General features: G+C 42.5%; 81 protein-coding genes and 3 pseudogenes (1 of these 84 running past the window's edge). 22 read left to right on the top strand and 62 right to left on the bottom strand.

The features are described 5' to 3' along the window. The 31 genes and pseudogenes from KG118_RS14160 to KG118_RS14010 all read right to left on the bottom strand — a co-directional run. A protein-coding gene (locus tag KG118_RS14160) for an FG-GAP repeat domain-containing protein (RefSeq protein ID WP_117710924.1) crosses the window boundary here: on the bottom strand, positions 1-1,038 show its 5' portion. It extends 1,026 nt beyond the left edge of the window; the window shows 1,038 of its 2,064 coding nt (coding positions 1-1,038); the start codon lies at positions 1,036-1,038; its stop codon lies off the left edge, out of view. Further along, the gene (locus KG118_RS14155; protein WP_117710925.1) at positions 1,035-2,579 is read right to left on the bottom strand and encodes a sialidase family protein; all 1,545 of its coding nucleotides are present in this window, start codon (positions 2,577-2,579) and stop codon (positions 1,035-1,037) included. The genes KG118_RS14160 and KG118_RS14155 overlap by 4 nt, the downstream gene beginning before the upstream one ends. A 13-nt stretch (positions 2,580-2,592) precedes the next feature. Next, the gene (locus KG118_RS14150; RefSeq protein WP_233514858.1) at positions 2,593-4,029 is read right to left on the bottom strand and encodes a sialate O-acetylesterase; all 1,437 of its coding nucleotides are present in this window, start codon (positions 4,027-4,029) and stop codon (positions 2,593-2,595) included. A 12-nt stretch (positions 4,030-4,041) separates the two neighbouring features. Beyond that, positions 4,042-4,995 (bottom strand): BT_3987 domain-containing protein, encoded by a 954-nt coding sequence (locus KG118_RS14145; protein ID WP_117710927.1) that lies wholly within the window; start codon positions 4,993-4,995, stop codon positions 4,042-4,044. A gap of 49 nt (positions 4,996-5,044) precedes the next feature. Next, the gene (locus tag KG118_RS14140) at positions 5,045-6,772 is read right to left on the bottom strand and encodes a RagB/SusD family nutrient uptake outer membrane protein (protein WP_233514859.1); all 1,728 of its coding nucleotides are present in this window, start codon (positions 6,770-6,772) and stop codon (positions 5,045-5,047) included. A gap of 29 nt (positions 6,773-6,801) precedes the next feature. Next, on the bottom strand, positions 6,802-9,831 hold the full coding sequence (locus tag KG118_RS14135; protein WP_117710929.1) for a SusC/RagA family TonB-linked outer membrane protein: 3,030 nt from the start codon (positions 9,829-9,831) through the stop codon (positions 6,802-6,804). A gap of 31 nt (positions 9,832-9,862) precedes the next feature. Further along, positions 9,863-11,647 (bottom strand): RagB/SusD family nutrient uptake outer membrane protein, encoded by a 1,785-nt coding sequence (locus KG118_RS14130; protein WP_117710930.1) that lies wholly within the window; start codon positions 11,645-11,647, stop codon positions 9,863-9,865. 13 nt (positions 11,648-11,660) lie between these two features. Beyond that, complete coding sequence (locus KG118_RS14125; protein WP_117710931.1) at positions 11,661-14,786, bottom strand: SusC/RagA family TonB-linked outer membrane protein; 3,126 nt, start codon at positions 14,784-14,786, stop codon at positions 11,661-11,663. Positions 14,787-15,000: 214 nt separating this feature from the next. Continuing rightward, the gene (locus KG118_RS14120; RefSeq protein ID WP_233514860.1) at positions 15,001-15,531 is read right to left on the bottom strand and encodes a YhcH/YjgK/YiaL family protein; all 531 of its coding nucleotides are present in this window, start codon (positions 15,529-15,531) and stop codon (positions 15,001-15,003) included. A 218-nt stretch (positions 15,532-15,749) separates the two neighbouring features. Continuing rightward, positions 15,750-16,286: pseudogene (locus tag KG118_RS14115) on the bottom strand (sodium:solute symporter family transporter); the annotation flags it as partial. A 12-nt stretch (positions 16,287-16,298) separates the two neighbouring features. Then, the gene (locus tag KG118_RS14110; RefSeq protein ID WP_117710933.1) at positions 16,299-17,231 is read right to left on the bottom strand and encodes a dihydrodipicolinate synthase family protein; all 933 of its coding nucleotides are present in this window, start codon (positions 17,229-17,231) and stop codon (positions 16,299-16,301) included. A gap of 4 nt (positions 17,232-17,235) precedes the next feature. Then, positions 17,236-19,191, bottom strand: coding sequence for an FG-GAP repeat domain-containing protein (locus KG118_RS14105; protein WP_117710934.1), 1,956 nt, complete (start codon positions 19,189-19,191; stop codon positions 17,236-17,238). Positions 19,192-19,352: 161 nt separating this feature from the next. Further along, positions 19,353-20,458: pseudogene (locus KG118_RS14100) on the bottom strand (DUF6786 family protein). 126 nt (positions 20,459-20,584) lie between these two features. Beyond that, complete coding sequence (locus KG118_RS14095; RefSeq protein ID WP_117710936.1) at positions 20,585-22,372, bottom strand: L-fucose isomerase; 1,788 nt, start codon at positions 22,370-22,372, stop codon at positions 20,585-20,587. A 75-nt stretch (positions 22,373-22,447) separates the two neighbouring features. Next, positions 22,448-23,452 carry a LacI family DNA-binding transcriptional regulator gene (locus tag KG118_RS14090; RefSeq protein ID WP_117710937.1) on the bottom strand — a complete coding sequence of 335 codons (1,005 nt, stop codon included), beginning with the start codon at positions 23,450-23,452 and terminating at the stop codon, positions 22,448-22,450. A 317-nt stretch (positions 23,453-23,769) separates the two neighbouring features. After that, positions 23,770-26,865: a glycoside hydrolase family 2 TIM barrel-domain containing protein gene (locus KG118_RS14085; RefSeq protein ID WP_117710938.1), complete on the bottom strand. Its 3,096-nt coding sequence runs from the start codon at positions 26,863-26,865 to the stop codon at positions 23,770-23,772. Between the two features lie 41 nt (positions 26,866-26,906). Then, complete coding sequence (locus KG118_RS14080; protein WP_117710939.1) at positions 26,907-29,504, bottom strand: alpha-L-arabinofuranosidase C-terminal domain-containing protein; 2,598 nt, start codon at positions 29,502-29,504, stop codon at positions 26,907-26,909. Between the two features lie 48 nt (positions 29,505-29,552). Beyond that, positions 29,553-31,499, bottom strand: a complete 1,947-nt coding sequence (locus tag KG118_RS14075) for a glycoside hydrolase family 97 protein (protein WP_117710940.1) — start codon at positions 31,497-31,499, stop codon at positions 29,553-29,555. Positions 31,500-31,771: 272 nt separating this feature from the next. Then, positions 31,772-32,992, bottom strand: coding sequence for a glycoside hydrolase family 88 protein (locus KG118_RS14070; RefSeq protein ID WP_117710941.1), 1,221 nt, complete (start codon positions 32,990-32,992; stop codon positions 31,772-31,774). A gap of 16 nt (positions 32,993-33,008) precedes the next feature. Beyond that, positions 33,009-34,658, bottom strand: coding sequence for a glycoside hydrolase family 43 protein (locus tag KG118_RS14065; RefSeq protein WP_117710942.1), 1,650 nt, complete (start codon positions 34,656-34,658; stop codon positions 33,009-33,011). Positions 34,659-34,744: 86 nt separating this feature from the next. After that, entirely contained in the window at positions 34,745-36,691 is a 1,947-nt protein-coding gene (locus KG118_RS14060) for a glycoside hydrolase family 97 protein (RefSeq protein ID WP_118323423.1), read from the bottom strand. Between the two features lie 71 nt (positions 36,692-36,762). Further along, entirely contained in the window at positions 36,763-38,424 is a 1,662-nt protein-coding gene (locus KG118_RS14055; RefSeq protein ID WP_117712035.1) for a hypothetical protein, read from the bottom strand. Between the two features lie 12 nt (positions 38,425-38,436). After that, the gene (locus KG118_RS14050; protein WP_117712037.1) at positions 38,437-40,359 is read right to left on the bottom strand and encodes a glycoside hydrolase family 127 protein; all 1,923 of its coding nucleotides are present in this window, start codon (positions 40,357-40,359) and stop codon (positions 38,437-38,439) included. Positions 40,360-41,562: 1,203 nt separating this feature from the next. Next, on the bottom strand, positions 41,563-43,293 hold the full coding sequence (locus tag KG118_RS14045; RefSeq protein ID WP_147331369.1) for a fimbrillin family protein: 1,731 nt from the start codon (positions 43,291-43,293) through the stop codon (positions 41,563-41,565). A gap of 33 nt (positions 43,294-43,326) precedes the next feature. Then, positions 43,327-44,376: a fimbrillin family protein gene (locus KG118_RS14040; protein WP_158560999.1), complete on the bottom strand. Its 1,050-nt coding sequence runs from the start codon at positions 44,374-44,376 to the stop codon at positions 43,327-43,329. Positions 44,377-44,513: 137 nt separating this feature from the next. After that, on the bottom strand, positions 44,514-45,872 hold the full coding sequence (locus KG118_RS14035; RefSeq protein ID WP_117712043.1) for an alginate lyase family protein: 1,359 nt from the start codon (positions 45,870-45,872) through the stop codon (positions 44,514-44,516). A 33-nt stretch (positions 45,873-45,905) separates the two neighbouring features. Beyond that, entirely contained in the window at positions 45,906-47,333 is a 1,428-nt protein-coding gene (locus KG118_RS14030) for an Ig-like domain-containing protein (protein WP_117712045.1), read from the bottom strand. Between the two features lie 29 nt (positions 47,334-47,362). Continuing rightward, entirely contained in the window at positions 47,363-49,114 is a 1,752-nt protein-coding gene (locus KG118_RS14025) for a RagB/SusD family nutrient uptake outer membrane protein (RefSeq protein ID WP_117712046.1), read from the bottom strand. 12 nt (positions 49,115-49,126) lie between these two features. Continuing rightward, complete coding sequence (locus KG118_RS14020; protein WP_199598798.1) at positions 49,127-52,351, bottom strand: SusC/RagA family TonB-linked outer membrane protein; 3,225 nt, start codon at positions 52,349-52,351, stop codon at positions 49,127-49,129. Between the two features lie 47 nt (positions 52,352-52,398). After that, positions 52,399-52,914: a sigma-70 family RNA polymerase sigma factor gene (locus KG118_RS14015; RefSeq protein WP_117712048.1), complete on the bottom strand. Its 516-nt coding sequence runs from the start codon at positions 52,912-52,914 to the stop codon at positions 52,399-52,401. A 204-nt stretch (positions 52,915-53,118) separates the two neighbouring features. Next, on the bottom strand, positions 53,119-55,896 hold the full coding sequence (locus tag KG118_RS14010) for a two-component regulator propeller domain-containing protein (RefSeq protein ID WP_117712275.1): 2,778 nt from the start codon (positions 55,894-55,896) through the stop codon (positions 53,119-53,121). A gap of 171 nt (positions 55,897-56,067) precedes the next feature. On the opposite strand from KG118_RS14010, the gene hemW reads away from it, so the two are divergent. The 8 genes from hemW (at position 56,068) to KG118_RS13970 (ending at position 63,882) form a co-directional block, all read left to right on the top strand. Next, positions 56,068-57,201 (top strand): radical SAM family heme chaperone HemW, encoded by a 1,134-nt coding sequence (gene hemW, locus KG118_RS14005; RefSeq protein ID WP_117712050.1) that lies wholly within the window; start codon positions 56,068-56,070, stop codon positions 57,199-57,201. A gap of 6 nt (positions 57,202-57,207) precedes the next feature. Continuing rightward, positions 57,208-57,750 carry an RNA polymerase sigma-70 factor gene (locus KG118_RS14000; protein ID WP_117712051.1) on the top strand — a complete coding sequence of 181 codons (543 nt, stop codon included), beginning with the start codon at positions 57,208-57,210 and terminating at the stop codon, positions 57,748-57,750. A gap of 102 nt (positions 57,751-57,852) precedes the next feature. Next, the gene (locus tag KG118_RS13995; protein ID WP_117712053.1) at positions 57,853-58,272 is read left to right on the top strand and encodes a hypothetical protein; all 420 of its coding nucleotides are present in this window, start codon (positions 57,853-57,855) and stop codon (positions 58,270-58,272) included. Positions 58,273-58,278: 6 nt separating this feature from the next. Further along, the gene (locus KG118_RS13990) at positions 58,279-58,791 is read left to right on the top strand and encodes a DUF4974 domain-containing protein (protein ID WP_117712054.1); all 513 of its coding nucleotides are present in this window, start codon (positions 58,279-58,281) and stop codon (positions 58,789-58,791) included. Between the two features lie 4 nt (positions 58,792-58,795). After that, positions 58,796-61,480, top strand: coding sequence for a TonB-dependent receptor domain-containing protein (locus KG118_RS13985; RefSeq protein ID WP_117712056.1), 2,685 nt, complete (start codon positions 58,796-58,798; stop codon positions 61,478-61,480). A gap of 14 nt (positions 61,481-61,494) precedes the next feature. Continuing rightward, complete coding sequence (locus KG118_RS13980; protein ID WP_117712058.1) at positions 61,495-62,466, top strand: DUF4249 domain-containing protein; 972 nt, start codon at positions 61,495-61,497, stop codon at positions 62,464-62,466. Next, a complete protein-coding gene (locus KG118_RS13975; protein ID WP_233555783.1) occupies positions 62,451-63,257 on the top strand; it encodes a hypothetical protein in 807 nt (268 codons plus the stop codon). The genes KG118_RS13980 and KG118_RS13975 overlap by 16 nt, the downstream gene beginning before the upstream one ends. Before the next feature lie 271 nt (positions 63,258-63,528). Continuing rightward, positions 63,529-63,882 carry a hypothetical protein gene (locus tag KG118_RS13970; RefSeq protein ID WP_117712060.1) on the top strand — a complete coding sequence of 118 codons (354 nt, stop codon included), beginning with the start codon at positions 63,529-63,531 and terminating at the stop codon, positions 63,880-63,882. Positions 63,883-64,024: 142 nt separating this feature from the next. Here the strand turns inward: KG118_RS13970 and KG118_RS13965 are convergent, their stop codons facing one another. From KG118_RS13965 to KG118_RS13955, 3 genes are all read right to left on the bottom strand, one after another. Further along, positions 64,025-64,777, bottom strand: a complete 753-nt coding sequence (locus tag KG118_RS13965; RefSeq protein ID WP_117712062.1) for a LytR/AlgR family response regulator transcription factor — start codon at positions 64,775-64,777, stop codon at positions 64,025-64,027. 127 nt (positions 64,778-64,904) lie between these two features. Continuing rightward, a complete protein-coding gene (locus KG118_RS13960; protein ID WP_369834717.1) occupies positions 64,905-66,827 on the bottom strand; it encodes a tetratricopeptide repeat-containing sensor histidine kinase in 1,923 nt (640 codons plus the stop codon). Between the two features lie 116 nt (positions 66,828-66,943). Beyond that, complete coding sequence (locus KG118_RS13955) at positions 66,944-68,068, bottom strand: DUF2027 domain-containing protein (RefSeq protein WP_117712065.1); 1,125 nt, start codon at positions 68,066-68,068, stop codon at positions 66,944-66,946. Positions 68,069-68,365: 297 nt separating this feature from the next. Between KG118_RS13955 and KG118_RS13950 the strand changes: the two genes are divergently transcribed. Beyond that, the gene (locus tag KG118_RS13950) at positions 68,366-69,595 is read left to right on the top strand and encodes an S-adenosylmethionine:tRNA ribosyltransferase-isomerase (protein WP_117712067.1); all 1,230 of its coding nucleotides are present in this window, start codon (positions 68,366-68,368) and stop codon (positions 69,593-69,595) included. Between the two features lie 5 nt (positions 69,596-69,600). Beyond that, positions 69,601-70,104, top strand: coding sequence for an NUDIX hydrolase (locus KG118_RS13945; RefSeq protein ID WP_117712069.1), 504 nt, complete (start codon positions 69,601-69,603; stop codon positions 70,102-70,104). A 54-nt stretch (positions 70,105-70,158) separates the two neighbouring features. Here the strand turns inward: KG118_RS13945 and glmM are convergent, their stop codons facing one another. The 11 genes from glmM to KG118_RS13890 form a co-directional block, all read right to left on the bottom strand. Further along, positions 70,159-71,547 carry a phosphoglucosamine mutase gene (glmM, locus tag KG118_RS13940; protein WP_117712071.1) on the bottom strand — a complete coding sequence of 463 codons (1,389 nt, stop codon included), beginning with the start codon at positions 71,545-71,547 and terminating at the stop codon, positions 70,159-70,161. Positions 71,548-71,574: 27 nt separating this feature from the next. Then, positions 71,575-72,195, bottom strand: coding sequence for a DUF4827 domain-containing protein (locus KG118_RS13935; protein WP_213388554.1), 621 nt, complete (start codon positions 72,193-72,195; stop codon positions 71,575-71,577). 103 nt (positions 72,196-72,298) lie between these two features. Beyond that, positions 72,299-73,336 carry a DHH family phosphoesterase gene (locus KG118_RS13930; RefSeq protein ID WP_117712075.1) on the bottom strand — a complete coding sequence of 346 codons (1,038 nt, stop codon included), beginning with the start codon at positions 73,334-73,336 and terminating at the stop codon, positions 72,299-72,301. Positions 73,337-73,425: 89 nt separating this feature from the next. Beyond that, a complete protein-coding gene (locus KG118_RS13925) occupies positions 73,426-75,480 on the bottom strand; it encodes a ComEC/Rec2 family competence protein (RefSeq protein WP_117712077.1) in 2,055 nt (684 codons plus the stop codon). A 51-nt stretch (positions 75,481-75,531) separates the two neighbouring features. Beyond that, positions 75,532-76,182 carry a ribulose-phosphate 3-epimerase gene (rpe, locus tag KG118_RS13920; protein ID WP_117712079.1) on the bottom strand — a complete coding sequence of 217 codons (651 nt, stop codon included), beginning with the start codon at positions 76,180-76,182 and terminating at the stop codon, positions 75,532-75,534. A gap of 318 nt (positions 76,183-76,500) precedes the next feature. Next, a complete protein-coding gene (gene fmt, locus KG118_RS13915) occupies positions 76,501-77,469 on the bottom strand; it encodes a methionyl-tRNA formyltransferase (RefSeq protein WP_117712081.1) in 969 nt (322 codons plus the stop codon). 11 nt (positions 77,470-77,480) lie between these two features. Then, complete coding sequence (locus KG118_RS13910; RefSeq protein WP_117712082.1) at positions 77,481-79,271, bottom strand: chloride channel protein; 1,791 nt, start codon at positions 79,269-79,271, stop codon at positions 77,481-77,483. Positions 79,272-79,276: 5 nt separating this feature from the next. Next, positions 79,277-79,840, bottom strand: coding sequence for an L-threonylcarbamoyladenylate synthase (locus KG118_RS13905; RefSeq protein WP_117712084.1), 564 nt, complete (start codon positions 79,838-79,840; stop codon positions 79,277-79,279). A gap of 161 nt (positions 79,841-80,001) precedes the next feature. Further along, the gene (locus KG118_RS13900; protein ID WP_117712279.1) at positions 80,002-81,894 is read right to left on the bottom strand and encodes a glycoside hydrolase family 97 protein; all 1,893 of its coding nucleotides are present in this window, start codon (positions 81,892-81,894) and stop codon (positions 80,002-80,004) included. Between the two features lie 166 nt (positions 81,895-82,060). Further along, positions 82,061-84,136, bottom strand: coding sequence for a hypothetical protein (locus KG118_RS13895; protein ID WP_117712085.1), 2,076 nt, complete (start codon positions 84,134-84,136; stop codon positions 82,061-82,063). A 154-nt stretch (positions 84,137-84,290) separates the two neighbouring features. After that, positions 84,291-86,873, bottom strand: coding sequence for a glycoside hydrolase family 31 protein (locus KG118_RS13890; RefSeq protein WP_117712087.1), 2,583 nt, complete (start codon positions 86,871-86,873; stop codon positions 84,291-84,293). A 471-nt stretch (positions 86,874-87,344) separates the two neighbouring features. On the opposite strand from KG118_RS13890, the gene KG118_RS13885 reads away from it, so the two are divergent. Next, on the top strand, positions 87,345-87,779 hold the full coding sequence (locus KG118_RS13885) for an acyl-CoA thioesterase (protein WP_117712089.1): 435 nt from the start codon (positions 87,345-87,347) through the stop codon (positions 87,777-87,779). A gap of 49 nt (positions 87,780-87,828) precedes the next feature. On the opposite strand, the gene yaaA is transcribed toward KG118_RS13885, so the two are convergent. Beyond that, positions 87,829-88,593 carry a peroxide stress protein YaaA gene (yaaA, locus tag KG118_RS13880; protein ID WP_213388553.1) on the bottom strand — a complete coding sequence of 255 codons (765 nt, stop codon included), beginning with the start codon at positions 88,591-88,593 and terminating at the stop codon, positions 87,829-87,831. Positions 88,594-88,833: 240 nt separating this feature from the next. Here yaaA and recJ point away from each other — a divergent pair, with 240 nt between their 5' ends. The 8 genes from recJ to dnaG all read left to right on the top strand — a co-directional run bounded on the left by recJ (position 88,834) and on the right by dnaG (position 100,376). Continuing rightward, a complete protein-coding gene (recJ, locus tag KG118_RS13875) occupies positions 88,834-90,549 on the top strand; it encodes a single-stranded-DNA-specific exonuclease RecJ (protein ID WP_117712092.1) in 1,716 nt (571 codons plus the stop codon). A gap of 137 nt (positions 90,550-90,686) precedes the next feature. Then, a complete protein-coding gene (locus KG118_RS13870) occupies positions 90,687-92,612 on the top strand; it encodes a RecQ family ATP-dependent DNA helicase (RefSeq protein WP_117712094.1) in 1,926 nt (641 codons plus the stop codon). A 78-nt stretch (positions 92,613-92,690) separates the two neighbouring features. Next, positions 92,691-93,650, top strand: coding sequence for a tetratricopeptide repeat protein (locus KG118_RS13865; RefSeq protein WP_117712095.1), 960 nt, complete (start codon positions 92,691-92,693; stop codon positions 93,648-93,650). Between the two features lie 307 nt (positions 93,651-93,957). Then, on the top strand, positions 93,958-94,806 hold the full coding sequence (locus tag KG118_RS13860) for a prephenate dehydratase (protein ID WP_117712097.1): 849 nt from the start codon (positions 93,958-93,960) through the stop codon (positions 94,804-94,806). Next, positions 94,787-95,962, top strand: coding sequence for a pyridoxal phosphate-dependent aminotransferase (locus KG118_RS13855; protein WP_117712099.1), 1,176 nt, complete (start codon positions 94,787-94,789; stop codon positions 95,960-95,962). The genes KG118_RS13860 and KG118_RS13855 overlap by 20 nt, the downstream gene beginning before the upstream one ends. A 211-nt stretch (positions 95,963-96,173) precedes the next feature. Beyond that, a complete protein-coding gene (locus KG118_RS13850; protein ID WP_117712101.1) occupies positions 96,174-97,241 on the top strand; it encodes a bifunctional 3-deoxy-7-phosphoheptulonate synthase/chorismate mutase type II in 1,068 nt (355 codons plus the stop codon). Positions 97,242-97,430: 189 nt separating this feature from the next. Next, positions 97,431-98,204: a prephenate dehydrogenase gene (locus KG118_RS13845; RefSeq protein WP_117712103.1), complete on the top strand. Its 774-nt coding sequence runs from the start codon at positions 97,431-97,433 to the stop codon at positions 98,202-98,204. 81 nt (positions 98,205-98,285) lie between these two features. Beyond that, positions 98,286-100,376 (top strand): DNA primase, encoded by a 2,091-nt coding sequence (dnaG, locus tag KG118_RS13840; protein WP_117712105.1) that lies wholly within the window; start codon positions 98,286-98,288, stop codon positions 100,374-100,376. 2 nt (positions 100,377-100,378) lie between these two features. Here the strand turns inward: dnaG and folE are convergent, their stop codons facing one another. From folE to KG118_RS13775, 13 genes are all read right to left on the bottom strand, one after another. Further along, positions 100,379-100,966 (bottom strand): GTP cyclohydrolase I FolE, encoded by a 588-nt coding sequence (gene folE, locus KG118_RS13835; protein ID WP_004288383.1) that lies wholly within the window; start codon positions 100,964-100,966, stop codon positions 100,379-100,381. 37 nt (positions 100,967-101,003) lie between these two features. Beyond that, the gene (locus KG118_RS13830; protein WP_117712106.1) at positions 101,004-101,462 is read right to left on the bottom strand and encodes an SPOR domain-containing protein; all 459 of its coding nucleotides are present in this window, start codon (positions 101,460-101,462) and stop codon (positions 101,004-101,006) included. 115 nt (positions 101,463-101,577) lie between these two features. Then, positions 101,578-102,333 carry a triose-phosphate isomerase gene (gene tpiA / locus KG118_RS13825; protein ID WP_117712108.1) on the bottom strand — a complete coding sequence of 252 codons (756 nt, stop codon included), beginning with the start codon at positions 102,331-102,333 and terminating at the stop codon, positions 101,578-101,580. Between the two features lie 39 nt (positions 102,334-102,372). Then, positions 102,373-103,665 carry a BT_3928 family protein gene (locus KG118_RS13820; protein ID WP_117712109.1) on the bottom strand — a complete coding sequence of 431 codons (1,293 nt, stop codon included), beginning with the start codon at positions 103,663-103,665 and terminating at the stop codon, positions 102,373-102,375. Continuing rightward, positions 103,655-104,197, bottom strand: a complete 543-nt coding sequence (locus KG118_RS13815; RefSeq protein WP_117712111.1) for a DUF1599 domain-containing protein — start codon at positions 104,195-104,197, stop codon at positions 103,655-103,657. Before KG118_RS13815 ends, KG118_RS13820 begins: the two co-directional genes overlap by 11 nt. 122 nt (positions 104,198-104,319) lie before the next feature. Then, on the bottom strand, positions 104,320-105,189 hold the full coding sequence (locus KG118_RS13810; protein WP_117712113.1) for a M23 family metallopeptidase: 870 nt from the start codon (positions 105,187-105,189) through the stop codon (positions 104,320-104,322). Between the two features lie 269 nt (positions 105,190-105,458). Next, entirely contained in the window at positions 105,459-107,555 is a 2,097-nt protein-coding gene (gene recG, locus KG118_RS13805; RefSeq protein ID WP_117712114.1) for an ATP-dependent DNA helicase RecG, read from the bottom strand. Next, positions 107,543-108,217, bottom strand: a complete 675-nt coding sequence (locus tag KG118_RS13800) for a 2-C-methyl-D-erythritol 4-phosphate cytidylyltransferase (RefSeq protein ID WP_117712115.1) — start codon at positions 108,215-108,217, stop codon at positions 107,543-107,545. Before KG118_RS13800 ends, recG begins: the two co-directional genes overlap by 13 nt. Positions 108,218-108,237: 20 nt before the next feature. Then, a complete protein-coding gene (locus KG118_RS13795) occupies positions 108,238-108,783 on the bottom strand; it encodes a DJ-1 family glyoxalase III (protein WP_117712117.1) in 546 nt (181 codons plus the stop codon). Between the two features lie 14 nt (positions 108,784-108,797). Then, positions 108,798-109,610, bottom strand: coding sequence for a cell envelope integrity protein TolA (locus KG118_RS13790; protein ID WP_117712118.1), 813 nt, complete (start codon positions 109,608-109,610; stop codon positions 108,798-108,800). 88 nt (positions 109,611-109,698) lie between these two features. Next, positions 109,699-110,073 carry an ExbD/TolR family protein gene (locus tag KG118_RS13785; RefSeq protein ID WP_117712120.1) on the bottom strand — a complete coding sequence of 125 codons (375 nt, stop codon included), beginning with the start codon at positions 110,071-110,073 and terminating at the stop codon, positions 109,699-109,701. A gap of 70 nt (positions 110,074-110,143) precedes the next feature. Continuing rightward, positions 110,144-110,860, bottom strand: a complete 717-nt coding sequence (locus KG118_RS13780; protein WP_117712122.1) for a MotA/TolQ/ExbB proton channel family protein — start codon at positions 110,858-110,860, stop codon at positions 110,144-110,146. After that, positions 110,860-111,573, bottom strand: coding sequence for a pyridoxine 5'-phosphate synthase (locus KG118_RS13775; protein ID WP_117712123.1), 714 nt, complete (start codon positions 111,571-111,573; stop codon positions 110,860-110,862). Before KG118_RS13775 ends, KG118_RS13780 begins: the two co-directional genes overlap by 1 nt. 103 nt (positions 111,574-111,676) lie before the next feature. Between KG118_RS13775 and KG118_RS13770 the strand changes: the two genes are divergently transcribed. The 3 genes and pseudogenes from KG118_RS13770 (at position 111,677) to KG118_RS13765 (ending at position 112,916) form a co-directional block, all read left to right on the top strand. Further along, a complete protein-coding gene (locus KG118_RS13770) occupies positions 111,677-112,546 on the top strand; it encodes an NAD kinase (protein WP_117712125.1) in 870 nt (289 codons plus the stop codon). A gap of 47 nt (positions 112,547-112,593) precedes the next feature. Next, a pseudogene (locus KG118_RS17525) lies at positions 112,594-112,710 on the top strand (type II toxin-antitoxin system RelE/ParE family toxin); the annotation flags it as partial. After that, on the top strand, positions 112,707-112,916 hold the full coding sequence (locus tag KG118_RS13765; protein ID WP_199598800.1) for a hypothetical protein: 210 nt from the start codon (positions 112,707-112,709) through the stop codon (positions 112,914-112,916). The pseudogene KG118_RS17525 and the gene KG118_RS13765, both read left to right, overlap by 4 nt. 37 nt (positions 112,917-112,953) lie before the next feature. Here the strand turns inward: KG118_RS13765 and KG118_RS13760 are convergent, their stop codons facing one another. The 3 genes from KG118_RS13760 to KG118_RS13750 are packed head-to-tail and all read right to left on the bottom strand — an operon-like array spanning position 112,954 to position 115,196. Further along, on the bottom strand, positions 112,954-113,196 hold the full coding sequence (locus tag KG118_RS13760; protein ID WP_117712281.1) for a hypothetical protein: 243 nt from the start codon (positions 113,194-113,196) through the stop codon (positions 112,954-112,956). 19 nt (positions 113,197-113,215) lie between these two features. Beyond that, the gene (locus tag KG118_RS13755; RefSeq protein WP_117712126.1) at positions 113,216-114,334 is read right to left on the bottom strand and encodes a glycosyltransferase; all 1,119 of its coding nucleotides are present in this window, start codon (positions 114,332-114,334) and stop codon (positions 113,216-113,218) included. Between the two features lie 25 nt (positions 114,335-114,359). Beyond that, positions 114,360-115,196: a glycosyltransferase family 4 protein gene (locus tag KG118_RS13750; RefSeq protein WP_213388551.1), complete on the bottom strand. Its 837-nt coding sequence runs from the start codon at positions 115,194-115,196 to the stop codon at positions 114,360-114,362. Between the last annotated feature and the right edge of the window lie 147 nt (positions 115,197-115,343).

The raw sequence follows: 115,343 nt of genomic DNA, 5'->3' as shown, positions 1-115,343 counted from the left end.
TATTTGCAAGACTGGTAATGGTTGATTGAAAACAGGGTGACCATCCTGAGTAAATTCACCGGAAAATTTATAAAAATAAACAGCACCTTCGCCCCCAGCAATAATATTAGTTACCCCATTTTTAACATCAACATAAGAACATACAGAAGCCGATATGCTGGGATGCTGTAACAATATCTTATCAGGACCTACTACATAATGACGGAAAGCAAGAGTATCTTGCGAAAGCTCCGGACGTGAATAGTATGTAAAATTCCCCAATCTTGACCCGCATATCAACTCCTGTATACCATTCTTTCTCAGTGTTACCATCGCAATATTCATCATCCCCCAGCGAGTTTCTTTCTGGCTATGAGTGATCATCGGTTTTACAGAAGGAACACCAGACAATAATTTAGAATAGCGTATATTACATAGATAGGTATAATGAAGCGGAGTAGTAGAAACACCTGCTTCGTCATAAGGTCTCCATTCTTTGCTCGAAGGATTTTGGTTAGCATACTTTGCCGGAATTCTATAACCCACCAGTTCCAAGAATAAATCTACACTTTGATCTTTATTTATGCGTGCAGCTATACTTTGAGGGACAGAAGCTAACTTAGGTAGTCCAATACCTCCAACCTTATCAAACGATCGATTTTTAAGATTGAAAACGGTGTGGATTACAGAGTCTTTTTTCAACCACAAAGCATGAACAGTTCGATCATCGGTTTGAAATATTGTACCCTTCAACTTAAATGGAGATGTTATTTTATGAGGTTTATCAAATATAGGAATACCATTTTCCGCATTTCTCACCCATTTATAGAGATAAAGTTCCGTTGTTTTTCCTGTCCCAGTGATAAAGAGGTCGGGACAGTCACCATTATAAACAAACGCACTACCCAATACCATATGACGCAAATGAGGAAGAGAAAGAGGGCCGATCCCATCTGGAGCCATGGACTTTAATGGTATCAAATCTTGACTAATTTGTGCAACTCCCAGAATTGGAAAAGATAAAAACAGAATTATGGATAAAAAATATATTCTCGTCATAGGTCTTTATTTTTTGACTTTAAACTTTTTCTAAATGATTTAAAACGGTGAAACGTCAAATAGTTAGCATCATGTTGTCGCTTAGGTAAACCATTCTTATCATCAAATGCTGTACGCGAAACAGCAATAATATCATTTCCTTCAATAAGCCAATCAATATACTGAAAACCATGAAAATGAGGATCTTCATGACTGATAAGCGTATCCCGAACTTGCCAATCTCGTAAGTTCGATGAGGAAGTCAATACCAATCTATTACGCAATAAGCCACAATGTTCTTTCCCCAAATCTTGCTCAAATACGTGATTAGTAATAGCCCAATAGAGATTGGAAATAGAGTCAAATCTTATTACAAATTTCTTAGAAGCCCCCGGCAAATCAATAATATCCGTTTGAGGATCAAAATAGGTTCGTTTACCATCGCCACTAATCCTGACCATTGCCGCCTTTCCATCAAAATTGCGCTCTTCAATCCTCAATATATCTACCACATCCCCTTCACGGGTAACAACAGCATTCCCTTCAAGCCAACCATTGAATGTCCGATCAGTACCAAGCCAAGTCGAATCATAGGGTAATGCCTCTGAACGGGTCCACACCGCCGAATCTAAAAGATTGGCATCGATAGGAGCTGACATCATAAATGCCCTAAAATATCGCTTGCCTTTGGGAAGGTTATCTTCCATAGCACGCCAAATTCTACCTTTTGCATAAGCCACCGGCACGGATGCTGAATGATAACTTTTAGATTCTCCACTTAGTAATCCATGTTTCGAGTCGATGGGTATAGTCCAATTACGTCCTCCATTATCCGAACGTAAAATAACCATATGATTAAAACCTCCTTTGGTGCCCATTAAATATAAAACAGAGTTATGAACAAAAATACTATAAAAACCAACTTCAGGAATCTCAGAAAGTACCTTCCACGTTTGCCCCTTATCAGTGGAACGATAAAGACGTACAAATCCGGCTTTACCACTAAAACGCGCTCTGCACCCAGCTATGTAATCACCATTCGGTAAAACCGTTAACGCAGGATCCGTTACAAAATTACGATCCGAATTATCTGAATTATAAATAACTATACCCGGCACTACAGGAAAATTAACCCGTTCAATTTGTGATGCAAATAATAGCGAACTGTTTCCATCCATATCAGGCACAGTAATCCATCTGCTATCCAATTCGTAACTATAAAGATAGAACCTTTGACTTCCAGATACAAAAGACTCATTCAATGGCTTCCATTTTTTATTGGTTACAGGTGTCATGGCAGCTAAATAAACTGTAACAGGATATTCACTCCTTATTTTTATCGCTGACTGGCAATATTTAAACCGGCGAATAAACATTTTCCCCTGAAGATGTTGATTTATCTCCTTGCCAAACTTAAATAAGTTAGACTTCAAAAACAACTCAGTTTGAGGGGATACCGTAGAAATGTCAGTCATATTTCCCTCTACAAACACTTTCTGTGCTAAAACACATTGACTCGCGAGTAGACAAAGCAAAATGATAAATAATACTTTTTTTCTCATTACTCCTGACTGTTTAGAATATTTCTACGACTTCGTTATCAGTACGAAATGGCAATACCGGTAGTCCGTTGAAACAAAAGAGATTGCCTATCGCATCATTAGAAAAGCTGTATCGTACAGCGATAGGATATTTTACTTTGGTCGACGTGACTATTAATGTATTGGTTTTCTTATCTATCTTACCTTTAGCAGGAACAAATTTCATATCTTCTCCCGCAATTTCCAAAGTAAGCGGATCTTTACCTTTACATATGATCCCTGTTTCAGCATTATCAAACCAAATTCGTATACTAGATTTCTCTCTTTCCATCTTTAGAAAAGAAGGATGTTTATAAGCTGCAGTTTTTCTATTATACTTCTCCCCAAGAGCCCAATGTGCCAAACGTTCACCTACAGGACGTTTGTACCTGGGATGTATGTCTTTTATATTATCAACATAATCAGGTATAGCAACCATGCCAACATTAGGCAGTTTAGATACCTTATATTGTTGTTCTCTAACTTGTGCCGCAGCTCGAGAAGCAAACTTATAACGAGCATACGGAGCTATTTGTACATAATAAAACGGAAGCTCATTATCAGAAAACCCTATACGCCAAGCTGTGATCATAGACGTAAACATACTTGCATAATAATTACCATTGGCAAGATTGGCTTCGCCCTGATACCAGATAACACCTGCAAGCCGCATAGGCATTAAAGGATGTATCATGGCATTATAAGTAGTAGATGGAGAAATATCCCAGCCAGTACTTACGTTGAGGGTTTGCCACGCTTTGGCAAATTCAGGATGTTCATCCATTATTTCACAAGGCATCCAGGTTTCAATATTAGTTCCTCCCCAAGAAGAATTAATCAGTCCAATAGGGCTATCTAATTCCTGGTAAAGCTTCTTCCCAAAGAAATAACCTACGGCAGAAAATAATTTTAGTGTTTCATGAGAACATACCATCCAACGACCGCGACAGTCATCCTGAGGAAATGGAGATGTTTGTTTCTCTACAGTAAAAAAGCGTATTTCAGAATTATTGGCACGTGGCAATTCATCTTTTACATCTTGAATACCCTTAACCGAATTCCATTCCATATTAGACTGACCACTGCATAACCATACCTCACCAATAAGGATATCTTTAATAATTACATCCCTACCTTTTATCTTTACCTCTATTTGATAGGGATTTTTTGAGGCTGGAGGAGTTTGTAATTCTACCTCGAAACGTGCTCTATTACTAGCCTTCACGATAATGGTATCTTTTCCCCATGAAGGAATAATGCGTACAGTTGTACGGGGATTAGTCCAGCCCCAAAACTTCACTTTTGAGTTCTGTTGTAATACCATATGGTCGCTAAGAATTGACGGTAACGACAAAGAAGGTTGAGACTGAGCAAATGCCTGGCTACAAAAGCATAGCCAGACAAATATAATAGTATATAAGTATTTTTTCATCACTCGTATATCTTAATCCCACAGTTCCAGTTCCATTTCAGTATTACGATAAATTAAAGTATCAGCCATTACATATCGTATTCCGCTGGCTTCGTCAATATACTCATAATTCAAATAGAATTGCTTTTTCTCTCTGTCGTACTTAGAATCACCAAGATCCTTGATACCTGTGATTTGAGAGCTCCCCGGACTTAGATTATCCGAGATGGATACACTATTGTTTTCATTAATATTCAAGACCATTGAATATTTGGAAGTCCCAGATAGAAATTCCGCAACACCATCTGTAGTCAAACTTGAAGCATTGATAGTCCCCAAATTCCACACCAGATTTTTTATATATATATCTTCTTCATGTTCTCCAACATACTTTAAAGTTTCAATCATATTTCCTAAATTATCATACGATGTCCGTTGCCCCCGATGATAGTACACGCCATGATATTCACTGATATATTTAATGACTACTATGGTATAATCCTTAGCTGCAATACCGGCCTCAATATCCCCTTTCAAAATCTGGTCTGTAGAACTTTCAGTTATTCGAATTGGTAAAGCATAGGTACTTTCAACTGCTAAAGGATCCATCAAAAATTTTTCTTTATTCAAGGTCAATCTGACTGTTCCCAAAAATTTTCCTTTAGGAATAATAATTGTATTATTATCACTCAATGAATAATAATCCTCCGGTAATAGTTTAAACTGATTGCTCCCCACATAATCAACATCCTGCAACATTTCCGGTTCTATTTGAAAAGTTACTCTCTCATCAGTTTTATTTTCACGCTTTCCTCCTAATACCACACCTATTTCAATAGACAGATCATCGGAAAAAACTGTACGTACAGGCTTTTGATACGCAAAATAAGTAGTGGAATAGTCAAAATCCTCAATAAAATCTTCATACTTCTGACAAGAAGTTAAAGATAAAATTACCGTTAATAAAAAAAACAATTTAGCTTTCATATTACTGTTTGATTTTAATCTTTAAAATATAAAAAAGAGAATACTCATTTTACCATCCTTTATTTTGCAAAATTAGCCCATTGGTACTATTTACTTCCGCTTCAGGAATGGGACCATAATACATATAATCTCGATAATTTCGCGTTTCAACAACCCTGTCAAAATCATATGTAAACTTGTCACCGTTTTTTTGAATTGTAACCCCCTTTACTGGTGTATTTATAACCTCTAAAGGAAGCATCCAGCGCCTTACATCAAAAAATCTATGATTTTCAAAACACAATTCAATACGACGTTCATTCTGAACCAACTGACGAAATTCATCTTTCCCAGCTGATGCCATTTCTCCAAGATAAGGATCTGCAGAATCTATTCCAGCCCTTTTACGTAATTCTTTTAACATCGTTTCTGCAGTTTTACCTAGCCCAAGTGGATCAGCTTTAGGTCCCCAAGCTTCGTTAGCTGCTTCTGCATAGTTCAACCATAATTCGCCTTTACGGAAAATACAATAGTGATGTTTAGCTCTGGTTACAGTTTGTCCAGGAATGAGAGATACATTTTCACTTATAGTCTTACGTAAATAATAACCTGTACGTGTAGCCTTTTCTTTATTGCTTTCTGTATCTAATCCCCCTTCAAAAGTTTCAACTTTTGTTTTTGAAAAAATAGCACCATTATACAAAATTGCTAAATCAAAACGTGGATCACGGTCAATATAAGGATTATCAGGTGTATATCCGCTATGTTCAACATCAGTAATAGGATAACCGTTTTTCATAGGGAAAGCATCCACCAATTGTTGTGACGGGTTAGTACGTCCCCAACCATATAACTGGGGAATGAAATTATTTTGCTCAGGAGTATTAATATCTTCTTGATAGTTACGCCACAAAACTTCAGCATGGTCAGGCTTTTCAAAAAAGTCAGCTTTCATTGCCGGCAACGAAGTCCCACTAAGCTGAATAGCCTCCATAGCATATTGAGCAGCAGATTCCCATAATTTGTTTTTTTCAGCTTCATTTTTTTCTACAGTATATAATGGACTCGCTGCATAAAGTGCCACACGCGATTTCAAACACATTGCAGCTATCATGGTAGCGCGACCTTCTTTTGTCGGTCCCAATTCTGCATTATTTGCATCATCATATTTTTTAGGAAGATATAACAAACTATTGTCAATATCATCGTATATCTGCTTTACACAATCATCAAACGAATTACGGGCTTGCTTGATATTTTCATCTTGTGGCAGAGATGCTGTGACAATCGGGAAGCCTAACAACTGCCCGTTTGTAGCAATTCCTGCAAATCGGCTTAATAACTCAAATTGGTACCATGCTCTTAGAAAATAAGCTTCTCCTTTTGAACGATGTTGGATAATCGTATTGAGTTCATCTTTATTGGAAAACTTAATTTGTGAAGCCCGTTCCAGAAAATAATTCATATTTCGAATTTGCCTATAACAATTAGTCCATGTATCAAAAGGATTATAATCAGGACGCCATGAACCTAAAGCCATATTCAAAATCTGAGTATTATAATCATTAGTTACAGCATTATCGGTAGCACAATCAAGATAATTGTTTGAAAAGCAATCATAGTAAGTAGGTAGCTGAGCATAACCATCTACCAATGCTCCCATAGCAAATGTTCGGTCATTCCAAACAGTTTCATCGTTGTAATTGTCATCTATTTTGGGATCCAAAAAGTCTGAACATCCATATAGACCAACCAAGACTACAACTAATAATTGTTTTATAATATCTTGTAGTTTCATATTCGATAGATTTATATTTGTTTTTCCAATTAGAATACAACATTAATTCCTCCTGTAAATGAGCGGAAGAAAGGATACCCAGTTACACCTGCATCAATATATTCTGGATCAAGATCCTTTATGGAAGAAATTGTGAATAAATTAGACCCTCTTACGAACAGTTTCACTTGTTTTAGTGTCATCTTATTCGCTATATTCTGAGGTAATGAATAACTAAACATTGCATCACGTAACTTGAAAAAGTTTCCGCTACGCATCCATAAAGAAGAAGAACGGTAATTATTTTGGTTCTGCTGTGTGCTGAGTCGTGGGAATTTACCCTCACCAGTAGATGGGTTAAAATATTCTTTAACAAATGTGGAATATTTCTGATCTTCTCTCATCCAATAATATGAATTGTTCAAATATATGTCATATTGGGCCATACCTGAACCTGATAAAGAAAGTTCAAAACCCTTATATGCCAAATTAATATTCAGACCAAATTGAAAACGTGGATATTCGTTACCGATTGGCAACATATCATTCTCATTTATACGACTATCATTATTTATATTTGTATACTTTACATCACCAATCTGTATAGGACCAAAATCTTGTACAGGATGTGTAGCTATTTCATCTTTACTTTTGAAAAGCCCTTCAGCCATCAGTCCAAAATAGGTATCAAGCGGCTTGCCCTCCTTTTTACGGTTTGAAGGTAATCCTTCCATATCATCTGCTTTCTCATATACAGCTTTGCTCCATATAGTATTCCCACCTATTGAATAATGAAATTTTCCAATATTACCTGAATATTCTAATGCCAATTCTATTCCCTGATTGCGTACGCTTCCATAATTCCTATACATCAATTCACCCCCATTTATAGAACTAAATGATGTAATAGGAGTAAGAATGTCATAACGATAATTATTAAAATAGTTAAAATTAGCAGTTAGACAATTCAAGAATGATGCTTCTGCTCCAATATTTATTTCAAATGATTTTTCCCATGTCAAATCTGGATTTCCTACATGTACCAAAGTTGATGTATTTATATCTTCCTCTAGTTTGGGACCAAAATGCGTGCTTTGGTTAGTATTCCAACGAGACTCAAATAGGAAAAAATCAAAATAATTATCAGTACCCAATAACCCCGTACTAGCTTTTATTTTCAAGAAATCAAGCCATTCTTTATCTTTTAAAAATTTTTCTTCTGAAGCAATCCAAGCAAGCCCCACTGTTGGGAAATAGCCATAACGATTTCCTTTTGCAAAACGAGAGCTACCCATTACCGCCATATCCAATTCTGCAATCCACTTTTTATTGTACACATAATTTGTACGAAGCGCAAAAGTTCTGTTTACATCATCTTGTGAAGATCCCAAATTTTCCCGTTTACTTTGAAATATTACTAAGTCAGATTTTAATTGATGTTTTGTTCGAAATATACGATCATAGCTCAGTTGTCCAAAATAACCATAGTTACGATACATTTGGTCTTCAATTCTACTTTTATCAGATACTTTCTTCTCTACTGTTAGCAATTCTTTTCCTATTAAGCTATTTTTACTAAAAAGAGGACGATAGGAAGAAAAATTCTCATTCTTACCTACTACTAAATAGTTATAAACATCAAATGTTACATAAGCTTTGGCACTTAACCCTTTGACATACCGATCCAAACTCAAGTCAAGACCAATATTAGTTTGTCCCTTTCTGACTGTATTTTCTTTAGAACCTCCTAATAGCATTTCAGCATATATATTTTCACGTGATGAAGCAAGATTAGCATTCTCCATAGCACCATAAATTTCTGTTTCAGAGTTCTCTGGGTCACTGAATCTTACGGGATAAGCGTTTGGCCGATGTGAAGATAAACGAAAAAAAAGTTCATCAGCTAACATATAGTTAGTTGTGTAAAACTCCATTTGTCCTGCAATGTCAACGAACGCCTTTAACCAATCATTTACTTTATAATCAAGATTTACGCGTAAATTGAATTTATTGGAAGTATTGCTATTGCCTATAGCCTCATATCCACCGTAACCAGCATAGGTAGCATTTACATAATATTGGGCTGCTTCATTTCCACCACGAAACTGTGCTATTGCTTTTCTATAACTCATATGGTCATTTAAACACAGCTTATGAAAATCAACGTCGGGATAAAGTATCGAATTAGTTTTCATGCGATAACCATCAATATCAGCCTGAGTATAGTAAGGTGATAAACCATCATTAAATCTTGCCTGATTATACATGGTTGCATAATCAGCCGAATTTAAGTATTCAGGCATACGCACAGGGAGCTGTGCTCCAAATTCAATATTAAATTGTCGTTCCCTTTTATACTTTATCCCTCGCTTAGTCTTTACTAACAACACTCCATTCACAGCTTTAGGACCATATAATATTTTAGAAGTAGCATCTTTCAGAACAGTAATTGATTCTATCTCTTCCGGAGTCAAATCTTCTAAAGGGCGTTCAATACCATCAATGATAATCAATGGAGCATTATCAGTCGTAGAACGAGATAGGCCTCGTATATTAAGTATAGTAGCTGAGCGTCCCGGTTCCGCTGGTACTTGTGATACATTTAGACCAGGAGCTTTACCAGAAAGTATGTTTAACACGTTCATTTGATTGGATTTGGAAATAATATCCTCACCTATAGTTGATATGGCACCCACTACTTCCCGAGCTACAGTTTCCCTAAATGGCAGTTCTACTTTGTCTTCCACTCCACCATAAGGAATAGATTTTTCCATTATTACTACAGGATTCTGTTTGATTGCGGATACTTCCAAATATTTAGAATCATATCCAAGCATATCAAATACTAATGTACTGTTATTAGTTACTTTTAGGGAAAATACTCCTTGTTTATCTGTAAACGACTCAAAAAGACCTTCATCAACCGTTATTTTTACCGATTGTATCGGATTTCCTTCTTTATCAACAACTTTTGCTGTTATCTCAGAATATTGTTTGCTTTTTTTCTGTGCATAAATGTTACTTTCTGAAAAGAATGGCAACAGAAGCATCAGAATAATATATATATATAATGTTTTCATATCCTACAAATTAAAATTTATAGTTATTTTTCTACCAACCAGGATTTTGCTCTACATTATTAAGCATTTCCATTTGGCTCTTAGGTATCGGATACCAATAATGTTTATCTTCGAATACACGCTTGTAATCAGGATGTTCCATATATTCAAATCGAAACTGTTCTTTACCAGTCCGAGTAATTACAGCTTTATAAATAACCTTTACTACATCTTTGGCTATTCTCCAACGACGGATATCATACCAACGATGATCTTCAAAGCATAACTCTACGGCTCTTTCATTACGAATACGATCTCTGAAAACTTCTTTATTAGCTTTGTATTCACTTCTAACCGGAACAGCTCCTACTCTATTACGAATAATATTAATAGCATCTACAGCAGACATATCCGTACCCGGTACCTTCGTTTCGGGTCCGTACGCTTCATTAGCCGCTTCGGCAAAATCAAGATAAAGCTGTGCTACCCTAATATAAATGGCAGGCATATAATAGTTATAATCATTTTCCCACTTATTGGCTGTTTCAGGCCACCATTTTCGAATAAGATATGGACAACGCGGATTATATGTCTGTGAGAACAGAGCCATCATATCTGCTGATTTTGAGTTATCATATGTGTTATACTCCCATAATTCGAAATAATGAGGAACACCTTTATTATTTCCCCATTTCACTCCATTGTACAAGATATCATAATAGAACCGAGGATCACGATTCACATAAGGATTTTGATCATCGTAATCAGCACCTGCATCTTTGATCGTACGTCCATCAGCCATTTCAAACATATCTACCATATTTTGTGTAGGAGACGCACAATGTACATTAGCAGCACACATCGAATTCGGTACGAAATTAGCATTCCATTCGCTAATAGCACGCTTTCCATTTCTTTTAGTCTGATAAAAAATGGCCTCATCACTAGCCATGATATCCTTATTATAAAATATCTTAGAATATTCTTCTGCTGTTTTTCCTGGCATTAATCTATTGCAACCCGTTCGATTAATATAATCAATAGCTTCCCATGCTGCCGTAGCTGCCTTTTTACAAATCTCAAGATCATAATTGTAATTTAATTCAGGACACATTGAAGGGCTGGCTGAATAAAGAAGTGCCATACTTTTAAGAGCCAATGCAGCCGCTTTTGTAACACGCCCTTTTTCTGACGCTCCCCATTTCTCTGGTAACAGCTGATATGCAAGCTCAAGATCTGAAACAAGCCAGTCTGTTGATTCATGGTAAGACAAACGAGGAAAATCCATATCATCGTCCGACAGGAATACTTTATCAAACTTGAACATACCTCCCCAACGACGAATTATCTCAAAATAATTCCAAGCCCTAAAAAAATAAGCTTGACCTAACAGATGATCACGCTGTTCTGAAGTAGCATCTTGCAGATCATCTATACGACTAATACATAAATTAACAGTACGCAAATTTCGCATAGCCATAGCAATTATTGGCATTTTATTGGTAGCCACTGAATTCATGGCTTCACCTGTGTACCAGCCTAATTCCAAGTTATCTTTAGTAAGCATAAAATTACCGTCATTCAAATCTCTATGACAAGTTCCTTTTGCAGTACACAGCCCCTCGTCACCAAAGGCAAAACGTCCTCCACCATGAGTAGAAAGAAAAGGATCACATGTTAATACATATACTTTATCTAAAACCCCTCTATAGGATAAATAATTCTGGAATACTTCCTTATCTGTAATTCCCATATCTGGTGATTTATCCAAATAATCTTCACATGAGCTAAGTAGCATGAAGACTGATAAAATTAGATATATACTTTTATTTTTCATAATATATTAGTATTTAGAAAGTTAATCTGAATCCCATATTATATCTACGTGTCAAAGGGTAACTGCCCGATCCTCCTGATTCCGGATCGATCCGGTTATCAAATGAAGTAATCGTGAATAAGTTGTTACCATTAACATAAACCTGCATATTGTTTATGCCTACAAAACGACGCAATACTTCAGCCTTTATATCATAGGATAACTCTAATGTTTTTAATCTAAAATAAGAAGCATCCATCAAACCATATGTTGAAGACTCACGAATATGCGCTGTATTCTTCATACTTAAACGAGGTCTATTGGCATTCACATTATTCCAGTGCCAACGTTCTAAACTTTCAGGCCATGCCATATCATAATCATAAGGAAATTCCCACAAAAAGGAAGTTCGTTTTTCAACTCCAGCTACTCCATAAAATAAAGCCCTAAAACCAAAGTTCTTATAATTAAATCCAAGTGTAAATGAATAAGTATAAGCTGGATCTGAAGTTAATTTCATAGGAACTTTATCATTATCATCAATTACACCATCACCGTTATAATCATTATAAACAAAATCTCCCGGTTGCCTGAAATCATTTTGCCAAATAGAGGCTGGTGTATTGTATACATCATCCCATGAACGATTAATATCAATCTGATCCAATCTAGATGAATATCCTATTGGCTTACCCGCACTTTTTTGATATTCTAAACGATTTATGGGATCATCACGAAACACGACTCTGTTTTCTTGAAATGAGAAGCCGGCTTTAAGATAATATTGAAAATCAGTAATATTATCACGCCATTCTGCCTCTATCTCATAACCATGATTTTTAGTCTTACCTAAATTCGCATATGGAGCAGTTTGACCAAACCATATGGGAACAGTATTAGCTCTTTTCATTAATATACCATCACGTTTTTCACTAAAGAAATCTATGACAAGATTGAGCTTGTTGAAAAATGATAGTTCAATACCTAAGTTTTGCTTACGTGCCGTTTCCCATGTTGCATTCTCATTTGCAGCCCCACTTTCAAAATATAATATATAATCATTATATGCTTTATCGTCACCAAATGTAGCATTACTACCAGAAGAATATTGAGTAAGATATGTAAAGCGTGAAGCTCCATGGTCACTACCAACTTCACCATATGAATATCTCACCTTTGCTTTTGTCAAGAAACTCAAGAAATCCATTTTTTTTATAAAAGGTTCTTCCGTAATCATCCATCCTATTGCCATAGAAGGAAAGAAGCCAAAACGCTTACCTGGAGCAAACTTTTCAGAACCTGTATATGCTCCATTAAATTCCGCAAAATAGCGATTATTATAATTATAGGTAACACGTCCTACCCAACTTTCTTCATAGCTCGGGAAATCAACCAATGATGTTCCAGTACGCTTCGTTTCATAATTACGACGATTAAAAACGCCTAAAACAGACAGATCATGATCACCAAATTTACGAGCATAATTAATCGAAGCTTCATAATACAAATCTTTGATTGAGTAATCTAATGTCTCACCACCATATACAGCCGGTTTTTCCACCCATTCATCATTAGGAAACCACATAGGCTCAGCCCCTGGTTCCCAGTACATACAAGCTATATCTTTTTTAATCAATCGATTATATGCAAATGTAGTGTTATACGAAACCTTTGCCTGTACCGACAAGCCTTTGGTAATAAAATCTAAGTTTTGCTTTAAAGTTACATCACTAAATAACCTACTTGTTTTCTGAGTAGCACTACCCTGGTAATTCAGTGAGTAAATGGGATTCCACCAACGCCCGATAGAAGTTGTACCTAAAATGCCATTTTCATATCTTAACGGATAAACATAATTAGGCATTAGATACATATAAGAAAATAGATTCGAATTGTTGGAACTCGATGAGGAACTAAATGGATCTCCTCCCATATATGATAGGGGGCGATTACGAGTAGCTATATCTCCAGCAAGGTTCACAGATATTTTAGTGTAGTTAGTTACATCCATATCAAGATTGGTACGATAATTATATCGCTCATATTTGAAAGTCGGATCGTATTCAGGTTGCTTTTCTGTTTTAAAAATATCTCCATCTTTTGTATAACCAATAGAAGCAAAGTATTTAACAAAAGAGGTTCCACCAGACATATTCAAATTATATTGTTGCGAAAAAGCAACCTTCTTATAGAGTAAATCTTTCCAATTAAGCTCTGGATAAAAATAAGGGTCAGTATTATTTCTCCAATTATTTTTATAGGTTTCACTATAGATCTTATCCCAACGTCCTTCATTGGCATGAGCCTCACTAGCTAAATCCATTGCAGTCAATCTATCCAGTACCTCATAATTATTTATAGGCTCTTTCAAACCGAAATTTGAAGAGAAATTAATTTTAATTTTACCTTCTTTTCCCCGTTTAGTAGTCACTAAAATTACACCATTAGCACCTTTTACTCCATATACAGCAGTAGCAGATGCATCTTTTAACACTGATAAACTCTCAATCTCATTAGGATCAATATCATTAAAACTACGTTCAATTCCATCTACTAAAATTAGAGGGTCTGTGCTTCCCCAAGTAGATTTTCCTCGAATGACTATCTGTGCCTGATCACTACCCGGCTCTCCACTCGACTGTATTGCTGTAACTCCAGGAAGCATACCTGTAAGAGCGCTGGATACATTGGTAGTTCCTCCTACCTTCAATAAATCATCACCTTTAGCCTGAGTAATAGCACCAACGATTGATGCTTTTTTCTGCACACCATAACCCACCACCACAACTTCTGTCAATTTTTGAGTATCATCTTCCAATTCAATCTTTAAATTAGTTAAGGATTTTAAACTAACCAATTGTAGTTCTTTCTTCTCAAAACCAACATAAGAAAATACCAAAGTAGCGTTTCGAGATACATTCATACTAAAATGCCCATCAATATCAGTAATGATCCCACTTGAAGCATTTTCTTTCTCTACAATATTTACACCAATCAGCGGAAATCCACTTTGGTCATAAACTACACCCTCCACTATCACTTTATCAGGAGATGTTTGTGCTAATAAATCAATGCATATCCATAATAGGCACAATAGTAAAGCACTAGCTCTGTACTTGACCATACTGAATCTGCATACCGGTTCTTTATTTCCTTTCATAATATTAAATATAATTTAGTTAAAGCATCTGATTATTCCGACGCATACAATCAGTCAATATTTATTATTTAACTCATGTATAAAATACATATAGATTTCGGGTCATGATCATGGAAGCGTTATCAGCTTCTTTTTTTAAATTATAGACAATCAAATGAATTCCTGTTTTAGGGTGTTTTGTTTTCATGGTTAATCAAATGTTAAATAAACTACTTCAACTGACTTTAATTTTTATTACTATTTTTTTTACGTATTTACTTGAACCTATATTTATGCAAGGTTGATGTAAATCCTCTGGAAAAAACAGAAAAAACCTTGTTGAATCAGCCAAGAGCTGCTTCTCCACATTGGCTGTATAAAATGCAATATCCTTTTCTTTATTATATAAAACAATATTCTCTATTGCATTATGACTGAGAGCTATATATTCGCTACCTTCTATTACGTATTGTAGGTCAATATATTCACGGTGGGATTCAAACCAAATCTCTTCTTTCTTCTTAGTTTGGTATTCGCTTATTGTTACATATACATCATTACTTAAGTTAACAGTTCCCAACAGTAACGAATCCGCTCTCAAATTATTTAAATAGTCAAACACCACTTCCCAACGTTCTGGATATAATTCATAATGATTTCTGAAATAATCCATATTTATTGAAGAATCTGGTTTGGCTTTAAAATTATGTAGGATTAAATCCCAATTGACTGAAGATACCATTATACCAGATTGTTTCTGTAACATTTTTTTATGATTTACATTACAAGAAACTAAGAATATGATTAAGTTAACAAATACTGTTTTTATACATATTTTCATAGAGTCTTGTGTTCAAATAAGTTTGCACTAATAAAACCAACAAAAAATATGATTATTGTGCCAAAAACAATTGTTAGATTAGCATGAAATGGACTTTTGTATGCACTCCAAAATCCATCTGTGAATAATGCAGGTGACAGACTCATAGCTTCGGTCCATATTACAGCTTCTAATCCACCTAACATCGAATAAAAGATAATAGCTACACTTGTAACTATAATAATTGTTTTAATATCCCAACCCAATAAAGCATTCATAGGTAGTGCTAAAAGATAAAGTATGAAACCCATACGCACTACCTGAGCCAACAAATAACAGATAAATGTATAAAACCTAGCCCATACACCAAATCTTTCTTCAAGAAAACTATATGCAGAAACACTATTTAAATTACAACAAAAAGGTACAAAATTTCGTACTGCAAAATAAGAAGCAATAGGAATAGAAAGACTAAACACAAATGTATTCCAATCGGACATATATGCTTTCCCGGGGTAAGCCAAATAACTTATACTACTTACATAAGTAGCCAAAATAGACATACCTACTACCCAACCAGGAAGACTACGACCGGCTGAAGTAAATTCATCTGAAGTTCGTTTCTTACTAAAGAAAGAACATCCAAGCAATACTACTCCTCCTGTAAATATTAGAAATACTATTGTATCTATTACAGACATAATTTTTAGTAATTATGATTTCAAATCAAGATCCATATTCAAATTTTCTAATGCTATCCTTACTTGATTACGTTCTTCTTTTTCGAAATGGTTAAATGGAGATGCCACGAAATCATTACATACGCCCAAAAGAGATAAAGCACATTTTAAACTTTTCAAATAACTGGAACCATATTTTCCTATGGTATATACAGTAGTACTTATTTGCATCACAATTTTTTGTAAACGATATAGTTCCTCAAAATCATGTCTCTTTGCAGCATTATAAAGAGCAACATATAACTTAGGAAACATATTGGCACCTCCATTAATTCCACCATTTCCTCCCATCAGCACAACTTCCCCGGTAACTTCTTCAGGACCTACTAGCATAGAGAAATTTGAATGATCTTTCATTATATGCATTACTGACTGAAAGTAAACTAAATTAGCAGAACTATCTTTAAACCCTATTACTTTGGGATTTTCTGCTATACGATGGATTGTTTGTGGAGCAAAATTTACTTTTGTATGTGTAGGCATATTATACAAAAAAAGAGGTAGTGGCAAATCTTTAATAAGTTTATCATAAAATTCAACTAATTCAGGTTGGGCAGAAGCAAAATAATATGGTGGTGCAGAAACTACAGCTTCAGCACCATAGTTAGCTGCTATCTGTGCCAGTCTAACACTTTCTACAATAGATGTATCTGATATACAAACCAACACTGGCAGACGACTGGCTGTGATACGACAAGTCTCACGAATCATTTCTTCCCGTAGTTTGTAACTTAGGCATTGTGCTTCACCTGTTGTCCCAAGGATAAAAAGAGCATTTACACCTCCATCAATAAGACGCTCAATCAAACACTCTAAGCCTTTAATATCCAACTTGTCATTATCTAATAATGGAGTTACTAATGGCGGAATTATACCCGACAAAGGAGATTCAAGTAATCTGTTCATAATATTATTCTTTATTTGTTTTATTTTTTATAATATAGAAAAATCCATCTTCCGCACCTACCAATAAATCAGATATACCATCCTTATCCCAATCAATAGGAGTAGGACTTGTTGTATGTCCAGCTAAACGAAGTGTGGAAAGATTTCCCTGATTTTTAATATATATAGTATCTCCGGATTGACGTACATTCTCAAGAAATGCAGCATTCAAAGTATTTACAATTAAGTCCAAACGTCCATCGTTATTCCAGTCTACCAAACAAAACTTACGCCTACCAGAGGCACCAGCCACTTTATCACTTAAACGAAGAGGACCTGGTTCATTAACAACCGGAGCATGTTTTTTTGTAGAACCAGCAATGACACCTTCTGTTGCAAATATTCTTTTCCCTGGTTTTAACCATAATTCATCATTCATTTCAAATCTCTCATAAAAACAGAGGTATCCTTCATGATCCATCAATATAAGATCTGTAAGTCCATCCTGATTCCAATCTATAGCAAAGGGAGTAGTACGCCATTGAGTCACTAAATCTGTTTTACCTGGACTCCACCAATTCCACACAGGTTTAGGCACATCTTTTCCTTGCCAATCCACCTTTACACGATAGGGACCTTTTAAATTCTCAACATCCCCAGTATTTTTATACCAAATTATTTCTCCCAAAATAGAGTTAGCTACAATATCCTTTTTCCCATCTCCATCCCAATCGGCTACAGAAACAGTTGTATAACCCCATTTTTCTTCACATGGACCTTGAATAGAGCCGTTTTTACCTGCAAGAATACGAATATCCTCACCATCTATTTTTAAATTGACAGGAGCTGCCCATATAGGATCATTACCTCCACCTAAATTTTTAATAAAACAAATATTTCCAGCTGAATTTCCACTGATAATATCCTCGAGTCCATCGTTATCCCAATCGACACTAAATGGAGTAGATAATGCACCATATTTTACACAATCCGCCTTTTGCTGAAGATAAACAGGAGATTCAAATTGTGGCATATTATTAATTACAACACCCGTATTTTTTAAATAAGCCACTCTACCATCCTCATCCCCCACCATTAGATCTATATTTCCATCATTATCAAAATCCACAGCGACAGGTAATATCATTTCAATATGAAATTTAATAATTCCATCTTTATTTTCTAGATAACGACCTTCGGCAAAGCGGGGAGCCTCACGTGTTCCAATATTTTCAAACCAAGTTAGCTTGTCTACGAATTCACCACATATCAAATCGAGATCACCATCTCCATCAAAATCATACATGTTAGGAGTCGGCGCACCATAAACATCAATTACTTTTTTCCCCGCTTTTATTCTTCCTTTATTAATATATCTTCCATTTTTATTCTCCAGTAGATACACATATCCATGAAGAGGACCATTTTTCCATTTACCATTTTCATCATAGGCATTATCCCAACCATAATCTCCCCAATCACCTAATCCTACAATAATATCAAGATCACCATCATTGTCATAATCAACATAAGCCCATGTATTGCCGCGCTCTTTTACAATGTCTTTCAAAGGATTTTCAGTGATCTCGATTTTTTGAGGTCGCGCAAACAATGAATTTCTAAAATCCAAATATTCGACTCCCTTATGAATTATATGTAAGTTCCCATTCACATAAGAAACACTTAAATCTTTATAAGTAGTGTCTAGCAATTTTACTCCTTTGTCAAAAAGTGGGGTTTGTCTATTTCCAATATTATGGAAATAAAATATCCCTTTATGAGGCGTTGACGGACATGTCATCAATAAATCCATTAGCCCATCACCATCATAGTCAATTGGAATCGGCATACCCCATAATCCCACTCCTAAGTCTACTACCAAATTAGGATTGTTATATTTCAATCTATATTTATCATTGTCCTGTCCATAGGTAGAAATACATATTATAGCTATTAAAATAATAAAAATAACCTTTTTCATATTATATAATTTAAGTAATAAAAAAATAAAGAAACATAAGAGTTTCACTTCTATTTTGTAAGTATCAATATCAAAAACAAATATTTAAATATAATATACCACTTCCAGCTTTCATAAATTCAACTTTCAATTGTAAACTGAAATTCATTCACATCATCTTCTTATTGAAATTTAGCTTTGATAGCGCATATATCTGTTTTAAATAATTTTTTTATTATATAATCTAATTGTTTATCGTTTCCCTGTAAATGAATAATTTTCTGTGTATGAATTAACGACTCATAAGGTGCTAATTCTGCACCAGGAGAAGAAGTTTCTATTTCATAAAAAGGTCCCATCATAGAACCATCTTCAGTCGGTCCATCATTATAAGCATTGATTACATCACCGCAGTAAGGATTCTTTTGCCTCCCCACTGTCCATTCATGTAGTTTAAAGAGTTTTCAAAAATATCACACCATAAAACAGTGAGTACCTCCTTAGAAGAATCATAACTTCCACATAAATTAGTTGCACATGAAGCTGGTATCCCCAATTTAGAACGAAAGCACCCGTCTATCTTAAAGTAAATAACTCCATTTTCTACAATTAATCTATCTGTTGGAATTTTACCAAAATACTCATCATTTACAATTTTTCCTTTTTTAGACTGTTTATAAGGGATAAATACAGTGGTAGTAAGAGTAGGATTAAACATACTAAGCATCCAAACAGATATCAGTCCTGTTTTTTTACTCCATGATTCATTGCCAATATTTGTAATCCGATTCTCACTTTTATAAGCTACTACTTTTAGATCCTCAGGAATTTCAATATTAAAACTTGCTACAATTTCATTAATATCTAATAAAGAAATAGTTCGTTCAATATTCAGAAAAAAAGTAGTACCATAAGTATTTGTCAAACACCCCTCTTTGGTCAAACAAACATGATTTTCGCTTTGTGATCGTACGCTGAAAGCCTCTATATCTAAAACCGAAGGGACCCTCCAATTTTTATAAGTTTGTTTTTCTCCTTGTTTAAAATATAGAGAAAATACCCCACCTTCCGGACCAAGCCAAAAGCGTTCTTCACCTCCTACAGGATTAAATTGAAAGTTTATTTGTTTTTTCTTGATAAAAGAATAATTAATCCAACCATAACTATCTCCAGCATCTCCAGCAGCAGATGTAGTCATAACTCTCCCTTGCCATGCTGGAACCACCATAACCTTAGATTCTCCATCATCAGAAATCAACTCAATATATTCAATGTCATTCCTGTTCATAAACTGGGCATCATCAGCATAACTTCCCATTTTATTTTTTTTTATCTATTGCAAGATATAAGGAAAACTTATACCTTGCAATAGAGAGGTTATTAACTATATTAGATTTGTCCTTGTGTTTTTTCTTTATTTATATAATGGACCATAATTTTTACAAGCTCTATAATCACTACCTTCCATATCTTCACCAAAAGCTGACCATGCACTAGGACGGAAGACATTTTCGAATGGAATATTATGCATACTAACAGGAATACGAAGCATAGAAGCCAAAGTAACCAAATCTGCACCTATATGTCCATAACTAATAGCACCGTGATTCGCCCCCCAATTATTCATAACAGTGTATACATCACGAAAATATCCCTTGCCAGTGAGACGTGGAACAAAAAAGGTGGAAGGCCACGTACGGTCAGTACGGTCATTAATTATCCTAAATACATCATCATCTAAATTGACCGCCCATCCCTCAGCAATCTGAAGGACTGGTCCTTGACCTTTTACGAGATTTAAACGACACATAGTCAAAGGCATTTCACCACGAGTAAGGAACTGAGAAGAAAAGCCTCCTCCTCGCATATACTCACGAGAAGCCGGATACCATTTGGTAGCTGCAAGACATCTTTCCACATCTTCTTCTGATATTTCCCAAAAGGGCTTCATTACAGGCTTACCATCTCGTTGCATACAGCCTGTACCATCCAAAGTACAGGAACCCGAATTGATAAGGTGAATAAAACCATTGCTAGCCTTGCCTTCCGGTTTCTTGCCTGTTACTCTCTCTATGGAGTGAGGACTCCAATAGGTACGTACATCAGCAAAAATTTGTGCTGTATTTGACAATAAATGTCCAAATAACATGGAAACACAATTTAATGTATCATTTTCCGTAGCAAATGTAAAAGCTTCACGAATACCATTCCAATCAAACGAGCTGTTCAAAATAGCCTCTGAAAAATCACCATCAGGCTTGTAATCCGTCCATTGCCGTTGTCCTTGGAAACCAGCCGCAATCGCATTATGCCCCATAGCTTCCTCTTTAAATCCAATTTCGGCTAATTTAGGATTTCCAATCATTAAATCACGAAAAATAAGAGTCATTTTTACTACATATTCCCAACGTACATTTTTTTCTTCACGAGAATAGACTAAATGTTTTGGATTGAAATCACACCCTTCATTACTCTTACAATATTTCTCAGTCCATATCATAGCACGTTCAAACTCTTCATAATCATAAATACCCAACTGAATACGACGTTCTATTTCACTAGCATCTACATATTCATTACGCATTCCTAAATACTCCTGAAAAAAATCTGGATTAGGGATAGACCCTGCAATTCCCATAGATACGCTACCTATCGAAAGGTAAGATTTCCCTTTCATGGCTGCAACAGCTAAACCGGCACGTGCAAAACGTAACAATTTTTCTCGTACATCTTCCGGCATTTCTGTATTACCGATATCCTGTACATCCTGTCCGTAAATACCAAATGCAGGCAACCCCTTTTGCGTATGTCCAGCCAATGCAGATGCTAAATAAACAGCACCTGGACGTTCAGTACCATTAAACCCCCAAATAGCTTTAGGAATCTCACTATCCATATCAATAGTTTCAAAGCCATAACACCAACAGGGAGTTACTGAAAGTATTACACCCACTCCGTTATTACGAAATTTCTCTGCAGCCATAGCCGCCTCAGCTACCCCGCCAATAGTTGCATCCGCAATAATGCACTCTACAGGAGTTCCATCACTGTGGTACAAAGACGATGAATATAGCTCGGCAACCTTACGAGCCATAGTCATAGTTATATCTTCTAGCGATTCACGGATACCTCCACGTCGTCCATCAATAATAGGACGAATACCAATTTTTGCTTTACTACCAATAAGTCTCAAATTTTTCATGGATAAAATAGGTTTGCATTGATAAATACTATAAAAATTAACTAAAACGATTAAGCAATAATATAAAAAAAAATTCTATGAAGAAGCCTCAACAAATACTCCTTCTGCAAGTACAGACTGCACAGCATTCCTCTCTGCAATACTATCTATAAGTATTTCAAGAGCTTTCTGAACCAAAGTCTCTATAGGTTGCTGAATATAAGATATAGGAGCATTAAAAAAGTCAAATACCGGATTGCCATCAAAACCAGCAAGACCTATTTTGCCAATCACGTCTTGCCCCATATCTTTAATTGTATACAAACAAGCCAATGAAATCATATTGGTTCCAAATAAAAAAGCATCTGCTCCTGCCTCAATCATTTTCGGGAGCATCCGGTCTGCCGATTTCCGAGGAGTATCCTGTTTCAAAAAAACTACATTTATCATATTCTTTTTCCCCGCATTTTCCATAGCCTTTTTATACCCGCGAACACGCTCTTTCATATGGACGAGATTAATATCATAAGCCGCCATGCAAGGAGAATTATATCCCGAATCCAAAAGATACTTAGTTGCAATATACGAAGCATTAAAATTATTAAGAGCCACGTAACTAACATTAAGTTCAGGAAAATAACGGTCAAATAAAACAATAGGAATATTGTTATTAATCAGAGAAGCGATAGCTTTCTCTGAATTTTCGCAAGGAACAATAATCAGCCCATCAACTCCCTTGTTAATAAGGTTACCCACCACAACACTCATCTTATCTGTATCCTCATCCGAACTTCCAAAAAGTACAGTATATCCTTGTTTAGTAGCTTCATCTTCCAACACACGCGCCAATTGAGAGAAGAAGGGATTAGATATATCAGAAACCACTAATCCAATTGTTTTCGTCTTACCGCTACGCAGACTTTTAGCCGCCAAATTAGGTTGATAATTCATTTCATTAGCAATCTTTAAAATACGCTGGGCTGTTTCTTCGCCTACACGATATTCTTTCTTCTTACCATTTAGTACGAATGAAACTAAGGCAGTTGAAACTCCTGCAGCTTCTGCAATATCTTTTAGCGATATTTTTTTCAGTGATGACATATATTAAGATATAACGTTTTTGCAATATTACAATATTGTGTTTTCTACTTAGTTATTGAATTAGTAGTACTTATTTGTGTTTGTACGATGCAAATATAAATATAATAATTGAATTTACAAATTATTTTGCTAATTCGTTATAACATTTTTCTATTTTCTATATGAATGCCCCTTAGAACCTAACATCAACTCTACATTTTCTATCTTTTCAAATCAACTCACAAGATAAAAAATATCCCATGAAACAAATAAATACGTCTCATGGGATATTTTTAATACGGTACAACCCTACAGAAATACGTTTATTCCCTACTTTCTCATTCTATTTCTATACTATGGCGTACCGGCGTCAGAATGAATGTAAATTCATAATCAGCATAAGGAACTTGGTATTCGGGCCGGGCAATACGTCCCCAGCTATCCTCGCAACCTAAACCGGCCTGCACCTTATCAATACAGAGGTTAGTCAAGTCTGCTTCTTCCACCTCCTGAGAGTGTCCTTGCTGTTTGCTCCAGCCCTCATCCAAGGATTCAATCGTATAGTGCAAAGCCGATGCGGAGAATGGAGCGGTAGCAACTACCTCGATACCGTTACCGGCTGCATCCAGCATTTTCCACCAACGGATATCCGTCTTTGTCCCATTCTCCTGCGGACGGATATAGGGATAGAACTGTTCCGACACGCTCTGACGATAAATGCCGAGGTCGGAGCAATGGTTACGGTCGATATAGTTCTCTACCGGACCGCGACCGTAATATTCTACAGTCTCAAAGCTGCGAGGCATAGGCAGTTGCACCCCGAAACGGAAAAGATTGGCAACTTTGGCATTCTTGTCGGCAATCATCTTTTGAGTGACTTTAACAGCGCCATTGTTGTTGATGACATACGTCAAATTTAAAGCAGCCGATACTTTGGACAACTCATAAGCGGCTTCCACAATCACTTGTTTGTTCTCGGTGTGCTGATTGAAAGAGATCAGCTTGATTTCCGGATTCTTCCAGACAATATACTTGCGGTGCAGGTTGGCGCCGAAATCATTATCGGTAGGAGCACGCCAGAAGTTAGGGGTAAGGGCTTCGCCCTCTTTAATCATATTCTGACCGTTCACTTCGTATTTAGTCAAGTACCCGGTATGCTTGTTGAATTCCATACGGAAGGTCTCACCGGAAATAATAAGGTAATTATAGTCATTCTCCTGCACTGCAGGAACTGTTACTTCCACATTACTCAGTTCGACATTTCTCAAATCCATTGCAGGGGCTTGATAAGCGTTCAGCGTCAACTGGTTTTTAGCTACAATATGACCGGCAGGAAGCAGTCCCTCACGATTCTTCAGCTTATAAGACACGTTGAGCAACCACTCGGCACATTGGCAAGTTGCACCCAAATCCAATTTGATTTTGGCTGTCTGTTGCGGGGCTACATCCAAGTCATCCACACGGCCGCTGCGCATCACCTTACCGTCTTTCAGCATCTCCCATTCCAGATAATAAGCGGAAAGGTCACGGAAGAAGTTTTCATTGAACACATTGATTTCTCCACGCTGCAAGTCGGCAGGAGTTGTCCAAATACTCTGATAGATGCGTCCCACTTCGTACATATGCGGATTAGGCACACGGTCGGGACTAATAAGACCGTTATCGCAGAAGTTAATGTCGCTGGCATCAAAGCGATTGAAGTCACCGCCATAAGCATAAATCATCTTGCCGTTCTTACCTGTCCAACGTACAGACTGGTCTACAAAATCCCAAATAAAGCCACCCTGAAACTTGGGATATTTACGCACCAAGTCCCAATACTCCTTAAAGCCGCCTTCGGAGTTACCCATAGCATGGGCATATTCGCACTGAATCAAAGGCTTCTTGTAGTCGGCATTCTTACTATAATCCTCGCACCAGCCATAACCGGCATACATCGGACAGTAAATATCCGTCTTGCCCTTCACGCCGGCCTGCTCATACTGGCACGCACGGCTGGGGTCTTCCGCCTTCACCCAATCGTAAGCGGCCTCAAAGTTAGGACCATATCCGGCTTCATTGCCCAACGACCAGAAGATAATGCTGGGATGATTGAAACCGCGTTGTATATTACGTTGATTACGTTCCATATGAGCTTTCTTGTAGTCGGCACGTTTGGCAAGGGTTGATTCTCCATATCCCATTCCGTGAGACTCGATATTCGCTTCCGCCACTACATAAATGCCGTATTGGTCACACAAGTCATACCACAGATTATTGTCGGGATAGTGGCAGGTACGCACAGCATTCAAATTGAACCGTTTCATTATCTGAATATCCTGAATCATACGCTCACGGGAAACTACATAACCATAGTCGGGATCCATTTCATGGCGATTGGCTCCTTTGAAAAGAACAGGTTGGCCGTTTACCAGTATTTGCGAATCTTTGAGTTCAATCTTACGGAAACCTACTTTAACGGGAATCACTTCATTACTGCCCTGCAAAGTGGCACGCAATGTATAAAGATAAGGAGTTTCCGCTGTCCATTTATGCGGATTATCCAGGTTCATCAAGGCAGTACCGTTACCACGAACAGCTGCTGTTGCCACCTGCCTACCTTCGGCATCCGATAATTCCAAAGTGGTATTACCGTTACCTTTCAGGCTTACCGTTACACGCAAAGTCCCGTTCTTGTAGTCGGTATCCAAATCTGGGGTAACACGAATATCTTCGATACGTTTCTTATCACGGGCATACAGATAACAATCACGCCCTACCCCGCTGTAACGGAAAAAGTCTTGGTCTTCAAGATAAGTACCGTCACACCAGCGGAACACTTGGAAAGCTATCAGGTTTTCTTGCCCCGGCTTCAGGTAAGAGGTAAGATCAAATTCCGCCTCCAACTTGCTGTCTTCGCTGTAACCTACATACTTACCGTTTACCCACAGGTACATATTGGAAGTCACCGAACCGAAGTGGGCTATAATATCCTTGCCTTTCCAATCGGCAGGGACTACAATCTCGCGGCGATACGAACCGACATGGTTATTCACAACGGGTACTTCCGGCGGATTATTCTTAAACTGGTTGCGCCAGGCATAACCTACATTTACATAAATAGGGTCGCCGAAGCCATACAATTCCCATACCCCGGGAACAGGCATATCACTCCATCCTTTATCATTAAAGCCCGGTTTCCAGAAGTCTGTGGGACGGGCATCAGCATCTTTCACCCAAAAGAATTTCCATGTACCATTCAAGGTCATGAAACGGGAAGAGTGTTCTTTGGCTCCTGCACGGGCAGCCTCTTCCGATTCATAAGCAAAATAATTGGTGTGCATCGGTGCACGGTTTACGGCATTGACTTCCGGATTCCGCCATTCGGTAAAAGACTGCGCGCTCGTAACCACAGCCAAAGCCGCAAACAGTCCGGTAATAATCTGTTTCTTCATGGTATCTGTTATATATAAAAAGTTACAACTTCATTCTATCGCTATTTTTCACTGATGCGTATCACCGTAAACGAATATGCCGGCATCTTATAATCAAATTCATTGCCCGCAACTTCGAATGCAGAAGAGACGGACTTGGCATCTTTACTTGCCGGGCTGCCCGTAAGCAGTGTCTTTACGGCTGACGGATTAGTCAAAGAAACACCTTCCAACTGTACCTTGGCAGAAACCTCTACCGGCAATAGATTCGCCAATTTCACGATATAGTCGCCACTGGCATCATCTCTGACTACGGATACACCCACACGCTTCCGCACTGCATCCGAGCCTTCACTCAAACTGACAACAGAGGGCAAATAAACAGTACCGGAATTCTGTCCGTACATCTGCTGGACATAATAACCCACCGTAGGCTTTACTTCTGAGTTATTGAAGTAAATCAAATCGGGATTCCATTGCGTATGACCTTCTTTGGCCAGCAACGGAGCATACGAAGTCATGGTCACGACATCAGCGTTCCGTTCTACGGCCGTAAGGTACAATGCCTCAGTCAAAGCCGTTTCAACGTTATTGGGACGACCTGCCATATGGGAGGCATACTCACCCAAATACACTTTGGACTTGTTACGGTCGTAACGGTCGTAATAATCCTGATTATTGATGAGCCAACCGGGTTCCACATAATAGTGTTCGTCCACCATAGGCACACCGAGACGGGTGGCAAGTTCCCAGCCTTCCTCGTAGTCCGTTCCTTCGTAGAAAGGTCCTACCGTACCGATAACGGTTATTTCGGGATATTTCTCCTTAACAGCATTATATATCATCGTGAAACGTTCTTCAAAGACATCTGTTATCATGTCCTCATTGCCTATACCGATAAACTTCAGGTTGAAAGGCTTCGTATGACCGGCTTCCGCACGTTTCCTGCCCCACTCCGTGCGACGTGCATCGCCATTAGCATATTCTATAAGGTCGAGCACATCTTGAATGTATTGATCCATTTCTTGCATCGGGATGCCTCCTTGCTGCCCCATACACGTCAGCTCGCCGTCGGAGTGATGCGCGCACGTGCCGGAATTTTGGCAAGGAACGCCTGCCGCAAGTACCGGAAGCGGTTCAGCACCGATATCCTCACAATATTGGAAGAATTCAAAGTATCCCAAGCCGCGTGTCTGATGATACCCCCAAAGGTTGCGCAAAGGCTTGCGGGCTTCGAGCGGACCGACAGAACCTTTCCAATCGTATATATTGTCAATTCCGTCTCCATGAGCCACACACCCGCCGGGAAAACGGATGAAGCGCGGATGCAGGTCTGCAAGCGTCTGGGCCAAGTCGGCACGCAGACCGTTCTCGCGGCCTTTAAACGTATTCTGCGGGAAAAGGGAAACCATATCCAGATGCAGCGTAGCCGGAACCGATTCTAAAAGAAGTTCGAGACGTCCCTTGTCAATGGCAGACGCAGCAGTCAATACAGTCTTATACTTCTTCCACTCACGAGAAGCCACCTTTACTACAGATTCGGCACAAACCTTGCCCTTGCCATCCGTAATACGAATCAGAAGTTTCATACTCTTGGGCTGTGCATAACGCTCTGCCCTTGCCGAAAGCCCTTCCGACGGAATGCGGGCAAAGAAGGACAAATCGTATTTTTCACCTTGCTTTATCACAATCCCGTCATAACCGGTATTGTAGATACCTGCACCCGGTGTATTTATCATCATTTTCAGATAATGAGAATTATTGGCATGTATGGGAGCAACCGTATCTATCTGCAAGTGCACGGGAACTTGACCGGCATTCTCCTTCCCAACCGAAGAAAGAGCGGGACGAATACCACCCCAAGCCGTCATGGGTCCCCATTCCGCAGCCCTATCCAATCCGTAGCCGCGGTCGGCGGGAGCATATTCAAAATCGCGGTTCTGAATAAGCTCGGCATAAAGTCCTCCATCGGCAGCATAATTAATGTCTTCAAAGAAGATACCTATCAAATGCTCGCTGATTTTCTTTGCCTTTTCGGGCTTTACTTGTACAGTGGCTTCCAACGGTTTCAATCCGGCAAAACGCACAGGGTCCTGCGCCATACGTTCGGCATTCTGTGCCGAACGGAATTTCTTGTGTTCTGCATAGCGGATAATCTGCTGTACGGTGGTATACGAAACTTTCTGTATACGTCCCGTCTGTTCCATGCCATTCACCGATACTTTTCCTTCGAGGAAAGGGTACACATCTTCAGAAGAGAACTTACTAAGATCAGAGGATAAGAAATAACTCTGCCGCCCCCATTTCTGCAAGTCAGGCGAAGCTACATGAGCCAATACTTTGCCTGTATCCGTAACTCTCCAGATGCAATGCCAGCTACCGTCGGCACGGTTTTGCACCAACTGCGGATTGAACATTTTCTTCGCTCTGCCCCACGGGCCGAAATCGGAATTGACATAAGTGAAACCGTCTGCTACACTGAACCACGTCCTGTTGTCGGGACTCCAGGCAAACTTCAATCCACCCTGCCCGTTGGCATGGGAATAGGAAAAGAGATAAACCGAATCGGGTTCATTCGTCACATGATGAGTCTCTGCCCGCAAGGAAGAAGCCAAAACCAGTAACAGGCAAAGAGAGAATAATTTGAATCGTACTTTCATGGTATTTAATATAATATAATTCTTTAACTTGTGAAAAGCCTGCCCGTCCTACTTCACTATCACTGCTCCGCCCATAGGCTGAACTGTAAGCTGCAACGTACCGTCAGACTTGATTTTCTGTTCTTTCTGTTGCGGCTGCAGCTTCTTATCGTCAAAATAAACAGAGACCTCCTCACCCGCAGGTAACATCGGAAGGGATAATTTCAGCTTCAACGGTTCCGCCATAGCATTGGCAGCAGCTATATACCACACATTGCCATGACGACGTGCCAAGACGACATAGCGGCCGGGATAACCGTCGATAAAACGGGTTTCATCCCATGTAGTAGGTACTTGTTTCATAAAGTCAAGACATAGCGCCGGAGCATCCGTCAAATTATTGGGGGCAAGAGCAAAGTTCTGTATGGGATTCTGGAAAAGCACCGTAGTTGCCAACTGGAAAATATCCGTTGTCCGACGAACAGTACCACCGTCATTACCACGGTTCAAGCGTTTATTCAAGAATCCTCCGCCAAATTCCATACATCCCACAGTATTACGGATAAAAGGATGCAAAGTGGCATTGAACGCTTCATTATCACAGGCTTGTTGGCTGAAGACAAGATTCTCGGATGCCAACACAGCCTCACTGCCTACATAGTTAGGATACATCCGCTCCCACCCGCGAGGCAACGTACATCCATGGAAGATGACCATCAGCCCGTAATCATCGGCATCGCTCAGTATTTCTTCATACAAACGCATTGTCTCCTGCTTGTCACCTCCAAAGAAGTCTACTTTTATACCTTTTACACCCAGACTTTGCATCCAGCGCATCTCTTGCTTACGGGCAATGGAATTGTCCATTTTGTTAACCGGCCCTTGCTCTATATCATTCCAGTAGCCGCTGGAACTATACCACAAGAAGACCTCCACTCCTTTGCTACGGGCATACTTGACGAACTGCTCCATACGGTCACGACCGATATACGTATCCCACCAATTATCAACCAAGATATATTCATACCCCATGGCAGCTGCCAAATCGGCATATCGTACCTGGTCATCATAGTTAATACTGTTATCTTGCCAAAGAATCCAACTCCAAGTACCGCGCCCCGGTTTATAGTCGTGTTTCGTTGCATAACGCGGCTCAACCACATCCCAAGGAACCGTCGTCTCTACAATCGGTTTCAAAGTTTCACCTACCGTAATAGTACGCCACGGCGTGCTGCCGGGCAAAGCAAAAGTGGGTTCAATTGTTCCGTTACCGTTATTTTCTTCCGGCATGGGGAACTCAAGGGTATACACGCCGCTTGCCGCATCGCTAAGGCGGGACGCACAATAGCGGCTGTCAACACCGGTCTCGCTGACCAGTACCCAACCGTCTTCACCCACTTTGAACAGACAAGGGAAAGTATAACCATGCCCGTAATGCGAACGTTCGTTCATCGATGCATCCACTTTATATCCTTCTTCGTAGCTGGGCTTCGTACGTTTCCATCCTATCATGGCATCGCTCTGCGGGCAGAGGAAAGTGGTAGTCTTTTCCGGAAAGGCAAAACCGGTATTTTCGTTCATTACGCGTACACTGCCCGTATTGCCTTGGCGTGACAGGGTATAACGGAAAGCAATATCGTTATTGCTCACCCGGAACGTAATCTGCATCTTCTGTCCTTTAGCATTGTCAAAGAAACAGTTCAATTCGTTAGCCCGGTAATGTACTTGAGAAGTCTTGATGTGGTTCAATGAATACTGGCTGTCAATTTTGTTCACTTCATGTCCGGTTAGTTTCAAACCTTGTGTAAAATCGCCTACATTAGTGTTCATGCCCAACGGGGAGTTTTCCAGCATCTGCCTGCCCTTGTAAGAAACAGAATAAGCTGCTTTTCCGGTTTCGGTACATATAACCTCCACCTGCAGGTTTCCGTCCGGTCCTTTCACTATTACATCTTGCGCCCTCAACGGTGCAGTAACTGCCAACAACAGCAATAACAGTTTCAATCCTTTTTTCATGGTATGTGTATATTAGTAACTAATTTATGTCTTTCATAATCATTTTACAGCAAGAGAATTAGAGAGTGTAAAAATAACACTTTTACTACAGACGCAACAAATAAGCGCATATGTTGTGTAACATATACACTTATTCTTCATTGAATCAATGTACGTTCAATAACGTCGGTCATTACCACACGAGCCCTCTGAATGACAAAAGGACTCCTTCCCTTATTCATCTATAAGAGAAGAAATCCTTCATTATATTTATAATAACAGGCTGTGGTGCGTCAGCCTATGACCGCTTTTCCTTCCTGCAATCTCTTCAACCGCAGCAATGCTTCGATATAATAATAATCCGCATAAATAATAGAAGCGTCTATTTCCGACTTAGCCGGCCAGTGTCCTGTAGAGTGGAGCAGGAATGCCGGACTTGCTTCACCGCATTGATAGCTGTCCGTACTTAAGTTCGTCAGCATTTTCACTGCCGCATCCTTGTACTTCTCTCCTTTGTCACCCGGCAAGTACGTAGAAAGTTCCAGTAAGGCAGAAGCCACTACACAGGCAGCCGAAGCATCACGAGGAGCATTGGGTATTGCGGGGTCATTGAAATCCCAGTAAGGAACATAATCCTCCGGAAGATTTTTCAAATACACATTCGTTACCTTCTGCACAAAGTCCAGATAACGGCAGTCTCCGGTTTCACGGTAAACCACTGTATATCCATAGATGGCCCATGCCTGACCGCGCGCCCACATACTATTGTCCGCATATCCCTGGTGCGTAACCCCTTTGACAAAGCCACCCGTCAGCGTATCGTAAACGGCCACATGATACGAAGTATAATCGGGACGAAAGTGGTATTTCATCGTTTTATCGGCATGAGAAATGGCAATATCCGCCAAATAAGGGTTGCCGCCGTTCTTTGCCGCCCAGAAAAGCATTTCCAGATTTATCATATTATCCATAATCGTGTTGTGTCCGCCAAACAGTTCTACATTACGCGGCCAAGACAACATCGTCCCTACCTGCGGCTTGAATAGCGTAGCCAACGTATCCGCCGTATCCAGAATCACCTGCTTGTAAAGGGGATTTTGCGTCAGGCGATAACCGTTGCCATAACTGCAAAACACCAGAAAGCCGAGGTCATGGTCAAATGCAGGTGTACGGGAAAGGAACTCCAAGGAGGCGGTAAATCTTTCCGCTTCCTCCTTTATCCGCTTGTCACCGCTATATTCATAGTCGTACCACAGCACACCGGGCCAAAATCCGGCACACCATTCTTCCTTTGCGGCTTTGCGGCAATTCCAATTACTTTGACCTTGCAGGATGTTGCGTGGCATCATGGTATAATCAATCTTACCATTTGCATCGTGCAACCGGTCTAATGTACGTCCTACCTGACGGTTACAATAGTCCAATTCCCTATCAACATAAAACTTGTTTTCCGGAATAGTGCAGGCAGACAACAGGCAGACGCCCAAAACTGCCAACAGAGCTTTTGTCTTCATATCTGATTTTATTCTTTTATTTCTCAATATGGAACCAGTCGGCATCCACCCAACCGCGTTCTTTACCGTAAGGGGCCGTACTGAACAATCCTACCTTAGCCCCTATCCATTTTCCCTGACGGGCAGTGAAAGGGATTCCGGCAGATGTATACTTCTTACCGTCCAAGCTATAAGAGAAGCGGCATACACCGTCTTTCTCCACTTTTACCCGCAGGTAGATTTCCCTTTCATAATTGGGATATAAGCCTGCCTCATAAATACGGCTTGCCGGAATTTCCGCCAGACGTACAGTCGTTTCCGGCATATTCTGCTCGGCATCCTTGCAAACGGCCTGTTTCAGCACGAACGATTCGCCTGCCTTTTCCACACCGATGTAACTATAATCCCAGCCCATCACAATAAGTCCGGATTGTTGTCCGTCCATTTTGGCTGATACTTTCAGCTTGGCGGTAGCCGTGAACTTTTCGGCAGGAAACTTCTGCAACAACAGATTGGGCACTTCCCAGAAGTTCACGAAGCTTTCCGAGAGGATATGTCCGTAGATGCGGACAAACCCCAAATCCGAAGTGAATCCAAAAGTATCTTGATAATTGGCGTGCCACTCCCATTGCAATCCCAACCGACGGGTATTGAACTCGTCGCTTTCCACAGGAGTTTCTATGGGATAAGTCTTGCCTACATTGGGTTTCTTATAAGTAGTGACCGGCTCGCCACAACCGTCACCGTCCTTATCCACACCGATTACAGGCCAATCATTCACCCAAGCCATCGGATTCAGATGAATCACTCGCCCGTACATCGCTTTATCCTGAAAATGTACAAACCAAGACTCACCTTTATTTGTGTCCACCCATGCTCCCTGATGAGGACCGTTAATATCCGTCTTGCCCTGCGCCATGACTATTTTCGGTTCATACGGCCCGTATACATTGCGTGAACGCAACACCAGCTGCCAGCCCGTAGCCACGCCACCCGCAGGAGCGAAAATATAGTAATAGCCATTTCGCTTATAAAATTTCGGTCCTTCCACCGTGTGATTAATTCCGTCATTCCCGTCATAAACAAGTACCGGATTGCTTATAACCTGTGTACCTTCGGCATTCATCTCGCATACCACCACAACACTGTTCATCTTCGAGCGGCTGCCTGCCCAAGCGTGCACCAGATACACGTGCCCGTCATCATCCCACAACGGTGCAGGGTCTATCATCCCTTTACCGGCTTTCACAAGTACAGGCTTCTCCCATTCGCCGGCAGGGTCTTTGGTCTTCACCATAAAAATACCAAAGTCCGGGTCGCCCCAGTAGATATAAAATTCACCTTTGTGATAGCGAATGGAAGGAGCCCATACCCCCTTGCCATGCCGGGCCGAATTATAGAACTCTGTCGGTTCCAATTCTTTCAAGGCATAATTGATAATACGCCAATTCACCAAGTCTTTGGAATGTAGAACAGGCAAGCCGGGCGTACAACCAAAGCTGGAAGCGGTCATATAGAAGTCATCGCCTGCCGCACAAACATCAGGGTCGGAATAGTCGGCATGCAACACCGGATTCCTATATGTACCATTCCCTCTATCCGAAACCCATACTTCGGACACATATTGCGCTCCTGCCTGCAAACAGACTACGCACAACATACCAACAATCAGCGTTAATCTTTTCATCTTGTAACTAATAAATAACCCGAAAGCAAAACATTCATTTATTAATACGAACAACCCCTGCCGATTACTCAATGCAGACTGTATTTTTATAGCACTTCCCCCTTATATCTTTTATACTTCTTCGCCTCATCCTTATTTACGGGAACAAAACGGACAGCCGCCCCACCGCTCGGTTTCAACTCAAACTTCATCGTTTTGGAAGTATCCACCAACAGATACGAACATTTCACTTGCGTGCGGGTTTTCACTTCCTTCCCGCCGTCCGTATAGATATATGCAAGATAAGTCTTGCCCTTATCGAGAAAAGAGAGCGGTACATTCTCTTTCGAGCCGTCATTATTCGTCATGGCCGCCAAGAACCATTCCTGTCCTTTCCGGCGTGCCATTGTGATATTCCTGCCCGGTGCCCCGTCCAACACCTGCGTATCGTCAAAAGCAGTCTGCAAGTTCTCAAACCATTCCACTTCCGGTTCCCCGCGATAGAAAGACGGTTTATCATACCAGAAGATTGTTTGCAGCGGACTGTAGAATACCAGCGAGGCCGCCAACTGATGTGCGTGTGTGGTTTTCAGACGCTTGTCGAAATAGCAGATGGTATAATCCGCCGCACCATTTATCATACGCGTAAAAGGCAGCGTCACATTGTGCGTAGCGTCCGGAAACTCTTCGTTCCCGCAAATACCTTCCTGAGTCAACAGATTGGGGTACGTACGGCTAAAACCGGACGGACGGTACTCATCATGGATATTCATCATCAAATGGTTTTCGGCCGCCAGACGCACCAAATCGTGCAACCACGTAGCCCAACGATGGCTGGCATACTGCACAAAACCGGACTTCACCCCAACAATACCCCATTCACGAAGTATCGGAAAGAGCTCACGCGCCTGTTTCATCAACGCATGCTGGTTGACGTACACCCAGATACCGACCCCCTTTTCCTTTCCGTAAGCCACTACACGCGGCATATCCAGTTTCTCCACCACTTTGGTGGCGTCTCCGTCGTGCGAAGTACAAGGCAGATACCACAACCAGTCGAAAAGCATATAAGGGATATTGTGTTCGGCGCAGAAATCAATCGTGGCGATGGCTCCTTCGGTACTGATGGTTGTCTCGCGCATAATAGTGCCCGGTTTCACCCACTCGGCGGCATCGGCTACCTCGCAAGGCGGGTTCAGGTTTTGGACAATGTCGTTATGTTCCAGCAACTCTCCCGGCTTTTCCGCAGTCATTATCACCCTCCACGGAGTAGCGTAATAAGTCACCACATCTACCGGACTATACATTACGGAAGCCAGCGTATTCTTTTTCTCTGCCGAAGCCTGATATTTGGTAAGGCACCAGTCGTCCACATCGGCATCCAGCAATGCAGCCCACAAGCCGCCGGGCAGTTCCAACGTCAAGGCACGCTCCACGGGACGCTTCAATTCATTGACATCCAAGTGTTCAAAGAAAGCCTGCGCCCACTGTTCCGACCATGCTTTCGTACCGGCAGGCAAGGTATACTCCGTCAAATCGCCCACTACCTTGTGGAAAGTGGCACGAGGATGTTCGGGGAAGAAATAGCGGAAAGCGATACCTTCGTCATAAGCACGCACCTCTATATCAAGGCGGTAGAAAGAACCGTCTTTCTTGGAGAGGTGAAGCGTTGCCGCATTGTAACGGTCGCGCACTTCGCTGCGTTCACCGTAAAGAGGCTTCCAAGTTATATCCACCGCAGGAGCATAGGTCACGGAGTCCGTCTCCAGATTATCCATCCAACAGGCCGGTTGTATCAGTTTACGCTGTCCCAATGCCATTTCCCAAATACGATTATCCAACTCCAGTCCGGCGCGCGACTCTTCTATCACCGATTGTCCCTTGAAGGAGACACGGTAAAACAAGCCGTTGACAGCCGGAGAGGTCTGCTTCTGATAGAAACAGACTTCGTGTATGCCGCTCGGAGAGGTCAGTTTCAACTCCCGGGCATTACCCGCAAACATAAAAGCGGCATATACAAATATACCAAATAGAAATCCTATTCTTTTATTCATCACTGCAAGCATATCTTTAAGTAAGTTTGATTTTTATTTATGTCAAGAGTCCCTGTCATCCATTTAATAGTTCATTTCTCAATAAAGAAAGTGCGCTCTACCGGCTCTGCCGTCTGCACCTTTCCCATAATACCGTATTGCCATGCCACTACCGTTACTTTAAGCGGGTATTTGCTGCGGGGAGGTATCTTGGTAAACACTACTTTGCCTCCCTCTATTTCCGCCGGTCCCTCTTTTACATAATAATAGACGGGCAGACCGCAGTCGGACGTCGCATTGAGCATAATGGATTCTGTTCCGTCTTTCACATCCGCAATACCGGGAAATAGAATACACTGCCTGCGCCCCCCGGTCAGCGGATAAGGGATATTGAAACTCAGCTCCTGCACGCACTCTTTGTAGAAGCGGTCGCCTCCGGCACTTGCCACAAGCGTAATGCCCGGAGTACGCTTTTTATTGTTTGTACCCATACGGTAGAAGTCGAGGACAAAAGTCGTATCGTTTATCTGCTTCACCGGGCCGCAGATACGTTCGATACGCGGCACGGCAACCGAATGTTTGTCCGCCAAAGCATTGCGCAGGCTATCGGTATATACCGCTTTCAGATGAAACGTCACGCCGTCCGGTTCGGGCAGGAAACGTGCAGAAAGGGTGATATGCGATTTCGGATTATAAGGAACGAGTTGTCCCTCCTGCATAAAGCTGACGTATTGCGGCAGCAAGTCACGCTCTTGGCGGTAGAACTCTTCAGTCAGTTCCGCCATTTCGCGGTCGAAATACCAGAAGGCGTCATGGCGGTCTCCTTTGTATTGTCCGTAAGGAGCCGGCTTGGCACGACGGGGTTGTTTCGCAAGGCGTGCCGTACGTACCTCTCCCTGCGGTTCTTCCGCACCCGTACGCCAACGTTCGGCAAGCCAGCCGTTGCGAGGGTCCAGTTTCTTCAGAGCGACCGGTTTATTCCAATCCACACTCTCCGGCAACCTGTACTCCACGGCTTTTTGCAAGAAAAGGCCGATATAATCCGCCGTACGGTCTGCCACATCAAAGTGCCCCCGCCCGGCATCGCAAAGAAAGGAGATGCAGCTTTCGGGATACATCATACGAAAAGCCAAAGCCGGATTGACGCGCGCTTCCCACCACTCGTACTCTCCTTCCACCATCAGACCGGGGATGCCGTCGATGTGGCGTGTACGTCCCCATTCCAAGTTCGCACCGCCATAACCGGTCAGGTTAGTGCGCGGAGCATCACCATGATAGGAGATTACCGCCAACGTACGTTCCGGGTTCCATGCAGCAAAGTTCCACGGGAAAGTAGCCATTGCAGAGTGCCCCAAAGGCACAACAGGCACAACTTCCAGCTCATTGTAGCCGCTCGTCTCCGCCAAATTGTCCAAAGCTGCGAGCAGCGCATTGTTACATCCCGTCTTTACATCCCACGGGAAATCAAGAATGGGCGTAATCCATACCAATGCAATACCCGCTTCCTGCATCCGTTTACGAAACACCGGATTCTCAAACAAAGTCTCTTCACACATATTATGCTGTCCCACCACTACGGCCTTCACCCGTTTGCAATCATCGGGTATCCACAGAAAAGCCTGCGGATGCGCTCCGGTTTCCTGCGAAGTCATCGAAGGAATCCGCACCGACCATTGCCATTCGGCAGCCATGCCGGCTGTCCTTCCCCCAAAGAGGAGGACGAAGAGGAAAAAGCAAAAAGACAGATATTTCATACGATTAAATGCCTACTTATTCTTTAAATCCCAATATACCACATATCTCTGATGATGCACATCGTACAAGGGGCGGAGCACATCACCTTGTTGCGTAGTGAACTTCAGTTCCTTTCCAACCCGTTGCAGCGCACGTTCCGGATGTTTGCAGTCTATCAGGAGCGTTGTTTTCAGGTCTGCCGGAATATGGTAATCATAGGTATAATAATCATTGTAAAGCCGGGGGTCGGAGAAAGGCGCCGGAGACTGCATACCTTCCGTACCCCGCTCTCCCGCCAACACCAGCGGTCCGTAGAGCAACGCACCCTTTTGAGGGCTATCCGGAGTGGTTTCCAGTTGCACTTGCATCGGATAAACGGCCTCTATGCGGTCGCCATCCCTCCACAGACGGGTTAAAGCGATATAAGAACCGGGAGCCTGTCTCACCTGTATTTTCTTTCCGTTGACACGCACCGCCACCTTTCCGCTCCATGACGGATAGCGCAAATATACGGTGGTCTGCACCGGACGGTCGGCCTCAACAGTCATTACAGTTGTTTCCTCTTCGGGAAAAGCCGTTTCCTGTCTCAGGGTTATTCCTTTTTCCTTCCAACGGACCACGGAAGGAATAAACAGGTTTACATAAATACCCTCTTTGCTGCGGTAGTAAATGCCTTCTCCATACTTGGCATGATTCTCGAAGCCGCTTCCCACACAGCACCAAAAGGAATTCTCCTTTGTGCTATACACCTTATGCGCCCCCGACAGCAAGGGCAGGAAGTAACAAACCATACCGGTCTGCGGGTCTTGCTGTCCCAAGATATGATTATACAAAGCTCTCTCGTAATAATCGGCTATGCCCGCATCCGGTTGCCAGCAAAACAGATGCCGGCTTAGTTTCAGCATATTATAGGTACAGCAGGTCTCACCCGTATAGCCATTCAAGAAGTTCGAGAAGCGCTTTGTATCGAAAAAATGCTCCTTCTGGCTACTGCATCCGGGCGCAAATGTATGATGTTCCGTCATTGTGCGCCAGAAGAACCCACTCAACGCCTTGCTGTCCTCATCTCCCGTCAGCTCATAGTTACGGGCTTCCGCCAGTACTTTCGGTATGAACGTATTTGTATGCTTCGTACCCAAATCATCCTTTTGTTCTTTCAAAGGGTCTATCACATCATTATGATAGAAGAAGTGTGCCAGCCGGCGGTAACGTTCGTCACCGGTAACGGCATACAAATTATAGAACGATTCGTTGATGCCGCCAAACTCATTGCGTATCATCCTCCTACGTGTTTCTTCGTTCAACGATTGCAGTTTGTTGTATGCCCAGTCGCCCATTCTCGTCACAATCGCCAAGGCCTGCGCATTATCCGCATACAGATATTGGTCTATCAAACCGGAAAACAGCTTGTGCAGCGTGTACCACGGAGCCCAAACGGACTGTCCCTTGATATTACGGTTTATCAGTTCTTCGGGAAACGCACTTAGATAACCGTTTCCCAGCGCCTCCTGTACTTTCCCCAGTTCCGTCACGATGCTATCGCCTTTTAGTTTGAAGATTTCGCTGCCCGTAGCGGCATACATCAGTCCGTATGCCGAGAGCAGATGCCCCGTAGTATGTCCGCGCAGCTCGCAATCCAGCGATTCCCAACCGCCATATTTCTTCACGGTCATATATCCTCCTTCACGTCCTGCCCATATACCGGCATTCGTGCGGAAGCTATGCAGCAAGCGGTTCACGTCTATCGACGTCATCCAAACCGAATCACGCAACATATTATCCCGGAAGCGGCTCGGCAACAAACGCACATCCTGCAAATCAAAACCTTCAGCTCCTACCCGAACCGATGTATTCAGCTTCATCTTATCCGTATGCAAACCGGGATAAACAGATTGTGCAGACAGCGTACCCGACAACCCCAGACATAAAGCTATAACAATAGACTTATACTTCATATATTCTTGGTATTTTTAATAAAGATACGAATGAAAGTATGAAAATACCTAATGCACTCATAAGTTTGCAGCAAAAAGCGGAAGAAAAGTTTAAAGTATGACTAAAACGTCCGGGATAGAACAGGAAAGTTTGAAGTATAATTAAAACTTTCAGTATATGAAGTTCCCTAAAAATATCGCTCTAAGAATAGACAGTGAACAAACTGCCGAAAGCATCAAGCATTATTCAGTGCGGGAGTTCCTAATGGAGTGAGCTGAGGTAACCTTTTTACGGTTCTTTTATCGCAAATGTATGGTGCATAATCTCGCAACAAACGTGTAAAAACAAGATAAAACACCAAAGAAAACTTCGTTTTCCAATTGGGGGCTCTACGGTTGCCAATTGGGGGCTGTCGGGTTTCCATATGGCAACCGTAGAGCCCGCAGTTGCGGGACGAAGTTATACACGTAGGTTTACTACATTATGCTTCTGCCAAAATCACAAAAACAACAAGGAATAACGGCGTAAAGCAAGAAGCCTTTCTCCTTGTTTGCCTGAGAAAACCGCTTCAATCCGCCTATTGCATGACAAGAAAATGCGTGTACACTATCTATATTTGCAGTTATGATAAAGAAAAGGTTGTGTTTTAACCGCTATTAACACGACTCTCCACAAAAGATTTTTATGCTGATTATAAATATATTACCTTATAAAATCGGGGAATAGACCACAAAAAACAGTGACGACAAATTAGTTATCATCACTGCCATTGCAATTGTCATCACTCGCTCTATCCCCTTTCTACAAAGGGATAGAGTGCAATTTATGATAAGTGATGACAGAAAAGTTATAAAACAGTCTTGTAATAAAAGGGTTAAACAATGTGTATATTGCTAACATGAGGACAAGAAAAAGAGGTGAATGTGTCAAAATGTAAAAGTCCTATCAGTCTGTCATTCAGAGGAGCTTGCGACGAAGAATCTCCTCTCTTATGTATGCAGAGAAGAGATTCTTCACTACGTTCAGAATGACAGACTATACCTTAGCGTAAAAATCAAAAGATGTTTTGAGCGAAGCTAATGATAGGACTTTTACATTTTGACACAACCACTTGAAAATCAATAAGTGACAATGGAATATAGTCCATTATCTTTAGAAAAGGATAGTATTCTGAATACCTATTAAGAACTGTTTTTTTATGATTTAACAGTAAATAGAGGATGTCAGAAAGCTAAGATAGGACGTATCGATGCATGTTTATTGCTACCTGTTTTATCTCTCTCCAGCACCTTCACCTGTCCATTTGTTTTCAATTCTATTGCCCATGTTTTTGCATTACTAACTTCTGTTATAGACCACCAACGGTCTGTATAATTTGATGAAGACGAATTCGTTGGATCTTCAGGAAACTCTTGTAAAAATTCACCACCTGCCGCAACTAACTTATTTCGTAGATTTAGCAAGGTAGCTGACTTATTAGTCGTATTAGCACTGTTATTCGCAAAATCACTAGCACTCAATGAATAGGTTCCTTCACCGTTGCTTGTTACCGCAAAAGCATTAAATACTTCAATCAATTCACCTATACTCGGCATATACCATCCTGTAGAACTGATAGGAGCTACATACTTCGTATTAATTTCCTTACCAAAATTCAGTACTTTCTGAACTGCATCTACTGAAGAAGCAAAAGCCGTAGTTTTTGCATAACCATCAAGTCTTCCCGAAAAAGAAGCATAACTTTCTTCTGTATTAGAAGCTGAAGTTATTACATCGTCACCGGCTGTATGAGTGCCCCAATAATTGTAATAACTGCTTGTACTAGCTCCACTTGTTGCCGGCTCACCATCTGCATGATAATTTACCAAAGCCAATACCTTTCCATGAGTGTAGGTCTTTGACCCCTCTATTCCATTATTTACAGATACATTGTTAGTTGCAAAAATTATTCCCACGCAACCATTAGTAATAATCTTATCATTAGTACCCGGATAGATACTTCCATCTGCATAATAATAATCACCTACCGCAATATCACGTTTAGTATAAGAACTCACAGCATTCGTTGCATTGATTGTGTACTTCATATATTTACCAACCGGCAGATTCACGGTCTTATCGTTCAGTGTAATAGGTGTTGCATATTCTAACTCTCCTGATAAAGTATATTGAGTGTCCGGTTTTACAAGAAAGCGGAACAGATTATAGGCCTTAGCATTAGCATCACCCGCCTCTCCGCTTGTTTGTAAGGAAAGAGGGTACAATTTAATCTCATTCACAGGTTCAGAGCCATTCAAAGTAAAAGTTTTAGAAAAGGGCTCTGCATAGGTAAAATTCTTGGTTACATCCAAATATGCTTTTACAGGTACTGCAATCTCTATTAGCGCAAAGCGGTGTTTAAAATTGAAAGAAAGCGACTTGTCGTTTGAGCCCTCTATATCTGCCGGTTCTGCCGATGCCATCATCAAGTCAAGAGAAGGATAAGCAATGGACTGGTCATTTCCTGCCGCATCCAGTTTTTCGGTAAAGTAGGTTTCTATTTTAGCCTGTAAATCTTCTATACCGGTTGCATCGGTAATGTTCAGTTTGTCATCATAAGGAGAATAAGCTACATATGCAGTATTCTTATAATAATAAATTTTATTCTCATTGCCTGTCCATCCTGATTCTGCATTCAGGTATTCCAGTGGCATATTTTGGTACATCAATTTATTGTCCGTAGAACGAATGGCAAAAACACCAATCTCATCTCCTGCCTCAAAAGCGGTATTTGCACCGTCATTGGCTATACGGGTATCTGTTGCATCGGATGATACAAAATCTGAAGCTGTTGCATGGATAGTGAGTTGTCCTTCATTTTCCACCGGTGTCACATCCAATTCATCGTTTTGGCTGCAACCAGCTACAAAAGCTGCCGCCAACATCATTGCTGATAATTTGAAAATGTTTTTCATATTCATATTCTTTAATTGTTATTATTATTCCATTCAAATTTCGGTTGATTGTACTTTATCAGAGCCTTCCCATGATTCTGCACCGGAATCCCACGAGCCGCTGTCATCAGGAGTATTCGGCTTATTCTCAATTGCGCTGCCGTCTATCGTATCTTTTCCTTCACTATCCCATGAATTATCGGTATCTGTGTTCGGCTTATTCTCTATGGTACTACCATCTATACTGTCAGCACCTTCACTATTCCAAGAGTTATCGGCATCTGTATCCGGTTTGTTCTCTATGGTGTTGCCGTCCAAAGTATCTTCACTCATATCCCAAGAAGACAAATCTTTGAAAGTCACCTTGATTCCGTCCTCTGACACCTCAAGTTCCACACCTTTTGCAACGCCTTGTCCCAAAGACATATCTTCTTCGAGCGTGTACGTATAAGAACGTTCATCCGGCAAGGTTATTTCCATAAATTCCGTTCCGGCAGGAATGGTTTGGGGCACAATCAAAGCCTTGCCTTTACTACCGGTACGTACGGTTGTCCCCTCTTCCACATTCTGCAGATTGAGGTATTTAACCGTAACATTGTTATAACTGACACTGGGCAGAGTGGACTTCAAATCACATACCATTTGTGTATTACGGTGACGGAAAGAAATAATGGAAGTTGAGAAAGGCACGTTCAACGTCACCACTTCCAAATGATCGCTTTCCCAATACCCACTGCCGCTTTGGTCGGCTTTCACAACAGGAATCTCCGGTTTAATGCCTTCATTATAGGGATACCAAGCATTTACGGTCAGTTCTGTTTTATCACCCCAGTAGAAAGGGTCTTGAGAAGTCAGGTTTCCCTGTTCGTCTACGGTATAGGGTTTTACCACGCCGTCTATCTCTACCGCTACGGTACGGTCGGCAAGCCCTGCCCAGTTATCATTGGTCGTCAAGCGGGTGCTTGCGCCCGAGGTCTGCATCGGTACGAATCCGGCAGTGAATTTCACTTCCGCCCCGCCGGTGTCCTGAGACTCATCGTCATCTCCACAAGAAGCCAAGAAGAAAGCCAAAGTTGCTGCCAGTAAAAATTTACCTTTTATCATACTATTCGATTTAAATATTCTTGTTAACATCAGAGTATCATTATGTTTTGAAATAAGATACGGATGAGCGGAACACACCGCTCAAAACCGTATTTACTTTTTTTGCCATGCCTGCCACCGGCTGGCGCAGATTGCATTTACTCGTAGTAGAACATGAGTGTACTGTAACCAAGCTGGTCGAGTGCACCGCCACTACCGCCGTATTGTTCCGGCCCGGCATCCGGGCGGAGACGCGATGCAAACTCATTGCAATATTTGGCAGGCATACCTACTTTCTTGCAGTGGCCGTACCATAGGTCCCAGATAGGACGTTTACCGCCGCGACCTGTTTCAGCACCGTTGTTGCGAAGTTCCACTGCCGAAGGTTCGTCCATCTGTTCGTCACAGTAGAAATAAGAAGTATACGGGAAACCTGTGCGCGTGTAACTGAACCAATCGTTATTGCCACCCGGCACTTGGTCGATGTACTCCGGTTTAAAGACGTTGTATTTGGCAACATATTCAGCCATTGCCACTACACGGCCGTTATCATAAGCGAAAAGGTCTTCACCAATGTTATAAGCCATTTTGCAGAAATACCCCATTAAAGCACAACACAACATGGCATGTCCCTGGTCGCGACCGGACTCCTGACACTGCCCCAGCTTCTCGCCCGAACCATCCGGATCGTCATACAGGTGCAGTACGGCAGTATTTACATTGCCCGGACCGATGCCATTCTTGAAATATTGGATTACTTCGTTTATCATCTCCTGATTATCGCCCAAGATACCGATAGACAACAAAGCGGTCATCTGCGCCAAGTCCCAGTTGAGCCAATAGTGGTCGGTCGTACCGTTGTGGCGGGTAAGGAAATCATCTGCCATGGCATAAAATGTATTCTCCATCCAAGCTACGAAAGCTTTGAATTCGTCCGTATCTCCCCAAGCATTATAATCCCTCAGAAGTTCGGCGGCATTAGCGAGTTGATAAGCCTGGATGGCTATCAGGTATTCATTCGGGTCAATCAAACTACCGCTTTCACGATAAATGCCTTTACAGTTTTTAGCCCAAGTATTCAAAATGGCTTTGGCGGCATCTGCATATTCTTCCTTGTCGGAAAGTTTCCAACGCAATGCCATTTGATAAGCGGCTGCGGCATCATTAGCCAGCTTTGTATAATTCGCATAATCAGGATGCTTGCTTGCCCAATTAGCTTGGTCCAGACGTTTCAGCCATTCCACCGGTTCTGCCTGATAGGTCAAGTTGGTAAACTTGCTGCTCTCCAATGAAGCATAAGCATCTGCCCACGGTTGTGCGGAAGTGGCAAGTTTTTCCCTGACATACGTAAAGTCGGCTTCCGAATGCAACATACACGGATGATTCAAGGTGAATTCTATCTTCTCCGGCGCTTCCCATTCATCAAAGTTAATGGGAGTGCCGTCTTCTATCTCCGTACACGAACAGAACCCCAATGTGGCGGTAACTGCCAATGTGTAAATAAAGTTGGTCTTCATATCTTTTGTCTTTTTATTCTATATGGTTATTGCTTATTTATTCGCGGTAATTTGGTCTTCGGCAAACTGCACGGCTTCTTCCTCGGACGCGAAAGTACGTATCCAATACATTTCGTACCGGCCGGAAGGAAGTTCAGCGGATGTCATATCAGCTATCTTAATTTGGAAAGTAGTGAAGGTCACCTCGCCTTCCGCAAACTTATTAAGCGATTTCACATTGTAAATCAATAATTTGGTTCCGTCCGAAAGAGTCTTTCCTTTGTTCAGCTTGCTTTCTCCCTTCGTACCGTTGCTTGCCACCAAGTCCAGCGTATATCCCTGCTTACTTATGTCCGGAAGATTGGTGTGAAGGGCAATGACCGGATAGTTGGCAATATCCATGACAACTTTCGTGCCTTTAGTGTCCAAGGTCAAGTCCGCACGCAACGCACCGGATGACTGGAGTGCGGTAGTTACTATCATACGGTCTTCCGTTATCTCGCTACTTGCGCCTTTGGTGCCCATGCCCCAGCCTTCGAAGCTGCAAGCGGCATCCCATACCCACCAGCCGGTGGCGACTTTCACTGTTGTCGAGGCTTTATTACCCGTAGAACGGCAAGTACCCGTAACAGTCGCCTCGCCAAAGCCCACTGCGGTAACCATTCCATTCTTCACCGTAACCACGCCCTCATCACTCGACTCCCAGTTCACCGAATTGGCAACGGCTGTTTCCGGCACAAATGTGCACTTCAGTTTAGCCGTCTGATAGATATGCAGAACCGGCAACTCTTCAGTTATGGCAATATCTTCGGCGTCCACTATTTCATTTACCGCCAGCGGGAACTCACCCCGGTAATTGCTTCCGTCGTGCGTATAGGCATATATGACTACACTTCCCGGTGCAATGGCAGTGACAGTTCCATTCTCCGTGACGGTGGCAACGCTTTCGTCACTGCTCTCCCATGTAAGATAGGAATAAGTGTGGTTCTCCGGCAAAAGCGTATAAGCCAGTTCCTGTTCATCGCCCGGATAAAGGGCTGTAAGCGGGTTGCCCTCATCATCCTTATTCGTAAACTGAATATCGGTCACTTCAATAATTTCGGGTATCACACTTACGGCAATCGCTTTCTCCGTAACATTGGAAACACCAAAACCTATAATCGGCTTCACCGTAATGACAGCCTCTCCCTCGGCAAGCGCCGTAACAGTACCATTCTGAGAAACAGCGGCCACCTTCTCATTGGAGGAGCTCCACAGAACTTCCTTGTTGGCTGCACTTTCCGGCACAACGTTGTAAACAATCGTAGTGTCCATGCCCACAGCCAAAGGCAATTTAGCGGTCACTTTCAGTTCTATGGAATTGATAAGTTGTTGCTCGGGCATTCCCGTTGTAAACTCTTGTTCCTTATCGCAGGAGGCCAAAAGGAAACATCCCGTTAATGCGCTCGCAAACAAGAATTGATTCATATATATCTTTTTCATAATACTCTTCTTTTTTATAAGTTCGCTACTTATTTATCCCAACCCGGATTTTGTTTCAGATTCGGATTCAACTGCAACTGGTCTTTCGGTAAGGGGAACAAATAGTGCTTCTCCTGCCACTGGCGACCTGTCTCCATCACAATTACCCCTTCGCTGTTGCGGGAATAAGGACACGCAGCCCATTTAGTCTCAAACTCCGTTCCTGCCCACTTCACGCCAAGTATATCTTGCGGCATCTCCGTTTCCGCCGTCTTCCAACGTTTCAAATCATCCAAGCGGAAACCTTCATGGAACAATTCGACAGTACGTTCGCGGCGGATTTCTTCACGCATACTCAACCCGTTATCATTCACGAGTTTGTTTGTCAGCCCCGGCATATTGGGATTGACACGAGTACGCACAAGATTCAAAGAGAGATTCAAATCTGCATCCTCAATCTTTCCATCGCGTTCGTAAACAGCCTCAGCATAGTTCAGCAAAACTTCGGCATAACGGATAATCGGGTAATCATAACCTTCAAAATTATCTTTTACTTCGCGTTCGGAAGCCCACTTCTGGTTATGGTAACCGGTTCCGCTTCTTGGAATAAAATCCGTATGCACAGCATGGTTTTGGTCGGAAGCATCATTCCACGTCAAGCGGCATCCCTTACTACTGTTGTCCCAGAAAGTATCTCCCGGCTTGGCAAGCGTATAACGCATACGGTTGTCACGATTTTCCCATTCGGAAGCAAGCGTGGCATAACCTTTAAATTGAGGATTCGTTCCATTATTATAAGTTACGGGAAGTCCGTTCTGACAAAGATACATATTGGCAAACTTGCGGCTCACCCATACCATGTTAATCAGATTGGTCTTTGTAATGTTCTTGCCGATAGGAGCCAAAGATTCATCATGACGGCGTGCAAAGATATATTCTTTGTTGGCGCTCTTCTGTATGCCTGCCGGATTAGACTTGGCATCCTCCAGAATAAACATATACTTCTGTGCCTTTTCTTTCAGCGCATCCGGTTTGAACAGACTGAATGCCTTACTGTCTATAACTTGTTTAGCTGCTTTGGCAGCAATATCCAGCAATTCACATCCCCGTTCTTCATTTCCGCGGAACTTCTGCCAAGTTCCTTCATAAAGAGCTACACGTGAGAGAAACGCCCAACAGCCTTCACGACTGATACGTCCTGCATCGTTGGTAGTCAATTCGGAAAAACGCGGCAGCATGGGAGCCGCTGTTTCAAGATCCTCTATCATAAAATCGACTACTTCACTACGGTCATTTTGGGCAACTTTCAACTCCGGTGAAGTTACATCCAAAGGTTGGGTTATGATGATGGCATCTCCATAGAATTGCAACAAGTCGAAATAGGAATAAGCACGAAAGAAATAAGCCTCACCTACATACTGTGCAATATCCGCAGGAGCGGAATATTTCGCCGCATTCTGCAATAGCAGGTTGGTACGACGGATATGCGCATAGCATGAACCGTAATTGCCGTCGGACTCCTGTACGGAGTTTGAACCGTTGCTGAATCGATTGCGATCGTCGCGGCTTGTAAAGAGGTCGGAGTTATAATCCGAATGCAACGGTTTCGTAGAGTTGTTGTCCAATGAACTGAAATCGCGTGTCCAACCGTAAAATTGATTGGCAAACAACTGGAACTCGGAAGGAGAGCTCCATAAATTGGATTCGGCCAACTGGTCTTTCGGATCTAAATCGAGACAGGACTGGGACAGGATTCCCATTGCCGCTACTGCCAAAATAGTTTTAATCTTATGTAATTTCATAATAATCTGTTTTTAGAAAGTTAAGTTTAAGCCGAACGTCACACTGCGGGTAAATGGATAACGGCCGTATGCAGTCACAGTACGCGAAGCTTCCGGGTCCCAGCCGTCACGAATCTTACTGGTTTCCCATAAATCGGCTCCCGTTACATAAACACGTGCATAAGTCAGGAATTTAGTTTTCTCCAGCCATTTGGTCGGGAAAGTATATCCTAAAGATATATTCTTCAAACGCAAGTAGTTACCATTCTCTACCGACCAAGAAGAACAACGGTAGTTATAAGTATTTATCTGATCAACATTAGTATAAGTAGGGTAATAAGCCCCCGGATTTTCCGGCGACCATACATCACCTACCGAAAAGTTCGGAGAATTCAAATGAGGCTTCATCACAGGAATACGCCATGCATCATTACTCTTATTGGAGCTGCCCGTACGCCAAATGGAACGCATACCCACACCTTGAAATACAACAGAGAAATCAAAGCCTTTCCATTCCAATCCGCCATTGAAGGAGAAAGAGATTTTCGGGTCGTCCGTCCCTAAAAAGACGTAATCCTCTTCAGTCAGCTTGCCGTCGCCATTCACATCCTCATACATATTGTCGCCTAAACGAAGGTTAGTTGGCATATCAATCGTATTATTGCCGGTATAACGGTAAAGGTATTTCTCCAATTGTTCGTCATTCTGTATTTTACCTACATACTTCAAACCGAATACGGAATTCAACGGATATCCTTCGCGGTCGGAACGTACTCCATCGGTAATCGTTACGCCTCCGCCATTGTCAGTAAGTTTGTTCGTAGTATAAGTGAATGTTCCACCGATGCTATAACCCACTTCACCTATTTTATCCGACCAATTGAGGTTTCCTTCAAAACCGTTTGCCTTAAAGCCACCCACATTGGCGGTAGGCGCCTTGTCCCCCAACGTTGCAGGGTAAGACACATCAATCAACATATTCTCACAGACTTTCCAGAAGAGTTCCGCCGTACCTTTCAACCGATTACCGAACAAACCGAAATCAAGGCCGACATTATAATTCTGAATAGTTTCCCATTCACGGTCCATACTCAGCAACTTGCCGTTCGTATCAATATATGAAATCTTTTCACCACCAATCAAAGCGCCCTTGTTCTGGTTGAAGTTATAAAGCTGAATACCATCATAACGGTCGATTCCTCCCTGATTACCCACCGTACCATAAGATACACGCAACTTCAAATCATCAAAGATATTCAAATTCTTAATGAGAGTTTCTTCGCTCAAACGCCAGCCGGCCGATACACCCCAGAAAAACGCCCAACGATTTTCGGGTTGGAACTTGGAAGAACCGTCATAACGGAAGTTGCCTTCCAACAAATATTTGGAAAGATAATCGTAGTTGACACGGGCAAAATAAGAGAGCAGTGCTTCCTGCCATTTCTCCGGTCCTTTATTGTTGTCATTTACCAAAGTCACTTCTCCGATACCATTGATAATATCTAATGAAGGCAAAATGTTTTTAGCTTTGGTAGTGGTATAATCATACTCCTTAAAGCTGTACTGCGTACCCAACATCACTGCAACATCATGCTTGTCTGCCAAAGTTTGGCTCCAATTGGCATAGGCATTAATAGTATAGAGGTCTGTTTGGCTGTTACTCTTAATATAATTACTTTCTTCCTGTTGAGGATTAGTCATTACTTTTTTAGTTCCGGCATAGTTATACCAGTCAATAGAGGTTCTCTGTATGTCTCGCGTAGCATTATTGGTATTATAGCCAAAGGTGGCCACTGCATTAAAATGTTCGTTGAAGGTATATTTGAACATCTCACTGATGTTGACGCCTGTAACCCTCAGCTTATTGTCGCCACCTAATTCACAATACCAGTTGGGAGCTCCCCATGTACCCCAAGCATAAGGCTTTCCATCCGTAGTAGACGAAGGGAAACCGGGCTGCTGGGTAGAAGCCGTCAATGCCGAACCAACCTGAGTAGGCGCTACCTGAGCTTGGCGGAAGAATGAAAGGACAGACTCTATATCAAACTTATCCGTCACATGGAATGTATTGTTCAGGCGTAAGTTATAGCGTTGGTTATTATTATTACCCCACTTCAAATTACTGTCATCGTACATATAGCGACCGGACAAGCGATAAGTAGTCTTCTCACCGCCACCCGACACACTCAGTTCGTGAGACGTGGACATTGCTGTTCCCCACAGGATATTCTGCCAGTCCGTATCGAAAAATACAAAGTCCGCAACATCAGTAAAGGCATTATTAAACGGGTTCTGTGTATTATCCAAATCAATATAGTATCCCTTATTCGCCTGAGCCAAAGCTGCGTACTGCAACCAAGTGTCATCGGCAGGCTTATAACCGTCATTCAGACGGGCTTGAGTAACGGCATTACACCATTGATCCAGATTCATCAATTCCGGTTGGAGTCCGACAAACTTTGCAGTTACCGAACCGCCATACTCTACTTTTGCTTTACCTGCCTTTGCCTTCTTGGTTTGAATAAGGATTACGCCACCGGCTGCCTTACTACCATAAATGGCGGCAGAAGCATCTTTCAAGAAGTTAATAGACTCGATATCCGCCGGATTCAACTGGCTGAATGACTCCGATTCCACTCCGTCTATAATCACCAACGGATCAGAATTATTCTTGGAAAATGAACCGCGCAACTTCATGTTCCAACTTTCATCACCCGGTGCTGCCGAAGTACGGGTAATTACCACACCGGGCACCTGACCTTGCAATGCTTGCGCAGGACTGGAAAGCGCCCCCTTATCTTTCAGCATCTTATCATCAACCACTGTTACAGCACCCGTCAGCGTCTCTTTCTTCTGAGACCCGTAACCCACAACCACCACTTCTGCCAATACTTCAGAATCTTCACGCATCACTATTTTCTGAAAAGCTTTGGTGTCCGATGCCGGGATTTCTACTGTTTTATAACCTATATAAGAGATAACTACAACAGCATTGGGAGAAGATACATTAAGAGTAAAGTTACCGTCAATATCCGTTATCACCCCATTCGTGGTACCTTTTTCAAGTACACTTGCACCAATCACGGACTCACCTGCTGCGTCAACAACCAGTCCTTTCACCGTTCCCGACTGCATAACGGACTGCATTTCTAAAGTCCCGGCAAATACCGGTAATGAAACCCCGGGCAGCAAAGCCGCAGCCAACATGACTGAAAAGAAAAGCTTTCTCGATGAAGATTTCAAGAAATCATTTTTCATACATCTATAATTTAAAATTAACATTCTCGTTGATATACTATATTCTATTAGATACATTGCCTGATATATTCGCGGATCTCATGACGTCCGATACGCAGATGATTTTCCACCGTACGGTGCGAAAGATTCAACTCGGAAGATATATCCGCTATCGACTTGTCTTCAAAACGGCTCATCGTATAAATCTTTCTGCGTTGAGCGGGAAGAACGCTAAGTTTGCGTTGCTCCAAAGCTGCCAAATCATTAGAGATAACCCGACTTTCCGTATCACTTGTACAAGTTTCTGCATGATCATACATATAAGAAGATATTTCCTGTTTCTTATAATAACGGCGCAAATAGTCATTTACCAAATTGCGTGAAATGGTATAAATAAAAAACTTTACTGTATCGGGACGAAGCATTTGCTTGTACTCCATTAATCGCAGGAACACATCTTGTGATAAATCTTCAGCTTCTTCTTGGCTATTTACCTTATTCAATATATACAGGTAAACTTGGCGATGATAGCCTACATAAGAGTCAGCTATTAATTGAGAAGTTGTCAGTGTACTGTTTTCCATATCTCAGATTTTTGGGTTTACGTTTGTTTTACGAAAGCAAAGATATAGATACATAAACAGATAACAACATTCTACTGTGGTTAATAAATCTCGCTTAATCCTATTAGACTAAAGAGCGCATAAAATACAATAAAACAGATATTTAAGAATTTGAGACTCCCAGTATCAACTAATAATTTGAGACTCTGAAGCCCATTTTAGCCGTTACTCGTTTGTTTTTCCAATGCTGCGAATATATTCATTGGGTGTAATGCCCGTAGCTTTTTTGAAGTAACGGAAGAAAGAAGCACGGGAGCTAAAACCGCAAAGTTCGGCCAGCGCACTAAGAGTATATTTGGAATATTCCTCTCTCTCAATCAGATGTTTGAATTCGGCAATACGATAATCATTGATGTAATCATAATAATTACGGTTCAGATGCTGATTGAAAAGATAAGACAAAGTATGTGCGGATGTACCTATCATAGCCGCTAAATCGGCAATCTTCAAATCCGGATTTGTATAAGCCTTCTCACCATGCATCACATTTTCCAGCTTCTCGGTGAGACGCTCGCATTCTTCAAGGCTAATTTTGTTGGTCTTATATTTTTCTTCCGTAACAACCGCTTTTGGTTCCACCTCGGCAATGAGCACAGGCGCAACAGTTTTCTTAGACTTCTCTTTCCTCTTATAGAAATAAAAGAGACCCGAGAACAATAGGATAACCAAGATGGCTATTCCTGCAATCCAAGCCATAACCGGATAGTCTATATGTACCACCATACTGATTTCCGAGCCTGCCACACCAACACGACGCACTTTAAAGCAATAATCTCCGGACGCCAAGTCGTAATAAGTTATGTCCGACCGTCCCATAAGCATCTGCCACTCCTCTTCTTTGCCCTCCAACTTGCATTCATAAGACATATAACTGGGATCGGTAAAATTCAGGGCAGAGAAACAAATAGTCAGGTTGTTTTGCGAACTTTCCAACTCAACCCGCAACTTTTCTTTATTCAAAGAAGGTGCAACCGGATGTTTGCCATTAACAAAAACATCCGTAATCATTAAAGGGCGATTGTGCTGCAGAAGTTTACTCTCGTCTTGAGGATTCATGTAAATCAGCCCTTTTGAATTTCCCATCCAGATGCGTCCTTGTTCATCCTTAACCGGCAGACAAAATATAAAAATAGGACTGGGAATACCGTCTATGAAATGGTAAAGAATAAAAGTGTCTTTCTTATCATACCGATAAAGTCCGTTGCTGGTTCCAATCCACAGCCACCCCTCATTATCTTCTATCATGAACATAAAGTCCTTACCTTCAAGCAAGGTCTTAGGCTGCAAATGCCGGAAATGGTTCATTGACAAATCGGATATATACATAGGCCCTTTATCCGGAAGGAAATAAAGCTGGTGTGCGGAATCCTCAAACACGGTACGGATTTTCTCTTTGTGGATAAAGCCCTCCGGAAAGGCATCCACCTTCAGGCTCTCGGAAGAGGGATCCCAGATACACATGCCATTCTCCGTACAAATCCAACCTTTGTGCGTAGAATCGAAATAAATTTCATATACATTCCCCTCAGGCAATTTGGAATTGGCGCTATTGTAGTGATTCAACATTTTGCCATCCTTGTAACGGAATAAACCGACTGAAGTCCCTATCCACAAACAACCATCCACATCAGATTTAATACAGAATATCTGCCCTTTAACGAAAGGTTGCACCATACGGGGTTCAAAATCGCTAATGGATAATGTGGCAGGATTCAGTACATACATTCCTCCGCCATAAGTCCCTATATAATATTTCCCTTGAAAAGCATAACTACAAATTATCATGCTGGAACGCAATTGCGGAGCACTGAAGCTGGCGTATCTTCCCCGTTGTTCGTCAATAAAGTACAAACCGTCACGAGAACCTATCAGTTTTTCACTGCCCTGAAAAGTGATTGTACGCACAGGCATATCCTTAGTATCAAAATAAGGCGGATAGCTATAAGTACGGAACAGCTCGCTTTGATAAAGTGTATAATCCAGACCCAGTTGATAGAATCCTACCCAAATCAGCCCGTTTCTGTCCACCAGCAAAGAATAAACCGAATTGGAACGCAAGCTGCCGCCCTTCCCTACTTCGTGCTGGAAGGAACGTACTATCTTCTTCTGTTTTGTAGAAATAAAATGTACCCCGTTACCGTCCGTACCCACATACAGTAAATCCTTTCCATCACTGGAAAGGGAAGATATTACATTACAACCTACATCCAAATAAGAGCCGAACTTATGCGTACGAGTATCGAAACAAGCAATCCCCTGCCCCATCGTACCCAAATAAACAACTGACCCGATACGGGCGATATTGGTATAAGAGCAAATATGCTTATCATCCACTATAAAATGATAAGGGATGATTCTCTTGTTTTTCAGTTCCAGCGAGTAAAGCCCGCTTGATGTAGCCATCCATAAAACTCCGTTATCATCGAGATTCAACCCATTAATGGTATTGGCGGCAGAAAGCACATTGGGGTCTATCAGGATTCGTTCCAGTTGTCCTTTCCGATAAATAAACAGCCCCGCCTCGCTGCCGATATAAAGCGTGCCTCTACCGTCAGCCAACAAAGAGCGGACACCGCATCTGATAGTTTCGGCAGCAATGGCATCCAACTCACGTCTCTCGTGATTCACACGCCACAAACCCATGCCATTCCCCATCCATATCTGGTTACCTTCCGTCTCGGCAATTGCAGTGACACGTTTCAGTTTCTCATTATTGCCGGAGATAGGATAGCGCTTCAAATGCACACCATCAAACCGTTCTAATGAAGTTCCCGTACCAATCCATACATACCCTATCGAATCTTTATACAGTGCATTGACCACCAAATCAGAAAGCCCTTCAGTGACGGACAGGCCACGGAATATAGATGTCTGCGCGTAAGGAGCATAAGAAATTAACAGAACAAAAAGTGCTACTATATATCTTAGTGTTATGCTTTTCATACAATGTAAATTGGATTCCGTTGCCATGACAACGCTACAAATATAAGGAAAAAACACAGTCCTTCCGCATTTCAATATCCATTTTAGTATTAAATACAAGCAAAGAAATAAAATCACTCAATCTGCAATAGAAAAAATCGTATCTTTGCGCCCCAACCAATTTACAGCGCCATGGCAGGTATCTACATCCATATCCCTTTTTGCAAGACACGCTGCATCTACTGCGATTTCTACTCCACTACCCGTAGCGAACTGAAAAGCCGCTATATCCATGCCTTGTGCAAGGAACTGCGAATGCGGAAGGAATACCTGCGGGGAGAACCTGTCGAAACCATCTACTTTGGCGGCGGCACTCCCTCACAACTTGCGGAGGAGGATTTTCGGGAAGTATTTAAAACTATTCAGGAGTATTACGGAATGGAGCATTGCCAAGAAATTACCCTCGAGGCCAACCCCGATGACTTAACGGAAGAATACGTCACTATGCTGCGGCAGCTGCCTTTCAACCGTATCAGCATGGGAATACAAACTTTTGACGATTCTACCCTGAAGCTACTGAACCGCCGCCACAATGCAGCACAAGCCGTTAATGCCGTACACCATTGCCGACGTGCCGGTTTCAACAATATCAGTATCGACTTGATTTACGGCCTGCCCGGTGAGACAGACAAACGGTGGAAAAGTGATTTACAGCAAGCAGTCATCCTTAATGTCGAACATATCTCTGCCTACCACCTGACCTACGAAGAAGGAACCCGCATCTACGAACTACTGCAAACCCACCGCATCCGCGAAGTAGACGAAGAAAGCAGTGTCCGCTTCTTCTCCACCCTGATAGACACACTTGGAAGCGCCGGTTACGAACATTATGAAATATCCAACTTCTGCCGTTCGGCTATGTACTCCCGCCATAATACGTCTTACTGGAGAGGGGTTCCTTATTTGGGTTGCGGTCCTTCCGCCCATTCATTCAATACAGATACCCGCGAATGGAACGTATCTTCATTAGAAGATTATATACACTCTATTGAAAATAACCATCGCCGGTTTGAAAGTGAATATTTAGACCTGGTCACCCGTTACAATGAATGTATCATGACCTCCATCCGTACTCAATGGGGATTGTCGCTGAATGAAATAGAACAGAATTTCGGCAAAGAATTATGGAAATACTGTATGGATATGGCGCTTCCGCACCTGAATAGCGGAAAACTGGGAATGCATAACGACCGTCTCCGCCTCACCCGTAAAGGTATCTTCGTATCAGACGGCATCATGAGTGATTTAATGTTTGTAGAAGAATAAAGTAATATGACCGAACAAGAAGTCAGACGATACTTGCGTCAAATGAAAGATGAAAACTCGGAACAAGCCTTCCGGGGATTCTATGAGTTGACTTACGACCGTCTTTTCCGTATCGCTTATTACTATGTCAAACACAAAGACGGAGCACAAGAAATCGTACTGGATGTCTTTATGCGCCTTTGGGAACAACGCAAGAAACTTCCTGAAGTAAACAGCATCGAAGATTATTGCTTCATTCTTACTAAAAACGCCGCCCTCAACTATCTGGAGAAGGAATCGAGATATACCGCCCAATCTGCCGAACACCTGCCGGAACCGGTCGAACTTGCAGACTCTCCCGAAGACACACTTATCAGTGATGAACTTTTTGCCCGTTATGTCAAAGCCCTCGACCGGCTGCCGGAACGTTGCCGTGAAGTATTTATCCGTGTGCGTGAAGAGAAACAGAGTTACGCCCAAGTAGCCGAAGAGTTAGGCATCAGCGTGAAGACCGTAGATGCACAACTGCAAAAAGCACTCACACGTCTAAAAGAATCCCTGCTTCGATAGCCCCGAACAAAAAACATCGAAAAAAAAAGAGATAGGCATAGGGAGTTTTCAAAAAAGAGCTGTCTTTACTTATGAAAACTAAAAAACAAATGAAAGAGAGTTATGAAAAGCCTATTTACAATTGGAGCAGGTATACTGTTTGCCCTGTTGGGTCTGAGCGGATGTGAAAACAATCACGGTGACTATCCCAAAGAATATATCGGTTTCGACAAAACGATAGAGAGTTACACCGTTAATCGCCAGGTAGAAGAGCAGGATATTGATATTAAAATCATTGCTATTGAAAAAAGCCAAAAAGACAGAGAAGTAACACTAAAGGGCAATCGGAAACCCGGAGCAAAGCCAATATTCAAGTTGGTGGATACCCGAATTATTATCCCGGCCAAAAAGAAATCGACTACCGCCCGCATCCGTATTTATCCTAAACAGATAAAACGCTCCGAAAAAATATATATAATCTGTACTCCAAAAAACAAAGAGGTAAAGCAATCACAGCTAACATTAAAGTTGGTCGTCAAATAAGAAAAGATGAAAGTAAGCAACGAGAATTTTGAAAAAGTATTAGAGAAGCTAATCTCCTCCACCCGCTCACCCCGAGGACGGTTCTCGGCAGAAAGCAGTTGGAAGATATTGGAAAGCAGATTATTTGCCCGACGCATAAAAAGAAGGTTCTGGCTACGCACAGCAAGTGCCGCCGCAGTAGTCTTGCTATGCGTGGCAAGTTGGGCCGCTTATCATGCCTTATCTTTTGAACCGACACCACCTGCCGCAATCGCCACAGAGAGCCGGTCCGTAGCACCGGTAAGACAAAGAGAGGCGATGGTCTTCAGTCAACAGCCATTGGAGGAAATCGTTCTTCAACTTTCGAAGACATTCCATAAAGTTATCCGGATTGATAATGACAGTTTAAAGAATTATCGAATGACTGCAACGTTTGGTCCCGGTGAAGAGCTGACAGAAATTCTCGACCTGCTGAAAGAAGCCGGCAGCTTTCAATATAAAGAATCTAACGATACAATAGTAATTACTAAACTTAACTAATCTAATGAGAATTCTTACCATCGGTTCACACCACCACACCGGAATTTTACTTCTGGTGTGTGTGGTTCTTTTAAGCAACCCGCTCCATGCGCAAACCAAAGAGACCCGCCTAAGCCTTAGCTTTCATAATGCCACATTGGAAGATTTCGTCAGACAACTGGAGAAAACGACAGGGTTTTCCTTTATATACGGAGAAGATGTGAAACTAACCCGGCGTATCACTCTGGAAGCCAAGTCGCAAACCATCGGCAAGATATTGCAACGCGCTTTTGAGAATGAGCCTGTAAGATTTGAAATATCCGGTAAACATATTCTATTGTATAAGCGGCCTGTGCCGCAAAAAGCCGTAAGCCGAAAGTTCACTATCAGCGGATATGTGACTGACGGAGCGTCTTCCGAGACGCTGATTGGTGCCAATATCCTTGAGAGTCGTCGTTCCACAGGTACTGCTACCAATCCTTTCGGCTTTTATACACTTACGCTGCCAGAGGGGGCGGTAGAGTTGATTTTCTCCTATCTTGGCTATGACACACAGCATTCCAATTTTGAACTGACAAAAGATACGGTACTCAATATTCACTTGGCAAGCAATAACCGGCTGGCAGAAGTAGTGGTGCTTTCGGACAGACAGGAAGCGGGTCTTCAAAGTACCGCCATGGGAGCGCACAATATCCCCATGACACAAATCAAACATACGCCTGCAATACTCGGAGAGGCTGACTTATTGAAGACAATCCAGCTGATGCCCGGCGTACAAGCCGGAATGGAAGGCTTTTCGGGTATGTACGTACGCGGTGGTGGTCCTGACCAGAATTTAGTATTGCTGGACGGTATCCCTGTGTACAACGCCGACCATATGTTGGGCGTCTTCTCTGTTTTTACTCCTGAAGCTGTAAAGAACGTAACACTTTTCAAAAGCTCCTTTCCCGCCCGCTACGGCGGCCGTCTTTCTTCCATTGTAGACGTACGCACCAACGACGGAGATACGTACCGTTATCATGGTACTTTGAGCGTGGGTACACTTACCGACAAGCTGCACATAGAAGGTCCTATCAGGAAAGGACATACCGCTTTCAGCATCAGTGCACGAGGTACACACACTGTTTTTCTCAAAAACCTTACCGTTACGAAAGATGATTATGACACCGACAAATACAATTACTACTTCTATGATATCAATGCCAAAATAAACCATAAATTCAATGACCGCAGCCGCCTATTCCTCGGATTCTACAAGGGAAAAGACCACTTTCATTATGACTATCGGAACAACAACAATCAGAACGGACATAACAACCAGAATTTTTACAGAGACGACAATCACCTGAACTGGGGTAACACCATTGCTTTCGGCCGTTGGAATTATGTTTTCAGTAACCAACTGTTCTGCAACACAACCGTCTCATACAATAACTACCGGATGAAACTGAATCAGGACATAGAGGACGCACACAAATACAATGACCGGCTGCAAGACCGGCACTCCTATTCATCCGTTTTCAAATCGGGTATCCGCGACTGGAGCGCACGTATGGACTTTGATTATACTCCCTTACCCGAGCACCACATCAAGTTCGGAACAGAGTATATCTACCATACGTTCCGCCCGGAAACAACCACCTCGCAAGTGCAGGATATCGATAACGGAACCGTCCAACAAGACACTGTCTATCAAAACAAGAACAATGACGTATTACACGGGCAGGAGCTGTCAGTCTATGGTGAAGACAATTTCAACCTGAACAATCATTTCAGCATAAATGCAGGCCTCAGGCTATCGCTATTCCATACGCAAGGCAAGAATTATTTCTCAGTACAGCCCCGGTTCTCGGCACGGTACGATTTCGGGCAAGGGTTCTCTACCAAAGCATCCTACTCATGTATGGCACAATATGTACATATGCTGTCATCCACTCCATTCTCTATGCCGACAGATCTTTGGGTTCCTATCACAAAGAATATCAAACCGATGTATTCAAACCAATATTCACTCGGAGGATATTATGACGGACTGCCCGGTTGGGAATTCTCCATAGAAGGATATTATAAACAAATGCGTAATATATTGGAATATCAAGAGGGAGTATCTTTCTTTGGCAGTTCCACCAATTGGGAGGAAAAAGTAGAGGTAGGCAAAGGACGTTCTTTCGGATTGGAGTTCATGGTTCAGAAAACATCAGGCAAGACAACCGGATGGTTGGCATATACCTTATCCAAAACCGACCACCGCTTCGAAAACGGAACCATCAGCCAAGGCGAATGGTTTCCCTACAAATACGACCGCCGTCATAATATCAGCCTTTGCCTCAACCATAAATTCAACAATCGCATTGATATAGGGGCTTCGTGGATATTCAACACCGGCGGGTGTATCACTATTCCCGAACGGGAAACCATCGTCATAAAGCCCGACGGCTCTATCGAGGAAACCGGCTACATCTCCTATCGCAACAATTATCGTCTGCCTGTCAGCCATCGTCTGAATATGGGCATCAACTTCAACAAGAAGACCAAACATGGTATGCGCACTTGGAACATCAGCATTTATAATGTATATAATGCCATGAACCCCAATTTGGTATATAGCGAACAAAGAAATGGAACTGACCAGAAAACTAAGAAAACCGTCATAAAAAAAATAACGATATTACCTTGTATTCCATCTGTCACCTATACTTACAGATTCTAACAGAAGTTCTGAATATGAAAGCAAGAATAATCCTATATATAGCCATCACTGCTGTTCTGGCAGCTTGCGAAAACGAGATACCATATAATCCCGTAAACCAAGAGCCACAACTCATTATGAATGCCATGCTTGATGCCGGACAGACCGAAAATTATGTATATCTGCATTTAAGCGAGGGAAACACCATAGGCAGTGTGAAAGAGGCAACCCTTTCGCTCTATGTAAACGATAGGCTTACCGAGTCACTCCAAGCAATAACCCCGGAAGAGAAATTCCGTCTCACTACCGCCTTACATCCCGGTGATAACATTCGTTTAGAAGCCATGGCAGAGAACGGTCACTACCATGTCAGCTCAGAAGTAACCGTCCCCCATCCGGTAGAGAGCCTGCAGGTGGATACCTGCCTTTCTTACTTACGGGAATATAACGGACAGAAACCTTACCGCCAGTTCAAAGTCACCTTGCAGGATAGCCCTAACGAAAAGAATTACTATCGGTTGGAGATTCTGAATGATATAAGCTATCATTACGAAGATACCGTCATCATTGAACGTCATACTGAAATTATCAACCGTGAAGACGTCATACTGACCGACGGACATCCAACCAGCTATGACGATGAAGAAAATGGAATGTTCCCCACCATCAAAAACAAATACAATATATTCACTGACAACCGCTTCAGTAATTCTTCCGTAACACTAAAAGTATATACAAGGCTTTTCGATGACTTTTATGCAGCAGAGGTCTACTACGGCAAAGTACATCGTAAGCATACCGTCACCGTCCGCCTGCTCAGCTTTCCCGAAATCGGCTACCGCTATCTGAGGGCACTGAATACACTGGGCGATGACGACTACGATGAATCATTGATGGAACCCATCAGCTTGCCAAATAACGTAAAAGGTGGACTGGGCTTTGTCGGAGTCTGCTCCGGAATAGAATATAGAATGGATTTGCCGGAGAAGACATGGCCAAAATACTAACCCCACTGAATATGAAGTACCTGTTCTATTTACTATCAATCCTCCTTCTTTGCTCCTGCCGGAGTTCGCGCAGTATGCAGAAAGAAATCAACGGGATGCGTAGCTACCTATTCTATGAACTGACTTCTTCCGAATATTCAGGAAAGAAAAAAGATACGGTTTACCTTGACTTCATCGATTATTCAAATATAGATTATTATACCACTATTAAAAAGAAAGGAGGATTTGCCGTTCCTCTTTTTATATTCAATTTTGAAAAAAACAAGTTTCGCACCCACCTGGGAGAACATTCGTTGAGCCAACTATATCGTGAATTCCTCACGGATGCCCTACTAACAGAATGCAACAGCAGCACTTGTTTCCATCTTGCAGATAATAAAGACAATCGCGTACCCGCAGATTCAGTCTACCGCCTGGAAGTAAAAATCAGACAGAACAAGACCGTTGGCGGAGTAGTACTGAAAGAGAGCAGTTTTATATGGTTTGAAGGTGACTATGTTTCACTCCCCAACTACCGTTACCAACCAGCGGAAACCGAATTGTCCATTGTCATCCGGCTTTCATTCCGGGAAAACTGTCTCTTAGACAAGACCTATCACACCCGATACAAACATCCCCGCAAAAGTCGTCGATACTGCTATTCATATGAGGCCAATCAAGCCTGCCTCGACAATATGGCAGAATGCTTATCATATGCCACCAAAGAAATCGTAGAAGATATCAGTCAAGAGCTCCATCTGCTTTTGTCGGGCAAACAGCAACATATCCTTTTGACAACAAAACAACAATAATAATATCAGATTGAAGAATACAACTCATCTCACATTACATTCATATTACAATAAAAGCATAATCCTATCTTTTTCATAGGGAAAAATTGATATAAATCAAGAAATGAAGGTATAACCTACACTTTTTTCTCTTTTCATTTTTATGTTATAGAACACCTTTCTATATTTGCACAGGTAAAAAGAAAAAGCTAAGCACTTACAATTGTTTTCAGTAGGTATTAGATTTATTATTAGATTAGTTTTTAGGTATAACAATTAAAAAGTAGGTATTATGAAACGTTTAGGATTAACATTAATGGTAGCAGTATGTTTGACTGTCAGTGCATTTGCAGCAGGTAACCAACCTACAACTGCAAAATGGGAAGGTAACATCAACGTAAACAAATTAGGCAAGTATCTGAATTTGTCCGCTAACCAAAAGGAAGAAGTTACAAACATCTGCGAATACTTCAATGAACAAATGGCACGTGCCACAAATTCAAAGAAGGATCAGGAAAAGTTGCTGCGTAACGCAGTTTACGGTAACCTGAAACTGATGAAAAAGACTTTGAGCGAAAAACAATATTCTGATTATGCCAAAGTTTTAAACGTTACGTTACAGAACAAAGGTATCGAAGTGAAGTAATATTCACTTCAGATAAATGTGAGAATCGTAGTATTTCAAAATAAATAAAAAGGGTGCTGAGTTTTCAACACCCTTTTTTTATGTGTTAATATCGTTAGAGTAATTGCGATATTAACTTCCCAAACCAGTTATTGGTCTACTTTCACAAGCAGAAACGATCTTGTAATTCTTTCTTATATTTTTTTGATACAAGCAGTTCGGTGATCTTGTCAAAAGGCGGATATAAGATACACTTATTATCTCTTATGAGCATTAAATAATCAATATTGATGATATACGATTGATGTATCTGTACAAAATATGGTGAATATAATGTAATTTGTTCAGCTGTCATGCCACGGCGTAAAGTCAGAGGCGGCTGGTTACTCAATATCACTTCCCATTGCTTACGGTCGGAAGAATAGCGGAAGAAACCAATCTCAGCCGGACGCAGAGCACGCATATCATTAGTCGGAGTAAAAACAATGAAAGTCTGCCCGCTGTGCGCAGAACTTCCTATCGGCAATACCATCCGCTGCCCGGTCTTAGTTTGCTCAACAAAACGTGTTAAAATATCTTTCAGTTCCTGTTCCCCAAAAGGCTTTAACAGATAGTCGAATGCTGCTTCCCGAATAGCTTGTATCATATACTTATCATATGCCGTATAAAATACAACCCGCATATTCCATGCCACGCAATCGCGCATCTCTCGCAACAAATCCAGCCCCGTCATGTCCGGCATCTCCACATCCAAAAACAGCAAATCAGGCTGTATCTTCGTTATCAGCTTCTTCCCCTTCTTACCATTACGCGCAATACCTTCCAAAGAAAAACGGGTATCTTTCTTCAGTTCAAAGCTTAACCTCTCCAGAGAAACCTCATCATCATCTACTATAACGACCTTGTACTTGCCCATATTTTATGTTTTGTTTGGACGAATATAAATATTTCTTGCTCCTATACAAAGTCTGAAATGAACATTTACAAACTATTCAGCCATAATTAGTCTTATCATCCTTAAAAACGCAACTAAACGGTTATTATTAGATACTGTAATCGTACTTATCCGGCAACAGGAAAGTTACTTCACAACCCATTTCACCGTTTGGTAACGTTACATTATGTACGGTGGCATCAATCGCTTCTTTATTTTTCATATTTAGAATCTGAATGGTCTGCATAACAACCTTCATCCCTGTTCCCGTCCCCCTATGACGACTGTCCGGACGATATCCTCCACCATTATCCGTTATTTTAATACAAATTGCGCTTTTCTGACGATTTACGGCAATCCACAAATTGCACTCTCCTCCTTTGCCCCGCAAGGCATGCTTCACAGAATTCTCCACCGGAATTTGTATCATCATGGAAGGAAGCCGCACCTGACCGGGATGTACATCTTCCCCTATACTGATGTTTGGATGAAAGTCGGGTCCGAGCGAACGACATTCCAAGTTAAGATAAGTCTGGACAAAGTCCAGTTCTTCATCCAAAGTAACGCATAGTTGTTCCGCCAGTTCCAGATTTCTCCGCATAAGTTTCACCAAAGACGTCAATTCCTGTTTTTCTTCTTCCTTACGGCTCACCACTTCCTGATTAAGCACATTGAAGATGAAATGAGGGGACAAACGGTTGCGAATATTCTCAAGACGGAGCGTAGAGACTGTTCTACGATTCTTGGCAAGCAACAAATCATGCTTTTTCTTATTATAGAAATAAAGAAAAACGGCAATCAGGAAAGCTACAACGGCAATTGCCAATGTCACAAGGCGAGTCTGCCTCAAAACCAGCACCTCATTTTCCTGTTTCTGCAGCAAAACCTTATGCGCCATCAAAGTAGAGTCCTGCTGATAACGCAAAGTCAAGTCGGCCGTACGCAACCTTACACGCTCATTACGGATAGAGTCGTCCAGACGGTTGTTCTCCTTCAAGTAGTTATATGCCTGCTTGTAATTACCGGTTTCTTCATGAAACTGCTGCAAATATTTATTACGGATATGTATCATATCCGGATCTATTTCCGGTGAAGTCTTGCTCCTCATCAGCAATTGCCGCGCTCCCGCAAAATCCTTACGCTGCAAGGCCAACTCTATTTTCTGCGTATCAATATAGTAAAGTGCGGTAGTAGAACCTATTTCCTGAAAGAAAGGCTGGCACAATTCCAGATATTTAGCTGCCGAATCCGTTTCGTTTCGTTGCAGAAAGCAATCGCTCAAATTCAAATAGCTTAAATTAAGTCCCCAGCGCATATCGGGATAATCTTGCGCAAGGTCCACCACCTTTCTAAAATACCTGATTGCCGTAATGTAATCACTGCGATAATAATAAGAGTTTCCACGGTTATTCAAATAGAAATGCTTTTCGTCCGGAAGCATATCATCGTAGTTCTTGGCAGCAAGCTCCGAATAATAGTCACATTGCTCGTAATCGCGTAAGGTCATATATCCTTGCGCCAAACCATAATAAATAGGGAATTTCTTATCGGAAGGCATATTCAACGAATCACAAATCAAAAGTGCCTTTCTATACCAAAAAGCACCCATATCCAACCGCCCCAAATGATTATTGGCATCGGCAAGATTTATCAGAATATCGGGAATAGCCTCAAGCTTCGTTCCTTGCAACCTTAATTCGTAAGCATTCCGGAAACAGACCGCAGCCGAATCTATATATCCTTTCCGCGAGTAAATATTACCTTTCATATTAAAGCATTCCGACTGCAAATCGGCCAATCGATGGGAAAACGGTTGTCGGTCGGCAAAATTCTCTATCTGCCGGATTAAAAGCTGTGCCGAATCAATATCAGAAGTCGCCAGACAAGTTTTCAAGACGACAGAGAGATAGTTGTATTGTACCAAACTATCTTTCGCCTTCTTCATTCTTTGCAAAGATTGCGTTCTCATCCAGCGCGGAGCTGTTGCAACAGAATCGACATGAGCTGCAAAAAAAGAATCGAATTCTTGCATTTCGAAAGTTTTGCCATCGTTACTTTTACAAATACAGCCCGACAACACTACTGCCACCCACATAAGAAAAAAGAAATAAACCCTGTTTCCCAAACTGCCCCGCATACTATACCATTCTATTTTATAGTAACCATTGTGGCTCCGAATCCATACTCTTGAAAAGAAGCATCTTGCGTCTTGCAAGCCGGATACTTCCGTTTCATTTCATCCAACAATGCCTTACGGAGTACACCATCTCCCTTGCCATGAATAAACACAATGCGCTGCTCACGCTTATTCTTATACTGTTCCATTACCTCACGGAACTTATCCAACTGGTAACCCAATATCTCACTATTGCTCATACCCCGCGTATCATCCAGCAATTCGCCAATATGCAAATCCACTTCAATGATTTCATTCTTGCCCCCCCGCTTGACGATAGTCTGCGGTTTGGACGAACTCTCTACCGTTTTCTTTTGCATCAGAGCATCTTGTAACTCTTCTGCCGACACATAGACCTGCTTAGAAGAAAAATCATTCTTCACCACATCGTACATCAGTGCCGGAGTGTCAAAAAAATCCGTCATCTGAAAAGTGTGCAGTTTATAGAACTTCACCGTATCAATGCGAACTTCCACATTGACAGCAGGCTTCATCACAAAAGAGCGATTGTCCTTGAAAGCAACCAGCTGAACAGCCACACGTTCCCTGTCGTTCAGTTCCGATTTCTCGAATTCTTCCAACAAAAGCTTCGTATTCGGTTCTATCAGACCATGAGAACGGGCAGTCCATGATTTGCCTTCGGCACTTGCATAGGTATAATACATATAGTAGTTGCTATCATTCACCAGATAGGCCCCGAACGGAGTAGTGCTTACCGCTTTAATATCTTCCGGTACAAATGCAAGATATACATTCAATGTATCACCGCCTTTCACTTCCGGCTGGCGATAGACGGACACCTGAGGTTTCGCCAAACGCGCCGCCTGAGACTCGACTCCGGAAGCCGGAGATGAGGATTTCGGCATTGCAGAAACCGTACGCGCAACCGATTGTTCTTCAGCCCTTTTCTTGGCAGCTTTTGCGGCCGAAGTAGGAATATTATAATCATCGGTTTCAATCACTACACATTCACGTATCGGCATCGGAATGTCAAAACCGTCGGCATCTTCTATCAACACAATCTCTTTTCCCTGAAATCCTGTTACAACGCCGCCGCCAACTTCACTGAGGAAGCGCACTTTATCTCCTATTTTCATAATCTTCTATATCTGTTTTTTATTACGTTTCGCAAAGTTAGAAATTATTTGATGATTATGCGCAATCATACTTTTTTTGTATTATAAAGTTCCTGCTCTTGCAACATATTCTTAAAAACAGAAGTTTTATTTCTAAGAATTAAAGTTTAGTTTTTAGAAATATAGCCTTAATTCTAAGATTTTGTAGTGTCAGGAAAAACTCTCCGATCGCTTAAACAAAACAATCATTAATTGCCTGCTTATAATTTAAATCTTCCCAAATATCTGTACCTTTGCAGTCCCTAATAACATAAAGATATGAAAGAGGATCCCAGACATATTAGAATCAGCGAATTCAACTATCCGCTACCGGATGAACGCATCGCCAAATTTCCGTTGCCCGTACGAGATCAATCCAAGCTATTGCTGTATCGGCACGGTGAAGTTTCCGAAGACAGATTCACTTCCCTACCCAACTACCTGCCGGCAGACAGCCTGATGATTTTCAACAACACCAAGGTTATCCAAGCCCGCCTACACTTCCATAAAAAGACCGGAGCACTTATCGAGGTATTCTGTCTTGAACCGATTCTACCCAACGACTATGCGCTCAATTTTCAACAAACGGAACATACCGCATGGCTCTGCATGATAGGGAATCTGAAAAAATGGAAAGAAGGCAAACTAAAACGGGAAATGGTAGTGAAGGGTAAACCACTTACGCTGACCGCTGAACGGGGAGCTTGTCATGGAACCAGCCATTGGGTAGACTTCCGTTGGAACAATCCGGAAATAACATTTGCCGATATTCTTGAAGTGTTCGGAGAACTTCCCATTCCTCCTTATCTGAACAGAAACACACAGGAGAGCGACAAGGAAACTTACCAAACCATTTATTCCAAAATAAAAGGGTCGGTAGCCGCCCCAACCGCCGGACTGCACTTCACCCCGCACGTTTTGGACGCCTTACGCGAAAAAGGAGTAGAACTGGAAGAACTGACACTGCACGTAGGAGCCGGAACTTTCAAACCCGTCAAGAGCGAAGAAATAGAGGGACACGAAATGCATACGGAATACATATCCGTAAACCGCAGCACTTTAGAAAAGCTGATAGCGCACGGAGGAAAGGCCATTGCAGTAGGTACTACCTCTGTTCGCACATTAGAGAGCCTCTACCACATTGGCGTAACCCTCTTGAACAATCCTCATGCAACAGAAGAGGATTTGCACGTAAAGCAATGGCAACCTTATGAAACGGCAGCCGAAACCATCGTCATACCTGCTGTCAATGCTCTGCAGGCAATCGTAACTTACCTCGACCGGCACCACATGGAAACCTTGCATACCAGTACGCAAATTATCATCGCTCCGGGATATGAATATAAAGTCGTCAAGACCATGGTAACCAACTTCCACCAGCCACAGAGTACACTCTTGCTACTTGTTTCGGCATTCTTGCACGGAGACTGGCGAAAAATTTACGATTATGCGCTTACTCATGATTTTCGGTTCCTGAGCTATGGCGATTCATCCTTATTAATACCATAAGTAATATGAGCAACGATAATAATCAGGAAATGTTTCCCCTTGTCGATGAACAAGGAAACATCACAGGTGCAGCTACTCGTGGTGAATGCCACAATGGAAGTAAACTTTTACATCCTGTGATTCATCTGCATATATTCAACTCAAAAGGAGAGCTCTATCTGCAGAAACGCCCCGAATGGAAAGATATACAACCCGGCAAATGGGACACATCTGTAGGCGGACACGTTGATTTAGGTGAAAGCGTGGAAATGGCATTGAAACGGGAAGCCTGCGAAGAACTGGGCATAATCGATTTCACACCGGAAGTTATCACCAATTATGTATTTGAATCCACACGCGAAAAGGAACTTGTCTTTGTGCACAAGACCGTATACGATGGAGAGATTCATCCCAGCGATGAACTCGACGGCGGACGCTTTTGGAACGTGGAGGAGATTAAGGAGAACATAGGGAAAGGGATATTCACTCCCAACTTCGAACAAGAAATAGAACGGGTAAAACTGATATAAAAAGAAAGGGCAACATCCATAGAAGATATTGCCCTTTTCTGTTACTTTTTTATTTTATTTCGCCAAATCTTCAATTACTTTCATAATTTTCTGACCGATTTCCTCGGCTGCTTCAGGTGTAGCCGCTTCACTATAAACACGAATAATCGGTTCGGTATTGCTCTTACGCAGATGCACCCATTTGTCGGGAAAATCAATCTTCACACCGTCAATATCATTGATTTCTTCATTTTTATAGATTTCCTTTACTTTTGCAAGGATAGCGTCAACATCCGTATCCGGTGTCAAGTCTACGCGGTTCTTTGCCATGAAATAAGCCGGATAAATGGCACGCAGTTCACTTACCTTCTTGCCTTCGTGAGCCAAATGGCTTAGGAACAAAGCAATACCCACCAAAGCATCACGTCCGTAATGGCTGGCAGGATAAATCACTCCACCATTGCCTTCTCCACCGATAACAGCGCCAACCTCTTTCATCTTAGTAGTCACATTCACTTCACCTACGGCAGAAGCATAATATTGTTGACCATATTTACGGGTTACGTCACGTAATGCACGGGTGGAACTCAAATTAGAAACGGTATTGCCCGGAGTATGCTTCAACACATAATCTGCTACAGTGACCAATGTATATTCCTCACCATACATTTTACCGTCTTCACAAATCATGGCCAAACGGTCCACATCCGGGTCTACAACAAAAGCGACATCGGCTTTGCCACCCTTCATCAGATTCATAATATCACCCAAATTCTTCTCCAAAGGCTCAGGATTATGCTGGAAGTTACCGGTGGGTTCACAGTAGAGCTTTTCTATATGCTTCACACCAAGTTGCTCCAACAGTTGCGGAAGAATGATGCCGCCAACAGAGTTTACACAATCAATAGCTACGCGGAAATCAGCCTTTTTGATGGCTTCCACATCCACTAAATCAAGTGCCAAAACACTGTCAATATGTTTTTGATTATAAGTCAAGTCCTTGCGGTAGGAACCGAGTTTGTCAACTTCGGCAAAATCAAAAGCTTCGGCCTCAGCGATACGGAGCACCTCGTTTCCTTCTTCCTTATTTAGGAACTCTCCCTTTTCATTCAAAAGTTTCAAAGCGTTCCACTGCTTGGGATTGTGAGAAGCGGTCAAGATGATACCACCACTGGCACCTTCCATAGTTACTGCCAGCTCTGTGGTTGGAGTCGAAGCCAAATCAATGTCCACTACATCCCAGCCCATACCCATAAGAGTACCTACTACTACATTCTTCACCATTTCACCCGAGATACGGGCATCACGGCCTACTACGATTTTGTTACTTTTTACAGTACACGTTTTGCGGATAAGGGTAGCGTACGCTGAAGTAAACTTCACAATGTCGAGCGGATTCAATCCCTCGCCTGCACCACCGCCGATTGTTCCGCGGATTCCAGAGATAGATTTGATTAGAGTCATAGGTTAATAATTTAAATTATTGGTTAGTTATTTCCAGATTTGGAATTTCCGGATATCGTAATAATAAGGATAGACATATTGCATGGCCGTCTGGTGCCCCATCTTGGAAGGAACAATCAATCTCACATGGGCCATATCACGAACATAAGTCAACGGCACGAGCCATCCCGCAGGAACAGCCGGCGAAGAGTAATAACTCATCATATATCCTTGCAAAAAGATTCCTGCTATGGATGAGGAGGTCACCGTATAGCGAAAAGCATCTACGGTTTCCGCAGCAGCCAAATTTGATAATGTAGTATCTTTATCAAGAATGCTATACTCCATAAAGCGTACTAACACCTCGTCATTGCTCTTCACCGTATCAGCTTTATTTTCAGATCCCTTGTCAACAATCTGCATATAAACCCCGCTGGTAAGTTGCACGAATTCGTCCACATCGTCCCCTCTATCTTTGGACTTTGTAGTGGAATCTTGCTCATAAAATTCTGTCTGCGAAATAACCTTTATATTCCGGTCTTTGATAAAGTTATTTATACCGTCTTTTTCCTCTTCCAGCATCTCTGCATAGGTCTTGCTGTCATCACAGGCTTGAAAGCCCAAACTGAGTGCTAATAAAGACAAAAAGAATAAAGTAAGTTTCTTCATTTCTGTTATTTAGTAATTTCGTACAAAAATATCTGATTTCCTCGAAAGTTAAAAGCCGCGAGTTGAAAGTTCGTATCTTTTAACCTTTACAGCCAAAGTTTTTTTATCCTTTGGCATTAAGTAATGGCTTGAATTTTTCCAGTGCAAGTTCCAGCACACTTTTAGCTTCTTCCAGTGTTCCATAAAATTCTCCACCGGAAGCATTTAAGTGTCCTCCGCCATTAAAGAATTCAGCCGCCAATTGGTTGCATGGGAAACGTCCCACCGAACGCAAGGACACCTTTATCATCGGCTTTTCCGTATCTTCGCGCAAGAAACAGGAGAAAACGACATTTTTAATGCTCAATGGTATATTTACAAACCCCTCACTATCTCCACGAATATAGTTAAAGCGGTTTTGTTCTTTCTTGGTCAACGTAATCAAGGCTGCATGGTAATCCGGATAAACTTTCATCTGCGACAACACATACCCCATGAGACGTAAACGGCTCTCGGAATAGGTATTATACACTTTCCGATAAATATCATCTTTATCAATGCCTTTTGAAAGCAGCTCACTGATTATAAAATATATCTCACGATTGTTGGAGTTATACGTAAAACCTCCCGTATCAGTCATCATACCGGTATAGATACACTCTGCCCCTTCCTTAGTGATATCACTGAAATATCCCATGCGGCAAATCAGACGAAAAACAAGTTCGGAAGTAGAAGAAATCTCAGGATGAGAAATAATAATCCTGCAAAAGTCTTCCGGATTCAAATGATGATCCACCAGAATCTTTCGCGCAGGGGAAGCCAAAACAGCATCTGCCATGGCGTCAATACGGCTGGTAGCATTAAAATCAAGACAACATATCACGTCCGCTTCCGCTATCAACTTATCAGCAAATTCTTTATAACGATCGTACAAAAGTATATCTTTGCTACCAGGCATCCACCGCAAAAAATCAGGGAAAGCATTGGGAACAATAACAGTCACATCTTTGTCCTGTGTATTGAGAAAATGCCATAATCCCAAAGAAGAGCCTACCGCATCCCCGTCAGGAGATACATGAGCAACAATAACAATTTTATCCGCACGTTCCATCCACTTGGCAAAGTGGTCTATTTTAGATTGCTCTATTATCTTAGTCAACATATAGTCCTTACAATTTACATTCAAAAAAACAGAGTGATTCTATTTATCCACAACTATTGAAAGGGCAAAAGTACGAAAAAGTTTATGATTTATAATGATATGCGCACAGAACCTTTTTCAGAAAGAGGAAGATAAGAAATTCCCAATCTGATACAATCATTAATAATTCTCTCCCGATAATAGCCGGAAAGCGATGAATCAATCACTACCGTACCCACTTCAAATAGGGAAGTCAGTTCCTTTATGCTACCCTTATATCCCCGGGAGACATACAAATAATCAATAAGGACGGGTACATCAGACCTCTTATTTCGCCAACGATCATCGCACAGTAAACATATACGTTTTCCTCCATAAAAAACAATTTGATTTCGAACAGAAATATCGGGTGCCGAATAATCCTCTACAATTACGGTAGGACGCTTCAAGCGCAAACGGTTCCAATAAGGAGACAGCGCACGTTCTAAGCCAGCAATATCCGGCAAGCTATCTGTACAAACTAACCATGAAGAAGAATTATCAGCCAAACAATGTACAGAAGGACAACTGCGAAAATTATAAAAAACGATACTACTCCGGGAAGTATCTCTTATGAATGAATACGAATGATAAGAAACGCAAAGTAACATACAGAACAAAGCAGTATAAGCATTCACAGCCGTACGCCTAACCAAAGCACGACCAACACATAACAAACAAAAATAAAACAGAAAGACATCCCATACATCCACCCAAATATAATCTATAGAAGCCAAAGGGAGTTGTTCAACCCAACGAAGTGCCATATTCTGTAGCCGAATCAGCGCTTCTACCATATCTGCAAAACTTTGTTGCAAACTGGGAAAAGGAGTCAGCACAAGTAATACAATGGCTGCGTATACAATCAGTGATACTAATGGAATCACCCACAAATTAGTCAAAAGGAAATGGGTGGAAAAACGTGAGAAGTAAAGCATAACCAAAGGCGCTGTCCCGATTTGGGCTGCAATAGATACCGTTATCAATCCCCAAACCTTCTGCAAAACCGTATTCCTAAACGATAACAATCCGTATAGGCCGGGTTGCAGTAACAAAATTGCCGTAACAGCGATGAAAGACAACTGGAATCCAACATCAAACAACCATACAGGATTAAACAACAGCATCAAAAAAGCCGTAACTGCCAATGTATTCACAGTCAACTTTTGACAAGTTGAGAAAAGAGTGGAAATCAACCCAAAAGAGCACATGATAACGGCGCGTACTACTGAAGAGGATAATCCTGTAAGAAAAGCAAATCCCCATAAAAGCACTATCACCGATAAAAGCAAAAACGGCTTCAAAAATCTCCACCGGTTCCACAAAGGAGACAAAGCAAACAGCAATAAAGCAGAAATAAAACCGATATGCAGTCCAGAAAGCGCCAGTACATGACTGGCACCGGCAACCGAATAAGTTTCAATTATATCCTCACTCAATTCATCCTTATCACCTACTGTAAGCGCAGAAAGCACCGCCAATTCATCTCCCCGGAACCCCATCTTACGATACATATCAACTACCCTGCTCCGACAATCAACAGCTTGCTGGCGGAAAGTGAAAGAACTGTCACAACCAATCATGCGCCAATGTCCAGTATGTACATAAGCTGTTCCGCTTATTCCTTTTCTGAGGAGATAACGGGCATAGTCAAATTCATCCGGATTCCCATTATTTACCGGTGGAGACAGATAAGTATGGACCAACAATCTATCTCCTCTTTTCAGAGAGCATGTCGCTGAATCTTTAGGGAAATAGAACAGAAAGAACTTTTCTGATAATTTGTGTGAAAATGTATTTCCCGGAGCTTCCCCTTTCAACGCAACACGAAATAAAATGCTGTTTTTCTTAATTTCCGGCTTGGTTGCAAGAGATACTTGGCAGGTGGAAAATTCACCCGTTTTGGGGAACGTATATTCTGCCTGTTTTAACTGCAGACTAACCAAAGCTCCTCCCAATAAAAAGAAAAAGAGGAATACAACAGCTCCATATAGTTTGCATAGAATATGATACCTCAGACTAAAAGCATATATTCCTGCCAACAGAAAGATTTCAGCTACCCACAAACATACAGGCAGTACATAAGGATACTTATCCCCATATACTATTCCACCAACCAACGGCATCAAAAGTCGTAGGAAAGGATGCCGCTGTAAGCTGTCTATTATCAATAAATATTACAGATTCCTCAAAGCACGGATTGCTTCTACCGGATCGGGAGCTGAAAAAATTGCATTACCGGCTACCAAAACATCAGCACCGGCCTCTACCAAACGAGCACCGGTTTCTAAATTTACACCGCCATCAACTTCTATAAGAGCTTCTGAACCGGTCACCGTTATCAATTCACGCAATTCACGTACTTTATCAATAGTATGTTCTATGAATTTCTGACCGCCAAACCCCGGATTTACGCTCATAACCAACACCATATAGACATCATTGATAATGTCTCTCAACATAGACACAGGGGTAGCAGGATTGATAGTAACTGCCGGCAACATCCCCGTTTCACGAATCTGCTGCACCACCCGATGCAGATGCGGGCAAGCCTCATAATGCACATTCATTATACGTGCTCCCAAAGCCTTTACTTCAGGAATAAACTTTTCCGGCTGCACTATCATCAAATGCACGTCCAAAGGCTTCTCAGCAAGCTTTGCTACATACTTTAGCACAGGAAAGCCAAAAGAAATATTAGGAACAAACACACCGTCCATTATATCGATATGCACCCAGTCGGCTTCACTACCGTTAATCATTTCAATATCATTTGCCAAATATGCAAAGTTGGCGGACAATATGGAAGGAGATACTATAGGCTTCATAACAGTTACATTCTAATAAGTTACACGAATTATAACGTACAAATGTAGGCAAAAGATTTCATCCGACCTAAATATTATGCCACAACTTACGACTTAGCGTTCCCCTACGAACCATTCCTTAAAATCGCCGGCACGCACTTTGCCGACCAAGAGTACTCAACAGTGTTCTTTTATGCACGTAACTACCCAATAATACAGTTCTCTTTGGCGGCGTTCATGATTTGCACTATTAGTAATATCCATCTCACCTTACTAAACTACGAATCAGCCGCCTTTAACTTCAGCCAAAGTTCCTGCTGTAAACAGGAGTGAAAAAGTTTACTGTACTTTTACCCCGTCAGCCAGCCGGAAGCCGCGTAATAATTCATCTATCTTCAATCGCTTCTTACCGGGAAGTTGCAAGACAAGTATCCCAATAAAGCCTTGGGGAACCGCTACATGAAGATAAGTTTTATTATCTGTTAAAATTGTACCGGGCTGTAACCGGTGCTCTTGATGGATTTTCTCTGTTTCAAAGATTTTCAGAACGGTTATTGCCCCATCCGGTTGTACCAACTCTGTCCATGCAGCCGGATAAGGGGATAAACCACGGATAAAATCATAAATCTGTTTTACAGGTTGACTCCAGTCTATACGACAAGTCTCTTTGAATATTTTAGGGGCAGGGCGCAGCTCACCCACTACGACCATTTCTTCCTGTGGAATAGGTTTCACCGTATCGGCAAGGATAGCATCTACAGTCTCCGTTACCAAACGACCACCAAGCACCATCAATTTATCATGTACAATACCGACATTATCCGTTTCAGCAATCGGTACACGCACCTGCTGAATAACCTCTCCCGTATCTATTTCATGTTTCAAGAAGAAAGTAGTGATACCCGTTTCCGTATCTCCATTAATCACCGCCCAGTTGATAGGAGCCGCACCGCGGTACTGTGGCAGTAATGAAGCGTGCAAATTGAAAGTTCCCAGTCTCGGCATATTCCAAACCACTTCCGGCAGCATTCTGAAAGCAACTACAATCTGCAAGTCGGCATTCCAAACGCGCAAAGCCTCAACAAATGTTTCGTCCTTCAACCTCTCAGGTTGGAGAAGCGGCAAGTTATAATCCAGTGCATATTGTTTCACCGGAGAGAATTGGAGCTTATGTCCTCGTCCTGCCGGTTTATCGGGCATAGTAATCACTCCTACTACATTATATCCGCCTTCCACAAGGCAACGCAAAGGTTCTACCGCAAATTCGGGAGTACCCATATATACAATCCGTAAATCTTCTTTCTTCATAATCACCTCTTTTAATCTTCTGAAAAATGTACCAACACCTGACGGTACGAATTGAATATTTTTGATTTGGAAACAAAGCCGAGATATTTGCCTTCTTCATCTACCACCGGCAAATTCCATGCTTTCGTATCATCGAAAGTACGCATCACCTGCTCCATACTATCCGTATCATAAAGCCGTGCCGGAGCAGAAGTCATCAGCTTACCCACCGTAAAACGATGATACAGTTCCTGACGGAACATTATATTACGTATATCGTCCAGCAAAACAATGCCTATCAGTTTATTTTCATTGTCCGTCACCGGGAATATATTACGGTGAGAGGCGGAAATAGCCCTCACCAGTTCGGCGAGATCCATTTCCGGATGTACCACAATAAAGTCTTTCTCTACCACATTTTCCACTTTCATCAAGGTCAATACAGCCTTATCCTTATGATGCGTCAGCAATTCACCTTTCTTTGCCAAACGCATGGAGTAGATACTATGCGGTTCAAAAACAATAATCGTCAAATATGAGCTGACTGAAACTATCATCAACGGCAGGAACAAATCATAGCCTCCGGTTAATTCGGCAATCAGAAACACTCCTGTCAGTGGAGCGTGCATAACTCCGCTCATCACTCCTGCCATGCCCATTAATGCAAAGTTCTTCTCAGGTAGAAAAGCGGTAGTTTCAAAATCATTACTAAAGTGAGAGAATACGAATCCGGCAATGCATCCCAAATACAGAGAAGGTGCAAAAATACCACCGCAGCCACCACCACCGTTTGTCGCACTCGAAGCAAAGACCTTAAACAGGATTATCAGTACCAGATACAACAACAGTAACTGACCGTGTCCGTAGAAGAAAGAGTTATTCATGACTGTATCCCACTCCACATTACTTGTACCATTGAGTAATAATTCTATTGTATCATAGCCTTCACCATAAAGAGGCGGGAAAAGAAATATCAGAATACTCAGCATCGAGCCGCCGACCAACAGTTTCTTGTAAGGGACTCTCAACTTTCCAAACATTCCCTCTACAGCATTCATGGCGCGGGTAAAATAAAGAGATACTAAACCACAAAAGATACCCAGCATAATCACATAAGGAATACGTTCTAACTCAAAAGCCTGATCAAGGTGAAACTTAAACATAGCTTCCGTCCCCGTCACAATATAAGAGACGGTCGCTGCCGTTACTGCCGAAATCAATAGCGGAAGCAATGAAGACATAGTCAAGTCAATCATCAGTACCTCCAGCGTAAAGACAAGCCCTGCAATCGGTGCTTTAAAAATACCGGCCACAGCACCGGCTGCACCACACCCCACCAACAGCATCAGTGTACGATGTTCCATTTTGAACAGACTCCCCAAATTAGAGCCGATAGCCGAACCGGTAAGCACAATCGGTGCTTCGGCTCCAACGGAACCACCGAATCCGATGGTTATGGAACTGGCTATAATAGACGACCATGTATTATGTCGCTTAATTCGCCCTTGTCTGCGGGATATGGCATACAGAATTTTCGTAACTCCATGACTGATATCATCTTTTACGACATAGCGTACAAACAGTCCTGCCAAAAAGATTCCTACTACCGGATATATCAAATACTGGTAATTAGCCTCCGTTGTATCAAAATTCTCTGTAAGAAAATTCTGTATCCAGTGTATCAGCACTTTCAATATCAATGCGGCAAAAGCCGTAAAAATACCGACCAAAAAGCTAAGAAGTAAGATAAACCGTTTTTCCTTAACATTCTTCTCACGCCAAATGATAAAGCGTTGCAACCAACCTCTTTCTTTTCCAGCCATTTTTCTTATTCCCGGATTATTTTGATCACACCACCTTTATCCAACTTAATAATACTGGACGGTTTCGGATTACTCGTCTCTTCTTGCCGGTAGCCCACAATATAATCTACTGCGGACTTAACCTCTTCACTTATTTCATTGAAACTTTTCGGTGAGGGTTGCCCACTAATATTCGCAGACGTAGAAACAATTGCCTTACGAAACTGCTGGCACAGACGCTTTGAAAACTCCTCATTCGTCACCCTAATACCCACGCTACCGTCTTCTGCCAGCAGATTTGCCGCCAGATTACGTGCACCCGAATAAATAATAGTCAACGGTTTATCTGCCAACTCTATCAAGTCCCATGCCACCTCCGGAACATCCTGAACATAGAAATCCACCTTTACAGAAGAATCTACCAACACAAGCATTGCCTTGCTGTCTTGACGCTGCTTTATTTCATATACACGGCGCACCGCATCTTCATTGGTAGCGTCACAACCGATTCCCCAAATGGTATCGGTGGGATACAGAATCACACCACCCTCCCGCATTACTTGGCAGGCTTTTTTAATGTCTTCTATCATTTCTTGATATATAAATACAGTGATTAATACGCAAAAGTAGTGTTTTTTATTTTGCTATTACCTATCAAGCACCTATTTAATTTAGAAAGGAGACAAAGCTATAAGACACACTATTACTCTTACCTATCTGAAAATCAACAACAATAAGCAACAGGATATTCTCATTTTATGACGGCTGCAAAGCCACCACGTGGTAAACATTCTATTACCAAATCGTTTTTTTCGTCTGTTAAAGGAATATTTTCTTCAATAGTAAAATGGTTATCATCTACACCATCTTTGAATAAAGAAATTTTCTTACCGCTAACAGGTATTTTATCCAAGGGCACATGAAGAGTACTTGCCTCATTAGTTCCATTAACACCTCCAATATACCACACCTCACCTTTACGACGCGCTATAATCACTTCTTTTCCCGGATAGCCGCCCAGCAACTTCGTATCATCCCAAGCTGTAGGCAATTCTGATAAAAGTTTTTTCACAGGTGCAGGCAGGCTATAATAAACAGACGGTCTATCGGGCATATGTTGTAAAGCTGATTCAAAGATTACAGGCAATGCCAATTCATGAGCATATGAAGTTATATGCGGATGTTGAGAGTTGGAGAAAGTTCCCGGAGTATAATCCATCGGTCCTACCACATTCCTCGTAAAAGGTAAAGTCGCATTATGCTCGGCTGCCCGATTTGTCAATATTGGAGCATTATTATACCATTCCGCGCCATACACACCTTCCACTGACATCATATGAGGATATGTACGTTGCCATCCTCTCGGGATAGTCGCTCCATGAAAATTAATCATCAATTTATACTTTACAGCATCTTCAAGCAAATCTAAATAATAGTTCATGGTAGAAACACTATCACCTGAGAAGAAATCTACTTTAATACCGGCAATTCCCATATTATTTAACCACGCATATTCTTTCTCTCGGTTCTCTTTCTTGTTCAAGCGATACAAGGGGCCAGGACCAATCCAGTTGGTACTTGAATTATACCAAAGAAGCGGTTTTATTCCTTTGCCCAAGGCATATTTCACCGCGTCTTCAAGAGTTCCTCCATTTCCCATTTCATCCCATTCCCAATCTATCAAATCATAAGGCCAATTCATTTCAACGGCCAAATCAATATATTCCTTTACTTTTTGATAATCCTTAGAGCCATGGTTATGTGCCCAATATATCCAAGATACCATACCGGAATTTATCCATTCCGTATTTTCCACTTTAGAAGGATCTGATACATCTGTCACCAATGTCGATTCTACAATATCAGACAGAGTTCCTATAATGAGCACCCTCCAAGGAGAAACCCATATCCCCTCTGCGACCTGCTTTTTATCAGCCAAACTAACCTGATACCTATCACGGTCATTACCATTAGATAAAAAAGAGCCGCAATGTCCCCGCCTGATATTCGCTTCCGTTATCAATACAAATACAGAATCACACAATTCAACAAGGCCGGGATATCCCCAAAGATTAACTTCCGGACGGCCTGCCAACGTTCCGTCTGTCGACAATGGAAAAAACTTTTCGTAGCCCGGATCATATTGTTGCATCCACCTTTTAACCCCTTGCGGAACATTATACGCAGTGTACTCATCAATGACATACTCTTTATCTGCAGTCGTATTAATCGCATATTTGAAAGCAACTCCGTCGTCATATACTCTGAATGTTATATCCAACACCTCGCCTTTTTTATTCTCAAAAGAATAGACTCTTTCAGAAGCATCGTTCACGCAATGGCTGCGTTTTCCCGTTATCATTTCATAATCATCAACAACCTGTGTTACCCCGGATACTGATTTTAGCTTCAAATCTCCACAAAACTTCTGCACATCTGTCGCCAACCCCAATTCCGTTTTAGAAAGAACCGGCTCCCCTTTATAATATACAGAAAAAGTGACTGCACCATAGACATCTTCTTCAGCCGGCTCCACCATTACTTTCAGTTTACCTGCCGGAGATGTTATTTCAAACAAGTTTGTGCTGCACGAACTAATGATAATACCGGCTAATATTAGCCATATACACTTTACTAATTTCATATTCTCTTTCATTCTATAAATTAACAGGTAAACAAAACTGACATTTTCCATTAATATTACTCTCTCGGAGAGTTTATCTGCATTTATATAAGAGAGGAAGTGCAAAACGATAACTGCAATTCGTTTTACACATCCTCATCATCAAACCAGAAGATTGTTGACAATTTTATAATATGGAAGACTTAAATTTAATCTTGTAGGTCTTTACCACCCCCTTATTGTCAAACTTCACAACAGCTGTTCTTGAATCCGAATCGGCTTGAGTAACGACTATTTTCACTTTCTTATCTGTTACAGAAGCAGATACTGTCGGAAACTCTGTTACCTCAGACGGAAGTTCATAAACCGTCTCGTATAAGTCATAGCCGGTAATACCATTTTTCTCTGTGGAACGGACAGGCGTTACCGGGATTTCAACAGGCTTTCCATTAACCGTTATATTTATTTCAGGAACAAGCGGACGAACTATTTTCTTCTTTTTTGAACTAAAACCTAAGCCAATCAGATCAAAAAGTTCTTCTCCTTCACCTTCCGCTACAAGAAATATTGCATGTTTCTTATCTAAGTGGTCTACAAATTGTGATACATCAACCGCAAATTGAGTTACTTCCTGCACCGAATTTTCCGGAACCACAATTTCACCAATTTTTGTCCCTTTCCAAACCTTATTATCCCATGGACCATCCAACCATACATTAACTTTGAATGTTCTTGAGGTCTTTGGTGTAAGGAAAAGATTAAATGCTGTTTTGTTCCCTTTTTGAGTTCCTTTGAAAGCTTTCAAGCCTAACTTATCTTTATCCAGTCCACCGAAACCAAAATATTTATATCCTATTATATGACCATTCTTCACATTAGTAATAGAAGCATGATTATCCCAAATATCCCATGAATCTTGTTGAAGACTAACATCAGAAAGATAACATGCAAACCCGGCTGAATAATACCGATAAGGATCAAGACCAAAAATATGAAAACCCTCTGAAGTTACCTCAGCACCCTTATATTCATAACCTTGCGCATCTTTAGCTGTCCAAATACTATCTTTTGCATACGGATTATACCCCTTGATGGAAACTCTTCCACCCTCAGCCACAGGCTTCTCATCCCATTCCACATGAATTGGAGCTACTACCGACTGGCGTGCATTTCCAAATCCACGAGGTGGACGGTGATAAAACACATACCATTGTCCATTAATCTGTTCTATACTGCCATGAGTATTATGCGCCGCATTAGTTGTCTGTAATCGGGTACCATCTTGATTCAACACCGGTGCACGTGAATCAACCAAAACACCACCACTCTTCCATGGACCCAATGGCGAATCACCATAAGCATAACGCAAAGTGGAATTTGTCATACCCAATCCGTATTCACGACCGGAATATCCGCTGTAAATGGTTACATATTTATTTCCAATCTTACGAATAGAAGAGGCTTCAAAGAAATTAAATGCCTTAAGATCCTCTCCCGGATAAATATGTGGGTATGAAATCGAATCGCGGGTAGAACCATTTCTACGGCCTGCAGGCATAAAATATGGAATAACATCTGTTCCGGGACGTACGGAATACATCGTATTTTGATCTAACTGGGCTGCTAATGAACGCTGGAATCCCCAATATCCGTATGCTCTGAAGCCTATTTCATAGTCAGGATCATTAGGATCTGTAACATACTCAATATACACAGAAGGGTCAAATCCCATAATACTTCCGGGTAATGTTTTCGTACCGTCAGCAGTCAAATTGATAGGAGTAAAAGGCCCGTCGGGACGATCTCCTTTAGCAACCATCGCCTCCCTGTTCCGACCGCGGCTATGAGGATATAAATAATATTCTTTCTTACCGTCTTTTCTTCTTACCTCAACAAGATCGGGAGCATACATCACATCCCATTTTCCTCCTGTCTGATAGGTAAAAATCGGTCCTTCGTCACGCCAACTGGACAAATCTTCAACAGGAGCCGACCACATTCTTATGTCCGCACCGCAATAACTATTAAAACGAAGGTCGTGTGATCCAATGATATAAGCACGATATTTCCCGGGATGATCAGGATCTTCAAAAACACGTGGTTCACCATCAGGCAGATGCTCCCATAATGGTAAATATGGGTTACCTGCTCCTTGATAAACAAATTTAGAAGTCTTTGAGTCACCGCCACCAGCCATTGCTTTCGTTGCTGAAAATCCGCATATAGCCAAAAATAAAAGTAATATTACCGATTTGTTTTTCATGATGTTAAGAATGTAAAATATTATGTCGCAAATGTACACCATTACCATTTATGGGTTCAATAATCATGTTACACATTTATTTCCTGTTGTTACATAATGGACTAAATATGCTTAAATTCAACAATCAAATGCTTTCTTCCGTCTCATGATCTTATTATGGTAATCGGACTGTCATTTTCTTACCTTGATATACAACAGTCTTTTCCGCAGACGGACTTATTATACGGAAAGTTCTACTTAATTGCATACCGGGATATTCTCCTTCTCGTTCTTCTATTGTCAATACTCGTTTATGATTATTCCATTGGAACATAATATTACTGTACGCACCATTCTCGTAATTATAATTATCTCCCTCATCTTCGTATAAAGTAAATGAAGCATCTTCACCCGGATAAATATATATTTCCAGTGGAGTATTAGGTCTTTCCAAAGCATATTGCTTTTTCATACCCATAGGAAGAATAGTTCCCGCTTTTACAAATACCGGAATCCTATCTATTGTAACCGGAATATCAACGTATTGCCCTCCTTCGTAGGTCTTGCCATTCCAAAAATCGACCCAACCTGCCGTATGTTCAGGAAGATAGGTTCTCCAGTTTCGTACATTACCTTGAGTTATAGGATTAATCAATAAAGATTTTCCAAACATATATTCATTTTCTTGTTTCAAGGCCTCTTTGTCTTGTGAAAAGTCAAAAATCAACGGACGCATAAAAGTTCCTCCCTGATAAGCTACAAATGCTGCCTGTGAATAGATATAAGGCAGTAAACGATAGCGCAAATCTAAAAACTCAGAAATAATATGCTCCACCTGTTCACCATATCGCCAAGGTTCTGTCTGGCTCATATAGCCATGAATACGCATCAATGGAAGAAAAGTTCCGGTTTGTATCCAACGCAACATTCGTTCTTGATAGTCTTTACTGGTATACTGATCAGACGGGCGGAAGAAACCACCCGCATCATATGTCCACCAAGGCAAACCGGTTGCCATTTGTCCTAAGCCACCGGCTATTTGCCGACGAAGTGTTTCCCAATCATTACCGACATCGCCCGACCATGTTACTGCACCATACCGTTGTATACCCGAGAAACCGCTTCGCGTCAATATCATGGCACGTCGTCCCGGGTCATCTTTGCGTAAACCTTCATAAACTGTCTTATTTACAAATAACGGGTAAACATTACGAAAGAACTCACCCGGCGTTTTCCCGTTATTTACTCGGCGATTCAACAAGTCATCGTTTTCAGGCTCAGTAGCATCTTGCCACCACGCATCAATTTTATAAGGTTTCAACAATTTACCACTAAAATTCTGCCAATAGAATGCAGCGGCATCAGGATTAAAGAAATCAATCCAATCCGTACCGGGGATATAAAATCCTTTTGACTCCATTTGTTTGCCAAGTGTCGATTGCTTGTCTATCTTAGACCAAACGGATAGCATCAGGTGCATATTCATGTCATGAAGTTCACGAACCATTTTACCCGGATCCGGATATTTACTTTCATCAAATTGCATAGCATTCCAGCCATATTTCCCCCACCATTGCCAATCTTGTACAATCACATCCACAGGCAGTTTACGTTTCCTAAATTCACGTGCATTTTCCAGTAATTCACTCTGAGTATTATAGCGCTCCCGGCAATGTATATAGCCCAATGCCCAAAGTGGCAACATAGGAGTCTCACCTGTCAACTGCCTATAACCGGCTACTATTTCATCTGCACTTCCGGAGAATACAGTATAGTCCAATGACCGGGCCACCGGTGAACGAAAAACAGTCTCATCAGTCACTTGTCTCCAATATAATACAGGAGCATCTTCCTGTACGCCTTGCACTTCAACAAAATGTTCCCCCTTCGATAAATTTACAATAACTGAAGTTGTGGGTGGAAGCCACAAATTATTGACATCAACAATTTTATTCCCATCAATAGAAATGTAATGTTTACGCGCCATGCGTTGTCCTACATCCAGCAACAATCCGTACTGTCCGTCAGCCGGGACACTAAATCTTGCCGTAAACGACTTAAAAAACCGAGTTTCACGCTTATTGCCTTTTGTACTTGTTGCATCTACCGTAACCGCTTGCACACCGGTTTCTGCAGGTAACAGCTTTACAGATTCATCAGCCGGATTAAAATCCGTCAGACCATAGTTATTCCACAATATACCATACCCCTTATTGGAAAGGACAAAAGGAACTGCTATTTGCGTATTTACCTGCGTAAGACGTCTGGTTAACCCTCGCACATTCAAGTAACCGTCTTGAAACTGTCCCGTACCAAACAAATATTCATCAACAGGCGATAAAAAATGTTGTTCAACCTCAAAAACCGGTTCCCCTTGAACCGTAGAATTTTGCAACACACGTCCTCCTTCTTTCTCTTGCAAAATAATCTGCCCTTTAGAATCAGTAAAAGTCAATGTATGACGCAACTTATCATAAACAACAATTATTTTATCAAGAGAAAGCTTTAATGATTTACTATCCTCTTTTATCTTATACACAGGAGACTCTACCTCTTCCGTATAAATTAACTCTTGCTCCGGAATATTTTTTTCTTTGGTAAACCTTATACGAACTGCATTCTGATTGAGCGGTTGTAAAGAAAGGATTCCTGCAGGCAATTCAATGTCTACACCACTGTTTTTAAAAGATTCACTTTGAGCAAAAACTGTAAAACTGGCAATTAACAACGTAAATAAAAATAGTGTTTTTCGTGTCATATTTTGTGTTTTTAACAAATCGGTTATAATAATTATAGCAAAACATATTGCTACAAGGACTTACAACAAAGATATAGTACCTTTATTTCTGCACCTATTCCGTTACCATAAAAAATCAACGTAACGCTTTACGTTGATTTTAATTCATATTAACAAGTACTATCACTCATCGCACTTATCGAGATAAATGAAACTTTACCATATCCCGATAATTCTACTCTACTAATCTTATCCGGAATAATTTACTTTTGCCGGATAACGATTTGATAAGTATTTGATTCTCTATTCATTAATTACAAATCTATGAATAGACAGTAAACTTTAATAGGATTAAAAAGAAAAAGCTCTATCTTTGCTCAAGATTAACAGTATATTTTAGTTTATTTATTGAGACATTGATTATCTTTATTCCCGTACATTGCAAATTTTGCATTTTACGTTGATATTACAAACAAAGTTTAAGGAAAAACAATGGAAGAGATTAAATTTAACCACACATTACCTATACAATTGCGTTTTAACGACGTTGACAAATTCGGTCACGTCAACAACACCGTCTACTTTTCTTTTTACGATTTGGGTAAAACTGAATATTTCGCTTCCGTATGTCCACACGTCGACTGGCAAAAAGACGGGATTGTCGTTGTCCACATAGAAGCCGACTTCCTTGCACAAATTTATAGCTCCGACCACATTGCCGTACAGACTGCCGTAACTAAAATCGGGACAAAAAGTTTTCACCTTGCCCAACGTGTTATAGACACGGAAACACACGAAGTGAAATGTATCTGTACCTCCGTTATGGTAACTTACGACCTTAACAAACATGAGTCCAAACCGCTGACAGAAGAATGGATTGATGCTATCTGCAAATACGAAGGACGGGATTTATGCAAAAAACAATAAAGCAATGTTTTCCGTAACATTATCATATCTATTGGCTAACGGTTAATTTTCATCCCAACGTAAACAACAGATGACTGTCCGTACTGCGTTTTTCATCGAAAGCAAAGCCTTCCCATGAAAAACTTCTCAAATCTTCAGGACGTTCTATACGGTTCTTGATGATGTAGCGCACCATTTCCCCCCGGCACATTTTTGCATAAATAACAATAGTCTTCAACTGCCCGTCTTTCCAAACCTGAAAATCAGGCGTAATAACCCGTGCTTCTTTTTCCACCTGCTTCCAGTCAAACAGTTCTTTCATCTCACCGCTTGCCAGATTAACCAATACACCACCCCGTCTTTTAATCTCCTCAATAAAATAATCTGTCAACAACGGTTTCCAATAATTGAACATGGAAAGTCCGCCTTTTTCGGGTAACCGCACATCACCTTCCAAACGATAAGGCTTGATTCCATCCAGCGGACGGAGCAACCCATAAAGAAAAGAAGTAATACGGAGATGATTTTGTGCATAACGAAAATCATCAGCCGTAAAGTCCTTTGGCAAGACACGTTTAAAGACAGCTCCCGTATATGCACCAATCGCCGGCATAGGTTGATTGTCTTCCGAACAGAAATCGTGAAAACGAATCCTGTTTTCCGCTGCAATCTTGGCATTCACCTTCAAGAGTTTTTCCAACTCTATGGCAGGTATCTGCGACATTTCCAACGCATTCTGCACAGCCTCCGTTTCAAAATGCGGAACGGTGACTTCAGGCACTTTCAAGGAGCAGCGCGACGCCATAGTCTTGGCGCAAGAAATGAAAGTAAGCATAATCTCAACCTGTTTTTAATGAATAAAAGAGTCCTACTTATTTAGACCCTACAAAAATAAAAGGATTTTAGGAGAGAATACGCATCGTTAAGAATATTTTCTATAGAATTCACATCGGTTTCAAGAGTTTTTCATACCTTTACAGCTTGTTGGAGAAATAGCATACAGCAAGCGGGCAGTGAAAACTCCCTTTTTATTCTCCGGCACTTTGCGATAGAAAAAGAAAAAATAATATATAAAATGACTCACAAATGGAATTATTTACCCATTACATCCGATCAGGCAGAAGCAAGCCAACGACTGGCCCAAGAATTAGGGATTAGCCCAGTACTTGGGGAATTGCTGGTGGAGCGGGGAATAACAACGGCAGCAACAGCCAAGAAGTTTTTCCGCCCGCAACTACCGGATTTGCACGACCCGTTCCTTATGAAAGATATGGACGTGGCCATAGAGCGCCTGAACAAGGCAATGGGAAAGAAAGAGCGCATTCTGATTTATGGAGATTACGATGTAGACGGAACCACCGCCGTGGCTTTGGTCTACAAGTTTATTCAACAGTTCTACTCGAACATAGACTATTACATACCCGACCGCTACAATGAAGGGTATGGAGTTTCAACCAAAGGTGTGGACTACGCCGCCGAAACCGGTGTGGGATTGATTATCGTATTGGATTGCGGCATCAAGGCCGTAGACGAAATCGCATACGCCAAAGAAAAAGGCATCGATTTCATCATCTGCGACCACCACGTGCCCGATGAAGTATTACCTCCTGCCGTAGCCATATTGAACGCCAAGCGCGAAGACAACACCTATCCCTACGAACACCTTTCGGGTTGCGGGGTAGGCTTTAAATTCATGCAGGCGTTTGCCATCAGCAACGGCATTGAGTTTCATCATCTGATTCCCCTATTGGACTTGGTTGCGGTCAGCATCGCTTCGGACATCGTACCGATTATGGGAGAGAACCGCATACTTGCCTATCACGGTCTGAAACAGCTCAACAGCAATCCGAGCGTAGGCTTGAAAGCCATTATCGACGTATGCGGACTGTCGGAAAAGGAGATTACCGTCAGCGATATAGTATTCAAGATAGGCCCGCGCATCAACGCATCGGGACGCATCCAGAACGGTAAGGAAGCGGTAGACTTGCTGACAGAAAAGGACTTCTCGCTTGCCTTGGAGAAAGCCGGGCAAATCAACCAATATAACGAAACCCGTAAGGACCTCGACAAGACAATGACCGAGGAGGCGAATCAAATCGTTGCCGAACTGGAAGGGCTGGCCGACCGCCGTTCTATCGTATTGTACAACGAAGACTGGCATAAAGGAGTAATCGGCATTGTCGCTTCCCGCCTGACGGAAGTATATTATCGTCCCGCCGTAGTGCTGACACGTACGGATGACATGGCAACCGGTTCGGCACGTTCCGTTTCCGGCTTCGATGTGTACAAAGCCATTGAATACTGCAGGGATTTGCTGGAGAACTTCGGCGGTCACACCTATGCCGCCGGCCTGTCCATGAAAGTGGAAAACGTCCCCGCCTTCACCGAACGCTTTGAAGAATTCGTTTCACAGCATATCCTGCCTGAACAAACCAGCGCCGTAATCGACATCAATGCAGAAATAGACTTCCGGGATATTACACCCAAATTCTGCAACGATTTAAAGAAGTTCAACCCGTTTGGTCCCGACAATACCAAGCCTGTATTCTGTACCCATAACGTGTACGACTACGGAACCAGTAAAGTCGTAGGACGCGACCAAGAACATATCAAACTGGAATTAGTGGATAACAAATCGAACAACGTAATGAACGGCATCGCCTTCGGACAAAGTTCCCACGTTCGCTACATCAAGACCAAACGTTCGTTTGACATTTGCTACACCATTGAAGAAAACACCCACAAACGGGGAGAAGTGCAATTGCAAATTGAAGACATAAAACCGAATTAGCCGAAAAAGGTTGTGTCAAAATATACAGGATGCCTTTTTTAGGCACGGACTACACGGATTTCACAGATTTATTTTATCCTTTTTCCGTGAAATCCGTGTAATCCGCGCCTAAAAAGAAACAAAGAACAAGCGTTTTTATGACATATCTCCTTCAACCTTCAACTCTCAACTCTCAACTCTTAAAACAGTATTGGGGATACGACCGCTTCCGGGGAATCCAGGAAGACATTATCAACAGTATCAGTGAGAATAAAGACACATTGGGACTGATGCCTACGGGCGGCGGCAAGTCCATAACTTTTCAAGTTCCGGCACTTGCCAAAGACGGATTATGTCTGGTCATTACCCCCCTGATAGCCCTGATGAAAGACCAAGTGCAAAATCTAAGGAAGCGAGGCATCAAAGCGCTTGCCATCTACTCCGGCATGAGCCGGCAGGACATCATCACAACTCTCGAAAACTGCATCTTCGGCAACTATAAGTTCCTCTACATCTCTCCCGAACGGCTGGATACGGAAATCTTCCGCACCAAACTGCGGAAAATGAAGGTCAGCATGATTACGGTAGACGAAAGCCATTGCATTTCGCAATGGGGATATGACTTCCGCCCCGCCTACCTGAAAATTGCGGAAATACGTGAACTGCTGCCGGACATACCGGTTTTGGCCCTGACAGCTACCGCCACTCCGGAAGTTGTGAAGGACATCCAAACCCGCTTGCATTTCCGCCGGGAAAATGTATTCCGCATGAGTTTCGAGCGGAACAACCTTGCCTATATCGTCCGCAAGACAGAGAACAAAACAGCCGAACTGCTGCATATATTGCGCAGTATGCCCGGCAGCGCCATTGTATACGTACGCAACCGCCGCCGTACCAAAGAAATCACCGAACTGCTGAATAATGAGGACATCACAGCCGACTTCTACCATGCCGGACTGGACGATGCCACCAAAGACATCCGCCAGCACCGCTGGCAATCCGGTGAAAGCCGCGTCATGGTAGCCACCAATGCCTTCGGAATGGGAATAGACAAGCCGGATGTACGCATCGTTATCCACATGGATTTGCCCGACTCCATAGAAGCCTATTTCCAAGAAGCCGGAAGAGCCGGACGCGACGGGCAAAAGGCCTATGCCGTCATCCTATATGCCAAGTCGGACAAGACCACGCTGCACAAGCGTATACCCGACACTTTTCCTGAAAAGGAGTACATCAAAGATGTGTACGAGCATCTTCAATACTACTACCAGATGGCAATGGGAGACGGACTGGAATGCATGCGTGAGTTCAACATCGAAGATTTCTGCCGCAAGTTCAAGTACTTCCCCGTTCCGGTGGACAGCGCACTGAAAATCCTGACTCAGGCTGGCTATCTGGAATATACCGGCGAACAAGACAACACCTCACGTATTCTCTTCACCATACGCAGAGACGAACTTTACAGGCTACGTGAAATGGGCGAAGATATGGACAAACTCATTCAAGCCGTGCTCCGTTCCTATACAGGGGTATTTACAGACTACACCTATATCAACGAAGATTCGCTTGCCGTGCGCACAGGACTTACCCGCCGGCAAATCTACGAACAGCTGGTTCACCTTGCCAAACTGCGTATCGTAAGCTACATTCCCCACAAAAAGACACCTTATATAATATACACGCGCGAACGCGTGGAGGCGCAACGCATCAATCTCTCCCCGGAAATCTACGAAGAACGGAAAGCCCGTTATGAAGCACGCATCAATTCCATACTGGAGTACGTAACCAATGACACCGTATGCCGCAGCCGTATGCTGCTGGATTACTTCGGAGAGAAGAACGAACATAACTGCGGGCAGTGCGACACCTGCATCAGTCTGCGCAACAAGCCGGCAACCGGCAGGCCGGACCAAAAGGAACTTGCCGGGAAGATACAAGAAATGTTGTCTTCCGCCCCGCAAACTCCCGCCGGTCTGCTCGAACAAATTCAGACGGACAAAGAGCTTTTGACCGAGACATTGCACCAATTATTAGACGAAGGAAAAATTATTGCCGCCAACGGAATACTGCAAATCAAAAAATAAATCATTACTTTTGTGCAGTGCATTCACACATTAATCCTGTCAACCTATTAAAAACATAACTAAAACAATATCACAGCCATGGGATTCTTTAAATCTTTTTTCTCCGGCAAACCGACCAATCCGGAAGAGGAAAAACAAAAAAATATTCAGAAGAACTTTGAGATATTCAAGTATGACGGTATGCGGGCCCAGCGCATGGGACGCGCCGACTATGCCATAAAATGCTTCACCGAAGCCCTTGCACTGCAAGAAGACTTCGAGACAATGGGGTATCTGGCACAAGTGTATATCCAGTCCAACGAACCGGGCGAAGCCCGCAAGCTGTTGGAGAAAATGACCCAAGTGGAACCGGAGCATACCTCCACCTTCCTCACCCTTGCCAACGTCTGCTATATACAAGAGGACTACGCCGCCATGGCGGAAGCCGCCCAAAAAGCCATCGCCATTGAAGAAGGCAATGCCATGGCGCATTATCTGCTGGGCAAAGCCGACAACGGGCAGGACGACGGCATCATGTGCATCGCCCATCTCACAAAGGCCATCGTACTGAAGGACGACTTCACCGAAGCCCGTCTGTTGCGTGCCGAAGCCCTGACGAAGATGCAGCAATACAAAGAAGCCATGGAAGACATAGACGCCATACTTGCCCAAGACCCGGACGACGAAAGCGCCATACTGCTCCGCGGAAAGATAAAAGAAGCAACCGGCGCCGAAGCCGAAGCGGAAGCCGACTACCTCCATATAACCGAGCTGAATCCGTTCAACGAGCAAGCATTCCTCTACTTGGGACAGCTGTATATCGTTCAGAAAAAGCTGGCCGAAGCTATCGCCTTGTTCGACGAGGCCATTGAGCTGAATCCCAACTTTGCCCAAGCCTACCACGAACGCGGGCGTGCCAAACTGCTGAACGGCGACAAAGAAGGTTCTATGGAAGACATGAAGCGCGGACTGGAACTGAACCCGAAAGACCTGCAAGGATTCACCGGACAATATGGCAATCAGCCGGGCAACAATACGACAAATGTATTGGGATTGTAAAAGATTATCTATAAATTGATGCAAATATCAAAAAAAACATTGTTTTTTATTTGCGTATAAAAGAAAAGTATTACTTTTGTCGCGTAATTCAAAACAAAAAAACAGCAAGGATGAAATCATTTACTTATGCATATTACTTCTTTTTTTACTTTTACTTTAGCCGGAAAGTAGAGCGGGAGTTTGTATGTGTCAAGTGACAGTGATGCTTAAGAACTGAATAGAGAACTAAGTAATATATAGAATCCCGCTCCATTGTATGGAAGCGGGATTTTTTTGTAGCATAAACTAAGAAAAAAAATAGTCAGGAATGAAAAAAGTAGCCATTCAAGGAACATTAGGTTCGTATCACGACATTGCCGCACACAAGTACTTCGAGGGAGAAGAAATACAGCTTATCTGCTGTGCCAGCTTTGAAGATGTATTTGCAGCTGTCAAGAAAGACAGCCAGACCATAGGTATGCTGGCAATAGAAAATACGATTGCAGGCAGCTTGCTGCACAACAATGAGCTTCTGCGCCAAAGCGGCGCGCAGATTGTAGGCGAATATAAGTTGCGCATCTCGCACAGTTTCGTCTGCCTGCCCGAAGAGGATTGGGACGACATCACCGAAGTAAATTCCCATCCCATCGCTCTGATGCAGTGCCGCGAGTTCCTCGGGCAGCACCCCCGCATCAAGGTAGTGGAAGGTGAAGACACCGCCCTCAGCGCGGAGACTATCAAGAAAGAGAACCTGAAAGGGCACGCCGCCATCTGTTCCAAAGCCGCCGCCGAACGCTATGGCATGAAGATTCTGCAGGAAGGCATCGAAACAAACAAGCACAACTTCACCCGCTTTCTGGTTGTGGCAGACCCGTGGCAGGTGGACGAGCTGAACCGCCACCGCAGCAAGGAGGTAAACAAGGCAAGCATGGTATTCACACTGCCGCATACCGAAGGAAGCCTCTCACAGGTATTGTCCATCCTGTCTTTCTACCGCATCAACCTGACAAAGATACAATCACTGCCTATCATCGGGCGCGAATGGGAATATCAATTCTATGTAGACGTAGTTTTCGACAATGTACTGAAGTATAAACAATCTATCGTGGCCATCACCCCACTGACCAAAGAACTTAAAATATTAGGAGAATACGAAGATGGAAAATCAAATATCTAAAATAAAGCCCGCCGACCGGCTGGCAAGCGTAAGCGAATACTACTTCTCTAAAAAACTGAAAGAGGTGGCGCAGATGAACGCCGAAGGCAAGGATGTAATCAGTCTGGGCATCGGAAGCCCCGATATGCCCCCTTCGGAAAGTACCATACAGACACTTTGCGATGCGGCGCGCAACCCCGACGGACATGGCTACCAACCCTACGTGGGCATCCCCGAGCTGCGCCGCAGCTTTGCCGGCTGGTATAAGAAATGGTACGGCGTGGAGTTGAACCCGAACACGGAAATACAGCCGCTCATCGGTTCCAAAGAAGGTATTCTGCACGTCACGCTGGCTTTCGTCAATCCCGGCGAACAGGTATTGGTTCCCAATCCCGGCTATCCCACCTATACATCATTGAGCAAGATACTGGGCGCAGAGGTAGTGAACTACAACCTGAAAGAGGAAAACGGCTGGATGCCCGACTTCGACGAACTGGAGAAAATGGATATGAGCCGCGTAAAACTGATGTGGACCAATTATCCCAATATGCCGACAGGAGCGAATGCCACACCGGAACTTTACCAAAAGCTGGTGGACTTTGCACGGCGAAAGGACATTGTCATCGTCAACGACAACCCGTACAGCTTTATCCTGAACGAACGCCCTATCAGCATCCTCAGCATTCCGGGAGCAAAGGAATGCTGCATCGAGTTCAACTCCATGAGTAAAAGCCACAATATGCCGGGTTGGCGCATCGGCATGCTCGCATCCAATGCAGACTTCGTACAATGGATACTGAAAGTGAAGAGCAACATAGACAGCGGTATGTTCCGCGCCATGCAGCTGGCCGCCGCCACCGCCCTCGAAGCCGGTGAAGAATGGTACGAAGGCAACAATAAGAACTATCGCGGACGCCGCCGGCTGGCAGGAGAAATCATGCATGAGTTGGGATGCGCTTACGATGAGAATCAGGTGGGTATGTTCCTTTGGGGAAAGATACCCGACAGCTGCGCCGATGTAGAGGAGCTGACCGAACGGGTGTTGCACGAAGCGCGCGTATTCATCACTCCGGGATTTATCTTCGGCAGCAACGGAAAAAGATACATCCGCATCTCGCTTTGCTGCAAGGACAACAAACTGGCGGAAGCGTTGAAACGCATCAAGGAAATGAAGTAATATCTTTACAGAAGGCTTCTGTCCCGAGAAAGGCGGCATCCGTTTTACTAAAACGGATACGGAGATTTACTAAAACTCCGGCAAAGATTTACTAAAACGTCCGTCCTGTTTTAGTAAATTCAGCAACCGGGCTCAGGAAGGGTTCTTCACAAGAACAAGAGAGACTGAGAAATATTTATACAGAAAGAATATAATTAAACAGATTAAGAATATGGAACTTGAATTAGAATCTATTTTATTGCCGGGTATCGAAGAGAAACGTCCTTTGGTCATTGCCGGTCCGTGTAGTGCAGAGACAGAAGAACAAGTTATGGACACAGCCAAGCAATTGTCTGCAAAAGGTATGAAGATATTCCGCGCAGGCATCTGGAAACCCCGTACCAAACCGGGCGGTTTCGAGGGTATCGGCGTAGAAGGGCTGTCTTGGCTCAAAGAGGTGAAAAAGGAAACGGGTATGTATGTCTCTACCGAAGTAGCCACCGCCAAGCACGTGTACGAATGTCTGAAAGCCGGAATAGATATACTCTGGATTGGCGCCCGCACCACTGCCAACCCTTTTGCCGTACAGGAAATAGCCGATGCCCTGAAGGGTGTGGACATTCCGGTATTGGTAAAGAACCCCGTGAACCCTGATTTGGAACTATGGATTGGCGCTTTAGAGCGTATCAACAATGCAGGCCTGAAACGTCTTGGAGCCATTCACCGCGGTTTCAGCAGCTACGACAAGAAGCTCTACCGCAACCTGCCACAATGGCACATCCCTATCGAGCTGCGCCGCCGCATTCCCAACCTGCCCATCCTCTGCGACCCGAGCCATATCGGCGGAAAACGTGAACTGGTCGCTCCGCTTTGCCAGCAGGCTATGGACTTAGGCTTCAACGGTTTGATTATCGAAAGCCACTGCAACCCGGATTGCGCATGGAGCGACGCCGCCCAACAGGTTACGCCGGATGTACTGGACTACATCCTTAACCTTCTCGTCATACGCAAGGATACGCAAAGCACCGAAAACCTCAGCGAATTGCGCAAGCAGATTGACGAGTGCGACAACAACCTCATTCAGGAATTAGCCAAAAGAATGCGTGTGGCGCGCGAAATCGGTACATACAAAAAGGAGCATGACATGACGATTCTGCAAACGGGACGCTACAATGAAATTCTTGAGAAACGCGGTTCGCAAGGCGCACTCTGCGGAATGGATTCGGAATTTATCAAGAAAGTGTTTGAAGCGATACACGAGGAAAGTGTACGCCAGCAAATGGAAATTATAAATAAGTGATAAAGTGACCATATAAGTAAATGTGCATAATTAGTTTATACTATCTGTCATTCAGAGCGTAGCGAAGAATCTACTCTCTTGATGTATAACACAGAAAAGAGATTCTTCGCTTCGCTCTGAATGACAGATGCACTTGAGATAAATTAAATTTCAACGCTTATTTAACATTATCACTATAACATCAAGCATATGCGAATATTAATACTCGGAGCCGGGAAGATGGGCTCTTTCTTTACGGATATTTTAAGTTTTCAACACGAGACGGCCGTGTTCGACGTCAACCCGCATCAACTGCGTTTTGTCTACAACACCTACCGTTTCACTACGCTGGAAGAAATCAAGGAGTTTGAGCCGGAGCTGGTTATCAATGCCGCTACGGTGAAATATACACTGGATGCTTTCCGGCAAGTGTTGCCTGTACTGCCCAAAGACTGTATCATCAGCGACATCGCTTCGGTAAAGACAGGACTGAAAAAATTCTATGAAGAAAGCGGTTTCCGCTACGTGTCAACGCATCCCATGTTCGGACCGACGTTTGCCAGCCTGAGCAATCTGAATACGGAAAATGCCATTATCATCAGCGAAGGCGACCACATGGGAAAAATCTTTTTTAAAGACCTATACCAGACCATGAAGCTCAATATCTTTGAGTACACCTTCGACGAACATGATGAAACAGTGGCCTATTCTTTGTCCATTCCTTTCGTTTCAACGTTCGTTTTTGCAGCGGTCATGAAGCATCAGGAGGCTCCGGGAACTACGTTCAAGAAGCATATGGCGATTGCCAAAGGTCTGTTGAGCGAGGACGATTACTTGCTTCAGGAGATTCTGTTCAACCCCCGCACACCCGGACAAGTGGAGAATATCCGCTTGGAACTAAAGCAACTGTTGGAAATTATCACCAATAAGGATGCGGAAGGAATGAAGAAGTATCTGACGAAAATCAGGGAAAAGATTAAATGATGATTTAACTCCCCTTTTCCCGCCCCTGCAAAAAAAAAGTTTTGCAGGGGCTGATTTTATATGTAACTTTGTACTCGAATCATGATAGACCAACCCACCATAGACAGGATTCTGGATGCAGCACAAATATACGATGTTGTATCGGACTTCGTCACGCTGCGGAAACGCGGAGTGAACTATGTAGGTCTATGTCCGTTTCACGATGACAAGACACCGTCATTCTACGTCTCTCCCGCCAAAGGATTGTGCAAATGCTTTGCCTGCGGCAAAGGGGGCAATGCCGTGCATTTCATCATGGAACATGAACAGATGTCTTATCCCGAGGCGCTGAAATACCTCGCCAAAAAGTATGGCATCGAAATCAAGGAACGGGAACTGTCCAACGAAGAAAAGCTCGCTCAGAGCGAACGCGAAAGCCTCTTCATCGTCAACCAGTTTGCCCGCGACTATTTCCAGAATATCCTGCGCAACCATGTGGACGGGCGCAGCATCGGCATGGCTTACTTCCGCAACCGCGGATTCCGTGACGACATCATCGAGAAATTCCAACTGGGCTACTGCACCGAGAGCCACGATGCCATGGCACAGGAGGCCTTGAAGAAAGGATATAAGACAGAATTCCTCCTCAAAACCGGACTCTGCTATGAAACGGACGACCACAGACTGCGCGACCGTTTTTGGGGACGTGTCATCTTTCCCGTACATACGTTGTCGGGCAAGGTGGTGGCATTCGGTGGCCGTGTGCTTGCCAGCGCCACCAAAGGAGTGAAAGTAAAGTACGTCAATTCGCCCGAATCGGAAATTTACCATAAGAGTAACGAACTGTATGGTATCTACTTTGCCAAACAGGCGATTGTAAAGCAAGACCGGTGCTTTCTGGTAGAAGGCTATACGGATGTTATCTCCATGCACCAATCCGGCATAGAGAATGTAGTGGCTTCTTCGGGCACTGCCCTGACACCGGGACAAATCCGCCTGATTCACCGCTTCACCAATAATATGACTGTGCTTTACGACGGTGATGCGGCCGGCATCAAGGCTTCTATCCGAGGCATCGATATGCTGCTGGAAGAGGGCATGAACATCAAGGTGTGCCTTCTGCCCGACGGGGACGACCCGGACTCTTTTGCCCGCAAACATAATTCGACCGAATTCCGGCAATTCATACAAGAGCACGAAACGGACTTTATCCGCTTCAAGACCAATTTGTTACTGGAGGACGCGGGTAAAGACCCTATCAAGCGCGCCGAATTAATCGGTAATCTCGTACAAAGTATCTCGGTCATTCCCGAAGCGATTGTACGTGATGTCTATATCAAAGAGTGCGCCCAACTACTGCGCGTAGAGGATAAGCTGTTGGTTTCGGAAGTTGCCAAACGGCGTGAAATGCATGCCGAAAAGCGTGCCGAACAAACGGAACGCGAACGCAGATCCGCAGCAAGGAACAATACGGAAAACTCCGCCGCACAAGTGCCCTACACCGGAGGAGATGTGCCTCCCGCAACTGCCGACGGCACTTCATTGCCGCCTGATATGGCTGCGGAATATGCCAACTCCCCTATTCCACCGGAAGATAATTATGTTTCTTTCATCCCTCAGGAGGGAAAAGAAGGACAGGAATTCTATAAATACGAACGGCTGATTCTTCAGATGATTGTGCGCTACGGCGAAAAAGTAATGTGTAATGCAACCAATGAAGAGGGGCAGGAAGTGCCTGTAAGTGTGATTGAATACGTCATTAACGACTTGAAGCAAGACGAACTGTCATTCCACAACCCGCTACACCGCCAAATATTGACCGAAGCCGCCGCACATATACATGATGCAGGATTTACAGCCGAACGTTATTTTCTGGCACACCCGGAAACAACCATCAGCAAACTGAGCGTGGAGCTTATCAGCAACCGCTACCAGTTAAGCAAGTATCACTCAAAAAGCCAGAAGATAGTAACTGACGAAGAACGTCTTTATGAGTTGGTTCCGGCACTGATGATTAACTTTAAATATGCCATTGTCAGCGAAGAGTTAAAGCACATGATGTCTGCCCTTCAAGATTCTGCCGTAGCCAATGACGAGGAGAAATGCAACGCCATCATGAAGCGTTACAGCGAAATGCGTGAAGTGCAAAGTATCATGGCAAAACGTTTGGGAGACCGGGTGGTACTACCCTGACATTAAGAATTGTGACGGATAAGATTCATAAATTCCTCACGCGTCTTAGCCTGATTGAAAGCACCCGTAAAGTCGGAAGTAGTGGTTATTGAATTCTGTTTTTCCACACCGCGCATCTGCATACACATATGCTTAGCCTCTACCACAACCATTACGCCCAAAGGATTCAGCGTTTCCTGAATGCACTCCTTTATTTGCAGCGTCATACGCTCCTGCACTTGCAGGCGGTGAGAGAAAATATCTACCACGCGGGCAATCTTGCTTAGACCTGTGATGTAGCCGTTGGGAATATAAGCCACGTGCGCCTTGCCGTAGAAAGGCAACATATGGTGCTCACAGAGAGAGAAGAAATCAATGTCTTTCACAATCACCATTTGATTATAGTCTTCCTTGAACTTGGCGGAGCGGAGTACTTCGTGCGGGTCCATAGAGTAGCCTTTAGTCAGTGTCAGCATAGCTTTCGCCACCCGTTCCGGCGTCTTCAGCAGCCCTTCACGTTCAGGGTCTTCACCCAGCAAAGTCAATATACGATGATAATGTTCTTTCAGTTCGTCCAATGAAGGAGATACGATTTCTTCTTTTCCTAACATGAGAAGATGGAATAAATGATGAATTATGAGTTATAAATTACAGAGGAATGTTTATCTGATCTTTCACAATAGACACTTCCTTAAAAACGCCCGTTGCACGCAATTGGCGCATCATGGCATCGGCTTCCTCGATACTGCGGAAGTCGCCTGCACGGCACAGCCAGCGGGGCGGGTTGAAAGATGTATAAACGGGGAGGTCGGGAAAACGCTCTTTTATATTGGAAGCCACCGAATAGGCTTCATTCTTGGCCTGACGGGTGTTATTACCGGCGTATACTTGTACGCGGTAGCCCGAACTCTTAATCACTTTTTGCTCGTCCGAACCGGTAGGAATGTATTCAGAACCTATCAAAGCCCCGATACGGGCATCCTGATGGATAGATACCTTACCCTGCCCCGGCACATTACGTTCCAGACTCTTTACGATGTTATTCTGCGCTACAGATGCAACGGCAAAAGCAAAACATACAATTAAAAGCAAACCAAGTTTTTTCATAAAAAGGGTGTTTTTATATAGTTGAAAAGCCAAGCTTTAAACATAAAGAGTCGGAAGTCGAGGTATGTGTCAGAAATCTCATCCTGTCATATCCTCGGCTTCCAACTCTCCGCTATTAATTAAAAGCGTCGATGATACCCTTGAAGTCAGCAACCTTCAAAGCGGCGCCACCAATCAAACCACCGTCTACGTCAGGATTTGCAAACAGTTCCTTTGCATTGGAAGGCTTGCAGCTACCACCGTAAAGGATAGAGCAGTTCTCTGCGATTTCCTTACCATACTTTCCTTCAACTGTTGAACGGATAAAAGCGTGGATTTCCTGTGCCTGTGCCGGAGTAGCAGTCTTGCCTGTACCAATAGCCCAAACCGGTTCATAAGCCAGGATAATCTTAGAGAAATCTTCTGCAGACAAAGAGAATACAGATGCCAACTGAGCGGCAACCACTTCATTCTGTTTGTTAGCTTCGCGTTCTTCCAACACTTCACCGATACAGAAGATCGGAGTCAGTCCGTTAGCCAAAGCTAATTTTACTTTTTCTTCCAAGATTTCCACTGTTTCACCGTAATAAGCGCGACGTTCCGAGTGACCGAGGATTACATACTTAGCGCCTGTAGAAGCAACCATAGCGGCCGATACCTCACCGGTATATGCACCGGATTCTTTGTCTGCACAGTTTTCTGCACCTACACCAATCTTAGCGGCATCTACCAACGGAGTAACAGATGCAAGGTGAATAAACGGAGTACAGATGATTACATCACAATTAGGCTTTTCGTTAGCCAACGCTTCATTCAGTTCTTTTGCAAGAGCAATACCCTCTTGAAGGGTTTTGTTCATTTTCCAGTTTCCTGCAACAATGTTCTTTCTCATTTTGTTTTAATTATTAAAAGGGTTAATATATTTACTATCTTATTGCCGCTCCTTACTTTTTCTTTCCCTTCGCTTGATTACCAGAATATCAATGCCGATAACCAGCGTCAAAGGTACGATAAACCACAGTAATACGTAGCCAATGGTATGCAAATTGTTTTCCTGTTTTTGTTGCCCCAACTCCAAATTATCCAAACTATCGTTCAGCACATATTCATCGGGAAGCTGGTTATCACTCCATTTATTCAGGATTGTTCCACCTTTTATCAGCAACAAGCCGGGATTGGAACGGATAATTGTCTTCAGGGTAATATCATCCATTTGACAGAACGGATATTCCGCACCGGTTCTTTCGCGCCACACCTCGATTTCTTCATCCGGTGAAGAAGTCAGTGCATAAAAACCATAACCGTGCTCCACACTGTAATCGTAGATTTCATTGATAAGGTCGATATTGCTATCATCCGCTTCCTCTATCCGGTGGGCCACCAATAAAAAAGCATATCCTTTATCTGACAACACACTCTCTGTTATATCCTCACCCGTATCCGGGCTTATCATGGAGAAGTCGTGAATGGGCGGTTCATAACCTTTTTCTTTCAAGACAGTACGTGTTTCAACAAAGGTCCATGTGCTGTCAGGATAATTATCCAATGTAAATTCCTGTTGCTTGCCGTCTTTTTCCAACACAAAGCGGCTCTCGAACACACTCGGTTTCGCACCTTCGGGAATCTCCATACCCGCCTTTATATTCGTTCCAATCTTATAAGGGCGGAAGTCCAATACCGGCAAATATTCCAGACAATAAAAAGAGAGCGCAAAGACAAATAAAAGTGTATATAGAGATACCATCCACTCTATTTTCAGCGTAACAAAGCGGAACATGAGTTTCCGATCCCTGAATACCGCTATCGCCGCAACCAACAACACTATGTTCTTTCCGAATGTCTGCCAGTTAGTCAATACCCAAGCATCTCCAAAGCATCCGCAGTCGGACACGGGATTTGCTAAAGCAAGATACAACGTCAGCGGAGTCATTACACTCATTAGAAGGAGCGCCAATGTCGATGCAATCTTCCGGCGTACACCGAAAAAGAGGAAAACTCCTACACAAAACTCCGCAGATGAAAGAATTATGGCAAAAAACAACGGCAGGTATGTAGGGAACCATGAAATCATACCGAATGCCGTCAGATAATCCTGAATCTTATAAAAAGAGCCGAGCGGATCAACAGCTTTCACAAATCCGGAGAAGATAAACAAGGCTGCCAGCAAAAAGCGGCAGGCATTCACCCAGACGAGTTTTATGATATGTTTTCTCTCAGTCTCCAAACTCTATCTTAATCAAACCAAATACGGAATAATTAATCATGTCCATATAGTTGGCATCGACACCTTCCGAAACCAGTGTCTGACCGGACAAGCTTTCAATTTGCTTTGTACGATATATCTTCATCAATATCAAGTCTGTATACGAACTGATACGCATACTGCGCCAGGCCTCATCATAATCATGGTTCTTGGCAAGCATCAGTTCCAACGATTCTTTCGCATATTTATCATACAGAGCCATTGCCTCTTCGTTCGTTAAGTCCGCAGATTCAGCATAGCCCAACTCCAACTGTATCAAACCGATAATACCATAATTTACAATAGCTATGAACTCTGAACGAATACCCTCATCCACCAAAGTCACACCTTTAGTCTCAATGCTCCGAATACGATTAGCTTTAATGAATATTTGATCGGTTACGGAAGCCGGACGAAGAATACGCCATGCCGGACCGTAATCATGAAGTTTTTTAGAGAACAAATCACGACAGATAGCAATGACATGCTCAAATTGTTGCTTGGTATCTTTCATATCCTTACAAATAGGCTGCAAAGTTAGGAATAATTAAAGAAAAAAGAAAAGAGGGCACTCTAAATTATATTAAAGTGCCCTCCTCCTATAGAGATTGTTTACGTTTAGAGAGTATTTTCGTTTTATGAGCAACGCAATACCTGTCCCGGACGGAGAATCGTTCTCCGGGTTATACGGTTCAGCTTGCAAAGTTTGTCGATGCTTGTGCCCTGACGGGAAGCAATCTTGGATAAGGTATCGCCTTTCTTCACTTTATAGAAGATACCTTCACCCGATGCCATACTGCGAGCCGTACCGGAAGTACCTTTGGTCTTACGGAAAGTATAAGAATCGGCAACAATATCTTGCTTTTCAAAATCGAACATCAATGCGGGATTGATGGGAATTCCCAAGAAACGGGTTTCAAAATGCAGATGAGAACCGGTAGAACGTCCGGTATTACCACCCAATGCAATAGGTTCTCCGGCTTTTACCAGTTGGTTTATATCAACCAATTGTTTGGATAAGTGACCATAGACAGTCTCCAGACCGTTATCATGACGAATAACGACATATTTGCCATATCCGCGGCGACCCTGATTCTTAACGATACGTACTTTACCGTCAAATGCGGCGCGGATTGTATCGCCTACATATACTTTAATATCCAAACCGTAATGGGCCCTTCTTCTGCGAGGACGATAACCGAAGACGTCAGTAATACGAGTATGTTCGGTAGGCATACAGAAGCCTTTCAAATCAAAGGTGTAACTTTCCGGCACAATAGCATTGCCATAAGCCTGCACAAATTCATTATTCCAACTCGGATACAAATCCAGCCCCGGATACAAAGACTGTTCCGCACGAATCTGTTTCTGCAGAGCCAATGAATCTACGCTTTTAAGTTTTCTGTCAATGGGAGCTTGACGGGCAATCAAATCCTGCGAGAAAGAGTTCAGGCTGACCATTGCCGTTGCTGCTAATAAAGCCGTTCTAATCCAATTAAAATTCATTCCGTTTCGTCATTCATTTCGATATCCGTAGAGCATATCTGGTGAATCAACCACACCTATTCTTACGCGAATATCCAGATTATTTTCAAAAATTCTCCCAAAGGTAACATTTCTCTCCGAAAAGGCGCCTGTATCGTTAACTATTTTTTTGAAGCAAGTTGAATAAAAACGCAGTACAACAATAGATAACAAGCTAATAACAAACAATTTACAGCGCAAATATGTTTAACAACATAAATCTGCAAAGAAAGCGTATGTTTAACCGTTTTTCAGCTTATGGCCGCCCAATTAACGTTTGTCTTCCGCAAAGCCTTCAGTTGTCGCCACAGTATCTCATTTTCAGGAAGAGAACCATTCGGATCTTTATCAACAATGGCTTGGGCCACGTCACGAACATATTGCAAAAGCTGTCCGTCGCGGGCTATATCCGCTATTTTCAAGTCGAAAGCAATTCCGCTTTGCTGGGTTCCCTCCAAATCACCCGGTCCACGCAGTTTCAAATCGGCTTCGGCTATCTCAAAACCGTCATTCGTGCGCACCATAATCTCCAGACGTTTCCGGGTATCTTCCGCCAATTTATAACCGGTAACCAAAATACAATAAGACTGGTCGGCACCGCGCCCTACACGACCGCGAAGCTGATGAAGCTGAGAAAGTCCGAAACGTTCGGCATTTTCTATTATCATCACTGAGGCATTAGGCACATTCACACCTACTTCAATCACTGTGGTAGCAACCATTATCTGCGCTTCACCGGAAACAAATAACTGCATCTGCGCATCCTTTTCGGCAGATTTCATTTTGCCATGTACTTTGCAAACCTTACAATCCGGAAACTCTTCACAGATATGCAGATAACCTTCTTCCAAGTTCTTGAGGTCAATCTTCTCACTCTCCTTGATTAAGGGATAGACGATATAGACCTGACGCCCTTCATCAATCTGTTTGCGCACGGAACGATACAAGCTTACACGATGGCTATCGAACTGATGGATAGTAGCAATCGGTTTTCTTCCCGGCGGTAGTTCATCAATGACCGATACATCCAAATCACCATAAAGCGTCATTGCCAGTGTTCGTGGTATGGGAGTTGCGGTCATTACCAATATATGGGGCGGCTGTACGCTTTTTGTCCACAGCCGGGCACGCTGAGCGACGCCAAAGCGGTGCTGCTCGTCGATGACGACCAGACCCAATGATGCAAAGTTCACGGTGTCTTCAATGACGGCGTGCGTACCGATAAGTATCCGCACATCTCCTGTCAGCAATCCGGAAAGAATGGCTTCCCTTCGTTTGCCTTTGATGGAACCGGTCAACAGTTCAACCCGCACATCCATTCCGTACAGTAATTCGCGAATCGTTTCGTAATGTTGGTTTGCCAAGATTTCGGTAGGAGCCATCATACATGCCTGATAACCGTTATCAAGCGCAATCAGCATACTCATCAGCGCAACCAATGTCTTCCCGCTACCCACGTCTCCTTGCAAAAGGCGGTTCATCTGCCTGCCCGAACCCAAATCCCGCCGTATCTCTTTCAACACACGTTTCTGGGCATTGGTCAGTTCAAAAGGGAGATTACGGGAGTAAAAAACATTGAACGTCTCGCCTACTTTCTCAAAAACATAGCCGCGGTACTTGCGTTGCCTGTCTTTGGCATAACGCAGTATATTCAGTTGGACATAAAACAGTTCCTCGAATTTCAGGCGATATTCCGCTTTTCGCAACACATCCGGACTTACCGGAAAATGGATATTTATCAAAGCATCCGTCAACGGCATCAGATGATGTTCTGCCAACAGGGCGGGAGAAAGCGTTTCCGGCAGAGGCTCATTCAACAGCTGAACGAGGCTCTTCATCATCTTTTCTATGGCATGCGAGTTGAGAGAACTTCGCTTCATCTTCTCCGTCGTATTGTAATAGGGCTGCAACCCCATAGCCGACAGTTTCAGTTCGGAAACCGAATCAATATCCGGATGGGCTATGTTTATCCTGCCATTAAAGACAGAAGGCTTACCGAATACGATATACTCCTGATGCACCTTATACTTCCCTATCAGATATTTGATGCCTTGAAACCAAATCAAATCAACTACTCCCGTACCATCCGAAAAGTGGGCTATCAGTCTCCGCTGCCGCCCTTCACCAACTGTTTCAAAACCCAAGATTTCTCCTTTCAGCTGTATATAAGGCATCGTACCGTCTATTTCCTGAATGTAATAGATACGACTACGGTCTACATATTTATAAGGGAAGTAATATAACAAATCATGGAAGGAAAAGATGCTCAGTTCCTTATTTAGCACCGAAGCACGTTGCGGCCCGACGCCCGACAAATATTTTATGTCACGCGTAGTTAAATCGAACATGAATCCAAAAGGGCAGTAGCTATTTTTAAATCAAAAGGAGTGGTTATTTTAATATTCTCCCGATTGCCATCTGTCAGGTAAACAGACTTTCCTAATGCTTCAACAACTGAAGCATCGTCTGTGAAGTGCGAAGTATAAGGTTGTTCATAAGCCAGCTTCAGTAAATCAGAATCAAACACTTGCGGAGTCTGTACCAGTTTGTATTCGTCACGACTCACTGTTTCGCTTCCTTCTCCAACTAAATGGCGCACCGTCTCCACCACATCTATCACAGGGATTACCGCCTGTTTTCCGGCAGCCAAGGAATAACAACGGGCTATGACCTCCTGAGCAACAAACGGACGGACACCATCGTGCACTCCTACCAAACCCGGCGTCGTGACAAATGCCAATCCGTTCTTCACCGAATGGAAACGCGTCTCTCCGCCGTCTGCAATTTGATGGGGGATTGAAAAATGATGTTTCCGGCATAACTCATTCCAGTAAGACTGCTGGCTGCACGGAAGCACCAATATTATCCGTATCTCAGGATTGTAAGTATAAAAGGCTTCTATGGTACGCATTAATACAGGTTTCCCTCCTATCGGAAGAAATTGTTTGGGAAGTTCACATCCCATACGTAAACCTTTACCGCCGGCTACAATCAGAGCATACTGGACCATTTTGAATTTTGAGTTATGAATCAGACAATCATCGCTTCTTTCAATTCTGCAACTTTATCTTTGCCTTGCAACAATTCCACTACAGCCAAAGCAAATTCCATTGCAGCGCCGGGACCTTTTCCTGTGATAATATTACCATCTCTTTCCACCATAGCTCCGGTACAATCCGCACCTTCCAGATATTGCTCAAAACCCGGATAGCAAGTAGCTTTCTTGCCTTTCAACAGTCCTAACTTGCCAAGTACCATAGGAGCGGCACAAATTGCGGCAGTCGGTTTGTTTTCTTCAGCAAAGCGTAAAATCAATCTGCGCAGGTCGTCACATTTTTCCAATGTAGCCGCGCCCGGCATACCGCCCGGAAGTAATATTAAATCAGCATCGAAGAAATCACAGTTCACGATATTCTTATCACAAAGCACCGGTACACCATGAGCGCCTGTTACAATCTCATCAGGAGTTACTGTAATCATTTCAACATTCAATCCTGCACGTCTCATCACATCAACAGAGGTAAAAGCTTCTATTTCTTCAAAACCGTCTGCAAAAAACACATAAACTGTACCCATAATAGTTTCTCCTCTTATTTTAAATTAAAATAATACGTTATTGTTCCCGTTTGGTTATTCAAGCCGCTTACAGTATTGAACCGAGCTTTCTTAGCCGCATCCTCGGCCGCTTTCCGCAAAGCCGGGTTCACCGTATTTGTCTGGCGGTTGATGCTGGTCGAGATTACCCGCCCCGCCGGATTCACCGTAATGGTAACCACGACTTTTCCTTCATCCTGCACATTATACACAGGACGCGGCAAGCCGCCTTCACCTATAGAACGTCCGCCAAGATTAAAAGTTCCATATCCGCCTGTTCCGGTAGTTGCCCCTGTCGAAGAGTTTCCCGTAGGGCTCCCTTGCATACCGGTTCCTTCCGTAGAACCTTTGCTACCCATTTGCGCACCTTTACCAAAAGCTCCCGCCACACGCTTACGGGCTGCTTCTTCGGCAGCTTTCCGTTCACGTTCCGCTCTTTCTGCAGCAAGTTTACGAGCTTCTTCGGCTTTTTCGGCCGCAGTTTTTTCGGGCTTCTTAACTTCTTTCTTTTTTTCTTCCGTCTTAGGTTTCATGGCAACGGTTTCTTCATTTTCCTGTGTCAGCATCTCTTGCTCCACTTCTTCGGGCACTTCCGGAGCCACCTCTTCCGGCATAGTCTCCACTTCTACCAAAGAAGGATCGGCAGCACCCCAAGCATCGGGCACCTCTCCCATCATCACAGGCACACCACCCTCTTCCGACTGTTCAGGCAACGTAAATCCGACCAGTATCAAAAGGGCAATGACAACAACGTGCACTAACAGTGCCCCTGCCAAACCTATATATTTTCCTTTCTTCTTCTGATTCACCGTCTTTATTAATGAAGAATGAAGAACTAAGAATGTAGAATTATCTTATAACAGTATCAAATTCTTCATTCTTAGTTCTCAACTTAAATTACTTGCTTTCAGGCGGGCGTGTAGCCAGCACCATTTTGAAGTGATTCTCATTAGCGATATTCAGCACTTTCACTATCTCCCGGTAAGGAACGGACTCATCGGCATACAACGCCACATACATTTCCGGTTCTTTGTCCGCACACGATTGCAAGAAAGGTGTCAATTTATCTAAGGTCAACGCCTGTTCCTTGTCGTTGCCGAAAGCAGCGTAATAATTCAAATCCTTATCAATGATAACCCTTGTCAGCGGCTTGGCAGATGTTTGCTGTTTCCCCTGCGGAAGCAATACCTTGATTGCATTCGGTGATACTACCGTAGAAGTAATCATAAAGAAAATCAACAGCAGGAATATAACATCTGTCATGGATGCCATACTGAAATTGGGTGATATTTTTGCTCTACGTTGTAACACGCTTTACTATTTATGATTTGTAACTTATATTTTATTTGGCGGGCTCGTTCAGCAAGTCCATGAAAGCCATAGTTTTAGCCTCCATCTTATTTACAACGCCATCCACCAATGTCACCAGATAATTATAGGCAAACATAGCTATAATACCTACAATCAAACCGCCTACCGTGGTAATCATAGCCTCATATATGCCACCGGAAAGCAGTGTTATATCAATATTATTACCTGCATTCGCCATTTCAAAAAAAGCACGTACCATACCGGTCACCGTACCCAAGAAACCAATCATCGGCGCACCGCCGGAAATGGTAGCCATGATGGTCAGGCCTTTTTCCAACTTTGCCACTTCGATATTACCAACATTCTCTATAGCGGCCTGCACATCATTCACCGGACGCCCCAAGCGACTGATTCCCTTCTCTATCATACGGGCCGAAGGCGTATTGACACTGCGGCAATAAGCAATGGCAGCCTTAATCTCACCACCCAGAATATAATCCTTAATCTTATCCATAAACATAGGGTCTTCCTTACCCGCCTTACGGATGACGTAATTACGTTCAAACAAGATATAGAAGCAGACCACGGAAAGCACTCCGAGAACTACCATAATCCAACCGCCCTTGACAGCCATGCTCCACAGGTTCATTTCATCGGGAACGGCAACGGGAGTAAGTACCGGATTAGAACCGGCAATAGAATCGGCCAACGCCGGAGCCACCTGGGCTAATAATAACATAAGATTCATCAGCGGAGACAATTTTTATATTCCTGAATGGTGCGTTCCAGTCCCAGATACAAAGCATCGCTAATCAGCGCATGACCGATGGAGACTTCATCCAGCCAGGGTATGTTTTTATAGAAATAATTCAGATTCTCCAAACTCAAGTCGTGACCGGCATTCAATCCCAATCCCAGGCTGCGCACTATTTTGGCAGCTTCTACAAAAGGAGCTACCGCAGCTTCCTGCCCTTTAGGGAATGCCGTAGCATAAGGTTCGGTATAAAGTTCCACACGGTCTGCGCCAGCTTTGGCGGCGTACTCTATCATCTCTGCATCGGTAGATACAAATACAGATGTACGGATACCTGCGGCATTGAACACATCCAGTACTTCAGTCAGGAACTCCAGATTGTTTTTCGTATCCCAGCCTGAATTGGAAGTCAACTGCGTAGGACTATCCGGGACCAGCGTCACTTGATGCGGTTTTACTTTCAACACCAAATCTATGAATTCGGGTGCGGGATACCCTTCTATATTAAACTCAGTACGCAACAACGGTCGCAAATCGTAAACGTCACTCTTGCGGATATGTCTTTCATCGGGACGCGGATGTACTGTTATGCCGTCGGCACCGAAATTCTCACAATCCAACGCTACTTTTACAACATTCGGAACATCTCCTCCGCGTGCATTACGCAACGTTGCTACTTTATTGATATTTACACTTAATTTAGTCATAATTCGGCCTATAGTTTGGGACAAAAGTACAAATAATAGCAATATGTTGGCAGCATTCTGAGAAAAAAACTATTTTTGCATCCTACAAAAACAGAAAACAATTATGAAATTTGCCATATTTGGAAATACTTACCAAGCGAAGAAATCATCGCACGCCGAAAACCTTTTTCGCCTGTTGGCTCAACGCAAAGCACAACTCTGTGTCTGCCGCGAGTTCTATAATTTCCTGACTTCCGACCTACATCTCAACATCCCTTCCGCCGAATTGTTCGACGGCAACGACTTCTGCGCCGATATGGTTATCAGCATCGGCGGTGACGGTACTTTTTTAAAAGCTGCCAGCCGCGTTGGTAAGAAGAACATCCCTATTTTAGGCATAAATACGGGACGTCTCGGCTTTTTGGCGGATATATCGCCCGAAGAAATGGAAGAGACCATTGACGAAATCTACAATAACCACTATAAAGTGGAGGAACGTAGCGTATTACAACTGAAATGCGATGACAAAAGACTAATGGAGTCACCATACGCCCTTAACGAAATAGCCGTCCTGAAACGCGACAGTTCGTCCATGATAAGTATCCATACAGCAATTAACGGAGCACACCTCACAACCTATCAAGCCGACGGCTTGGTTATAGCCACTCCTACCGGTTCTACGGCCTATTCGCTGAGTGTTGGCGGTCCGATTATCGTGCCTCACAGCAAGACAATTGCCATAACTCCCGTTGCTCCTCATAGCTTGAATGTGCGTCCTATCGTTATTTGTGACGATTGGGAAATTACACTCGATGTGGAAAGCCGTAGCCACAATTTCCTCGTAGCTATCGACGGACGGAGCGAATCGTGTAAAGAAACTACACGGCTCACCATTTCACGTGCGGACTATTCTATAAAGGTGGTGAAACGCTTCAATCATATCTTCTTTGATACACTGCGGAATAAAATGATGTGGGGGGCGGATGTTAGATAACAGGATTTTGGAAGCGCTTGCATTCCACCGCCAACTTCCGCAAGGGTAATGCCATATTATCAACAAAAATAATCCTGCTTAACGGCTTTCTGAAAAAATCCACAAAAGATTATGATAAACAGATAGCCAAAGCTGTGCAGATCTTAAAAGATTTAGCGTTATGATACAATTAGATGAAAAAAAGGAGAAGCTGATATACAATTGTCAAGTTTCTTTCGTATTGCTCGTGCTTTGGGTATCAAGTTTACTCCGACATTCATTTTATAGAATTATCATTGAGATATTTGAAAAAGCAAGAGAGTTTGAATCTAAAATAAAACAGCCGGAACTGCTTCATCAGGCAATCCCGGCTGCGCCTAAAACAAAATAACCGCTGTTATCTGTCGTTTATCAATTTCGTATTGCACTCACATACTGTCATGCAGAACTTGTGAAGCGTCTCTTCTCCTGCGTACCGCCAACGGCGCTCCGAGTTCCTCACGCTCCACCACTTCGATATATCCGGTCTGTTCCAGTTCAAACAAGGCGGGATATGCCCGCAGTTTGTCCGCACCGGCATTCTGAATAATATCTTCCACTCCAATAACCGAACTGGGAAAAGAGTCGATATAATCAATAATTCTCCGGGTATCAATAGCTTTGTAATCCATATTATATACAAATTCATTTTCAAGACTTAACCACATTCTTATATAAATCCACACATTTCTCTATCATTCGTTCTTTCCTGAACAGAGTTTCATAACGTTCCTTTGCTGCATGAGAAAACACCTTGTATCGTTCTTCGTCAGAGAGAATACGCACAATGGCATCAGCAATTTCCATAGCACTCTCCGGCTCCACATTTATCCCGGAGACTCCATCCTTATTCACCCATGACACTCCAGAGCCTTTTATTTTGGTTGCAACTACCGGTTTACCGCACGACATCGCCTCTATCTGCACAATTCCAAAAGCTTCTGTTTTCCAAATAGAACTCATCACGTATAAATCACAAGCTCCAAAATAGCCTGATAAATTTTCATCACTCACTCTACCCAATAGCTTTACTTTTGAATGTAATTGACGAACTTCGATCAACTCTTCCAACTTCTGTTTTAATGGTCCATTTCCTCCTATCAAGATAAGGTATTCATCAGGCAAAAGTGCAGCTGCTTCTATTAAGTATTCAAAACCTTTGTATTCTACCAATCTTCCTAAAGAGAAAATCAGTTTTTTCCCTGCATACTCTCGACGTATCTCAGTAACTTTTCCGGTATCGGGAAGTAAAGGGGCAATACCTATTGGAATACACACCTTTTTCAGCTTTTCCGACTGTAGAAATGGTGATTCGCACAGATAAACAGGTGATGTACCGACTATAACATCAGCGCGCCCTATAAGCCATTGCTGTAACGGAGCATATAATCTCAATGTCAGTCGTTGTTTTAAGATATCACTATGCCAATGCAAGATAACTTTTCCCTTATACCCCGATATCCACAAAACCAATGCAGCCATAGGATCAGGATGATGAATATGAATAATATCATAGTTTTTTTTTATCTTCCTCAATACAACACCCATCATGGGGGAAAACATTGTGGCAAACACTTTAAACCAAGTAGAAGTACATATAATCCTTGAACCTGCACCAATAGGCACCACAAATGAATGATGATTTACAGATGCACATAGCATATCGCAATATATATCTTTGCAGTCCGACATTCCAGATACAATATCAACCATCATTTTTTCTATCCCTCCCATGACCGGATAGAATTTACCAACATGAAGAATTCTCATTAAGACAAATATTTCAAAAGGATGTTTAAATTATTCCCAATAATTTTTTTCTGAAAGAGGTTTTGCTAAAGTTATTGTAAGCCACCTCATGTACTTTTTCAGACACTTCCCGATACAATATGTCGTGATTCAGTATTGTTTCTATTTTTACTTTTAACTCCTCGATATTTCCAGGAGAGAATAGCAATATCTCGGCATATTGTGGCAAAAAGTTCTCCACTAATTCCTTCATTCCCCCCAAATCACTTGCTATCGTAGGTATTCCTTTTCCCCAACTTTCCACCATAGCCAAAGAGAATGTCTCAAAACCGACAGAAGGGACAATCACCAAATCTGTTTGTTCCAGATAACGCTCCACATCATTTACATAACCTGTAAAAGTGTATTGGAAGCTATATTTTTTATCTATCAGTTCTTTATAATAATCTACCTCTACGATCCGCCCAATAATTAGAACCTCCACATTCAATGCAGAAGACTGCAACGCTTCAAACAAGACGTGATGTCCTTTTATCCTCATTACATCTGCAATTACGCTAATAACTGGCTTTTCGCAAGTATCCGACGAAACAGTTTTTTTTATGCAGTCATCGATATAATTATATAGCACCACCGATTTCCTGCGATTTTTCAAAGAAAGTTGTTGTAAAGTAAAATCAGAAACACCTATTATTTTTTTTACACACTTTTGTTGCAAACAAACATTCAACAATAAACGGACCTTCCTATCTACATGGACCACATGTAAGTGGACAAAGATCTGCACGTCCATCCCGGCCACAGCACAAACTACCACAGGAAGCAGCGAAGGCGCTTGTACATAGACAACAGTAATATCCTCTTTACGTATAAATCTACGCAATACCCTACACGTTCTCCACATATTATATCCTTAATTCCGCAACACTATTATAAAATATTTTTTTTAAGTACCTGAGCAACAAAAAGTTGCTCAGGATTTTGCCATGTCAGAGGATTCACTTAACTTAGTGTTGCAAAAAAATAATCA

Origin of the sequence: Bacteroides propionicigenes (genome assembly GCF_018390535.1) — a bacterium.
GTDB classification, from domain to species: Bacteria; Bacteroidota; Bacteroidia; order Bacteroidales; family Bacteroidaceae; genus Bacteroides; species Bacteroides propionicigenes.
The sequence above is the reverse complement of the archived record's forward strand: the minus strand, read 5'-3'. Positions and strand labels throughout refer to the sequence as shown.

What these genes read in the sequence shown, in the direction of transcription:
- KG118_RS14155 (WP_117710925.1), bottom strand. Translation starts at nt 2,579, where the DNA reads ATGAGAAAAAAAGTATTATTTATCATTTTGCTTTGTCTACTCGCGAGT.
- KG118_RS14150 (WP_233514858.1), bottom strand. Translation starts at nt 4,029, where the DNA reads ATGAAAAAATACTTATATACTATTATATTTGTCTGGCTATGCTTTTGT.
- KG118_RS14145 (WP_117710927.1), bottom strand. Translation starts at nt 4,995, where the DNA reads ATGAAAGCTAAATTGTTTTTTTTATTAACGGTAATTTTATCTTTAACT.
- KG118_RS14140 (WP_233514859.1), bottom strand. Translation starts at nt 6,772, where the DNA reads ATGAAACTACAAGATATTATAAAACAATTATTAGTTGTAGTCTTGGTT.
- KG118_RS14135 (WP_117710929.1), bottom strand. Translation starts at nt 9,831, where the DNA reads ATGAAAACATTATATATATATATTATTCTGATGCTTCTGTTGCCATTC.
- KG118_RS14130 (WP_117710930.1), bottom strand. Translation starts at nt 11,647, where the DNA reads ATGAAAAATAAAAGTATATATCTAATTTTATCAGTCTTCATGCTACTT.
- KG118_RS14125 (WP_117710931.1), bottom strand. Translation starts at nt 14,786, where the DNA reads ATGAAAGGAAATAAAGAACCGGTATGCAGATTCAGTATGGTCAAGTAC.
- KG118_RS14120 (WP_233514860.1), bottom strand. Translation starts at nt 15,531, where the DNA reads ATGTTACAGAAACAATCTGGTATAATGGTATCTTCAGTCAATTGGGAT.
- KG118_RS14110 (WP_117710933.1), bottom strand. Translation starts at nt 17,231, where the DNA reads ATGAACAGATTACTTGAATCTCCTTTGTCGGGTATAATTCCGCCATTA.
- KG118_RS14105 (WP_117710934.1), bottom strand. Translation starts at nt 19,191, where the DNA reads ATGAAAAAGGTTATTTTTATTATTTTAATAGCTATAATATGTATTTCT.
- KG118_RS14095 (WP_117710936.1), bottom strand. Translation starts at nt 22,372, where the DNA reads ATGAAAAATTTGAGACTTATTGGTAGTAAAGCAAAAATTGGTATTCGT.
- KG118_RS14090 (WP_117710937.1), bottom strand. Translation starts at nt 23,452, where the DNA reads ATGTCATCACTGAAAAAAATATCGCTAAAAGATATTGCAGAAGCTGCA.
- KG118_RS14085 (WP_117710938.1), bottom strand. Translation starts at nt 26,865, where the DNA reads ATGAAGAAACAGATTATTACCGGACTGTTTGCGGCTTTGGCTGTGGTT.
- KG118_RS14080 (WP_117710939.1), bottom strand. Translation starts at nt 29,504, where the DNA reads ATGAAAGTACGATTCAAATTATTCTCTCTTTGCCTGTTACTGGTTTTG.
- KG118_RS14075 (WP_117710940.1), bottom strand. Translation starts at nt 31,499, where the DNA reads ATGAAAAAAGGATTGAAACTGTTATTGCTGTTGTTGGCAGTTACTGCA.
- KG118_RS14070 (WP_117710941.1), bottom strand. Translation starts at nt 32,992, where the DNA reads ATGAAGACAAAAGCTCTGTTGGCAGTTTTGGGCGTCTGCCTGTTGTCT.
- KG118_RS14065 (WP_117710942.1), bottom strand. Translation starts at nt 34,658, where the DNA reads ATGAAAAGATTAACGCTGATTGTTGGTATGTTGTGCGTAGTCTGTTTG.
- KG118_RS14060 (WP_118323423.1), bottom strand. Translation starts at nt 36,691, where the DNA reads ATGAATAAAAGAATAGGATTTCTATTTGGTATATTTGTATATGCCGCT.
- KG118_RS14055 (WP_117712035.1), bottom strand. Translation starts at nt 38,424, where the DNA reads ATGAAATATCTGTCTTTTTGCTTTTTCCTCTTCGTCCTCCTCTTTGGG.
- KG118_RS14050 (WP_117712037.1), bottom strand. Translation starts at nt 40,359, where the DNA reads ATGAAGTATAAGTCTATTGTTATAGCTTTATGTCTGGGGTTGTCGGGT.
- KG118_RS14045 (WP_147331369.1), bottom strand. Translation starts at nt 43,293, where the DNA reads ATGAAAAACATTTTCAAATTATCAGCAATGATGTTGGCGGCAGCTTTT.
- KG118_RS14040 (WP_158560999.1), bottom strand. Translation starts at nt 44,376, where the DNA reads ATGATAAAAGGTAAATTTTTACTGGCAGCAACTTTGGCTTTCTTCTTG.
- KG118_RS14035 (WP_117712043.1), bottom strand. Translation starts at nt 45,872, where the DNA reads ATGAAGACCAACTTTATTTACACATTGGCAGTTACCGCCACATTGGGG.
- KG118_RS14030 (WP_117712045.1), bottom strand. Translation starts at nt 47,333, where the DNA reads ATGAAAAAGATATATATGAATCAATTCTTGTTTGCGAGCGCATTAACG.
- KG118_RS14025 (WP_117712046.1), bottom strand. Translation starts at nt 49,114, where the DNA reads ATGAAATTACATAAGATTAAAACTATTTTGGCAGTAGCGGCAATGGGA.
- KG118_RS14020 (WP_199598798.1), bottom strand. Translation starts at nt 52,351, where the DNA reads ATGAAAAATGATTTCTTGAAATCTTCATCGAGAAAGCTTTTCTTTTCA.
- KG118_RS14015 (WP_117712048.1), bottom strand. Translation starts at nt 52,914, where the DNA reads ATGGAAAACAGTACACTGACAACTTCTCAATTAATAGCTGACTCTTAT.
- KG118_RS14010 (WP_117712275.1), bottom strand. Translation starts at nt 55,896, where the DNA reads ATGAAAAGCATAACACTAAGATATATAGTAGCACTTTTTGTTCTGTTA.
- hemW (WP_117712050.1), top strand. Translation starts at nt 56,068, where the DNA reads ATGGCAGGTATCTACATCCATATCCCTTTTTGCAAGACACGCTGCATC.
- KG118_RS14000 (WP_117712051.1), top strand. Translation starts at nt 57,208, where the DNA reads ATGACCGAACAAGAAGTCAGACGATACTTGCGTCAAATGAAAGATGAA.
- KG118_RS13995 (WP_117712053.1), top strand. Translation starts at nt 57,853, where the DNA reads ATGAAAAGCCTATTTACAATTGGAGCAGGTATACTGTTTGCCCTGTTG.
- KG118_RS13990 (WP_117712054.1), top strand. Translation starts at nt 58,279, where the DNA reads ATGAAAGTAAGCAACGAGAATTTTGAAAAAGTATTAGAGAAGCTAATC.
- KG118_RS13985 (WP_117712056.1), top strand. Translation starts at nt 58,796, where the DNA reads ATGAGAATTCTTACCATCGGTTCACACCACCACACCGGAATTTTACTT.
- KG118_RS13980 (WP_117712058.1), top strand. Translation starts at nt 61,495, where the DNA reads ATGAAAGCAAGAATAATCCTATATATAGCCATCACTGCTGTTCTGGCA.
- KG118_RS13975 (WP_233555783.1), top strand. Translation starts at nt 62,451, where the DNA reads ATGGCCAAAATACTAACCCCACTGAATATGAAGTACCTGTTCTATTTA.
- KG118_RS13970 (WP_117712060.1), top strand. Translation starts at nt 63,529, where the DNA reads ATGAAACGTTTAGGATTAACATTAATGGTAGCAGTATGTTTGACTGTC.
- KG118_RS13965 (WP_117712062.1), bottom strand. Translation starts at nt 64,777, where the DNA reads ATGGGCAAGTACAAGGTCGTTATAGTAGATGATGATGAGGTTTCTCTG.
- KG118_RS13960 (WP_369834717.1), bottom strand. Translation starts at nt 66,827, where the DNA reads ATGCAAGAATTCGATTCTTTTTTTGCAGCTCATGTCGATTCTGTTGCA.
- KG118_RS13955 (WP_117712065.1), bottom strand. Translation starts at nt 68,068, where the DNA reads ATGAAAATAGGAGATAAAGTGCGCTTCCTCAGTGAAGTTGGCGGCGGC.
- KG118_RS13950 (WP_117712067.1), top strand. Translation starts at nt 68,366, where the DNA reads ATGAAAGAGGATCCCAGACATATTAGAATCAGCGAATTCAACTATCCG.
- KG118_RS13945 (WP_117712069.1), top strand. Translation starts at nt 69,601, where the DNA reads ATGAGCAACGATAATAATCAGGAAATGTTTCCCCTTGTCGATGAACAA.
- glmM (WP_117712071.1), bottom strand. Translation starts at nt 71,547, where the DNA reads ATGACTCTAATCAAATCTATCTCTGGAATCCGCGGAACAATCGGCGGT.
- KG118_RS13935 (WP_213388554.1), bottom strand. Translation starts at nt 72,195, where the DNA reads ATGAAGAAACTTACTTTATTCTTTTTGTCTTTATTAGCACTCAGTTTG.
- KG118_RS13930 (WP_117712075.1), bottom strand. Translation starts at nt 73,336, where the DNA reads ATGTTGACTAAGATAATAGAGCAATCTAAAATAGACCACTTTGCCAAG.
- KG118_RS13925 (WP_117712077.1), bottom strand. Translation starts at nt 75,480, where the DNA reads ATGCCGTTGGTTGGTGGAATAGTATATGGGGATAAGTATCCTTATGTA.
- rpe (WP_117712079.1), bottom strand. Translation starts at nt 76,182, where the DNA reads ATGAAGCCTATAGTATCTCCTTCCATATTGTCCGCCAACTTTGCATAT.
- fmt (WP_117712081.1), bottom strand. Translation starts at nt 77,469, where the DNA reads ATGAAGAAAGAAGATTTACGGATTGTATATATGGGTACTCCCGAATTT.
- KG118_RS13910 (WP_117712082.1), bottom strand. Translation starts at nt 79,271, where the DNA reads ATGGCTGGAAAAGAAAGAGGTTGGTTGCAACGCTTTATCATTTGGCGT.
- KG118_RS13905 (WP_117712084.1), bottom strand. Translation starts at nt 79,840, where the DNA reads ATGATAGAAGACATTAAAAAAGCCTGCCAAGTAATGCGGGAGGGTGGT.
- KG118_RS13900 (WP_117712279.1), bottom strand. Translation starts at nt 81,894, where the DNA reads ATGAAATTAGTAAAGTGTATATGGCTAATATTAGCCGGTATTATCATT.
- KG118_RS13895 (WP_117712085.1), bottom strand. Translation starts at nt 84,136, where the DNA reads ATGAAAAACAAATCGGTAATATTACTTTTATTTTTGGCTATATGCGGA.
- KG118_RS13890 (WP_117712087.1), bottom strand. Translation starts at nt 86,873, where the DNA reads ATGACACGAAAAACACTATTTTTATTTACGTTGTTAATTGCCAGTTTT.
- KG118_RS13885 (WP_117712089.1), top strand. Translation starts at nt 87,345, where the DNA reads ATGGAAGAGATTAAATTTAACCACACATTACCTATACAATTGCGTTTT.
- yaaA (WP_213388553.1), bottom strand. Translation starts at nt 88,593, where the DNA reads ATGCTTACTTTCATTTCTTGCGCCAAGACTATGGCGTCGCGCTGCTCC.
- recJ (WP_117712092.1), top strand. Translation starts at nt 88,834, where the DNA reads ATGACTCACAAATGGAATTATTTACCCATTACATCCGATCAGGCAGAA.
- KG118_RS13870 (WP_117712094.1), top strand. Translation starts at nt 90,687, where the DNA reads ATGACATATCTCCTTCAACCTTCAACTCTCAACTCTCAACTCTTAAAA.
- KG118_RS13865 (WP_117712095.1), top strand. Translation starts at nt 92,691, where the DNA reads ATGGGATTCTTTAAATCTTTTTTCTCCGGCAAACCGACCAATCCGGAA.
- KG118_RS13860 (WP_117712097.1), top strand. Translation starts at nt 93,958, where the DNA reads ATGAAAAAAGTAGCCATTCAAGGAACATTAGGTTCGTATCACGACATT.
- KG118_RS13855 (WP_117712099.1), top strand. Translation starts at nt 94,787, where the DNA reads ATGGAAAATCAAATATCTAAAATAAAGCCCGCCGACCGGCTGGCAAGC.
- KG118_RS13850 (WP_117712101.1), top strand. Translation starts at nt 96,174, where the DNA reads ATGGAACTTGAATTAGAATCTATTTTATTGCCGGGTATCGAAGAGAAA.
- KG118_RS13845 (WP_117712103.1), top strand. Translation starts at nt 97,431, where the DNA reads ATGCGAATATTAATACTCGGAGCCGGGAAGATGGGCTCTTTCTTTACG.
- dnaG (WP_117712105.1), top strand. Translation starts at nt 98,286, where the DNA reads ATGATAGACCAACCCACCATAGACAGGATTCTGGATGCAGCACAAATA.
- folE (WP_004288383.1), bottom strand. Translation starts at nt 100,966, where the DNA reads ATGTTAGGAAAAGAAGAAATCGTATCTCCTTCATTGGACGAACTGAAA.
- KG118_RS13830 (WP_117712106.1), bottom strand. Translation starts at nt 101,462, where the DNA reads ATGAAAAAACTTGGTTTGCTTTTAATTGTATGTTTTGCTTTTGCCGTT.
- tpiA (WP_117712108.1), bottom strand. Translation starts at nt 102,333, where the DNA reads ATGAGAAAGAACATTGTTGCAGGAAACTGGAAAATGAACAAAACCCTT.
- KG118_RS13815 (WP_117712111.1), bottom strand. Translation starts at nt 104,197, where the DNA reads ATGAAAGATACCAAGCAACAATTTGAGCATGTCATTGCTATCTGTCGT.
- KG118_RS13810 (WP_117712113.1), bottom strand. Translation starts at nt 105,189, where the DNA reads ATGAATTTTAATTGGATTAGAACGGCTTTATTAGCAGCAACGGCAATG.
- recG (WP_117712114.1), bottom strand. Translation starts at nt 107,555, where the DNA reads ATGTTCGATTTAACTACGCGTGACATAAAATATTTGTCGGGCGTCGGG.
- KG118_RS13800 (WP_117712115.1), bottom strand. Translation starts at nt 108,217, where the DNA reads ATGGTCCAGTATGCTCTGATTGTAGCCGGCGGTAAAGGTTTACGTATG.
- KG118_RS13795 (WP_117712117.1), bottom strand. Translation starts at nt 108,783, where the DNA reads ATGGGTACAGTTTATGTGTTTTTTGCAGACGGTTTTGAAGAAATAGAA.
- KG118_RS13785 (WP_117712120.1), bottom strand. Translation starts at nt 110,073, where the DNA reads ATGGCATCCATGACAGATGTTATATTCCTGCTGTTGATTTTCTTTATG.
- KG118_RS13780 (WP_117712122.1), bottom strand. Translation starts at nt 110,860, where the DNA reads ATGAATCTTATGTTATTATTAGCCCAGGTGGCTCCGGCGTTGGCCGAT.
- KG118_RS13775 (WP_117712123.1), bottom strand. Translation starts at nt 111,573, where the DNA reads ATGACTAAATTAAGTGTAAATATCAATAAAGTAGCAACGTTGCGTAAT.
- KG118_RS13770 (WP_117712125.1), top strand. Translation starts at nt 111,677, where the DNA reads ATGAAATTTGCCATATTTGGAAATACTTACCAAGCGAAGAAATCATCG.
- KG118_RS13765 (WP_199598800.1), top strand. Translation starts at nt 112,707, where the DNA reads ATGATACAATTAGATGAAAAAAAGGAGAAGCTGATATACAATTGTCAA.
- KG118_RS13760 (WP_117712281.1), bottom strand. Translation starts at nt 113,196, where the DNA reads ATGGATTACAAAGCTATTGATACCCGGAGAATTATTGATTATATCGAC.
- KG118_RS13755 (WP_117712126.1), bottom strand. Translation starts at nt 114,334, where the DNA reads ATGAGAATTCTTCATGTTGGTAAATTCTATCCGGTCATGGGAGGGATA.